Genomic DNA, 115343 nt, shown 5'->3' with positions numbered 1-115343 from the left:
TGGCGAGACCAAGTTTATTATCGAGCTTAGCTTCAGATTTCAATGCTCTTTCAAATTGCGAAATCGCCAAATCATATTGACCGAGGGTCTGATATAGAAGACCTATACAGTTAAGAGAAATATTAATATGCCTCTTTATATGCTCAGATGGATTTTCAACGGATTCGGCCAATTCTAGAGCCCTTTGGTTGTAATCAAGTGCGGTTTTAACAGCATCGGTTCTTCTATAAACCACACCCAACATATTTAAACTCAAAACAATAAACTCTTTATTGTTTAGCTCTTCCGAAAGTTTTAAGGCGTCTTGATGTAATTTGATGGCTTTTCTAAACTCTGAAAAGTTTCTAAAAGTCGTGCCCATCTGGTTAAGGGCATACATTTGACCTTCAGAGTAATCATCGGTTATTGCTTTTTGGATAAAAGCCTTTAAGAAACTAGTATCTCTTCGATGCGGTTTTAGGGCCTTATCTATTTTTAAATATGTTTTCGGTTTAACTATCAAAAGTTTTTCTACTTCGGGTGAAATATCCTCAGCGTTAGTCTGCGAAACACCAAAGCACCCAATGGCAAAAAAAATAAGGCCCATAAAGATTCTTATTTTTTTGTAAGCTATTTTTGAAAGTGTTGCTTTATGGGTTTTCAGCATTCAAAAAAGTTATAGTAAATCTAAAAAATCAGATTTCTTTTGTCTTGAGACAGGAATTTTATGATTGGTCTTGAGTATTACGTAGCCATCGGTTTTCAAAAATTCCTTGATTTTTCCTAAGTTAACAACAAACGAGTTATGAATTCTGAAAAAAGATTCAGGCGGTAATATTTGATTGACCTCTTTTAGTTTTTTGGTAAGTAATATTTTTTGTCCGTCTTCTAAGAACAGCGTGCTATAATTGCCATCGGATTCAGCATATAAAATATCTTCACTGTCCAAAAATAAAAGTTTACCATCCGTATTGATAGTAATCTTCTTTTTAATGGCTTTTGAGTTGAAGTTAATCAATATCTGTTCTAGTCGCTCTGCAGTATAATTTTTGTTATTAAACCTTTTCACTTTGGTAATAGTATCGTTAAGATCATCACTATCAATAGGTTTAAGCAAATAATCAATTGCTTCGTTTTTAAGTGCTTTAAGCGCATATTGATTATAAGCCGTGGTAATAACAACAGGAAAGTTTTTATTCTTCAAATTCTTAATAAACTGAAATCCATCCATTGTTGGCATTTCAATATCTAAAAACAGACAGTCGGGTGTGTTTTTTTCTAAGTAATTAAGAGCCTCATGCGCATCAGTAAAAGATGCGATTATTTTGACTTCATCACTTAAATTACTTAACTCCCAACTTAAACTTTCTAAAGCTTTGGATTCATCATCTACTAGAACTGCTTCTAACATTTAAAAAAGATATTCAATATCTTATAAAATTACTACTAATATATATGGGTTGTTTGCAAATTTGTGTTGATGGACCATAATAGGTTATAGTTGGCTGTTTAAGCCTATAAAATCAATTTGCAAGTATTTAGTTATGATTTTTAAGAAATCTCCAAGATTCTCAAGAGCCGTTGTTTTTTGATTTCCATTTACACAAATTTTGATACCATTTATACATAGAGAGATGTGTTGACCTCAGGTGCTAATTATCTTCGGAAGTACAATAAAACAACAAAAAAATGCGAAAAAGCTTTATTCTATTCATTGCATTGATAATTATGTTGTTACTGGCTGTTGCTATAGACAATAAAGAACCAGTTGACAATCAAGAGCTTGTCGCCTCGGTAATCGACAAATAAATTAAGTTATATGTACCAACCAGCGTACGGCCAACCAAGCATGCTTAAAGTATGTTAATTTATAAAGTGTTTGGTCATGAAAATTTTGATTTCTTGATTTAGGTTTCGGGGGAACTACCTAGACTGGATAGATGGATTTAATGACCGGGCCGTACGGTTTGGTGGTAACATTTAAAAGACCAAAAGGTATTGTTTAAAACATACTTTTTGGTCTTTTTTTTTACTGTTTTTTGTTGATTATCAGAGAATACGCAAAGCTTTTCCTCCAAGGCAATAAACATCACTTGCCAACCTACATTTCAACAATTCGTGTTAAAAACTTTGCAAGGGATTAACTCAAACAAACTTTACAATTCGGTAACATTTTTGAATCTTTGTTAGTCCCTGCCGTAAGGTAATTTCAATCCAATATTCAAATTTTAATAAATAATACTATGTCAGCTGCCATCGAGCCAATTTTAGAAGAAAATGAAGATCGATTTGTAATTTTTCCTATTAAACATGATGATTTATGGGAATGGTACAAGAAATGTGAAGCTTGTTTTTGGACTGCAGAGGAAATAGACCTTGGTGAAGATCTTACGGATTGGAATAACAAATTAAATGATGATGAGCGTTATTTTATTAAGCATATTTTGGCATTTTTTGCCGCCTCTGATGGTATTGTCAATGAAAATTTAGCAGAAAATTTTGTGAGTGAGGTGCAGTATGCAGAAGCAAAATTTTTCTATGGTTTTCAGATTATGATGGAAAACATACATTCGGAAACGTATTCTCTTTTGATAGATACTTATGTAAAAGATGAAAAAGAAAAGAATGTATTATTTAAAGCAATCGAAAATTTTCCAGCAATTAAGAAAAAGGCAGATTGGGCTTTAAATTGGATAGAATCTCCAAGTTTTGCTGAACGTTTAATTGCTTTTGCCGCAGTTGAAGGAATTTTCTTTTCAGGGGCGTTCTGTTCTATTTTCTGGTTAAAGAAAAGAGGCTTGATGCCAGGCCTTACCTTTTCCAACGAATTAATATCTAGGGATGAGGGAATGCATTGTGATTATGCAGTACATCTTCATAATAAGCATTTAATAAACAAAGTTCCAAAAGAACGTATTACTGCTATTTTAACTGACGCTTTAAATATTGAGCGTGAGTTTATAACAGAATCTTTGCCAGCAAGTCTTATTGGAATGAACTCTAAATTGATGACCCAGTACTTGGAATTCGTGACTGACAGATTGCTTGTCGAGTTGGAATGTGATAAGGTTTATAATGCCACAAACCCTTTTGATTTTATGGATATGATTTCGCTGCAGGGTAAAACAAACTTCTTCGAGAAAAGAGTTTCAGAATATCAAAAGGCTGGAGTACTTAATAAGGATAAAGACGAAGATGCCCAGAAAATTAGTTTCGACGCGGACTTTTAGATAGATAAAGATTATTGGTAAATCAATCTTCTAATTAGAAAATTCCTTTGCCTTTTTGCCCCAAGCGAACACAAACCTACCTGAAACCCTTGCAAGTTATTCTTGTTTGAGTTAATGAACAGTATATTTTATAAATAAAAAAAACAAAGTAGCCACATGTATGTAGTAAAAAGAGACGGAAGAAAAGAGTTGATAATGTTCGATAAGATTACAGCTCGAGTAAGAAAACTGTGTTATGGTCTTAACGACCTTGTAGATCCTTTAAAAGTTGCCATGCGCGTTATTGAAGGTCTTTATGACGGGGTTACTACATCGGAGTTAGACAATCTAGCAGCAGAAATTGCGGCTACGATGACTACTACGCATCCTGATTATGCAAAACTTGCCGCACGTATTTCTGTGTCGAACCTACATAAGAATACTAAAAAATCTTTTTCTGAAACGATGAAAGATTTATATGAATATGTAAATCCTAGAACGGGCAAAAAAGCACCCTTGCTTTCAGATGAAGTATTTAAAGTGATTTCAGAAAATGCCGAAAGATTAGATTCTACGATTATTTACAACCGAGATTTTGGCTACGATTATTTCGGCTTTAAAACATTGGAACGATCTTATTTATTAAAAGTAAATGGTCAAATAGCAGAACGTCCGCAGCATATGTTAATGCGCGTATCAGTAGGTATTCACGTGGATGATTTAGATGCTGCCATAGAAACATATGAGTTGATGTCTAAGAAGTATTTTACACACGCGACACCTACTTTGTTTAACTCTGGGACTCCAAAACCGCAAATGTCTTCTTGCTTTTTATTGGCAATGAAAGAAGATAGTATTGATGGAATTTATGATACCTTAAAACAAACAGCTAAAATTTCTCAGTCAGCAGGAGGCATAGGCCTGTCTATTCATAACATACGTGCTAGAGGATCTTATATCGGGGGTACAAACGGTACTTCCAATGGCATCGTTCCAATGCTGAAGGTTTTTAATGATACTGCTCGTTATGTTGATCAAGGTGGAGGAAAACGAAAAGGAAGTTTTGCTATTTATATGGAACCTTGGCATGCTGATATCTATGACTTTTTAGATTTAAAAAAGAACCATGGTAAAGAAGAGATGCGTGCACGTGATTTGTTTTATGCAATGTGGATTTCAGATTTGTTCATGAAACGTGTTGAAGCCAATGAAGATTGGACCTTAATGTGCCCAAATGAGTGTCCAGGGCTTTTTACCAATCATAGTGAGGAATTTGAGAAGTTATATACTAAATATGAAGCTGAGGGTAAAGGTAGAAAAACGGTAAAAGCTCGTGATCTTTGGGAAAAAATTCTAGAATCTCAAATTGAAACTGGAACACCATATATGTTGTACAAAGATGCAGCTAACCGAAAGAGTAACCAGAAAAATTTAGGCACTATACGCTCTTCTAATCTTTGTACAGAGATTTTAGAGTACACCTCTCCTGATGAAGTAGCAGTATGTAACCTTGCCTCAATTGCACTGCCGATGTTTGTAAAAAATGGCGAGTTTGACCATAAAGAATTGTTTAAAGTAACAAAACGAGTTACTAAAAACTTAAACAAGGTAATTGACAGAAACTATTACCCGGTAAAAGAAGCTGAGAATTCAAATATGCGTCATAGACCTATTGGCTTGGGCGTACAAGGTTTAGCAGACACTTTTATTATGCTTCGTTTACCATTTACAAGCGATAAAGCAAAGAAGCTGAATCAAGAGATATTCGAAACACTTTACTTTGCTGCAGTCACTGCTTCAATGGAAGCTGCTAAAGAAGAAGGAGCCTACTCTTCTTATGAGGGATCTCCAATAGCTCAAGGAGAATTTCAACATAATCTTTGGGGAATTAAGGATGAAGAGCTTTCTGGGCGTTGGGATTGGGAAAAACTGCGTAAAGAAGTAAAGAAAAATGGAGTTCGTAACTCACTTCTGGTCGCTCCTATGCCAACAGCATCAACTTCTCAGATTTTAGGCAATAATGAATGTTTTGAGCCTTATACCTCAAACATATATACCAGAAGAGTGCTTTCTGGAGAATTTATTGTAGTAAATAAACACCTCTTAGAAGATTTAGTTGCTCTAGGTCTCTGGAATGAAAATATGAAACAAGAATTGATGCGTGCGAATGGATCTATTCAACATATTGAAACTATTCCACAAGAGATAAGAGATTTGTATAAAACGGTGTGGGAATTAAGTATGAAAGATATTATAGACATGTCAAGGCATAGAGGCTATTTTATTGATCAAAGTCAGTCTTTAAACCTTTTTATGGAGAATGCCAATTACTCTAAGTTGACATCTATGCACTTTTATGCATGGAAGAGTGGCTTAAAAACTGGGATGTACTATTTGAGAACTAAAGCCGCAGTTGATGCTATTAAGTTCACATTAGATAATACAAAGAAGAAAGAAGTTCCAGTAAGCGTTGCTGCAGAGGCAGAAGTACAGGCAGCAGATCCTAAAGCTGCAGAAAGTATAAAGGTTGATTCAACCCCATTAACGCAACAAGAAGTAGATATTCAGCCAATGACTGCGGCTGAAATGAAAGAAATGATTGCACGGGCCAAAGAAGGTCAGGCAGATGACGACTGCCTTATGTGCGGATCATAGTGTGATAGTGTTTATTTGATTAATTACCCCAAAATAGTTTATATTTTGGGGTAATTTTTGATGTAAAAACAAAACTCCCATCTCTATAATGAGATGGGAGTTAATAACAATGGGTTGGGTCAATTGCTCTTTATAATGACCAAGCCCTTCCTTGAGTAAGTTCATCAAGATCCCCACAAGCAATATACTCACCAGGCACTGGAAGATAAGCTAATACCTCTTCTCCAACATATTCTGATGATTTATAGGCCCAAGTAGCCATATTCCTAACATTGCCTGCAAAAGCAAAACAAGCTATATCATCATCTAACTCCGCTGACTCCCCTTTCATGATGGCCTCCATATAATCACCAATGGCTTCTTCATGAGCTTCTTCCTCTTCATCTGACCTTTTCTTTAGGTAAGTTGTGAGTAAAGGCTCAAAATCGACGCCTTCAATATCTGCTAGGGATTCTTTGCCAGAACCAGTAAGGGCCTTGCTCATGAACTTATCCATAAGCATTTTCATAAAGCCTTGTTGTTCTTTGGGTAAAACACTATTGGCAAATTCATCGATAAACACATGAACGTTAACTTCCGTTGCAGATGGAGTATCAGTTTTTGGCAAAATGACATCGACCATTTGTGCTATGGCGTAGCCTTTGTCTTTATCAAAATAACTTGGAACCCACTCCGCATATGGGGGTTTGTCTTTACAACTTTGTACCAATCCTAATAAAGTTGGGGTGGCAACGGCATAGCCAAATACCATTCCCATATTTTTAAGTGCTGATCTTCTTTCCATTAGATGTTTCCTTTTTTAAGTTCTTGTGCAGCATGGTTGGCTGCTCGTGCCGTAAAGGCCATATAAGTTAATGATGGGTTTACACATGCTCCTGAGGTCATGAAAGCTCCATCAGTAACATAAACATTTTTGCAGGCATGTACCTGATTGTACTCGTTAAGAACAGATGTTTTAGGGTCACGCCCCATACGTGCGGTGCCCATTTCGTGAATACCTAAACCTAGAGCTCCAGGGTTGTCACGTGGTTCAACATCGCGCAATCCAGCTTTCTCAAGCATTTCAACGGCTTGTTCCTTCATATCTTTACGCATATTCCATTCATTTTCCCTGAGTTCTGCATCAAAAGTAACTGTTGGCAACCCCCATTGGTCAAGTTGATCATAGTCCATGGTCATTCGATTGTCTTCATAAGGTAGCACCTCACCAAAACCACCCATACCAAAAGTCCATCCACCAGGTTTTAGAACAGCATCTTTATAACCCTTGCCAAAGGTGGTTTCTGCAACCATATCTTCCCAATTTCCTCTACTAGCGCCTCCTTGGTATCCATAACCACGTTTAAAATCTGTTCGATTGCTATCTCCGCCTAAATTTCTAAATCTAGGAATGTAAATTCCGTTCGGTTTTCTTCCTTTATAGTACTTATCTTCAAATCCATCAAACTTTCCTGAAGCACCAACATTAAGATGATGGTCCATAATATTTCTTCCTAGTTGATCAGAATCATTACCAAGACCGTTTTCAAAACGATCAGATTTTGACTGCATAAGAATAGCTGTGGAAGCAATTGCAGAAGCACATAAGAAAATCACTTTGGCTTTAAATTCATATGTCTCTTTAGTGACCCTATCAATCACTTTAACACCCGTAGCCTTTTTAGTATCTGCGTCATAAATAACTTCATGGACAATAGAATCGGGTCTTAAGGTCATATTACCTGTAGCTTCAGCGGCGGGTAAAGTAGAAGAAACACTACTAAAATAAGCCCCAAACGGGCAACCTCTAATACAACGATTACGATACATACATCTTGAACGGCCATCACCTTCAAACTTCTTATCGCTATTAATATGAGCAACCCGACCAGCAGTAATAACCCTACCATTAAAATGCTCTGAGACCCTATTTCGAACATGGTCTTCAACGCAGTTTAAAGGCATCATGGGCTCAAACTGCCCATCTGGTAATTGTGAAAGCCCTAACAGTTCACCAGATACCCCAATATACGACTCTACTTTATCATACCATGGTGCAATATCTTTATAGCGAACTGGCCAGTCAACAGCGATACCATCATTTTTATTTGCTTCAAAATCTAAATCACTCCAACGGTAGCTGTGACGTCCCCACATTATAGAACGACCGCCTACATGATAACCACGCATCCAATCAAAACGTTTAGTTTCATTGTAAGGATGTTCCAAATCATTAACGAACCAATGTTTAGAATCTGCCCTTGTAGTGTATCCTGTTCTGTTTTGCTTTTCTTGTTTGGCTAAATCTTCTCTAGTGGGTTGCCTAGCATGGGGAAAATCCCATGTATCCATATTGGCTGTTGGGTAGTCTTCACGATGTTTTACCATACGACCACGCTCCAACACCAAAGTTTTTAATCCATTCTCGCATAATTCTTTAGCAGCCCATCCACCACTAATACCAGTTCCTACAACAATCGCATCATACGATTCCTGTTCTTCATTGTAATAGAATTTACTCATGTACTTGTGAATTGTTTATTCGATAAATGTATTAAATATTAAATTAATTTTCTACATTTAATCCTTGTGTTTATTGTGAATATGATACTATAACGTTATCGTAAATCATAATTTCTTAACTGTCAGAACTTCAAAAATTAACCAACTATGAATAGAAGAAAATTTGTAAACAAAACAGCTAAAACAGGTTTAGCAATTACTTTTTTAGGAGGATACGCCTGTAAACAAGGAAAAAAAGAAGTGGACAATGTTATTGCAGATGAAGAAATATCGCTTGCTGCTACGGAACCATTTTTTAAATTATCCTTGGCACAATGGTCTATTAATAAAATGATTCGAGAAGGAGGGGTTGACCCATATACTTTTGCAGAAAAGGCTGCTAATTGGGGCTTTTCAGGATTAGAATATGTGAGCCAATTGTATAAGACCGAATTAGAAGCTGCGGATTATTCGGAAGAAGCCATGAAAAATTTTGTAGATAAATGCAATGCCGAAGCCGAAAAATATGGTTTAGAGAATGTACTAATAATGATTGACAGACAGGGTGATTTGGCAGCTGCTGATGAAAAAGAAAGAAAAGTGGCCGTTGAGAATCATTACAAATGGGTAGATGCCGCAGCAGCAATGGGCTGTCATTCTATACGGGTTAACTTGAACGGGGTTCAAGAGCCAGAAGGATGGATGGCCGCATCTGTTGATGGCCTAACACAATTGGCTACATATGCAAAGGACAAAAAAATCAATATCATTGTTGAAAACCATGGTGGACTGTCATCAAACGCGGCTATGTTGGCCAATGTAATGACAACGGTCAATATGGACAACTGTGGAACATTGCCTGACTTTGGTAATTTTTGTGTAAAAAGGGAATCTGGTGATTATTATGATTCAAAGTGTATTGAGGAATATGACAAATATCAGGGTGTTGCTGAGTTAATGCCACATGCAAAAGCTGTTAGCGCCAAAGCCTATGATTTTGATGAAAATGGTGATGAAACAAAAATTGATTACAGTCGAATATTAAAGCTAGTTAAAGAAGCTGGTTATACAGGTTATGTTGGTGTGGAATATGAAGGGAGTAATTTGAGTGAGGAAGAAGGAATTTTAGCTACAAAAAATCTTCTTATTAAGGCAGGTAGTGCTTTAGCATAATTTGTTTTAAATATGGAAGTATTTTTTAACCAATTGTTCGATTACAATTTTTATTGCAATAAAAATATTATTGAGCAATCAGTTACCTTAGACAGCATTCCTGAAAAAAGTGGTAAACTTTTTAGTCATATTTTGAATGCCCATCATATTTGGAACAAAAGAATTCTAAATGAGGATAAGGAATACGACGTCTGGGAACTCCATAAGGTTGACACTTGGCAAGATATTCACTATGAAAATCAAAGAGCAACTTTTGAAATTATTAGAAACACCGATGATTTTAATGCAAGGGTTGATTTTGTGACAACGGAAGGTAGGGGCTTTGCCAATGATTTAAAAGATATTCTTTTTCACATCATCAATCATTCGACACACCATAGAGGCCAGATATTGGCAGATTTTCGAAACAATAGTATTGAGCCTTTGAAGCTAGATTATATCCATTTTAAGCGATAATTTAAAAGTTCATGAATACTAAGATAAAGGTTCAATTATCGTTTATGATGTTTCTCGAATTTTTTATTTGGGGTGGATGGTTCGTTACTTTAGGAACTTTTTTAGGAGATAATTTAAAGGCCACTGGTGGTGAAATTGCTCAAGCTTTTTCTACACAATCTTGGGGTGCCATTATCGCCCCATTTATTATTGGTCTTATTGCTGATCGGTATTTCAATGCAGAGCGTATTCTAGGGGTCTTACACTTGTTAGGTGCCGGATTAATGTACTTCATGTATGGCTCGGAGAGTTTTGGTATGTTCTACCCTTATGTTCTTGGCTATATGATTTTATATATGCCAACCTTAGCCTTGGTCAACTCCATATCGTTTAACCAAATGAAAAATCCTGCAAAAGAGTTTTCATTTGTTAGGGTTTTCGGAACAATAGGTTGGATCGCATCAGGGTTACTGATTAGCTATATTTTTCTTTGGGATTCTCCTGAATCGAGAGCTGATGGAATGTTGAAAAACACCTTTTTAATGGTAGCGATTGCTTCAGCATTATTAGGGCTATTTAGTTTTACACTTCCTAAAACACCCCCTCGGGTTTCAAAAGATGAAAAAGTAACTATTTCTGGCCTTTTAGGTTTAGATGCGCTAAAACTTTTAAAGGATAAGAACTTTTTGATTTTCTTTATTTCGTCTGTTCTAATTTGTATTCCTCTAGCCTTTTATTATCAAAATGCGAATCCTTTTTTATCAGAAATTGGGGTTAGTAACCCTACCGGAAAAATGACTATTGGTCAAATATCTGAAGTTCTTTTTATGCTCTTATTGCCTTACTTTTTTAAAAAATTTGGTTTTAAGAAAACGATTTTGGTAGGCATGCTTGCCTGGACCATACGCTACATGTTGTTTGCTTATGGCAATGCTGGTGAGTTCACCTTCATGTTGTTAATAGGAATAGCATTACATGGTATATGTTACGATTTCTTTTTTGTCTCTGGTCAAATATATACCGATACCAAGGCAGGCGAAAAATATAAAAGTGCGGCACAAGGCTTAATTACTTTAGCGACCTATGGTGTAGGAATGCTAGTTGGTTTTTGGATAGCAGGAAAAATAACCGATACTTATCTTTTAGATGATGGAGGTCATACATGGCAAACGATTTGGATGTACCCAGCTAGTTTTGCATTTTTGGTCTTTATCATTTTTGCCTTGACTTTTAAAAATGAAAAAATAGAATATAAACAGTAACCAATTAAACGAATCAAATACATTAAAATGGAAAACATAAATAAAAATAGGCTATTTGTTGCCTCTTGCGTTGCCTTGTTGGTAACATCAATGACTTTTGCGATTAGAGCTAGATTGGAAACCGTTTTTGGGCCAGAAGGAGTGGGTCTTACTTTAGAACAAATAGGTTGGGCGTTCACACCAGCGTTTTGGGGTTTTACAATTGCCATGATTGTTGGTGGGCCATTGGTTGATTCCCTTGGGATTAAAAAAATCACTTGGATTGCCTTTGTTACCCATGCCATAGGAATAGTATGGACAATTTTTGCAAAAGATCAAACTTCATTATTTACAGCAACTCTTTTCGTGGGTATTGGTAATGGAATGGTAGAGGCTGCGCTTAATCCTATGATAGCGTCAATGTATACTGAAAATAAGACAAAGATGTTAAATCGTTTTCATGTATGGTTTCCTGGAGGCATAGTGATTGGTTCTTTGATAGGTTGGCTCGTTATGGATGTCATGGGACTTGGTTGGCAGTTCATGGTAGGGGTATTATTTATACCGTTAATTATATATGGATTTATGTTTTTAGGGCAAAATTTTCCGGTCACCGAGCGTGTTCAAATGGGAGTTAGTAACAACAAAATGATTTCCAGTTTAGGGAAACCACTGTTCATTTTTATGGTCTTATGTATGTTTTTAACAGCCGCATCTGAATTAGGTACTACGCAGCGTATAGAATCTTTACTTAAAGAATCTGTTGCAGTACCATTGTTGGTTCTAGCTTTTATAAATGGTATTATGGCTTTAGGCAGAGCTTTTGCAGGTAAGGTCATACATAAATTACAACCTGCAGGGATGCTATTGTTTTCGGCAATATTTACTTTTATTGGACTTTGGTTGTTGACAATCACAAGTGGAGGAATGACCTTTGCTGCTGCAGCAGTTTTTGCGGTTGGTGTGACTTTTTTCTGGCCAACCATGTTAGGTTTTGTCGCAGAATATCTTCCTCAAACAGGGGCTTTAGGGCTTTCAATTATGGGAGGGGCTGGAATGTTATCTGTTTCAGTGGTATTGCCAATTATGGGTAACCTTATGGATAACGCGAGTCCTATTGAAGCATTAAGGACTATGTCAATTTTGCCTGCAATTTTAATAGTTGCATTTATAGGACTTTACATTTATATGAAAAAAAGAAAAACTGAAACTTCATAAAAATCAGAATAATGCCAAAGAAAATTAGATTAGGAATTTTAGGCGGTGGAGGAGATTCCCTTATTGGGGTTTTACATCGGGTTGCATCACATATCAATGATAATTACCAAATTGTTGGGGCGGTATTTAATCCTGACCATGAGCAAAGTATTGATTTTGCCAAAGAGATTGATATTCCCACAAATAGAATTTATAAGGATTTTGATACCCTAATTGAAGAAGAATTAAAACTTTCAGAAGAAGAGCGTATTCAGGTTTGTTCTGTGCAAACACCAAATTTTTTGCATTTTCCAATGGCCAAAAAGTTATTGGATAATGGATTTCATGTGATTTGTGAAAAACCCATGACTATGGATTATGCTGAAGCTAAAGAATTGGAAGCTGCTCATAAAAGATCAGGTAAAGTATTTGCATTGACTCATACCTATACAGGCTATCCTATGGTACGCCAAATGCGAGAAATGGTTAAAAATGGAGAGCTTGGTAAAATTCATAAAGTTGATGCCCGCTATTACCAAGGGTGGATTAACCCTATAATCCACGATAAAGAAAAGCGCTCATCGGTATGGCGTTTAGACCCAACAAAGGCAGGAATTAGCTCTTGTATGGGCGATATTGGGGTCCATGCTTTTAACCTAGTAGAGTTTACAACAGGTTTAAAAGTGAGTTCGCTTTTATGTGATTTCAATTATCTCTATGAAGACAATAGGATGGATGTGGACGGCACGGTTTTGATTCGGATGGATGATCATGTAAAAGGAGTTATTAGAGCGAGTCAAGTGGCCACAGGTGAAGAAAATGGCTTGGCAATTCGCATTTACGGTGAAAAAGGTGGTCTAGTTTGGGAGCAAGAGAACCCTAACTTCTTGTATTATTTTACAGAAGGAAAACCTTTACAAGTATACAAACCAGGACATCCTTATAATTCTGAGGTTTCATTAAATGGTACAAAATTACCAGCTGGACACCCAGAAGGTATTTTTGATTCTATGGCCAATATTTATTTAGGAGCTGCTAAAGCTATTCGAGGAGAGGCTTATAATGATGGTGAATTCCCAACCATGGAAGATGGGGTTCGTGGAATGAATTTTATTGAAGGTACGGTTGCCTCTCATAAACAAGGAAACGTTTGGATAGATATGGATTAGCCTATCCTTACACCCTGCCTCAAATACATAATGGCCGCTTTTCAGCGGCCATTATCTTTTAAAACACTTTCTCGAAGCGCTCAAAGACAACAATCATGCTTTCTAATGGTCTTCTATTGAATTCGGCAAGCTCTCTAGTATAATATTCCCAATGTGCGTTTTTCCAATACGCTAAGCTTTTATCTCCTTCGCCTTCAAGCCGGGCATGCTCAGCATGTACAGCAAAGAAAGGCATCATTTTAACCGAAGTAGTTCTAACAATACATTTTGCTTTGCCAGCCCAATCTGTAACCACAAAAAAATCTCCAATTTTCGGTAGCGCTTTTTCTTGTAGCTGTAATCCCAAAAGCGAATGTGATGTAGCCCTTTTAATCTCTTTTACTGCCAAATCGGCCAGTATATTGGCATCTTTCTCATTATCTCCAAAGTAGCTTGATTCAGGTGCTTTTTCAAAAGCGAATTCTGTGTGCTTATCTAAAAAATCTCCCCATAGGTTTCTTGCAGAGGCATTATCCATGTAGTATTCTATTTGTTAAACGAATTTACCCATTTTGAACTGTTCTGCGGCATGATTTGCCGCTCTTGCCGTAAATGCCATGTAAGTCAGTGAGGGGTTTACACAACTTGCTGAGGTCATAAAGGCACCATCTGTAACATATATATTAGGGACATCGTGTACTTGATTGTTTTTATTGACCACAGATGTTCTCGGATTCCAACCCATTCTTGCACCGCCCATTTCATGAATGCCAAGACCTGGCCCTGTTTCAGTATCATAGGCATTTACATTTTTAAACCCTGCAGATTTTAGCATTGCAACCGCTTCTTCTTTTATGGCTTCACGCATCTTAAGCTCATTCTCTTTGAATTCCACATCAAAATCTAGTTGAGGAAGTCCCCATTTATCTTTCTTTTCTTCGCTTAGCGTTACCCTATTGTCGTGATGTGGTAACATCTCTCCGAAACCAGTCATTCCAATTTGCCAACCACCAGGTTGTAACATAGCTTTTTTATAGGCTTCTCCATAGCCGAATTCAGCCACAATTTCACTCCAGTTATCTCTACTGGCGCCCCCTTGATAACCAAAACCTCTAAGAAAACCTTCACGTTTGGTTTTCTCATCGAGATTGGCAAAACGAGGAATATAAAACCCGTTTGGTCTTCTACCTTTATAATATTTATCTAAATGCCCATCTACCTTGGCCGATGCTCCCAATTGGTAATGATGATCCATAATGTTACGGCCTAATTCATCGTAATTATTACCAATACCGTTTGGAAAACTTTCCGATTTAGATTGCAGTAATATACCAACAGAGGCCATGGCTGAAGCACATAGAAAGATGATTTTACTATTGAATTCTAATTTTTCTCCCGTTTCTGCATCAACCACTTTAACACCGGTGGCCTGTTTGGTGTTTTCATCATAAATGATTCCATGAACTATGGAGTTTGCTCTGAGAGTCATATTTCCAGTGCGTTCAGCAGCAGGAAGTGTTGAAGAATTACTACTGAAATAACCACCGAAAGGGCATCCCCTCCAACAACGGTTTCGATATTGGCAAGGTCCTCTGCCCTCAAATTCAACAGTATTTTCTGTGATATGAGCTACTCGGCCTATGGTCAATAATCGACCATCATCAAACTTACTGCGTAAACTCTTCTGTAAGTCTTCTTCCACGCAATTCAAGCCCATCGGAGGTAGAAATTGTCCATCAGGTAATTGTGGCAATCCCAATTTTTCGCCACTAACACCTATATACGATTCTACTTTATCATACCATGGGGCAATAGCTGCATAGCGTACGGGCCAATCAACTGCAATATCCTCTTTAAGGTTTGCTTCAAAATCAATATCACTCCAACGGTAACTTTGTCGCCCCCATGTCAATGAACGACCACCAACTTGATACCCTCGAATCCAATCAAAACGTTTGGTCTCTTGATATGGATGCTCTAAATCATTTACAAAAAAGTGCTTTGTGGCATCAGTTGGTGCCCAACCGACCCGTTTTTGTTTATGGTGTTTTTTTTCATCCTCTAAGGACAGCCTATTTTTGAAAGGTTGGTCCCAAGGGTCATCGTTCATAGTTTTATAATCTTCCACATGTTTTACCATTGGACCACGTTCTAAAACCAAGGTTTTTAGACCGTTTTCGCAAAGTTCTTTTGCTGCCCATCCACCAGTAATTCCTGTGCCAACTACAATGGCATCATAAACCGTATTTTGATTCACAGAGGCTGTTTTGGTTCTTAGCTAAATTGTTATATTTATAGCTGTCTACAACAATAGTTGTGACATCAGAAATCATTTCCTAAATATAGGCGATTATTCCCAAAAAAATTAGGAATCATCAATACTAAAAAACAAATTTGAATGAAGACAATTAAAGGGCCTGCGGTTTTTTTAGCCCAGTTTGTGGATAGCGAAGCACCGTTCAATTCTTTGGATGGCATGTGTAAATGGGCTTCAGATTTAGGTTATAAGGGAATCCAAATTCCTACATGGGAATCTTTTTTGATTGACTTGGACAAAGCTGCTGAAAGTCAAGATTATTGTGATGAGCTAAAAGGAAAAATCAATTCGTACGGACTTGAAATTACGGAATTGTCGACCCACCTACAGGGGCAGTTGGTAGCGGTGCATCCCGCATACGATATCATGTTTGATAATTTTGCACCTGACGCTTTGAAAGGAAAACCCAAAGAACGTACCGCTTGGGCAGTAGAAACAGTTAAAAAGGCAGCGACAGCAAGCCGAAGGCTAGGAATCAAAGCACATGCTACTTTTTCAGGAGCGTTACTTTGGCATACGATGCATCCTTGGCCTCAAAGACCAGCAGGGTTGGTAGAAATGGGTTTTGAAGAATTGGCCAAACGTTGGATGCCGATTTTGAATCATTTTGATAAAGAAGGCGTTGATGTCTGTTATGAAATTCACCCCGGGGAAGATTTACATGATGGAGATACTTTTGAACGTTTTTTAGAAGCTACGGGCAATCACAAACGCGTGAATATCTTATATGACCCTAGCCATTTTGTGCTGCAGCAATTGGATTACATCACGTATATTGACCACTATCATGAATTCATTAAATCATTTCATGTAAAGGATTCTGAGTTTAATCCAACAGGTAAAAAAGGAGCCTTTGGAGGCTATAACGATTGGTCGGATAGGGCTGGTCGATACCGTTCTTTAGGTGATGGACAGATTGATTTCAAAACGATATTCTCAAAATTAACCCAATACGGTTGCGACGTTTGGGCAGTCATGGAGTGGGAGTGCGTCATTAAAAGCCCTGAGCAAGGTGCTAGAGAAGGCGCGAAATTTATTCAAGACCATATCATTGAAGCTACGGAAAAAACATTTGATGACTTTGCAGGAGCTGATGTTGATAAAGAAAAACTTAAAAGGCTATTAGGATTATGAAAAAGCTAATGATTTTTTTAACAGTTGTATTTGTTTTAGGATGCAAACAAAAGGAAAAACAAGAAACAACTACCGAGATTGTTGAAGTTGAAAAAGAAGTGGTTCAAGAAGAGAATGGGTGGCAAGTACTTTTTGATGGCACCTCGTTTGATGGTTGGCATGTATATCCTGGTAAGGAAGTTCCCGATGCATGGCAATTGGAAGATGGCGCGATGATATTACGAACGTCTTCCTACCGCAAAGATGGGACTAGGTTCAATATGGTTACAGATAAAGAATATTCCAATTTTCAATTATCCATAGAATGGATGGTTACTGAGGGAGCCAATAGTGGAATCATGTGGTCGGTGGTTGAAGATGAAAAATATCCAGAACCATATTATACTGGGCCAGAGATTCAAGTCTTAGACAATATCAATCATCCAGATGCAAAGAATGGTACTACCCATCAAGCAGGAGCACTTTATGATATGGTAGCTCCGTCAAAAGATGTGGTAAAACCTATTGGTGAATGGAATACCTATTTGATAACGATCAATCACAAAACCAATGAAGGCATTGTGGTATTAAATGGAATTAAAATCGTTGAATTTCCGGTCAATGGGGAGGGTTGGGAGACTATGGTAGCCAATTCTAAATTCGAGACATGGGAGGTTTTTGGCAAATCAAAAACCGGTAAAATTGCATTGCAAGATCACGGAGAAGCCATTTCTATCGGGTACAGAAATATAAAAATTAAAGAGCTTTAAGATGAAAAGATATATTTCTTGTCTTTACATCATCCCTCTTTTGCTGAGTTGTCAAGAAACAACTAAAGTTGAGGTTGGTGACGAAGTAATATCTGAAAATATGGTTTCCAAAACAAAATATCAAGGTAAAGAGCCAAAAAAGCCTGAGGAGACCGAATTATATAAACCTGTTCCTCCTAAAGTTGTTGTTGGCGAAAACGGAGTGCCAAGTGATGCTATTGTTTTATTTAACGGAACGAGTCTTGATAATTGGATTCATGTGGCGGACAGCTCTGATGCCAAATGGCATTTGAATGATGACGGTAGCATGACCGTAAAAGATAAAACAGGAAGCATTCAGACCAAGCAAAACTTTGGAAGCGTTCAGTTGCATGTAGAATGGAAATCCCCTGCCGAGATAGCAGGTGAAGGGCAAAGTAGGGCAAATAGTGGCATATTTCTTCAAAATCGCTATGAAGTACAAGTGTTGGATAATAATGACAATGTTACCTATGTGAATGGACAGGTAGGTTCCATCTATAAACAATCTGTTCCTTTGGCAATGGCTTCAAAACCTATTGGTGAGTGGAATACCTATGATATCATTTATCATGCCCCAGAGTTTGGGACGGAAGGTGAAAAATTAAAAGCAGGTACGATTACCGTAATTCATAATGGTATCTTAATCCAAGACCACTATGAAATTGAAGGAACCACAGAATATATTGGATGGCCCAAAAATAGTACTCATGGCAAAGCCCCGATACAATTGCAAGACCATCAAGATAATAGCAGGGTAAGTTATCGTAACATTTGGGTGAGGGAATTAGATTAAGATGATGTCTAAATGCTAAATGGTAAAACTCCATTTGTATACCTTTGTCAAAACCTAGAATTTTTCTATGATTCAATCCATGACCGGTTATGGGAAGCACGTTGTTCAACTGCCATCTAAAAAAATAAGTCTAGAACTTAAATCGCTTAACAGTAAAAATCTGGACATTAATGCTCGAATTCCTCAGGCATTTCGTGAAAAAGAACTAGAACTTCGTAAGACCATTGCCGATTCGCTGACTCGAGGTAAAATAGATTTTAGCCTTTATATCGAAATCACAGGAGAAGATACAACCACAGAGGTCAATGCTGGGGTGGTCAAAAAGTATATGGATCAATTGCGTGATATTGCCGATGGTGATGAGGTAAAACTACTAGAACTTGCCCTTAGAATGCCTGATACTTTAAAAACAGATAAAGAAGACATAGATCCTGAAGAGTTTAAGACGATAGAGGCTGCTTTAAAGCAAGCTTTAAGGGCTATTAACATATTTCGAACAGAGGAGGGTAAGGTTCTAGAAACAGACTTTGTAAATAGATTGACCACTTTAGAACAGCTTTTGCAGCAAGTAAAAGATATGGATGTCAAGCGTTTAGGAACCATTCGCGAGCGTTTAGAAAAAGCGGTAGCAGATTTAAAGGTCGATTTAGATGCCAATCGCTTTGAACAAGAATTGATTTATTATTTAGAAAAATATGATATTACCGAAGAAAAAGTCCGCTTAGCGAACCACCTTGATTATTTTAAGACTACATTGCATTCAGACGATTCCAACGGAAAAAAGCTTGGGTTTATTTCGCAAGAAATAGGCCGTGAAATCAACACTATTGGCTCAAAAGCTAATTATGCACCCATGCAGCAATTGGTGGTTCAGATGAAAGATGAACTTGAGAAGATAAAAGAACAAATGCTCAACGTATTATGAGTGAGGGAGGTAAACTTCTCATATTTTCGGCACCTTCAGGAAGTGGTAAAACGACTATTGTCAGGCATTTGTTGGAACAGCCCGAATTAAATCTCGCATTCTCTGTTTCTGCGACCTCAAGAACAAGAAGGGGAAAAGAAAAGAATGGGGAGCACTATTATTTCATTTCTATTACTGAGTTTAAACAACATATCAAAAACGATGACTTTTTAGAGTGGGAAGAGGTCTATCGCGATAATTTTTATGGAACATTAAAAAGCGAGGTCGAACGTCTTTGGGCAGAGGGCAAAAATGTGATTTTCGATATTGATGTTGCAGGCGGGCTCCGGATTAAAAAGAAATTCCCAAAGGAAACTTTAGCGGTTTTTGTAAAACCACCTAGTGTTGATGAATTAAAAATTCGACTAAAAAAGCGCAGTACAGAAAGTGATGACAAGATCAATATGCGAATCGCCAAAGCATCTGTTGAATTGGCAACTGCACCACAATTTGATGCAGTTATTAAAAACTATGATCTTGATATTGCGCTTAACGAAGCTCACAAATTGGTTGCCGATTTTGTTGGCGTTTCATTGAACCCCCAAGAAGAGGAGTAATGAAAAAAGTTGGTCTTTATTTCGGGACATTTAATCCAATTCATATAGGACATCTGGCCATAGCAAATCATATGGTAGAATTTTCAGACCTAAATGAAGTTTGGTTTGTGATCACTCCTCAAAGTCCTTTTAAGCAAAAAAGAACATTGTTGGACAATCACCACCGTTATCAAATGGTTTTTGAAGCGACCGCAGATTATCAAAAATTGAAACCTAGCAAGATTGAGTTCAATTTGCCCCAACCGAATTATACCATAAATACCTTAGCTCATTTAGAAGAGAAATATCCTAAAGAATATAGCTTTTGTCTAATCATGGGAGAAGACAACTTAAAAAGTTTTCACAAGTGGAAAAATTATGAGGTCATCTTAGAACGCTACGACCTGTATGTATATCCCAGAATTTCAGAGGGTAAAGTAGAACATCAATTTGAAAACCATTCTAAAATACACCATGTTGACGCACCTGTTATGGAAGTATCCTCCACATTTATTAGAAAGCAGCATGCGATAGGCAAAAACATCCGCCCACTTTTACCTACTGCTGTTTGGAAGTATTTAGATGAGATGAATTTTTATAGATAATTTAGTCTTTTGATAGAATATCCGTTCCCAAATATTTATCATCTTTATTGTAGTACCAAGCTCTGGTTTGTGGCATTTTGATTCCATTAATCTCTTCCATACCTTTCAGCAGAATGTATTCTCCGTCGTTTTTTGCTTCATCATGGTAGAACTGGTAAACCTCCATGGCATAGGTGTTGGGGTCAAAATAGAAATACCAAGTATCTCCGCCAACTTCAACATCGTACGTGGCTTTTAAGACCAAATAATCTTTGCCTTTGAAACTCTTTTTTAGAACTTTTGGGTCTATTTGAGTGCCAGTATCTTTTAACTTCATGGGTAGGCCATACAGGTAGGTGTAATAGTTTTTGAACATATTGCCACGTTCACAGGTCAGTCGAAACTCTTTTATTGCCTCTTTACTAGGATCTATCTCTCCATTGAGTGAAATTTGACAAGAATCTTTATCAATAACATAGGCATAAGAATTATCATCTTTCTTTACCTCAAGAGTAAACAATTCTCTGGGCAAATCAATGGCTATACTACTGAGGCGCTCTGAAGCATTTGGAGTCTGCATCACAACTTTAAAAGTACCTTGAAATGTTCCCCATTGATTATTAGAATCATGATAAGCTATCGTTTTCTCCAATAATTCCACTCCAGATATTTCTTGGGCATTTGAAGCTAAGCTAAAGAGAATGCTAATAAAGCATATAATTCTACTCATAAGACTAATTTAATCTTTTAAAATTTTTGCAGGAGCAATAGAACTGTCATGTTCCGTATAATAAAGCTCTAAAAGCTTCATAGTGGCCTTGATCAAATCTTTACTTTCCGTTAAAAGAGAAAAGTATAACGTAGTATTTTTAGGACTAGATTCTTCTGTTCTGGTTCTTGCAACTTGTTTTTTGATTTTTTCATCCACCAGTTCTACATATGAATCCCGAGTAGCAAGCATACTACCAATACGTTCAAAGGACCGATTGCTGAAAACCTCAGAAGTATCTGAGAAAAGTTGCTCTAAATGTTGGTCTAGGTCTTTTAACTCTTTTATTTGATTGTATTTAAGCTTTTTGTGATTATTGTTCACATGGGTCAAGCCTATTTTTGAGATATATTCCTGCGATTGTGCCAAATCTTGTAAATGCCCTAAAAGCGCAATATAAAAATCACTGGCCCCACCGACACTTGAATCATCTAGATTTTTGATGAAATAGAAAATGTTATTTTGAAGGCCTTCAATCTCTTTTGACATTTTAGAGACCCCTTTATTATTTTTCTTTAAAGCTTCCAAATCATGTCTAGCCAAACCATTGATGGCACCTGTATAAATTTTATTGCTGCGTTTAATCATATTGGCAATATTATCAGCACTTTCTTCAATGACACCTTGTACAGAACTACTTTCGGCCCTTCTTAGGCTGTCCTCGGCTTTAATTACTTTGGTTTTTCTGTTATGGGCCATATAGTTTCTTAACAACAGCGTTGCAGCTAAGACCAATAAAATAACTAAAGCAATAAACCCACCGAGATGTAAAATATAAGCGATAATAGCCGCCGCGGTAAAAGCGCTGAAAGCCGTAAAAAACCATCCACCAATAACATTTAACACCCCGGCAACCCTGTATACCGCACTTTCAGCACCCCATGCTCTATCAGCCAAAGAGGTGCCCATAGCTACCATAAAAGTGACATAAGTTGTTGATAGCGGTAATTTCATCGAAGTGGCAATTGAAATCAAAACGCTGGCCACCATCAAATTGACAGCCGCCCTTACCATATCAAAAGCGGGCGTATCTTGCACCTTACTTTTCGGGACGTAACTATATGGAACTTCAAAGCGTTTGTCAATTTTGGCTTTCAAGGATGGTGGAAAAACTGCAGACACATTTTCAAATGCAGCAACAGAAAGTTTAACTACTTGTCGTGATAAATAATTTGGTTCAAAACGCTCATCACCCTCATCTTGACGCGCCAAATCTACGCTTGTTTTTACAACGCTTTTAGCTTTCGAAGAAAACCATAGGGTAATCACCATGATACCTCCAGAAATTAAGAGTAACGCAGTTGGAGTTCTCACAGCTGCGGTCAAGCCCTGCATATTAAATTCAGATGCTATAACACCAGAACTTTGCCAATCTTGAAAAGATTGTAGAGCCGCAATCGGAACTCCAATAAAATTGACCAAATCATTACCTGCGAAAGCCATGGCCAATGCAAAGGTTCCTATTACAATAATTACCCTATAAATATTCCATTTTAATAAGGCTGAAAAAATCCAGGATACCAGCGTCCAAAAAATAAAATTGCCTAAAAGGAACAATTCAGGTGAGTTTGCGATAAAATCTAAAATCGATGGGTCAAATATAGAGGCGCTCTTAAGTCCTTTTACGATAATAAAATAAATAATCGCAGTAATTGCCAGGCCTCCAAAAGTTGATTCTACCCATTTGGACTTTTCTTTAAAGTCAAAAGAAATTAATACCCGAGAAAAAAACTGAACAATCGCTCCAATGGTAAAGGCGATGAACACTGATAACAAAATGCCAATAATTATTTCTGTTGCCTTTTCAGTATTGATGTAATTTCCTAAATCGGAAAAAGTACCATCTATGCCAATTATTTTCACTAGCGATATGGCAACTGCAGCACCCAGAAGCTCAAAGACTATAGATACAGTGGTAGAGGTAGGCATGCCTAAGGTATTGAAAAAGTCGAGCAGCAGAATATCCGTAATCATGACTGCCATAAAAATGATCATGATTTCTGCAAATACGAATTCAGTAGGATTGAAAATGCCTTTACGAGCTACTTCCATCATACCACTTGAAGAAATAGCACCAAATGCAATTCCTAGACTAGCCACGATCATTATGGTTTTAAAAGAAATGGCTTTAGAACCGATAGCAGAATTTAAAAAGTTAACGGCATCGTTACTTACACCGACAACAAGATCGGTTATTGCTAAAATTGCCAAAGCGACAATCATGAAAACATATATATTTTCCCCCATAATACATTTGAAAGTAAGCAAAAATGCTATTATAATTCTGCTTAAAGGTTAAAATAATGTTACCAAATACAAATGCGAAAAGAACACTTATTATTTATAGGAACTTCATATAAAAGCATAGTTTTATAGCAAATATTAATTTTTTTAAATAATAGCCCATGAATTGGGAGCAATTACTTTCTCTAAAACGTTTTGGAGATACTGAGAAAAGACTTCGAAAATTACAAGATGAAACTAGATTGGGTTTTGAAGTGGACTATGACCGAATCATATTTTCTTCTGCGTTTAGATGCTTACAAGATAAGACCCAAGTGATTCCTATGCCTATTGATGTAGGTTCAAGAAAAGACTTTGTGCATACCCGATTGACACATAGTTTAGAGGTGTCTGTTGTAGGTAGAAGTTTAGGTAGAATTGCCGGAAAGAAATTATTGGAGAAATATCCTTATTTAAAAGAAAAACATGGGTATCGATTCAATGATTTTGGTGCTATTGTAGCTGCGGCTTCTTTGGCACATGATATTGGAAACCCCCCTTTTGGTCATAGTGGAGAAAAGGCCATTGGAGCTTTTTTTAAATCAGGCATTGGGGCAAAATATCGGTCTGAGCTGACTACAAAAGAATATCAAGATTTAGTCGATTTTGAAGGGAATGCCAATGGACTTAAATTACTAACAGCTTCAAGAGAAGGAGTGCCTGGTGGGTTGCGACTAGGTTATGCCACTTTAGGGGCGTTTATGAAATACCCAAAAGAATCGCTACCTAAAAGACCAACTAATCATATATCGGATAAAAAGTTCGGCTTTTTTCAATCTGAAAAGGAAATGTTTATAGCAATAGCCAATGAACTAGGACTAAGGAAAAAAGAAGGTGTTATAGCTACTTCTTATTATCGACATCCTTTGACCTATTTGGTAGAAGCGGCGGATGATATTTGCTATACCATCATCGATTTTGAAGACGGAATCAATCTAGGATTTATTTCTGAAGATTATGCCTTGGAGTACTTTATCAAGTTAGTTAAAGACACTATTAATACTAAAAAGTATAATCAAATGACAAATACGAGTGATCGTTTGAGTTATTTGAGAGCCTTGGCCATCAACACTTTGATCAATGATGCTTTGAGAGTCTTTGAAGAAAATGAAACTGAAATCTTAAGTGGAGACTTTGATGTTGCCTTATTGGATAAAAGTCGATATGAAGCTCAGATTAATGATATTATCAGTTTGAGTGTTTCTAATATTTATCAATCTACCGAAGTCATTGAAAAAGAGTTGGCAGGCTATAAAATTATAGGGGATATACTTGAAGTTTATACCACTGCATTAATGAAACTTAAAACAAATAAGGGCGCAACTTATGATGAACTATTAATAAAGACCCTGCCATTGCAATATCAAGATATTTTAAAGTCCACGTATGATATTTTATTGAATGTTTCTTGTTATGTGGCGAGCCTATCAGATAGTGCTGCAGTTCATATACACAATAAAATTATGGGTAGGCATTTGTAGGACTTTAAAAAATATCTTCAAGATATTTTTTAATCGATTTCATGCCAATTCCACAAATGTTATGCAATTCTTCGATGGTTCCTTGTTCAATAAAGGCATCTTTGATAGCAAAAACTTTTATGGTTCCAGCAAATTCCATTTTATTGGCATATTCAATTATTGAGCTCCCTAAACCACCTATTTCGCAACCATCTTCAAGGGTGATAATATGTTCATATTGAGTAAAGACCTTATCCAATATTTGGTTATCCAATGGCTTTAGAAAACGCATATCATAATGCCCAATACTTTCTGGGGTGTCTACCTCTGAAATGAGCTGAAAGATTAAATTTCCTATGTGCCCTAGGGTCAAAAAAGCGATTTTGTTTCCTTTCTTTAACTCCACAGACTTGCCAATTTCTATTTTTGAAAAAGGCGTTCTCCAATCAATAGTAACCCCTCTTCCACGTGGATATCGAATAGCAATTGGGCCTTTTAAATCTTGTTGCGCAGTATACATAATGTTACGCAATTCAATTTCATTCATTGGAGAAAAAATGGTCAGATTTGGAATGCATCTTAAATAGGCCAAATCAAAAACACCATGATGTGTAGGGCCATCTTGGCCTACTAGTCCTGCTCGGTCCAAACAAAAAATAACAGATAGGTTTTGTAATGCCACATCGTGTATTAACTGATCATAAGCCCGCTGCAAAAAAGTAGAATAGATATTGCAAAATGGGGTCAATCCTTGTGTTGCCATTCCGGCTGCCAAGGTGACTGCATGTTGTTCGGCAATACCTACATCAAAAGCTCTTTCAGGAATTTCTTCCATCATATATTTTAATGAGCTCCCTGTGGGCATGGCTGGAGTGATACCAACTATTTTTTGATTTTGTTGTGCCAATTCTACCAGTGTATGGCCAAACACGTCTTGATATTTTGGCGGTTCAGCCTTACTTACTCTTTTAATTCGTTCTCCAGTTTCTTTGTTGAATTTCCCAGGAGCGTGGTATGCTACTTGATTTTCTTCCGCTTTTTGAAGCCCTTTGCCTTTAGTAGTTATAACATGTAACAGCTTCGGGCCTTCGATAGTTTTTAAGCGTTCTAATTCGGTAAGTAACAAGTCCAAATCATGACCATCAATTGGCCCAGTATAATTCATGTTTAGACATTCAAAAATGTTTTCATCCTTGGCCGTTCCTTTTTTTACATTAGTCAGATAATTTTTTAAGGCCCCAACACTTGGATCTATTCCGATGGCATTGTCATTTAAAATAATCAACACATTAGCTTTGGTTACACCTAGGTGGTTGAGACCTTCAAAGGCCATTCCACTTGCTATGGATGCATCACCTATAACAGCAATATGTTGTCTTTTGAAATCACCTTTTAATTGCGATGCAATTGCCATTCCTAAAATAGCTGAAATTGAAGTTGAGCTATGCCCGGTTCCAAAGTTATCGTACTTACTTTCACTACGCTTTGGAAATCCACTAATCCCATTTAACTGACGATTGGTTTCAAAAATATCTTTTCGCTCGGTTAAAATTTTATGCCCATAAGCCTGATGGCCAACATCCCAAATAAGTTTATCTTTTGGAGTGTCAAAAACATAGTGTAAAGCAATAGTCAGCTCTACTACCCCTAAACTTGCTCCTAAATGCCCTTCTTTGGTAGAAACTATGTCGATGATGAACTCGCGTAGTTCTTGTGCTAATATGGATAATTCTTTGACTTTGAGTTGCCTAAGGTCATCAGGTGTTTGTATGTTGTTTAAAAAGGTGCTCATGCCATGTCAAAAATACCGATTCTAAAAGACTATGTTTCTTTAGGATTTGTAGTTTTGGCTTTTAATTGATTCGAATGCTCGAACCTTACGACGATACTTATTTTATGAAAAAAGCCTTGGAAGAAGCTCAACTTGCTTTTGAAGAAGGTGAAGTACCTGTTGGGGCTGTTGTAGTCGCAAAGAATAGAATCATTGGAAGAGCTCATAATCTAACAGAACGATTGAATGACGTCACTGCTCATGCCGAAATGCAAGCAATTACATCTGCGGCAAATTTTCTAGGAGGGAAGTACTTGAACGGTTGTACTTTGTACGTTACATTAGAGCCCTGTCAAATGTGTGCTGGGGCTTTATATTGGAGCCAAATCTCAAAAATTGTTTATGGCGCACCAGATTTGGAGCGTGGTTACAAGGTGATGGGAACCTGTTTGCATCCTAAAACAGAGGCTATGGGAGGAATTATGGAAAAAGAAGCATCTGAATTGTTGAAACGTTTTTTTGTGCAACGCAGAAATTTGAATTGATTTTAAATAAAGAACCCTGACCAATTGATCAGGATTCTACTACTAAAAAGTACAATGCGTTTTTAGAGTAACTGTATTTGTGCAGCTACCATTCCTTTTCTACCTTCTTCTTCTTGGTATTCTACTTTGTCGCCTTCGTTCAACTGTAATCCGTTTAATGCAGTTATATGAACGAAAATGTCTTTTTCAGTGTCGTCGTTGGTAATGAATCCAAAACCTTTGGATGCATTAAAAAATTTTACCGTGCCAGTCATTGAGAAAAATGTAAATGTTTAAGTAACTAAATTATAATTTTTTAAATATGACATCGAGAAACGATGTATATTTTTCTTGAAAATTATTGATTTCCAGTCTTTTCCCTCTCTTTTTTGTTCATTTTTTCAATATTCTCTTTGTTCAACAAATAATCTTTCATTTGCTTTCCCTTACTTTCTTTAAATAAGAAAAGAGGCATGGCGACCAAGAATAGCCCTGCAGTACCAAAACCGATATATCTATTTGCGGTGAATTCTGATACCTCTTTTAAAGTAAAGCCATAGATGATGGAACCAAATGAGGCAATTACAATTAAAACAATAAGATATTTTAACTTCATGGCTAGGGGGTATAATTGATTAACTTTCTTCTATAAGCGGTTAAAAGTTTTGATTTGGATACAAAACCCATATAGATGCCTTCTTTAACAACAGGCAAGTTCCATGCACCACTGTCCTGAAACTTTTGCATCACTTGTTTCATATTATCTGAATCGTAGAAAATATATTCAGGTGGGGCATGCATTAAATCCTTTACAAAAGTGGTATCATATAGCTCAGTATTGAACATGAACTCTCGTATATCATCTAAAAGCACGACCCCTACCATTTTATTATCCCCATCAAGCACCGGAAAGATATTGCGAGTTGATTTTGAGACTGATTTCATTAGCATTTCCCCTAAATCCATTTCTGGTAATACAGCTTTAAAATTGGTCTCTATAACATCTTCCAATTCCATTAAGGTCAAGACTGCCTGATCTTTGTTATGTGTAAGCAACGCTCCTTTCTGCGCCAATTCTTTAGTATAAATGGTGTGTTCTAGGGTGTTTTTGGTAATCAAAAATGAGATGCTTCCTGTAATCATTAATGGAATAAAAAGCTCATAACCGCCGGTTATTTCAGCAATTAAAAAAATGGCCGTCAATGGCGCATGGATAACCCCGGCAATTAATCCCGCCATTCCAATTAATGTAAAATTACTTTCCGATACATTAAAACCGAAGCCAATATTATTGATAACTTTAGCAACCGCATTACCCAGTGCACTTCCCATAACCATGGTAGGAATAAATACACCACCTGCTCCGCCAGCAGCCAGAGTTGCCGTCATTGCAATGGCCTTAAATAATGTAATTCCAAATAGCAATGCAATAACTACCCAAATGTTGTCTAAAAAAGCGTCAAATGGGGTTTTTCCCAATGCATTTAAATGGTTTCCATCTAAAAGATTATTGATAAAGCCAAACCCTTCACCGTAAAGTGGTGGAATAAAATAGAGCATAATACCTATGGCCAAACCGCCTACCAGTAATTTGTACTTAGGACTGCGAAAGCGTTTAAAAAATTTGAAAATGGCAAAGTACATTTTAGTGAAGTAAATAGAAGCGAACCCAGTCCCAATACCAAGAATTATATAAAATGGAACATCGTTCAGGCTAAAACCTTCGGTCAATGAGAAATTGAACAGTGCTTCGTTTCCTAAAAAGAAATACGATGTTAGTACCCCAGAAATAGATGCAAGTAATAAGGGTAAGACGGAAAGCATGGTCAAATCAAGGCTAAAAACCTCTACTGCAAAAATAATAGCGGCTATCGGCGATTGAAAAATGGAAGAAATTGCTCCTGCAGAAGCACAGGCAATCAATAGTGAGCGAGTCTTAACATCTATATGTAGCAATCGACTTAAATTAGAGCTAATTGCGGCACCAGATTTTACTGCTGGCCCCAATAGACCAACAGAACCACCGAAACCAACCGTCAAAGGTGCTGTTAGCAGCGGGGTGTACATTTTTCGAACTGACAATAGCCCTTTTTGCTTTGATAAAGACAATAAAATTGAAGGTATAGCTTGTGAAATAGGGTGTTTGTTAACGAATTTGGTATAGAGGTATACCAAGGTCAAGCCTACAATAGGTAAAATGAAATACAATTGATAATCTGAAAAAACAATGCCTTTTTCTAATAGCGATTGAATGAAATAGGTGAGGTTTTTTAGGGTTACTGCGGCTAGACCAGCCAAAAAGCCCACCACAACACTCATTAATTGCACAAAAGTCTTATTTGAGATATGTTTATATCTCCATTTCAGAAATTTCTTTAAGAGCGCTTTGGTGCTAGGCATAAAAAGTGATTCCTAATAAAAGTATTAAAAATCTGACCTATAAAGGCTTAGATATTGCTTTATAAATCCAATTTAAGATGTAACTCTTTCAATTGCTCATTATCAATAGTTGCCGGAGCATCAATCATGACATCTCTTCCGCTATTATTTTTTGGAAATGCAATAAAATCACGAATGGTCTCTTGCCCGCCTAAAATAGACACAAGCCTATCTAAACCAAAAGCGATACCACCATGTGGTGGTGCGCCGTATTGAAAAGCATCAATTAAAAATCCAAATTGGTTTTTGGCTTCTTCTTCTGTAAAACCAAGGTGTTTGAACATGATGGCCTGGGTTGCTGCATCGTGAATACGAATTGAACCACCACCAATTTCATTTCCATTTAACACCAAATCATAGGCATTGGCTTTCACAGCACCTGGATTCGTATCTAATAAGGCTAATTGACCTGGTTTTGGTGAGGTAAATGGGTGGTGCATAGCGTGATAATGACCAGTCTCCTCATCCAATTCCAATAAAGGGAAATCAATGACCCAAAGAGGGGCAAATTCATTGGCATTTCGTAAACCTAAACGTTCGGCCATTTCCATACGTAGCGCGCTTAGTTGTGCACGAGTCTTGTTTTTCTCTCCAGAAAGTACACAAATTAAATCGCCAGGCTTTGCATTGGTAATTTCGGCCCATTTTGCCAAATCTTCCTGGTCGTAGAACTTATCAACGGATGATTTGTAGGTGCCATTTTCATTACACCTACAATAAACCATACCTAAAGCACCTACTTGTGGGCGTTTTACCCAATCGATAAGTTTGTCTATTTCTTTACGAGTGTGGGTGTTTCCTCCAGGTATGGCGATTCCAGCAACTAATTCGGCAGAATTGAAGACCTTAAATTCCTTATGCTGAGAAACGTCGTTTAATTCTCCGAACTCCATCCCAAAACGAATATCAGGTTTGTCATTACCATAGCGTTTCATCGCTTCATCATAAGTCATTCTTGGAAAACTATCAATATCCACACCTTTGATTTCTTTTAAAAGGTGTTTTGTGAGTCCTTCAAAAGTGTTTAAAATATCTTCTTGCTCAACAAAAGCCATTTCACAGTCAATCTGAGTGAATTCGGGTTGCCTATCGGCCCTTAGGTCTTCATCTCTAAAACACTTGACGATTTGAAAGTATTTGTCCATGCCGCCCACCATCAAGAGTTGTTTAAATGTCTGCGGAGATTGGGGCAGGGCATAGAACTGCCCCTCATTCATTCGGCTTGGCACTAGAAAGTCGCGTGCGCCTTCTGGAGTTGATTTTATTAAATACGGGGTTTCGACATCAATAAAACCGGCATCTGAAAGATACTTGCGTACTTCCATGGAAACGTTATGTCTAAAGATGAGGTTTTCCTTAACCGGATTTCTGCGAATATCAAGATAGCGATACTTCATTCTAATATCTTCACCACCGTCTGTTTCATCTTCAATAGTAAACGGCGGAAGCAGGGACTCATTTAATACGGTTAATTCAGAGACCAGCACTTCGATATCACCAGTAGGGATATTGGTATTTTTAGAAGTACGTTCTATAACCTCCCCTTTGGCCTGAATTACAGTTTCACGACCTAATGAGCGAGCCTTTTCTAAAAGATCGCTTGAAGTACGTTCTTCATCAAATACCAATTGGGTAATTCCATAGCGATCTCGAATGTCAATCCAAACCACAAAACCCTTATCCCGAAGTTTATGAACCCATCCACTTAATAAAACTTCTTTCTTAACATCAGCTGCTCGTAAAGCACCACAAGTAATATCTCTGTACATTATTGTAATAAATAAGTTGCAAAGGTAATTAGTTCAAATGTTTTGAGAAGTGAATATAAAATGGGTTTTTGTCAATTTTAATTGAAAGTGCAAATGCATTTGATACCGATTTTTTTACCATTCATACAATTCTAATAAAAATTCGATTTTTTTAATAACTTGAAATTCAATAATTTAAAGATTTAATGTAAATTTAATGTTATGTAAATATTTATTTATTGTAAAATATTTATATATTTGTATCGTTAATGTAAAGGAATAGTGAATTAAAAAACATAATGATGAGGAAGAATATATTTTTATTGGCAATTTTATTTTCGGTGTGTACTTATGGGCAAGATATAAAACCTACTTTCGAAAAAGAAGGTAAGATGGTGAAGGCTACTTATTTTCATGATAACGGAGAAATTGCTCAAACCGGGCATTTGCTAAATAACAAACTTCATGGGCAATGGTATATGTATAATGCGGAAGGCAAAAAACTTGCCACAGGTAAATATATCAATGGTAAAAGATCAGGGAAGTGGTTTTTCTGGAAAGGTGATATATTGAAAGAAGTTGATTTTGAAGATAATCGAATTGCCTATGTTAAGAATTGGAATCAGGCAGAAATAGTTTCTGTGAACAAGTAACATAAGCTGGTTAAAATATAAAAGCCCCGACCATTTTTGTCGGGGCTTTTTTTATTACTAAGCTGCAATGTTCATTTTTTCTTGTTCTTTCTTTGACTTGCTTTTATGACTGCCCCTTAATCGAATTTTTAATCGGTAAATGATATTAAAAAGTACCGGAACAATGATCAAGGTCAAGAAGGTGGCAACGATTAATCCAAAGATAACTGTCCATGCCAATGGACCCCAGAAAATTACGTTATCACCACCAACATAAATTTGTGGGTCAAATTGACCGAATAGACTGATAAAATTAATATTTAGGCCTGTGGCTAGCGGAATTAAGCCTAATACCGTAGTTATTGCAGTAAGTATAACAGGTCTTAACCTAGCCTTTCCTCCTTTAATAATTGATTCCGTGACTTCTTCACGGGTCAATAATTCATTATCTGAAATACCCAAGTTTACTTTTTTACGATCAATGAGTATTTGGGTGTAATCGAGTAGCACAACACCATTGTTAACTACAATTCCCGCCAAGGCGATGATGCCCATCATGGTCATCATAATCACAAAGGGCCATCCAGTAGCAACTAAACCACCGAATACCCCAATAAAGCTTAAAAATATGGCCATCATGATGATTGCTGGTTTTGAAATACCACCAAATTGAAAAACCAGTATAAGCATAATCAATCCTAATCCAGAAAAGAAAGCACCCATTAAAAATGCCTGTTGTTTTGCTTGTTCTTCCAATTCTCCGGTATAGTCGATTTTGACTCCAGCTGGCAACCCCTTGAAGTTTTCCATTTCTTTCTTGATCTGGTCAACAATAATATTGGCATTTCCACCAGGTTTTAACCCAGAATATACAGTTACCACTCGCTCACCATTAATGTGTTTTATCGCATTAAATGAAGAGGTGTTTTTTCGTGTTGCTACTGCCGAAATCGGAATCTCTTTGATTTTACCACTGGCCTGATCTCTAAAAATGATATTTTGATTAAAAAGGGCACTGGTATTATATCGCAAATCTTCATTAAAGCGAACATTGATATCATAATCTTCGCCATCTTTTTTGTAAACTCCCGCCTTATCACCAAATAAAGATCTTCGTAACTGTTGGCCAACTTGACCTACCGATACACCAAGCTCACCTGCTTTTTGACGGTCAACGGTAACCTCCATGCCTGGGCTGCTTTTGTTCACATCTACCTTTAAACCTTCCATACCATCAATGCTTTTTGAATTGATGAATATGCGCATTCGTTCTGCTACGTTAATAAGGGTATCATAGTTCTGACCAATGAGTTCCACATTCACAGGATAGCCTGCAGGTGGACCCACAGCATCTTTTTCAACAGAAATGGTAACCCCTGGATAGACATCGGCTAGATCATTTTGAATTCTAAGCCTCAATTTTTCAGTATCTAAACCTTGTCTGAACTTGAACTCTTGCATGGATAAGGTGATTTTACCACGATGTGGCATCTCTGCAGATGACCCCCCTTCTGTAAATGGGTTTTCTGCACCTTTGCCAACCTGTGAAACGCCTGTGTCTACCAATAAGTTCTCTCCATTTTTATAGTATTGCTCATCATCGATGATATCATAGACTCGCTGTTCAATATCTTTAGTAATAGCATTTGTTTTTTCGATATCGGTACCCTGAGGATACTCAATGTATACATAGACCTCTTTAGGAGTATTATCAGGAAAGAACTCAACCTTGGTTCTTTGACTCCCCACTGACCCACCAAAGCTCATAAATGCAGCAACGAGCAATAGCATTGTTACTCCAAAATACCAATACACGTTTCTACCTCTTAGGGCATGCGTCAATCGTTTCTCATACCAATTCTCTAAATTGACCAAGCTATTTTTCTGAAAACGTGTTGACCAAGGTTTTAAGGCGTATTTGTACAACCAGAAAAGGGCAGCCACGACAATCATTAAACTTCCTAATCCACGAACCGGACCGCCAACTATGACTATGAAAAGCCCGAATCCACCCAGTAATAGGGTAATGCGAATCAATTGCTTACGAGTTAAGTGCTTTTCACCAACCTCCATAAATTGTGATACCAACATGGAGTTCATGAAAATGGCTACGAACAATGAAGACCCAAGAACAACTGAAAGGGTGATAGGGAAATAAATCATAAACTCTCCCATAATACCCGGCCACATTCCTAGGGGTACAAAGGCTGCTACCGTAGTAGCTGTAGATATAATGATGGGTATGGCAATTTCACCAATACCTTTTTTGGCAGCTTCTTTACGAGACATCCCTTCTTGTTCCATAAGGCGATATACGTTTTCCACTACAACGACACCATTATCGACCAACATTCCGAGCCCCATGATCAATCCGAAAAGAATCATGGTGTTCAGCGTATAACCCAATGCCGATAATATCATAAACGACATGAACATGGACATTGGGATGGCAAAACCAACAAAAAGGGCATTTCTGAAGCCCAAAAAGAACATTAGAACCGTGACCACAAGTATAATCCCGAAAATGATGTTGTTCACCAAATCGTCTACTTGGTTTAAGGTAGTACTGCTACTGTCATTTGCGAAGGTTACTACCAAGTCTTCGGGTAAAAAGTCCTTTTGCGCATTGGCAACAATCTCCCTTATCTTTTCAGTGGCAATGACGTCATTCTTTCCAGATCTCTTTTTGATATCAAGCATGACGACACTTTCGCCCATTTCACGGGCATAGGTATTCTTGTCTTCTTCTTCGAAAGTTACTTTGGCAATGTCCCTTAGATAAACTGTTCCGTTTTCAGACTTGACGACAAAATTGTTAAGTTCAGAAGGCTTTTCAATTTCTCCCGTAATTCTGATGGTTCTTCGCTGTCCGCTAGTAATAAGGTTACCTGCTGACATGGTCATATTTCCGTTATCTATAGCTTGAATGACATCGGTAAAATTTATTTTTGCGGCCATCATTTTGTTGATATCAACGGCGACCTCAACTTCCTTCTCTTGTGCACCTCTAATATCAACTTGCTTGATTTCCTCTAAATTCTCAATCTCATCTTCAAGGTATTCCGCATAGTCTTTTAATTTTTCTACAGGATAATCCCCTTTTAAATTCACATTTAAAATTGGAAACGATTCTGCAAGGTTTAGGTCAAATACGTTGGGTTCAACTTTGGCACCATTAAACACGGGCCAATCTTCGCTGGCTTTTTCGGCATCTACTTCGTCTTTTACCTCTTGCTTAGCGGCTTCAACGGTTATATTTTCGTCAAATTCGATAACCACCATGGCGTAGTCTTCTTGAGATGTTGATGTCATCTCTACAAAACTGCTCACGTTTTTCAATCGCTCTTCAAGCGGGTCGGTAATCAAACGCTCCATATCCTCAGCGGTATTACCAGGGTATATGGTGCTTACATAAATTTTGGTTTCGACCGCTTCCGGAAACTCTTCTCTTGGCATTGCGAAATAAGAAGAGATTCCAATGAATAGGAAGATTGCAATCATCACATAGATGACCGATGGGTTATCTATTGCCCATGAGGATAATCGAAACTCTTTATCGGCATTCTTTTTAGCTTTTTCCATAACCTAGCTCTTAGCGTTATTTTCTGTATTGCGAACTCTAACTTTTTGATTATTACGAACACTTCGTGCTCCTTCGACGATAATATTATCTCCAACGCTTAATCCTGAAACAACTTCTACGTAATCACCTTGTGTCAACCCCAATTCTATGATAACTCTTTCAGCGGTGAGTTCATTGGCTGAATCATTTTGTTTGGTCAAATACACGTATTGTTCACCAGTTGCATTTTCAGAAACAACACTTTGGGGGATTAAAATGGCGTTTTCATTCGTGTAGTCATTAATTTTGGCGACTGCTGTTAGATTAGGTTTGATATTACCTTCTTTGTTCGGAACCGGGATTTCAACATTAAAAGCCCGATTACCGGGATTAATGAAATTTCCTGTCTGCCTGACTTTGGTTTGTATGGTACTTCCTAATACTGGCAAGAATACTTCCACATTTTTCCCCTTGGTAACATTTGCCAAATGGGCTTCAGGCACTTGAACCTCCACATACATGTCAGACAAATTAACTATGCGAAAGACTTCAGAACCTGGGCCGGGGCTTACAACAGTTCCTTGATCTTTGATAACATCATCAATGATACCTGAAAAAGGGGCACGAATAGTTGATTTGCCAACTTGGCTTTCCATCTGCTTTACAGCATTTGTCTGCGCCTCGTATTGTGTCTTGGCCTGTAAATATTGAATTTCAGAACCTATGTTTTGCTCCCATAATCTTTTTTGGCGTTCAAAGGTTGTCTTGGCTAATTCAGCTTGGGTTCGCATTTGTGCAAGTGTGCTTGAAAGTCCACCGTCATCAATAGCTGCCAAAACCTGGCCTTTTCTTACTTTTTGTCCCTCCTTTACATAAACACGATGCAATGTACCGCTCATTTCAGGATAGATAAGTACGTTCTGTTTGGTCATTACATCACCCTGAAGTTCTAAATAATGGTTAAACTTTTCTTCTTTTGTTTCATAGGTCGTAACCAATGGAAGTTTAGCGTTATCGTCTAGTAGAGCAATCGCTGAATCCAATTGCTTTACTTCATTGTCCAAAGCCTTTTGTTGTGCGGAAATTTCTGTTCTTTTAGCTCTTATCGCATCAATATCTTTATTAGCGATGAGTTCATCAATGGAAGAAGTTGACCCACCACCACAAGAGGCGACTATAATTGCCATTAGTAAGATTGATAGTACGTTTTTCATTTTTTGATATTTAGTTTTTTGATTATTGATTCAATATTACTTCTAAAGCGGTCTTCCTGTTAATTACATCAACCATGGACTGAAGGTATTCTTGTTGCGTGGCATAAAGCTGGGTTTGAGCCTGTTGTAACTCAAAGCTTGTGGCCAAACCTTCGGTATACTTTATTTGATTTTTATTTTCAATACGTTCCGCTAGTTTCAAATTTTGTTTGGACGTTTCATACTCTTCAATAGATAGGGTATAATCACTTTTGGCACTTTCTAGCTGTAACCGAATTTGTTCCTGCGCTTCGGTTAGTTGGGTCTTTGCTTTTTCATATGCTATTTTGGCACGTTGGGTACTGGCACTTCTGCCCAATGAGCTAAAAATAGGGATGCTCAGGTCCACGCCTAGTATGGACTGCTCAAACCATTGTTGTCCTGAACTTAGAAAATTAAAACTATCGCTAAAGGAATTCGCACCATAGTTGACAAAGGCGTTCAAAGATGGTAAAGCCCTACTTTTGGCTAGTTTTAGTTCAAAATAGCGTTGCTCATTAAGGTTTTGTGCCAACTTAAAATCTACATTATTTTCCATGACCAACTCGGATTCTAAGAGGCTAGGGTCGATTTTTGCTTGGGTAAGTTTATCTAGGTTCTCAGTCAAAATCGTATTGTTATCGATAGAGATACCCATGATAAGATTGAGCATTTGCAAAGTAATTTTTTCTAAACGCCTTGCATTTTTTAATTGATTTTCAATGGATGAAAGTGTGATTTGTAATTGGTCAACACTTTCTTCATCACCAAGGCCATTTTCAAATACTTTTTTGGTTTCGAAAAGGGTTTTTTCAAGATTCTCTTTATCCTTTTGTAATATTGAAGCACTTTCTTGTGCTAATAAAACATTGCCATAAGCTTCTACAACTGCTTTTCGGACCTCTAGATCAGTCTTTTCTTTATTGTTTTGACTATAGCTTAAAAAAGCTTTGGTAGCCTGTACCCCGACAATATAAGAGCCATCAAAAATTTGCTGCTTTAGAGTAGCCGAGGCATTTGCAGATTGTGGTTGACCAAAAACTACTTCAACAAAAGTGCCAGGAACACCATCTGGAAAGAATTCAGCAGGTATTTGAGAAACTGGCTGAATCAATTGATTTTGATAACTGACTGCTCCTGAGATTTGGGGTAAGCCGGTTGCTATGGTTTCCCACTTTTGTTTTTGTGCGTCTATAATATCCCTATTAGCATTGATTACGTTATAATTATGCTCAAGGGCAAAAGCTGTTGCCTCGTCAAGGCTAAAGCTGTTTTTTTCCTCTTGTGCTTGAGCTATTAATAAGAATAGCATAAAAGTTGATGCAATGATTGTTCGCATTTATTCTTGGTTTGAATTGATGATTTTGTTTAATATTTTTCGCCCTTCAGGTGTTACGATACCTCTAAGGTGATATTCTAAATAATTGTCCATAAGTTGGGTCATTGGAAATTTAGGCTGAGGGAAAATATCACCATCTTTTATGCTGGTAACCCCAGAGAAGTAAATACGTGCTACAAAATCAATATTGAGATTTTCACGATAAATACCAATTTCTATTCCTCGTTTTACATTATCGACTACACAGTCTTGCATCACCTCAAAATGTTTGTTTCGCATGGTTTGATGTAGCTTAGGGTAGTACTTTTGTAATTGATAAGAGGGCGATGACTTTTCATCTTTTAAGTGCATCATCACAAACCTCTTAATCTCGTAAAGCTCTTCAATAGGATTCTTTTTTAAAGAAATAATATGATCTATTCCGTCAGAGATGATACCGAACATATACATGGTAGATTCTTCTACCAGTTGGGTTTTGTTCTCAAAATGAGAGTAAATCGTTTTTTTTGAAATCGCCATCTTATTGGCCAAATCGTCCATAGTAACGCTTTTAAAACCAAGGTTTATGAAAAGTTCAGTAGCCCTATGTAAAATTTCTTCTTTCATCAATCAAGGGCAAATGTAAAATGGAAACTTTAAAAACAAAAAAAGTTTCCAAGGTTTTACATTTTTTTAACGAATGCTTAATTTTCACTTTTCCTATGATAAACATCAGCATTATGACGATTAATAAGATTCTTTTTGGACTGAACTGTTGTTTTATTTCCTAAACTCCAGAAAAAGGCTTTGTATTGATATCTGTGTTTTTTGAAATCATCCTTTTCGTCTGCCATTACTCCTTATTTTCATTTTCTCTACGTTGCAAATAATCTTGAAAAGCCTTTTCACCCTCTTGGTTCCAAAACTCATCATAGTGCTTCCATTCTGAAAAGTCTTTTCTGAGTGCACCGCATTTTTTTGAGTCCATCTTTCTTTTAGATTTTTTACTCTTGTTGCTAGGGCCATCGCCACTACCAAAACCAAAGATGATTTTTGCCAGAATAAGAATACCTACAGCTTGCCAGTAACCAACAATAGGAAGGCCGAAGAGTTCAGGCATTAGCCAATTCCAAAGTCGCATGACGATATAGCCAACCAAAAAAGCAATTCCAATTCCGAGTATGACAAAGAAGATGATTTTCACACCTTTTTTCACACCCTCTTCTACGTTTCGTTCAACACTTCTCTTAATACGTTCGTTATGTTCCATATTTTTTAATTTTAGTTATCTTTTGTTTCTAAACTTTTTAATAATAATGACATAGCTCGGTGTCTTCTTGACATCAAAGTACCTGGTGATATTCCTGTTTCTTCAGAGATTTCCCTATACGTATAACCTTCAAAATCAACCGCCAAAACAATATCTCTGTAAACGGGCTTCAAATTCATGACAGCAGTTTTTAAACTATCTTTTAAATGCTCTGGATAGTTGTTCTCTGACGAGTCATAAAACAATTCTGCAAAGTCTGTCCATAAGTCTTCAACTGCTTTTTCATCATAGATTCGTTCTTTTTTTACGCGCATGACATCAATAATCTTATTTCTGATGGCACTGTAGACAAAACCTCCAATATTGCTAATTGGTAGGGCATCAGTTGGTCTTGAGAATATCCGCAGTGCTACATCTTGAATGATATCTTCTGCATCACTTTCTGAAGTATGGTCTATTTTAGAGTGCACATACCTTTTGAGTGAATGATACTCTTCTTTAAAGAAGCTATTCAAGTTGTTATTTGGTTCTTTCTCTGAAACCATTTATGGTTTTTCTATCGGTCTTCATTAATAAAGACGATGATTTTTAAAGCTATTGCATTTTTCTTCAATGAATTTGACGTCAATAAATACTATTTGTAACAATGGGTGTATTTTTGGACAAAACAAAATTGCATGCACTCTATTGAGTTCTATAGAAACGAGTTCATTTCTCACCTAGAAAACAGTATTGTTAAAAAAGAACCTAATACTCTTTATGAGCCTATTGCTTATCTTCTTGGGTTAGGTGGAAAACGATTGCGACCAGTATTGACCTTACTGACCACAAACCTCTTTGAGGCCAATTATAAAGAGGCTTTAAATGCGGCGCTTGCAGTTGAAGTTTTTCATAATTTTTCGTTGATTCATGATGATATTATGGACGATGCTCCTTTGCGAAGAGGTATGATTACAGTACACGAAAAGTGGAATGTGAATACAGGTATTCTTTCGGGTGATGCTATGTTGATTCTTTCTTATCAGTTTCTTGAAGGTTATGAACCAAAAGTTTTTAAAGATCTTTCTAAATTATTCAATAAAACCGCTATAGAGGTTTGTGAAGGACAGCAATATGACGTAGATTTTGAAACAAGAGATGATGTTACCTTGCCTGAATATCTCAAAATGATTGAATTTAAGACATCCGTCTTGGTAGCTGCCGCTATGAAGATGGGGGCAATAATTGCTAAGACCACTTTAGAAAATCAAGATTTGATTTATGAATTTGGGAGAAATTTGGGCATTGCTTTTCAGCTTCAAGATGATTATCTAGATGCTTTTGGAGATCCTAAAACTTTTGGCAAACAAGTAGGAGGTGATATTATTGAGAATAAAAAGACCTTTTTGTATTTGCAGTCATTGAAAAAGGGTTCTGAGGAGCAACAAAAGCAATTGTTAGACTTATTTAGTATTCAACCCAAAAACCCTCTTTCTAAAATTGAAGCAATAAAGGCCATTTTTATTCAAAGTGGCGCTGCGGAAGCTACTAAAGCCGAAATCAAAAAGTATACAGATAAGGCCTTTAATGCCCTCAATAAAATAACGGTATCAAAAGAACACAAAGAAGTCTTGGTCACTTTTGGAAAAAAATTAATGAATAGGGATTCCTAAAATACTCTTTGAAACAAAGCTTTAATAAAAGGTAATGGTTTTGGAGCCATCATAATTTTGACATCTTCTAGAATAGAAGTTTCTTCATCCAAAAACTTGAATATTAATTTAGGGCTCCTTTTTTTAAAAAGTGATTCGAAAATAGACCGACCTAGTTTGTTATTTCTATGCAAAATGTCCAATAATAATAGGTCATAATACCAAAAACGATTTTTAGCACTAAAATCAATAGCATGTTTGCCTTTTGTTAAATGACCAATCAGTGCTTTTATATTTTTATTAGTTTTCATAAAAGTATATCCAGTGCTCGCCTTGGCCCAACCCCCTGCAGTGCCAATATTAAAAATATGCTCCGAATTGTGTTGCTGAAAATTATAGCAGGTCATGGGTATATTGCCCTTCTCAGTCTCTAAAATTGTGTAGTCACCGGAGTTTTTATCTTCTAGGTACAATTTTATGGCTTCCTCATATTCCGATTTATCAAGGGGTTTTTCAGAGAAGAGTGTATACTCTACCAGAGCCTTATTTTCAGAAAAAGGGAGCACATACATAAAACGGGTATTTTCTTTCTGCGGAATCGAAAAATCCATAAAAGTGGCTTCGTCCTTTTTAAAAATGGGACGCTCTGTATTTACGAACCAGCCCAAAAAATGTTGTTGAAGTATAGGATATTTTTGATCTTGCTTTAGATGCTCATAGCTGAAAACACTATTAAAAACTTGTAGGGTTTTATAGGTTTCTTTTTTAGTGATTACAACAGCATTTTTATCATTATCTTTTACAGACACCACCTCATCATTGATCAATGTGATATTGGAAAATTGCTCTAATTTGACTAGGTAATGATTATAAAAATCTATCCCTTGTACCATTTTGTATTGGTAAGGAGCGATTTCATAAGACTTTCGAAGTTCTTGTCCGGCAAAAGAGATTTTAGACCAAGTTTTGTGAAGAATCGATTCAAAATCTCCATCACCTTCTTCCCAAAAACACCAAGTACGGTCATTAGTTTTTTTTGTGGCCTTATCGATAATCAATATAGATTTTTTGGCAAAAAAGGCATTCTTTCCCATGGCATCGGCCAAAAGTAAACCTGAGGCGCCAGCACCGATAATGATGTAATCGTATTTGGGCATTTTCCAAAAATACGGAATAGTAAAATTAAGCACGCCTATATTAATGCATAATTAATAAAGCCGAAGCAATGGTAATTGTAGTGGGTTAATTTCTAACCGTTACCTTATTGTACATTCAATTACTTTTTGGATATCTGAAATTATTAAAGGGTTAGCACTAGAAGAGGTGGTTTTTTGAATACTTTGACAAAAAGTAAGTCATTAACTACAAATAAGGGCTTTATTTTGGTAGTGCACTAACCCAACCATTGACCATTTGGGCAGAAAGCTCTTGTTTAATTTGGTTTAAACTATCGCCTACTGCTATGTTAATTGTTTCGTAGGGGTCTTTTACCCGGTCATACAATTCGATATCTTTAAGTTCTCCTCTAATACCTTTTTTTGCATTCCAAGAATACCACTCTATATAATGATACTTGGCAGTGTTTATGGAGTACCCCATATAACGTTTCCCATCTGCGGATACTTTGGGCCTTCTATGAAATTGACTGAATGCTGCACTCTTCCAGTCTTGTTCTGGGTTTTCAAATAGTGGCACCAAACTCGTGCCTTGCATGTAGTTGGGGACTTCTATATCAACTAATTCACAAAGTGTGGGGAAAAGGTCTACTAACTCTGTAATGGCATAGCTGGAGATACCCTTATTTTTTTGCTCTGGGTGGCGAATGATTACAGGAACTTTAAGGTCAATATTATAATTGGTCATTTTGCCCCAGCTATTATGATCGCCCAACTTCCAACCATGGTCTCCCCAAACTACAATAATAGTGTTGTCATAAATGCCTATCTGCTTCATATACTCCACTAGCTGCCCCAAAAGGGCATCGATATAACTAACACTAGCATAGTAGCCCTGTCTTAATTTTTGTATAGTGTCCAAAGGCATTTCATAAGGCTGGGTAGGTTTCGGAAGATAGCTAAAGCCATCATAATGCCGTAATTCGTACATGGAATTCATAGACTGTAAGGGAGCATTTTTGGGGATGTTAGGATTGTTTGCCAATGGAATGTTTTTAGGGTCGTACAGATCCCAGTATTTTTTAGGAACCGCAAAAGGCAAATGTGGCCTAAAATAGCCAAGGCCCATATAAAAGGGTTTATCCATCTTAGCGAGTCTCGTCAATGTTTTTTTTGCCAGTTCGTTCTGGGCACCATCATAATAAAGAGTGTCATGTACATCTGCTGCTTCCCATGCAGGGCCAGTATTCCAACCATCTGCGTAACGAACGGGGCGTAATTTTAATAAGGAATCCCTTTTTAGAGCTTGTGAAGCATTTACTTTGGGACTAATGTAAAAGGTTTCGCCATCCCTTTTAAGCCAGTCTTTCTTTAAATAGCGAGATGGCCTTAGATCAGGTTCATCCCATGAAACGGAGTCTGGCATGTAATTATGAAATATCTTGCCAATGTTCACGGTATGGTAACCATGTTTTGAAAAGTACTGGGGCATAGTAACCGCATTGGGGTTAATTTCTCGGAATTTATCCCCTAAATGCCAAACTCGTGTAGAATCTGGCCTCACACCGGTCATTAAACTTGCACGGGATGGCGCACAAACCGCAGCTTGGCAGAAAGCCTCCCTAAATGTAATTCCCTCTGCCGCCAAAGCATCAATATTGGGAGAATGTACAATAGTATCGCCATATACCCCTAGAGTTGGCTTTAAGTCGTCAATGGAAACAAAAAGAACGTTGTACTTTTTTTTTGGTTTTTCTTTTGGGGTACATCCAAAAATCAGAATTAAGGTTAGACAAGTTATAAAGGCTTTAAAATGGGTGGTTTTCATACAGGTTAAATTTTGTTTGTTGTTCTTTTCATAAGTTCTTTTGGTGACAAAACCAATCGATATTGTTTACTGCCGCGCTTCATGTACGACACCTCCGAAGCAGCACATTAAGGTGCCAGCACCGACAATGCTATATTTATATATGGGCTTTTCCCAAAACTAAGGAATAGTGAACTGTGAAAGGGTATAACTTTTGAGGGTGTTTAAATTTAGTTTGGTAACTTAAAGGTTTGATAATTATTCAATTGCTATGAAAACTAAATTTTTGAGAATTTTCCTTCTTTTGCTATTATTTGTGTATGCCTGCTCCAATGATGATTCTACTGAAAATCCAGACCCTACGCCCGACATTGATTCTGAGATCATAGAAACCATGTCTTTACAACTAAACCCCTCTGGTTATGCTCCTTTAACCGCTCTTTTAAGTATAGAAACTTCAGAAGAAGTTGGTGTGGAGATTACAGTTATAGGTAAACAGAGTGCTGTCTCCTCAATTACAAAGCGTTTTGCCCAAAGGGGAACCTCTTTTGAATTGAATGTCTTAGGCTTATATGCTAATTTTGAGAATACGGTTGAGGTAAAAATTTTAGATGGGTCTAGCGCTATATTAGAAACGCAAGAACTAAAAATTGAAACCGCACCGCTTATTGCTGACCTACCGCAGGTTTCTATTGATGTACCTTCGAACTCATCTTCTCCTGAATTTAATTTTGTAAACTACTTTGGCTTTAGCCAAAACTTTAGACCGCAACGCCCTTTTATGTTTGATCAGTTTGGTGAGATTAGATGGTATTTGAATTTTGTAACACATCCGCAACTCAATAATTTGTTTTATGACAATGGAATGACACGTTTACAAAATGGAAACCTATTAACGGGTGATGGTTTCACAGGTAATATTCATGAAATCGATATGATGGGGAACCTCATAAATACTTGGAGTCTACAGGGGAACGGTTTTCACCATCACGTTATTGAAAAACCAAACGGAAATCTTTTAGTCACCATCAATGATGTTAGTAAAGCTACCGTCGAAGATGTCATCATAGAAATTGATAGGGCAACTGGCGAATTTTCGAATACATGGGATTTAAATAACTCTTTGGACAATGGGCGACGCGCCTGGCCAACAGATTTAGCTGATTTAAATTTTGATTGGTTTCACGCCAATGCTATAGAGTATAGTGCCTCAGATGAAGAAATTATAGTTTCAGGTAGAACACAAGGCATTGTGAAATTGAATACTCAAAATGAAGTCAGCTATATTTTAGCACCCCATAAAGATTGGAACACTTCGGGAACTGGAGTTGACCTTACGCAATTTTTACTAACTCCGATGGATGCCCAAGATCAAGAAATTATAGATACTGATGTTTTAATGGGCAATACCAATCACCCTGATTTTGAGTGGTCGTGGTACCAACATTCACCTATACTAATGCCTAATGGAAACTTGATGGTCTTTGATAATGGTGACAATAGAAACTATACTAATTTTGGTCCCTATAGTAGGGCTGTAGAATATGAAATTGATGAAATCAACAAGACTATAAAACAAGTATGGTCATATGGTAAAGAAAGAGGTGAAGAAACATATGCTAGAATTGTATCAAAAGTGAGTTATGTATCAGAAAATAATTCCATTCTTTTTACTCCTGGTTCTGCAGTAAATAATGGTTCAGCAGCGGGTAAAGTTGTTGAGGTTGATTATTCAAGCAAAGAAGTAATTTTTGAAGCCACAATTGTACCGCCAAGCTCGGTCTTTAACATTAGCTTTCACAATGTTTTACGAATGTCGTTATATGATTGATGAAAAGTGTTATTCTCTGAAGAAATGAACTATGGCGACAGACGAGTTAATAAAAACTGTCTATTGCCTTCATCTTAATTGTTTATAAACTCTTCAATATCGTACTTACCTTTATTAAGTTTATAACTTAGCTTTATTATTTAAACTCATATTACCTATATCTAGCGTTGCAAAACGTATGATTCGAGTTTAGCCATTAACCCCCAACCGTTTGCTTTATCTATAACCACACAGTGTATTCTATTAATACCTTTTTTGAGTGGTAGGTATAATTTGTTGGTATTGATACCCATATGTCCCGTGTATTGCATTCCTTTGGCTCTAAAAGAATTGTTTCCCTCAAAATAAATTTTACCATTTAGATAAACAATTATTTTATCACTATAATCAAAAGAAAAAAGTTTTGTTTCTTCCTCATTGGTATGAATAGTAGTGGAAGCGACAATAAAGTCATCTGTATTCTGTTCAAAATTACCAGAAGAAGTCTTTTTTACGTATTTAGAAATTGGTAAAAGTCCTGATATTTCAGTTTCAACTGTCATGAATTTCTCATTTGAGAACTTTTCAAAATCTAGTTCTTCCGCTTTATAAGGGTTTGCTTTTGTGATTTCCCATTTCTTAATAATAGAGGGGTCAGAAAGAGTATCGGGGTCTGACCCGGTCTTATCTACAACATCTTTGGGGGTAACTCTAAAGTTTGAAAACCTATTGGAAAATAAAGCAAAAAGTCCAATTTCTCCTGTGTGATGCCCAGTTCTTAAGTTGTCAATAGTCATTGTTTTTTGGTTGTTCACAAAAACCTCGACACTTTTATTATTAACTTCAATTCGAAGGGTATTCCACCCTTTGTTTTTAAAGGTAACCTGAGCCTGATATTCGCGATATAGTTGCCAGTTTGATTCATTATTGAAGATAGGAGTGTATTGAATGGCGTCTACCTGAGCGGACTTGTGCATTCTCATATACACTTCTTCCATATCATCATTTTGTTTTCTAAAAGTGATTCCGGCAAAACTTCTAGCAAAATTGGCATATATATCTACTTCGATAGTTCCGTTTGTAAATTGTAGATTCCTGACCGTAGCTCTCTTGCCTTTTAAAAGAAGTGTCTTTTTATTATCAAAATTTTCGAATATGGCGTTTTCAGGTATGATCCAGTTAGAATCAAGCATATCAATTTTCACTAACGAATCTTGCCCAAAAACTATTTGAAAGCTAAATATTGCAATAATTGAATAAAGAATTTTTGTCATGATTTTTTATTTCCAAATATCTACAGTCTTCAATTATACTACGATATCATTTTAATGATCAATACTATCATTTTGGGCGTTTTTTCTGAAAACAATAGGGCTAATGCCTTCCATCTTCCTAAAGAACCTAGTTAAGTTATTGGGTTCGCTAAAATTCAAATCATGAGCTATTTCTGCTATTGTTTTATTTGAATAGCGAAGTTCCGTTTTAACTTCTTGCAATAGTCTATTGTTGATTATTTGTTTTGAGCTATGCCCGGTATGCGCTTTTACCAATGTATTTAGTTTATATCGGTCTATTTGCAGCAAATCGCAATAGTCCTTTACTGAATGTACTGTTCGGATATTCAGTTCAAGTAGTTCTTTGAATTTGTGAATTCTTGAGTTGGATTGTGTGTCTGGTGAGATGTTATAGAATTTCGAATACAACCGATTAAGTTTTGATAAAGAGAAATACAAAAGTGAACGTATGATATGAGAACTATCATTTTGATAATTATCTATCTCAGCTATTATCTCATTTAAAGCCAACTGAACAATGTGGTATTCTTTATTTTTTAGTTGTAAATATTGGGGTTGTTGAGAGTTATAAAAGTATTGCAATCGATAAGCGAATAGTTTATCATCAAAAAAATCAGCTAAAAAGTCATTTTGAAATACAAGATGAAAACCTTTGACACCTTCGAGAGGAATTTTACACGATTTTTTTTGAAAAGGGCAGATAAAAAAAAAGCTATTATCAGTTACTTGTAACAACTGCCCGTTTAAATCGATAGTTCCGGAAGCCTTTTGGAAAATCATAATCTCAAAAAAGTCACATGTATGCGAATTAGGATCAAAAAAAACGTTTGGGTTATTTTCAAACGTGTGTAAATCCATTAGTAGCTCAAAGCCGTACTTTCTTTTTTCAAAAATGAATTTTCTCAAAGTCTTATTTCGTATGTTTTTTTACTTGCTTTATAAGGTGGCTCCGTGGTCCACAGCCGTATATACGAAATATAACAAAAACCATTCAATGGTATGTGAATCGGATCTCGGCATGATTAAATTGTCTTGTTCGTCAATGAGTCCGCTCGTGTTTATGTGTCCTTGTGGATTTTGTGTGGTATTGGGATTAAAATTTGACGTACAACCGAGCGCAGCGACCGATGAATTCCTTTGAAATTCAATGGAAAAGAAGTGAATAATTTGACACCATCGGTCTAGACTATGATTTCGTTCTTGTTTCGAACGAATGTAATCTAGCAGAAGGGGAGAGGAAGACACATCTGAATCATTTAGCGCCAAATCTTATTCTGTCGGCTATTCAATTTAGCTAAGTTTGGCGATTGGCTACGAAGTAGCAATGGAATATAGCGACTGTTATATGCTGTATTTATTTTATTCGTTGTGCGGTTTCAGTCATATGATGGTGCCAGACCCCCTCTTCAAAATTGCTTGTTCTAATGTGTGTTTTGCGCACAAACGAATCCAAATTCTGCTCTTTTGATTTTATAATTTTCATCTCACCCCTTACATATTCTATCACATTATTTTCGATTTTAAATTGTCCAGATGTACTCAAAATATAGCGGTCTGTTTCCTTCTGTAAATCGCCTTGTAAAATTCCCTTAATGGGCCAGGTCGAGCTCAACCATACACTCTCATAAAGCCTATAGATGGAGTTGTAGTTAAAATAAACAACATCCAAACCTCTGATTTTTCCAGGTCTTTTCATTTCATATGTGCATTTAATGAATTGACCATCTAAAGATTCTTCACATATTAAAGTTCCTTTCAAAACCCTCTCATTTTCGCTATCAGGACTATAAATGCGCACTATGTTCCATTTTCCCTTCAAAAATGACAATTCTTCAGTCGATTTTCGTTCATCAAATTGTTGGGCGCTTAAAGGAATATGTGTAGCACATAGAAGTAGCAAAATTAGAATTGAACTATTGGAAGGGATTATTTTTTTCATGATTTCCATTTTAACTGTATTGTATTGTTTATCGCGGTTTCGTAGATGACTCGTGCAGCGTTGGAAACACTAAAATTAGTTCAATTGAAATGTAATAAATCTTTGTTTTTGGTAAAGGCACGAGTTATACTCTTTGCTGGGCATAGTAGTTTCATTATTTAACAGCTTTTAATTGTTCAAGACGATTGCTGACATATGGGTTGTGCGGATGAAGCTCAAGTGATTTTCTGAACGAATTTATTGCGTTCACAGTGTCTTTTTTGGCCGAATAAGCAACTCCAAGGATATAATATGAACCGTGAAACTCTGGAAATTGTTCTTGATACATTTTATAAAATTGAACTGCTTTTTCAGCCTGATCCATGTTTTCGGTCAGTCGTCTATTTTGGTAAAGGAATCGATACCCTCTATACCACATGGTATAAAACCCAAGAAATGACTGATCATTATATTTACTTCTACCTTGTTTGAAAATTTCATATGCCTTTTCAACATCTCCATTTGCTATCTCTTCTTCAATGGATTTGACTATTGGCGTAATATCCTTGTAGACCGCCTCTAAAGTATCCAATACATTCTGCATAGTACTTTTAGAATAATACTCTCCATATTTGATGACACCAAAAATTGTCTGGGTGTTTTCAATATTTTCAATTGGGTTTTTATCTAGGATTAATAAATCTGCTCGGTATCCTTTTTTTATCAACCCAAATTTTTCCGAATTATTTAAGGACTCATTAATGAACTTCCCAGGCGCCACGGTAGCAGTTTTTAAGGCCTCATATGGTGTAAATCCGATACTTACGAACTCTTTTAATTCCTGATGAACTGCCAATCCAGGGAACGAACCAGATGTAGGAGCATCTGTACTTGTGAGAACAGGAATCCCTGCCTCATTAATTTTCTTAGTTACCTTTTGAAGAAATACAAATCTTTCCCACATGAATTTTGCCCATGCTTTTCCTCTGCTGTAATTGTAATTGAATTCTTTTCTCCAAGGCTGAAAAATTGCAGGTTGCAAATACTTTATATAATCTTGAGAAGTGATGGAATCTATTTTTTGTACTTGTAGAGGGAGCGATTTAAAAATGGCTAGGTTTGGTGTATAAGTAATATTATGCTTTTTTAGTAGATTGATTAGATCATCAATTCTGGTAGTATCATTTTCATTATTAAAATAATACATCAATTCTTCAGTATGTGCAATCACTTTTTGGCCTGCTTCCAAGGATTGTTGAAGCGATATATTCGGAGAGAGATGACCGACGACAGTGAGATTGTTTTTGGAAGCTTCCTCACAAATTGCTTTGTGCATTAGAGTGTCGAGGTTCCTATACACTTTAATGAAATCATACCCTTTCTCTTTTTGATTTTGGACAGATTTTCTCGCATCATCTACATTGTTAAAACTTAAATAACCAGGCATTGTCGCTGGATAACCTTCCATATAATCTCCGGTAGAGTAAATGTTTGGACTAAAGATTTCGTTTCTCGAAGATGCGTCTCTTAATGCCAAGTGTTCAGGAATACCTCGATAGTTCATTACTGTTGTCACACCATAGGCTAGATTTACTTTTAAGACATCTGGGTGATCAATGTGCATATGCATATCGCTCAAGCCCGGTATCACATATTTTCCTTGACCGTCAATTATCTTGGAGTTTCTTGGATACATGTTGTCGCTTAGTATCCCAACATAGTCAATAGTTTTATTTTTAATAATTATTCCGTGTCCAGAAATTACCTTATCATATTCCATAGTAATTAATTTTACATTTTTTATTACTAGAATATCTTCAGATTCACTTGCTTTGAAATTCGAGCAAGAGCCATACGTAATGATTATAAAGAATAAGATGGTTTCTTTGAAGCTCCTCATTCTCATTATAAAACTTACTTTTTTAGGTAATTAAATAAATATTCAATTTTGAAGTAAGGTGAAGTATCAGCAGTTTCCCTAAAAATGGTTAAAATAATAATTCTAAAAGCAGGCTTTAATGCACTAGAGAATACTAGCGTAACAGTCCACCAATCCTTAGAACAAAATAGAAATTTTAATACTTGCGTTGGTCAAAGGAAACATTTGTACCTAAACGAAAGCACAATACTTCAAAACAATTTGGACCAAAAGTATGATGAAAGAAAATAAAATAACTCCCGTATAACTATATGGGAGTCTTTTTTTGTTGGTACCTCCTGGGAGAAAGTCCGGTAATTCTTTTAAACCATGCGTAGAACGTGGTATCAGAATTAAAACCAACATCATAACCGACTGAAGAAATTTTATAAGATGTATCGTGAACCGACAAAATTTTAATTGCCTCTTTTACCCTATAACTATTCGTAAACTCAGAGAAATTTTGGTTATAGTACTTATTCAATAGTTCAGAAATATGATGTGAAGGAATTTGAGTTGCATTTACTAAATCATCAATACGATAGTTGCATTGAAGATAAGGCTTTTCTTCTTCCATATAAGAGACCATGGCATTCATTAAATTGTCAGTATTCTCTTGTTTAAGGCTAGATTTTGAATATTGGCCGATGTTCTTTTTATCCGTCGAAGAAATCGTTATTTGTTTTAATCCTAAATGGCCTATTGAATAAATCAAGACACATGACAAAACAGCCAGACCTAAATCCATGAAAATAGCGATTTCCAATACTCTGTTGAAAAAGAAATTGGTAAATGAAAAAATAGCGAATAGGCCAAATAAGAACACGGAGATACGGACTAACTTTAATGAAAAATCATCAGGTAATCCAAGTTGAATAGTATTTAATTTTTTTTGAATTGCTTTAAAAGACGCTATGCTATAGGCCACAAATGAAATAGTATGTAATTGATATATGAAAAAATCAGAAATGTCTTTTTCAATGAATAATGTGTCTGTTATTATCCAATATATAAATACAGCGGTTGAATATACTAAGGTAATTGAAGAAGGGATTAGATGAAATGAAAACCTCTTGGAATGCCCATTGGTAATTTTAGTTACATAATCATAAAAAGAAGGACCTAATAAGAACGGTATTGGATAAAATAATAGATTATAAAGAATGTTATGATTTGATATACCGTTCCAGAATCCAACCCAGAATAGTAACATAATTGTAAAGGCCAAAACAGAAGCGGCAAGACTGCAACCAGATCTCTTATCCAAATTAGGTCGTGAAACGAGAAGGTAAGCTAGCAAAAAACCTTGACCGGCTATTATCAGAAAAAAAAGAGTCCAAATGATAAATTCCAATTTCATAATTTGACTTATTTAGAGTTTTCTTTCGTATACAGATGTTAATCTAAGCTAATTCTTCAATTTTGTCTAATGATTTAACACCTATTAATCAATTTATTGTTAGAAATTATGACCGATTGCCGTGAAACAAGATTCCACTTCAGGCGACCGAGCTAGGCCACCAATAAATTTCTCTAAAAATCAATAGAATATGACACTAATTCGACAGCATCGATTTCGTGGATGAGCAGTGGCTGTTTTTAAAGGCGCACTATTCCATTTTGCACTGTTGTTTGATTTAGTAATTTCATTTTCTCTTAGCGATTAAACCGTGATTATTTTCATATAGTGTTCGTCGCAGGCTTTTATATTTTCACTTTGAATTTGACCCAAAGTTCTTTTTTAAATTCGGCTTCATTTTCTAACAATATTTCTGTTGTCAAGTCAAGTTCTTTTATTTTCAATTTGTTTCCGGTAATTGTTATTCGTCCATTTTCAGTTTGTAAGGAAATTAAGCGTTTGCTTGTAAAATGTGAATTTGGACTAGTTTGGTGATAATTACTCATTTCTTCAAATTCTGTAAGTTTCCTTTTTTTGTTCTTAAAAATGTATTCTGGTGTTTGCTTTTTATTTTCAATTTTATTTACACGAAAATATCCATTTTCGTATTTGTCAATTTTGAAATCTCCTCTTTCATCGTTTTGTATAGTTTCTAATTGTAATCTTAATGGTTCAAATGTAAATTCCCCAAACCCAATGTCTGTTAAGTATTCGATACCATTAATCTTTGCAATTATTGCTAAATGGTCGTATTCTTTTCCGTAACCTTTGTCTTGATTAAAAACTCTTGCTGATATCATTTTTACATCAAATCCAATTGCATTTAATAACTCATAAAATAATCCATTCAATTCATAGCAAAAACCACCTCGATTTTGATTTACAACTTTATCGAATATTCTATCAATAGATAATTCGATTGAGATGTTGTTGTGAATATCTAAATTCTCAAATGGAATATTTAAAAGATGATGCCTTTGCAGTTCCTTTAAGTTATTCAGATTAGGTTCAAGATTTCCAGAACAATTAATTTTTTGAAGATATTTTTCCTTTTTAAAACTCATTTTGTCTAGTATGTTGGCGATTTTCTCTGCTATGAAGCTTAGAAACAGTTTGTCAGTCTAGGCCTATGTTTTATTGCAATTTTTGGCAGAATGTTAATTTATTAAATTTTATTAGTTGTATGAAAGTGATAAATTTTCCATTCATTTTCTTTAAGTTTTAAAACCATCGTTTCAATTGCATTAATTTTCATTTCTAAACCATTTGATATTCCTTTAAATTCAGTCTGATAGGTGGCGATGGCTAGGTCTTTAGATTCGGTTATATTTAATTGATCTAAACGGAATTTTTCTACTAGCCAATCATTTTTTTTCATAAATGAAAGGAAGTCCGTTTTCTTTTGAATAATGCAGTTATCTGTAAAATATGAAAAATCATCCGAAAGAAGTTCTTCAACGGCCTTCCATTCTTTGGAGTTGAAAGCGTCATAGAAATCAGTTAGTCTATTCTGAATAGAGATTTTGTTGCCCATTGATTATAATGTTTGCCAACGCCGCACTCTGTATGGCATCTGAGAAGCAGTGAGATAGTAGTAGCGCTGTGGGAATTTTAAAGAAATATAGCAAAATCGATCAACAATGTTGTATGAATCTGGCTTCTGCATTCTCACATAACATTGTTCGCACAGGATACCCGCTACATCATCGATTTGTTATAAGTTTTATTTACGGGTTTGTACGCCTTAATTTTTGGTTTAGAACCGGCGTTAGTAATTCCGAGTAGATTCAGTCAGCCTTGAGTGTAGCAGAAGGGTAGTAGAATTCGCCGTAATTGCAGATATGCATTGTTGTAAAACGTTTTTTTAATCAACCAGTTTTTGCTTTTTTGGCTTTATTACTATTTCATTATGTAAGTTTGGAAAATACTTGAGCATGGTTTCTTTATCCTTCCCAGATGTGTCTATAAAAGTCCAATTCTGTCCATTATCGCTTGATAACCCAATTAAAGTATATTCAGATTCTATCTTTCCGCGGGGTGTTTTCATAACAATTACTTGAGTCAAAGAGCATTGTAATTCATTATCTTTTTTTAAGAATTTTGAAGGACTTTTAAAGTTCAAATCGGTAAATGAGAAACCATCATTTTTCATTTTATTCATTGCTTGTTCGGTGGCTTTGACCATATTTGATTTTCCGCCCATCATTTTAATAACTTCAGGATACGTGAAATTCGCAAAGCTTTCATAATCTCTAGCGAGAAAGAACTTTTTCATTTCTTCAAGTTGAGAGTTTAGATTTTTGTTTTCGGTTTGGGTAAATCCCAAAGCTGAATTTATTATTAGTATTAAAATCCAAATTTTCTTGTTCATATGGTTTTATTTTTCAAAAAATTGAATTCGATTACCATCGGGGTCTTTTATGATTGCCATCCTTTTGTGTGATTCTTGTTGATTTACAATTGTTCCATGAAATTCAACCCGTTGAGTTGTCAAATGACTAATCCATTTATCAAAATCAGAAATTAAAAAGCCTATTTTAAAGAATCCTGTTATCCTGGTCTTGCTGTTGTAATTTGCAATAGCATCTTTTGGAGAAATAGCTGAGTTTAATTCGATCAATTCAATTAATACATTCCCACGTTTTAAATTGGCTTGTTTGAATCCGGCTTCTGGATATTCTTTTTTATTTAATATTTCAAATCCTATATTGTTGGTATACCAAGTTATTGAGTTTTCAATATTTTCAACTATCAGTGCAGAAAAGTAAGCTTCAGGATCAGAGAGTTTCACAGCTTGGGCATAACCCTGAAGTGATAAAAAAGAAATAAATAAGGTGATAAATAGCTTTTTCATTCTTTTTTGAATTAATGCTAAGTTTTAGGCTATAATTTCGTTGTGCAATTATCTTGGACTATACCGTGAACGAAATATACAAAGATTATCAAAAGTGATTGTGAGTTCTGAAACAACAATAAACTGTAGCTTTATTGGGCAATGCTATTATTTTATTTTCCCATCATGAAATCCAGCTCTTTTCCAATTTTCTTTTTCATTAACCCATATATTGGTAATCCGGTATTCATTTTTTTGAATTCCCTCCTTTTTCTTATTTGACACACTAATTTTTCCAGTTACGATGGCCACATTTCCATAAAATTCGATTCTCCTTTCACTGAGCTCATATTCCATAACTTGAAGATTTCCCGATTTAATGTCATCTTCTCTTTCATTCAAATAGTTAAACCAATCTTCTTTTCCAATAGGTTTTGAGTTTCCGTTTGTATGTACATAGTTTTCGGTTACCATCGACTCTAGCACAGCATTGTCTCCGTCTTGAAATGCTTTGTTGAACATATCAATTGCCTGTAACAATTTTTCTTTGGTTGTTTCCGGTTCCTTATCGGAGCAATTAGATAAATTAAAAGCTAAAGCGATTGTCAATAGTATTCTGAAGAATCTCATATCGATATATTATTTTGAAGTTGTGCCCAACGGTCACTGCTATGATTCCGGCTTGGTAAATCCGTAAGAATTTTTCAAGTTCGGAATCCAGCCGTTTTTTAAAGATAAAATTTTTCAAATAGGGTAAGGGTAAATCTGAATTATTGGCCTTGTTGCGACTGGCCTTTATTTTGTCCCCTTGATTCCGCTCAGGCAAAAAGCAGAAGAAGAGAGGACCAATAAAATCCCAGGTATAATGGCGCCTAAAAAGAATGCCAATATGGAATCGATAAATACCAAAATAGTAATGAAGAATAATATTTTTTCAATTTCATGTTTCATAAAGAGTGTTAATATTCCTAACCCGGCAAGTCCAAAAAGTTGAAGGGAAGGATGCACAAATAAAACAGGAAAAATTTCCTTTATGAACGGTTCAGAGTTGGATTGTTGAATTAGGTCGGTTACGTAATAGATTTCACTTGTGTGAAATAGTGCCATAACAATTAAAAGTATACAACCGATTATGGTTGATATTTTGGTGATTTTAGATTTTGTCATTTTACAGAATTAGTTTCTATATGAATAGACGTGAAATCTGTCGAAATAGTTGCCTATGATTATTGTGCAGTTTAGCAAATTCAAACTGAACATCTCAGTCGGTAGGCAGGTAGAAAATCTGCTAAGATTTTAGTAAGTAAGCTTGCACAAGCAATGAATTTTATACGGTTTTATGCATAGTTATTTCTTATATTTTACAGAATAAATTTTTTTAAGCGTGAGATAAAACTGGAAACATCCAGTGCTTATTTGTGAAAAATTCAAACTTATCCTTTAGCATAAAAAGCGTATCTGTACCCTTTAATAAATGTTTCTCAAAGCCCGAATCATCCAAAGGTGTAAATCCCAAAAATACCCGCAGAATCCTTTTGTCAGATATACTATGGATTACGTTATTGATCTCTATCGGAGTTATTGAGAATATATCATCCAGATACATGGTGTCACCTTCAAAGTCTGCGATGGCAATTGCGTCAAGTTCTTTAATATAAAAAATGCTGCTTTTCTTATAGGAATTGCAGTAAAACATGATTAATGACGCATTGTTACGCATAGATATCTTTGCTATAGGAGTTGAATCCTTAATTCTTCCCATTAAAAAAGCGACATCAGTCGGGTCTTCCATGTTCAGTTTTTTCCAGGATGATGAAGCGCTGTGGGTATCTATTGTTTTCGAGTGTTGATATTCCTCTACTACCTTGAAATTGAACTTCGGATAGAAATCAAGCACACTGTCGTTAGCGAAGAGATAGACAAAATCAGTCTGATCTTTCCATTCATGCATTACCTTTTCCATCAAGTACTTGTTAAGTCCTCTATTCCGGTATTTTTCGTCCGTCATTACTGTTCCGATTTGAATACCCGTCTTTCTCTTTTGTCCAATATCAAATTCAATCTTATTAATTGAAACATTTGATATAACCTTGTTATTATGTAACAGCGAATAGGGGATGTAATAGTCGCCCCAGAAGCCATCATGGTACCAATTTTCTAAACTGAAGCCAAAGACGGATTCTGTTAATCTATTGAAACTTGCTCTTATTTTTTGGTCATGTTTAAAATTTCTAGCAAATCCATAACTACTATTATTGAGTTTTATAAGCTCCATCAATTTTTAATCTAATTCTTTAAATCTTCCTATAATTATGCATAACGACCTGCTAAACGCAGTTCGATGATTTCTACGGAAATATAGCAAAATCCTATCAACAATGATATGTGAATCGGGCTTCCGTGTTATCACATGTCATTGTTCACCAAGGAGTCCGCAAGAGCGGACGTTCCCTTGTTGGATTTTGCGTTATTGGGAGTATAAATTATCGGGCCAAATTGAGTTTTAGCTTATGTTATTGCACGTTGGCCGCTTGAGCGGACGGCTGAGAGCTGTTTGTTTTGTTTTTTCTCTTTTTCATTTTAAAAGCCAAATCCCAAAGATTTTGCGGACTTCATAAAAATACGCAAACCTTTCGTTTAAGCCCGGAGCCCTTATTGTTTATAGGTTTTGTTGGCAACAGTATTTTTATTCACGAAGTCTAGATAATATTATTCAAGTCCTGTCGCCCTATAATAGCCATTATCTCAACGACATCATTATTTATTCGGTAGAATATGCTGTCCGAACCGCAAACACACCTCCGGTATCCACTTTTTATAAAATCCACGGATTCGAACGAGAATGGTCTTTGTGCAATTATGTCAAAGTATTTGAAAAAGGAGTCGAAATATTTGTCCGCTTGGGTCGTCCCAAACTTTTTTACTCCATAATGATGAATCCGTATTAAATCCTCCTTGGCAAATTTGCTTAATCTATATTTAGCCATTCAGTGTCGCTTTCGATTGCTTTAAGATTTCAGCTTTAGTATCGTTAGTAAATCCCCCGCTTTCCGCTTTCTCCAATTTGGTCTTAATCCAGTCAATTTGGACTTGTTGGTTTCTTGCTTGTCTGATTAAATCGTTTACCAGCTCACTTTTGCTAGAGTACTCTTGATTGTCCACTTGTGATTTTAACCATTCGTCATTTGGTTGTGTGAAAGAAATGCTCTGTCGTGCCATGATATTCATTTTGGTGCTAATTTACACCAAAAACGAATCAAATCCAAATTTCTTCGATATTGTTGCCAACGACCTGCTAAACGCAGTTCGATGATTTCTACGGAAATATAGCAAAATCCTATCAACAATGATATGTGAATCGGGCTTCCGTGTTATCACATGTCATTGTTCACCAAGGAGTCCGCAAGAGCGGACGTTCCCTTGTTGGATTTTGCGTTATTGGGAGTATAAATTATCGGGCCAAATTGAGTTTTAGCTTATGTTATTGCACGTTGGCCGCTTGAGCGGACGGCTGAGAGCTGTTTGTAGCAATAATGTACTTTGCAATTTGGTTTAGCTATGAACAGTACGGGGCAAACTAGCGTTTGCTTTCCACCACGCACATAGCGAAATCTTTTGGTTTTGTTTTTTCTTTTTTGGTCGAAAGCAAAATCCCAAAGATTTTGCGGACTTCATAAAAATACGCAAACCTTTCGTTTAAGCCCGGAGCCCTTATTGTTTATAGGTTTTGTTGGCAATAGTTTTTTTGTCAATTTTAACATTACTAATGTAAGTTTATTTCGTTTATTTCGTTTAATATTGTAAAGTCTAATACCAGTCATAACAATGGAAACTTATAAAAACATAAAAAGACCTTCAAAAGAGGAACAAGAACTAGCAATGCATTCTTACAATGCTTTAGCGTCTGTTCTTGAACAGCTAAAATCGGAAAACCCCGAAATTGAGATTGAAGAAACAGAAGAGAAAATTAAAATTCCATTAAGAGTTTTAAAACTCTTAGCTAAAATTTTAAAAGTTACAGGTCAGGGTAATCCAATTTCTATTGTTCCAATAGCGACAGAAATGACAACACAAGCTGCTGCGGAGTTTTTGGGTTGTTCAAGGCCACATTTGGTAAAATTACTTGAAGAAGGTAAAATTCCATTTGCTAAAGTTGGGAAACATCGAAGAGTTAAGTTTGAAGATATTGTAAAGTACAAGGAAGGTATGAAATCCAATCAAGAGCAACTTTTGATGGATATTATGAAGTCAGATGAAGAATTAGGATTATATGATTCATAGTGTCCGTTTTACATGTGTTTTAGACACAAATATTATCTATCCAATTGAAATAAGAGATTTACTTTTTTGGTTTGCTTTCTTTGAATTATTTACCCCAAAATGGAGTAATCATATTTTTGATGAATGGGAAAAAGTAATGAAGGGCAAAGGAGTTGAGGACGAGGAAATAAAGAAGAGAACAAATCGGGCAAATCTTGCATTTCCTGACGCTTTGGTTACGAACTATGAGCCATTAATCGAAACTTTGGAACTCCCTGATTCTAAGGATAGGCATGTCATGGCTGCAGCTATTAAGACCAATGCTAATGTTATTGTAACCAATAACCTTAAGGATTTCCCAAAGGAGTATTTGTCTAGATTTGGGTTGTCTGCTAAATCCGCTGATGACTTTATTACGGATATAATTGATTTGAATCACGAAAAAGCAGTACAAGCGTTCAAGAAATTAGTCCTAAATAGACGAAATCCAGATTTAGACGAATATGAGGTTCTAGATGTTTTGAGAAAAAATGGACTTAAAGAATCTGCTGACTATCTCCATTCCTTGATTTGATAAATTATTGCCAACGTGTTTGTGTATGAGCAGTAGCGGATTTTATGTAACTACTGTTCAGATTACAATTTACTTTAATTAAATGAAAAAACGGTTCGAGTTAGTACTCAAACCGCTATTGATTATACACATTGTTAGGCACTGCCTTTTACGAATCTTTAGCCATTTTTTCTGTCATTTCTTCCAGAGAACTGTTCATAAACGCATGGAATTGCTCCTGTGTCATTTGTGGATTTTCAATGAACTGTTCATAATGAGACCAAAATATAAATACACATTTGCCATAACCTAGATCAACCACTTGTATGGTGTTTACCATCCCTTTTACAGGCGCTCCTTCTAATAAAGAGTATGAAAAACTTCTTGCAGATTCATTATAAGCTACAATCTTTTCCTTAAAGTAACCTTTACCATCTGGCGTATAACATACTCTTTGACCTCCTTTTCCAATATTTCCAGTCCACTCAACTCTTGCAACATTTGATGAGTATTTGTCAATTTTGTCCATTTGCCTAACTGTCTCCCAAAACTTATCTGCGGACTTGTTTATTATTTTACTGAATTGAACTTTTGGCTCTCCCATAGATTGTGCCGTAGCGAAATTTACACTTATAAGAAGAACTAACGTACTTAATAATAGGTTTTTAATTTTCATTGTTAATGTTTTTTATAATTTACCTTTTGATACAGTATTAATTGATGTGTTACAGAATTAAGCTGCCTTCTTTCGATTTTTTGCCAATTCCTTCTGTTTATAATCGCTTGGATTACCTGTTTCAACGAATACTTTTAGGTCATCAATAACACCAGTTACTGTTTTGTTGAGTTGCATTTTCATCATTGGTCCCATAATAGCACCTTTAAAGCCTTTGGTCTGCATTTTTAAGTGGATACTCACAAGGGTTTCGTTTCCTTTTCTTTCTAGGCTCCATGTATTAACAGCTGAAGTGATAAAACCAGGAAACCCTTTAACGACTTCATACGCCAAAACATAATTTTTTGAATCGAATTTTTTGATGTCTTCCTGAATTGTTCCAAAGCCTGAAACTTCACAGGTTCTGTTGCTACATTCTGCCCCTTGAAACATTGGTTTTCCAAACCCTTCTGAATGAATTAACCCTCTTGCCCATTTGTAGGCAGTTGTAAATTGATTCCCCAACACTTCCCATACTTCTTGAATTGGACGATTAATTACGGTTTCTTTTTTTATCTCCATTTTGTATAAATTTTTAATTCGTCATTTTGATACAGAAAACTCTCTGGTGTTACAAAACAGAAAACAAAAAGCCCGTAATTTTCACAATCACGGGCTTTTTTATAAGTATTGGGCAATACTAGTTTAGCTCAAAAAAATCTAGTAATTCATTATTCCCAATAATTTCTTCAACCATGGTTTCTTTAGAAAAATCATCCTTCGCGGGAATATCTCGAAGTAATTCTAAATGCTTTTTATCTACAATTTCAGCAACCAACTCACTGTTCTGAAAAGCATAGTCCGCTACTTTGGTTTTGTAACCTACATTGAAAAATTGTTGGTCTTCAGTGAGATAACCATTTTTGTGCATAGTTTTTGCCTTTTTGCCACACCTGCAAGGGTTTTTCGGGTTCATCAGTCCGCATTTTTGTTGCATAAAGTTGATTAACTCCTTTCTTGCTCTGTGAAGCTTTACTCTATAGTTAGCTTTTGTAATTCCGAATATTTCAGAGCCTAAATTGTGGTCGACTCCGAACGTTTCTCCTACGATAAATAAAAGTCTTTGCTCCCTAGTAAGACACATTATCATACCTGATAGACAACGATATCTAAGCTCCTTTGCCAATTCCTCGTATTCCTTTTCTTCACTTACGTCTACGATTGCATTTTCAATAGAGTCAAGTCGTTTTCCTTGATTTTCAAAATCCGTGAATTGTTTTTCTCCTTTTCGTCTTTTGGATAACAAAAATTCGTTAAATACAATGCGATAGAGCCAAGTTCTAAATTGGCTTTCGAATTTAAATTGTGACAGCTTGGTTATTACCTTGATAAGTGCCTCTTGAGTTAAATCTTCTGCGTCTTGAGGGTCAAAGGTAAATTTCCATGCCACATTGAAAATATAAGGTCTGTGGATTTTTATGAGCTGATTCAATGCATCTTTGTTACCATTCAAAGAGGATTTCAATAGTTCTATATTTTTTTCCTCTGAATACTTATCTCCAAGTTGATTCATACGAGTTTTTTCTTGTTAGATACAAGAGTTGGATAGGTGTTACAAAGTTCGTTTTTAGGTTGTGCCTAACGGTCTCGTATAACCGTCAGTTACGGGTTAATATGCGTTAATTTTCGGTTTGGCACAGACGTTAGCAATTCCGAGTGGATTCGGACGTAGTCGAATCCGCCGTAATTGCGGTTATACATTGTTGCCATTAGTTATTTTTCAATTCAATAATTTGCATAATTCATTCATTTCCGAAAATACAATTGCTCCCTCTTTTCTAAATTCATCTTTGTTTTTCGGTGAAGCGAGTCCAAAGACGTCAAATCCGCCTTTAATTCCTGCCTTAACTCCAGCCAGACTATCTTCGATAACGGCGCATTCGTTGGGTTTGAATCCCATTTTTTTGGCTGCGTATTCAAATATTTCTGGGTTCGGTTTCCAACTTCCAATTTGATAGGAACTAAATATTCGGTTTTCAAATTTTTCCATCAAATTGGTTGTTGTCAAATTCAGTATTATTTTTTCTATCGGTCCACTTGAAGCTACGCAAAACGGAACTGAAATCCGTTCAAGTAAGTTGCGTACTCCTTTTACAGGTTTTAAGTCCGTTTTAAATGCTGAAAAAGTCCGATTTCGAAATTCCTTTTCGAATGTGTCAGGAAGTGGTTTTTCGATTCGTTTCTCTATATATTCAAAACAACTTTTCAGGGATTTCCCAGCAAAATTCTCAAGAGCGTATTCCGTTTTAATGTCTATTCCAATTTCTCTCGCCATTTGAATTAGAACTGAATTTGAAATTTCTTCACTGTCTACAAGAATTCCATCACAATCAAAAATGATACACTTATATTTCAATGGTTTTCAGATTTTTCATAATTAATGGCAACGGTTGAGCTATGAACAGTACGGGAGCAAACTAGCGTTTGCTTTCCGCCACGCACATAGCGAAATCTTTTGGTTTTGATTTATTTTTTTCTTGTCCAAAGCGAAATCCCAAAGATTTCGCGACTCTATAAAAATACACAAACCCTGGCGTTTAAGTCCGAAGCCCGTATTGTTTATAGGTTGTGTTGTACACCGTTATTTTAGCGTTCTCTTTGCGATTAATTTTTCAGTTCCATTTACGGTTTTGTACTTTTTTGTCCAAACTCCGTTTTTATTGTAAACGTATCTATACTTTTCTATTTCATGCAAAGATGGTCCTCCGGTTATCGGAATCGGAAAGGTCTTTTTTGGCTTATATTCCCGTCTGATTTCGGTCAAGTAATTTTTTGAATTATATTTATATCGGGTTGTTTCTAATTCCCGGACAAGGGAGTCTTGAGTGTTTTTGAATTCAGAATATGATGTTTCTTTTATGACATTTCCATTTTTATCATATTCGAAAACCTCTTTATAGGGAGAGAAACCAAATTCTTCAGTTCTCTCTAATATTCTTGGTTTGCCAAATTCATTAAAATCTGAAAATTTTTCAGTTGTTCCTAAAGTTTGTTTTTCAGCAATCAAACTATCTTGGATATAAACTAGTTTTATCTCAATCGTATCATTTATAACTCCTTCATTGATGTCAAATGTTCGTATTTCTCTAATCCTATTATTTTGTGAGTCGTAATCATATTGACGTCTACTTCTCAATTCCCTTTTGTAGTAACTCTCTTCATTGGTGACAAGTCCATTTGTCAAATTGCATTTTGTCCTCCATTTTCCAGATTCCAGATTTTTAAGCACATAGTAATCGTATTTTTTTAGTTCTTTCAATTCGTGCTGTTGACCAAATAAAGAACCTGTTGAAACTAGAATGATTAAAATTGGCAGAAGTTTTATCATAATGGTGTACAACAATTGGCTAAACATACTGGGGTACGTTTATTCCTTTTTTAGCATTACTAATCTAGTGGATTTTTAATGGTTTCGAAAGTGTTTGTAGCAACATGGGTATATATTTCAGTGGTTTTAGTTGAACCATGGCCCAATAGAACCTGTATTTGTCTTAAATCCGTTCCTGATTCCAATAAATGTGTTGCAAAGCTATGTCTCAATACATGTGGTGTAACTGTTGTTCGTATTCGTGCCTTTTCAGCGGCTAGTTTTACAATTTTTAAAACGCTGGCACCACTATATTTAATTCCTTTCTTCCCTTCGAACAAATACAGTTGGGGTTCATATTTTTTATAGTATCGCCTTAAATCTTTAAGAGCCGTTTTAGACAATAAGGTAAGTCTATCTTTGTTACCTTTTGAGCCTTTAACACGAATCAGCATTCGTATGCTGTCAATATCCCTAATTTTTAAATTTAATAGTTCACTACGCCTTAAGCCAGAATTATACAACAACTGTACAATACATCTATGCTTTATATTATTTGTGTTTTCAATAATGGACGAGATTTCTTCTTTTGAGATGACTTTTGGAAGCTTAGATTCTTTCCGAGGCCTCTCAATCTCAAAAAAACGGTTGGGCATCCCTAAAACCACTTCATAGTAAAATTTTATGGCATTGATAGCCTGGTTTACATAAGAGTTGGAATGCTTTTTTTGAATAAGACTTTGGAGAAAAGCCCTAATGTCTCCTTCATCCAACTCTTTTAATTCCTTATCCTTATGGTAATTGATAAATAGTTCAAAAAATGTGACATAGGTTTTGACCGTGCTATTGGCGTAGCGTTTTAATTCCAGTTTTAACAAATACTCTTCGGGGCAGAGCCTATATTCTGGTGCGGTCTTCCTTTTTCTAAACCACTCTACATCAATAGTCTCGTTACCGGTATGGATAGGCTTATTGGTCAAAAATCGATTATAGTTTATCCAAACGAGGCCCTTAAATGTTGTAAAGATTATTCCAAGGTTGGTTTTGGTGTTCGGAATGTAGGCCATGTTATATTCTTGACTCCACTTGGGGCCGGGCAGACTTTTAATTAACCCTTGAATCAACTTATCTGGCGAAAACTTAATTCCTATCATCTTTTGATTCTTTATCATAAGATGATATAGGGTTATTGATTTTAATGAATTCATGTGACAAGTTTAGCTATGTTTAAAGTATAAAGCGGTATATTAAGTCTATAATATGCGTTTACAAATGACTAATATTAAAACTTGTCCAGTATGTGATACTTCTCTAAAGGGAAGATCTGATAAGAAATACTGTTCTAAAAAGTGCAAATCCATCGATCAATATGAGAATCGACAAAAAACTGAGGGATTTTATATTAAGGTTGATCGGCAATTGAAAATAAACCGAAAGATTTTAAAACGATTTAATAAATCGGGTTACACGGTCATTCGAAAAAATGAACTTTTGAACGAAGGTTTCAACCCGAAGTTTTTCACTCATTATTGGAAGAACAAAAAAGGAGAGGTATATTTTTTTGTCTACGAGTACGGTTTTTTGAGTAAGAGTGATTGAGGAAAAGATAAATATGTCTTAGTCATTTGGCAAGATTATATGGAACACCTAAAAAACTAAAATACCGTATACCGCATTCCAAAGAAACCGCGAATACCTTGGTTTGGCCCGTATACGTAACTAGGGTCAAAAGTTAACGCAAATGGATTATTAGGCGTTGCTACAACATCACCATTATTGTCGAACTGTACATTGTTGTCAAAAGGATCGTTAGCTCTGGCTATGATAAAGGGGTTGCCCCGGTTTGGGGTCCAATTCAAAAGGTTTTTCACCCCTCCATAAAATTCAAAATTAGGCAGGCCTTTATAGGTAAACTGAATATTTTGAATACTCCAAGTGGGTGAAAATTCACTTCTTGGATCTAAGTCGCTAATTAAAGGCAATCGCATGGGGCCATATAAATTACCGGTATAATCAATACTTAAATCTAAAGAGCGAATGGCGTACGATACATTCCATGTGCCCGTAAAACGTTCGGTCAGTATTTGTTGGGTGGTAACTCCGTTTTCGGTCTGACTGACATCTTGGTAGGTTGCCCCTACCAAAAAGCGTAAACCATTGGGCAGAACTGTTTCTATATTGGCCGAAATACCTTGCGAAACAGATTTACCATCTAGATTGTCATAAATAATCTGATTGGGGTCGGTGTCGTAATCAGGCAATATTTGATTAGAGAAATTAGTGTAAAATGCAGAGGCATCAATACTAATAAAAGTACCATTATCGGCATAGATCTTTTTAAGATAGTTCAGGTTGATGTTGGTTGAGCGTTCTGGGTTCAATGCCTCGGTTATGATCACATCACGTGCACCGGTTAATGCAGCATGGTCTTCGGTAAATAAATTCACTACTCGAAACCCTGTACCAAAATTTGCTCTAAAAATATCATGATTCCCAATTTTCCAGCGGTAAGCGGCCCTAGGGGTAAAAATGTTTCCGTGGCGACTGTCGTAATCGTAGCGTAAACCCGCCAATACCGAATGCTTTTCAGCAAACTTGTACTCATCTTGCACAAATAAACTTGGTATGAAGACCTCATCAGCTTCATTGCCCCTTAAATTGGCAGTGGCTGCCGTATCGTCATCATAATAATTATATCGCACAGCACTACCAAAAAGTAAATCGTGTTTGCCCAAGGTTTTATCCCAGGTCAATTGACCAAAGCCAATACGCTGGTCAGCCAGGTAGGGGGTGTTTCCGTATACCGAATTTTGATTATGGTCATTATATGAAAAAGACAATAGCATCTTTTCCTCAAATGGCAATTCATATTGCCCTAAAACCTCCCATCTTCTAGTGTAAATACTTTCCCCATAAATTTCATCACCACCTCGAAACTCTGGCGTCCATTGCAGCTCTCCGCCCCATCGGTCTTCATAGAAAAATCGCCCGGCCAGCGTAAAGAGTTTTGAGTTGTCACGCTTAAAATTCCATTTTTGAAAAACCGAAATACGGTCTTGTAGGGTAAGGTCTGTAAAATTATCACCATTGTTATCAATAAGCTGGTCGTACTTAAAATAGTTTACACCAAGTAACATATCAACTTTTTTGCCTAGCGCTGCTTTGGCACCAACATCAAGGTTATATTCGCCCCATCCTGTAGCAAAAACATCAGCAAAAATTTTCGGCGCTTCCAATGTACTTTTAGTGATAATATTGATAAGACCGCCCACGGCCTCACTACCATAGAGTGTAGAAGCGGGACCCTTTACGATTTCAATCTGGTCAATTAATGAATTGGGTATGCCAGATAGCCCATAAACAGTTCCTAACCCACTAACAATGGGCATGCCATCAATCAACACCAAGGTATAGGGCCCTTCTAATCCGTTAATATGAATATCGCCAGTATTACAAACGTTACAATTAATCTGTGGCCGCACCCCATTCACATTTTGCAAGGCCTCAAAAATACTTGGCGTTGGGTTCTTTTTTAAAAATGTAGGTGAATACACTTCAACAGGTACAGCACTTTCTAAGCGATTTACCGCTTTTAAGGTACCGGTCACCACCATTTCATCTAAGGCTTCTGCCGAAGCAGTTAACTCAATATTCAAGCTTACAACTTCATCTTTGCCAACTAAGAAAGAAGTCCTAAAAGTCTCGTAACCAATGGCCGAAGCTATCAAAACATATTTACCTGGTTGGAGTGAATGAATACTATAATTTCCATCTTCGTCAGTAGCAGTGCCTTTTTCTGTTCCTTTCAAATAAATATTGGCAAATGGCACAGGAAGATCACCATCAGCAACAACACCCTTAACGGTTGCTTTTTGAGCATTCATGAAGGTTATTGAAAATAACAGTACGGTAAGTAGTAAGCGTTTCAATTTGTATTTGCTGAAATTAAAATTTAGACAAATCTAAAAATTTGTTTTTATAAATAAAAATGTATTTTTGAAAAAATAATTTTTTGACACGGGCAGAAGAAAACTATATCAAGACCATATTTCACTTGGGCGGTAATCAATCACAATTGATCTCTACAAATGCGATTGCTGAACAGATGGCCACAAAACCTTCTTCAGTTACTGATATGGCCAAAAAATTGGCAGAGAAAGATCTCTTAAATTATGTGCGTTACCAAGGGGTTTCCCTTACCGATTTGGGAATAAAAACAGCCCTGTCAATTATTAGAAAGCACCGTCTTTGGGAAGTGTTTTTGGTGAAAAAGCTTGATTTTTCTTGGGATGAGGTACATGAGGTAGCCGAACAATTAGAACATATAAAAAGTGAGAAGCTTATTGATAAGATAGATGAGTTGCTCGATTTTCCAAAATACGATCCGCACGGAGACCCTATTCCCACTAAGAATGGGGAGTTTTCTGAACGTGACAAACAACTTTTGAGCGAAATGCCCATACCGTCATCTGGTGTTTGCGTTGGGGTGAAAGATACCTCGGCCGCCTTTCTAAAATTTTTAGATAAGCACCACATAGCTCTAGGGCACGAGATTCATATTCTTGAAAAAGAAGCTTTTGATGATTCCCTTCGGATTAAAATTGGGGATAAAGAGCTTCAAATTTCAAATCAAATTGCGACCAACCTGTATGTTAAAGTAGAATAACCATGGAACAAGTCATTACCTATTTTGAATCTATTAATCCAATTTTAGCAGCATTTTATGCCACCCTTTTTACTTGGGGTTTGACCGCTACCGGTGCGGCGCTTGTTTTTTTCTTTAAGAACCCAAGCAGGGCCGTTATGGATGCTATGCTTGGTTTTACCGGTGGTGTCATGGTTGCCGCCAGTTTTTGGAGCCTTCTGGCACCAGGTATAGAAATGAGTCCGGGCGAAGGTTTTGTAAAGGTGATTCCCGCGGCAGTGGGCTTTCTATTGGGAGCATTTTTTCTTTTTGGTTTAGATAAGGTTTTACCGCACTTGCATTTAAATTTTAAAGAGAGTGAAGCTGAAGGGATCAAATCGCCTTGGCACCGAACAACTTTGCTTACGCTCGCGATTACATTGCATAATATTCCTGAAGGATTAGCTGTTGGGGTGCTCTTTGGTGGGGTGGCCGCGGGTTTTGATGGAGCAACCATAGGTGGTGCGGTGGCGTTGGCCTTAGGAATTGGCTTGCAGAACTTTCCGGAAGGATTTGCCGTTGCTATGCCCTTGAGAAGACAAGGATTGACCCGAAGAAAGAGTTTTATGTACGGTCAGGCTTCCGCTTTGGTGGAGCCCATAGCTGCAGTCATTGGAGCTTGGGCCGTAATTACCTTTCAGCCCATATTGCCCTATGCTTTGGCTTTTGCGGCCGGTGCGATGATTTTTGTAGTAGTGGAAGAGGTGATACCCGAAACCCAACAAGACAAACATTCAGATGTTGCTGTGCTTGGTTTTATCGGGGGTTTTATTGTGATGATGACCCTTGATGTAGGGTTGGGGTAGTGTCTAGGGTTGGTAGTACTCTATTCAAACTTCTAACGGTTATTCCCAAATAGTTCGCAATGTCATTTTTCGATATTTTTTGAAACAGATTAGGAAGTTCGTTAAGCAGCTTTCTCAATTTTTTTTCAATCGCATGAGACTGGTTGTAAGAATGTCGAAGGGCGGTATATTTAATTTTTGAGGCCATTAACTGAAGAAGCAAGGTGTTAAAAACAGCATCTTCTTTTAATAGTTGGTTAAAAGTCTTTTTCGGAATTTTAAAATAGGTAGTGGGTGCTAAGGCTTCAATGGTACAAAAGCTAATTTCATTCGTTATCAATTCTATTTCTCCAAAAACTTCGCCTGCTCCAAAAAATTCTTGAATAAAATCATTTCCCGTATCCTCGGTGAGGTAACATTTGGCCAGACCATTTTTTATCAAATAGATGGATTGCACATTCGTTTTTTGGCTGATTATTTTTTCTCCAACTACGGCCTCGTATTCTGTAATCGAGTCATTTGACCCCGATGCTTTTAATTTAACGATATAGTCCAAAAAAGTACAATTAACACGTATCATTTTCTTTGTGGGACAAATGTCCTTTTAAGATTCAAAAAACAGTATTTTCTTTATCCAATTCTTATATTCTAGCAAGATACGATTACTTAAAATGAAAAAGAACCACCCTATTTACAATCTGCGATTTGGTCTATTATGTTTAAGTTCTTTATTTTTTTCTAGTAGCTACAATATGCTTATACCTGAACTGCCAGGTTATTTGTCTAGCCTTGGGGGATCACAATATATAGGGTTTATTATAGCCCTATTTACCCTAACCGCTGGCTTATCTCGACCATTTAGTGGGTTGCTAACAGATAGTATTGGCAGAAAACCTGTTATGATTTTTGGTGCGGTAGTTTGTGTTGTTTGTGGTTTTCTTTATCCCGTTTTGATTACGGTAGGGGGCTTTTTGTTCTTACGCTTAGTTCACGGTTTTTCTACAGGTTTTACCCCAACGGCCATAGCAGCTTATGTCTCAGATATCGTACCTGCCAATCGTTGGGGGGAGGCTTTTGGTATACAAGGTGTTTTTTTTACAAGTGGTTTGGCCTTAGGGCCAGCTATTGGAAGTACCATTAAGCTTTATTATTCATATGAGATATTGTTTTATAGCTCTTCGGTCATGGCATTTTTGGCCATGGTATTAATTCTAAAGCTTCATGAAACCCTTAGTGAACGAGCTCGTTTTAGAATGGATATGCTCAAAATCTCGCGAAAAGATATTATTTCCATCGATGTCATAAAACCGGCTACAATTACTTTTCTAGCCTATTTTGCATTTGGTATGATTCTAACATTAATTCCCGATTGGAGCGACTATTTAGGTTTTCAGAATAAAGGAAGTTTTTTTATATCCTTTACGATAGCATCACTTACAATTCGTTTTTTGGCAGGTAAAGCCTCTGATAAAATGGGCCGAAAATTCGTTGTAATTATAGGGTTAATGATTTTGTTCGGTTCACTTTTGTTAATGGGTATTCTTCAAACAAAATTTGGCCTGTTATTCGCGGCAAGTATTTATGGACTGGGTATGGGAATTTTGTCTCCAGCATTAAATGCTTGGACGGTGGATTTGAGCCCAAAAGAACAGCGGGGCAGGGGCATTTCTACCATGTTTATAGCTTTAGAGGCAGGCATTGGTTTGGGAGCATTATTTTCTGGATGGTATTATCAAAATAGCTATGAAAATATTCCTTTTACCATGTACGGTTGTGCCATAATGGTTTTATTGGGGCTGGTCTTTTTACTATTTAAAAAAGAACAGCATTGAAAAAGTTCGATTTATTGTCAGAATCAAATAATACTATATTTGTCACATGAGACAACTTATAATTTTTTCCATTTTAGCGATTTCATTCAATACGAGTGCCCAATCGGTTCAACTACTCCAAAAAGAAATTGACAGTACTATTTGGAAACCCTTTCAAAAGGCGTTTGAAACCTTAGATGGAGAAGCTTTGAATGCTACTTATGCCGAAGATGTGCTAAGGGTTACCCCTGAAGGTATTGATACTGAGAATAGCTTTAAAGTTAAAAATTTAGAACGATTTGTGCAGAATAAAAAAGAGGGTATATCCATCACTTTAGATTTTTGGTTTGATAGCCGACGTACAAATGAGACCACCTCTTATGAAGTGGGGTTTTATAGAATTGGTTTTAAGAATAGCAAAAATGAAACCACGTTCAGTTATGGTCAATTTCATATTGTGCTTGAAAAGTTGGATGGTCAATGGAAGATTACCCAAGATTGGGATACCAATATTATAAAGGGCAAGTCTATTGGTGAAGCAGATTTTAGTATTAAAAGACCTTTAAGGTTTTAATTCTTCTAAAAGCAATCCATAGTCATACTGTAAATCTTCATGCAACAGACCAATCTTTTTTTCAAGATAGTCCACTTGGCGTTGGTATAAATTCATAAGGGTGGTGTTTCTTTTTATGGAAGGATTAAAATCACCAAGTTTTTCACAGAAATAAAGTAAAAGAGCTACCTCAGTTTCTTTGTTGCCAGAATATCGAATATATTTTTTGAGCGTCCTTAAAATCTTTCGCGCACTCTTTTTGATGTAAAAAAAACTATTGGTATTGATGAGTTCAAACTGTTCGTCGACTTCTGCTTTAACCGTTTCTATATAACCAGCTTCACTGTCAGATTCAAACAGAAGATAAGTCAACAATTCTTTATTCTCTTTCTTGAACCGGGCCAGTCGCAGACATAATTGTAATAGTTCATCCGTATTGCGATGTTGTAATTCTTTTTTGAGTTGTGAAACCGTTGCTGCTTTCATTTGAAATGTTCTGTAATTTCTTGTAAAACTGAGGATAAATTTTCGAAGACCATCCTGTTTTCAAATCGTAGCACCTTAAAACCTAGATTTGTTAAATAAGAGTCTCTTTTTTCGTCTTTTGCCGCTGCTGTGTAATTCAGATGCACTTGGCCATCCAGTTCTATGATTAATTTTTCTGAAGCACAGTAGAAATCAACAATGTATCTATTTACACTGTGTTGTCTTCTGAATTTTCTTCCCTCTAACTTTTTATGTTGAATTTGTTTCCAAAGGTAGGCTTCGGCTGGGGTAAGTTTTTTTCTCAGGCTCTTACGGTTATTCTTGAACTCAGGTCTATTATGTTTTTTCACAATGTCAAGTTAATGTTTTGTAGCTCCTTCCCTTATCAAGGGAAGGTGTCTAGGCTTGGCCTAGACGGAAGGGATTAATTCTTGGGTAACTACCCTTTCCGTCTTCTTCCGCAGGAAGAATCCACCTTTCCCTAACCAGGGAAAGGAGTTTTTTAGAAATTAGCTTCTTAAATAACTCGCCCCATTCACATCTATAATGGTGCCAGAAGCATACTCAGCCCCTTCTGAGGCTAAAAATAATACGGCATGTGCCACTTCTTTTGGTTGTGCCATGCGTTGAAAAGGAGATTCTCGCAATAGGTTTTCACGTTCTGCAGAGGTTAGGGTGACAGCCGCCATTTCAGTTTCTGTAAAACCAGGCGCTACCACACCAACATATATTTTATAAGGAGCTAGTTTTTTTGCCAAAGATTGACTCATGGCATTCATGGCAGCCTTACTAGCACCATACGCTGGTTTGGTGGGTTCACCACGAAAAGCTCCTCTTGAGGACACGTTGACAATGCGTCCTCCTCCAGATTTCATCATGGCTTGTGCTGCCCAATAACTGGTGTTGGCGACAGCAAAAAGATTGGTTTTAAAAGTATTCTCCCAGGCATTGGTCCAGTGCTCAAAATCTACTTCGTCAATATCATGAAAAATAGAAATTCCAGCATTGTTCACCAAAATATCTAACTTACCATAATGTGAAACGAAATCTTTGATAAGAGCTTCGGTTTCTTCTTTTTTTGATACATCATATTTGAAAAGGTGATGTCCATTGCCTGGCAATTCAGCACAGGTTTTTTGTGCTTGTTCCGTATTACTCCTGTAATTGATACCTACGGTAGCTCCCTTCTCTGCAAAGGCTAGGGCCGTGGCTTTACCTATACCTCGCGAAGCACCGGTTATTAATACTTTTTTATTATTAAAGTTCATTAGTTATGTTAAGTGTTTGCATTGTCACTGGTTCTGCATGCTTGTAAGTGTTTCCATGATTGCTTTGTTTGCCATTTGTGCACGGTTCAAAGCTTCCCATTGATTACGTACCAACCATTGCATACTTTCAAACGTAGCGTATGTTTCCTTCTCTTTGAACACTGCCCTAAAATCAGTATCGTTAAGCTCAAAGTCTTTGGGGTAAACCCCCATATTTTTCATAATCAAATTGGTAGAGCCTAATTTTTTTCTGAATTCCCATACACTGCCTAGATAGACCATATTTCCAGAGATATCTTGGTGCAGTTTAAACCAGTCGTAATCGTCCTTAAATTGAATGTATTGTGAAAGTAGTGTCTCATTTTCCAATAAGGCAATATTTCCAGTAGAAACTGCTGTTTCGTATGAAGACATTGCTGGTTTAAAATTGGCCACTTGAAAAATATAGCTGCTATAGATTTTTAAAGTGTCCCTAGAAATAGTTGTATTGTCTCTACTTAGTATTTTAAGAAAATGGGATAATTTTTGATTGATATCACTGGCCATCTGCAATCCGAAGTCCAGTCGATTATCAGTTGTGAGGGCATCCGAATGTAAAGCTGCGATTAACTTTTCCCGCTGATTTTCAATATTGAGATCTTCATTCCAATTATTGATCTGCAGAGCAATTAGAATTCCGATAACAACAAGGATAATTTCACCAATGGCGTATAGGAGGTATTTGCTGAACTTGTTTTCGGAAAGTAATTTTTGACGGATACGGCGGAAGAGTTTGATCATTGTTCTAATCTTTCAAGTTCTTGGTCAATTTCTTGTTTTAATTGCACAGCACGCTGTTTTATACCTCCCCAGCGGATCATCTGTTCTTGGTTGCTCCCAAATTTTAACAAGACCATTTTCCAATAGTCCTTGTTATTGGCCAACTGACGAAGGTCCATTTTTTTTAGAGGGGAGACGGCACTCATGTTCATTTCTAACATTTCCAGGCCTTCTTGGTGAAGGTAAACATGTTCCACCAACAATGGAGTAATGAACTCATCGGTAATTTGTCGGGTCGTACCATCGGTATAGGTCTCTTTGGCATTGCGGTAATAATTAAAGACATTTTGCCGTAGAGATTCATTTTGAATATAACTCATATGGCCAGATGAAACGGCCTCGTCAAATATGCCACTATTACTCTTAAAGTACTGGTCGACTACAAATTCGTAGGATTGCCTGATAAATTGTAACGAACGGACACTATCTGGAGATTTTAACTGTTGTACCAAACTGTCCAAACGACCAAGTCGCTCCCTTGAAAGATTGGTGTTGTTCTCTATTTGTAGGATATCTAAAGCAACATCATTGACCAAATTACCGAGCAGGATACGCTCTTTTTGCCGTTCTTTTTGGTGTTCGCTATAATTATTTATCTGTAGCGCGATTAAAATACCGATAACCACAAGAACAATCTCCCCGATTGCGTAAAGCAGATATTTAGAGAAATTGTTCTCTAGAAGCATTTTTTTACGGAATTTTCGAAAGAATTTTATCATTTTGTTATTCTTCGGATGAAGAGACTTTGGTCAACAGTTTGTCCATCTCAGAGATGGTCTCTTTATAAAGACCATTAAGTACCGTTGCCATATGCTTTTGATTACCTACAAGGTTTAAAAAAAGTTGGTCGTACATGAGTTTGTCATTGGTTTCTTTGTCAATAAATGGATTTTGTAATGATAGTTTATAAAATGGCGTTTCTGATTCAAGATAATTAATGAACTGCAATTGACTGTTCTTGCCTAAGGACTCATACTCTCTCAGATACTTCAGTTTGGCTACCCAGTTGACCATTGATTTTCTTATGGATTCATTTTGGATCAATGCCAAATCACCAGAACCAAAAATATCGTTTATGGTTCCTTCTTGGCTTAAAAAGATAGTATAGTTGGCAGATTCCATAATTAAATCTTCGACCATTTGAAAATCTTCTATGGTTATCTCTCCGACCGCGTAGCGCAGTAGGGAATCAGTAGCTGAAATGGTGAACCCTGATTTTTCAATAACGCGTTCCAGTTCACTTAGGTTTACCTCAATGTCATTTTGAAAGCTTCTTAAATAGAGCTGCTCTTTAGCACGTTCGTTTTTATTGGTGCTCCACGCATTGATTTGAAGTGCTAATAGAATACCGATAACCACAAGAACGATTTCTCCGATGGCATAGAGAAGATATTTCCTGAACTTGTTTTCAGCTAATAGTTTTTGACGGATATGGCGAAAGAACTTAATCATCGGTCTTTGATTCAGTTAGTCTAATAATATCATTGATCATGTTCACAATACCTTCTGCTTTCACTGCGGATAAAACGTTTTGTAAATCTCCGGTTCTTTGGTAGATAAAGTTTCTATGTCGCTTGCTAAATAACGCTTTTGTATTTTCGGGGTCATCATCTTTGTTGGGGTCAAAACTCGCTCTTGCCCAAGGCCCATACTCATAGAATATAAAATTCATTGCAAGTTTCTCTTCCTCCAAATAATCATTTAGAACATCCTTCCATGAGATGAGGTTTCTCCTTAGCGTATCGTTTATTATCAAATCAAAGGAAGAAGAATTCAAGAGTGCTTCTACGGTGCCATTTTTAGGATTAAAAGATTTATTTCTCCAAATCAAATCATTGTAATACTGAATACTGTCAGCAATTTTGTAATTGGTCTCCGTTCTTTTCGGATTTTCAAAATCAAAGGCTTTTAAAATTTCCGATAGCCTCGAACCTGCATGAAAGTTAATTTTGTTGAAATCAATAATGGAATCCAATTGTTCTTTATTCGATTTAAAATCTAAATTAATTTCTTTTAAAAAAGCACGCTCTTTTTCTTCTTGCTTTTTCTGTTCGTTCCAATTATTGATTTGAAGCGCAATCAAAATACCAACGACGACCAATACTATCTCGCCAAAGGCATATAATAGGTATTCTCTAAACGTTTTTTTAGCAAGTAGGTTTTTGCGGATTTTACTAAAGAATTTGATCATGATTTTTTCAATATTTTTTTAAGTTCTTGCCGTAATCCCATTGCGATAAGGTGATTGGTATCTTTTTTTATTACTTGATCAATTACATTTTGTGCTTCTTGAATACTATCTTGTTTTTTTAAGATTTTAGCACGTAACACTAAAGCAATATTGTATGTAGTATCAGTTTGTATGGCTTCAAGTTTTTTTAAAAGTTCCACTGTCTTTTTTAGATTTCCCAATTCGAGCTGCAAAGAAGCTTCATATGCTATAAAAAAACCCAGTTCCATTTGTTTAGAAGTGGCTAATGTTTTTAATGAATCTAATGCAGTCTGCGCTCCATGATTTAAATGTAATACCTCAATATATTCCGCTTTGAAATAATTGTCTTTGGGATGTTTTTGAGCAAAAATCCCAAAATTGTTTTCTGCCAATACCCATCTATTTTTATGAAGTTCTTTGGTATTTTTTAGGCCTTGACCTCTATTGTTGGCCGCTATAAGGCTTAAGATGTTAACATCGAGCAGTAGGCGTTCATCGTCTTTAACCTTATGTTTGATTTTTTGGAGTTCTTTCAAAATTTGTTGTCGTTCTTTTAAATTACGGGTAATACGCCCTACCATGCTTTTTCCAAGCGCCCAGTTAGGGTCTAAACTGTGCGCTTTTCTAAAAGCTATTTCTGACGCTGTCCAACGGCCATAGTCCATAATTTCTTGCCATCCTTTTTGAAAATACATGCGAGCACTATCGTTTTTTGTACCATAATCAAAGCCTTTAGAATTACTATTTTTGGCGCAATTGGTTATGGTCAATAAAAAGAAAACAAGTACTGGCACTAATAGTAGATGTCTGTTGTTTTTTGGCACTAATCTACGGTTAAGGGTTCGTCTTGATTTATAGTAAAGTCCAATCTTGAATTCACCGAGAACTTACTTTGCATTTGCATAATATTTAGGGTAAATAGAGCGATCAGTATATCAGGAATACCTATCAGTCGGACAGTTTTTATCTTTTTCAACTTCATAAGTGATTGGCGGAATGGTTATTGCTTTAAAGATAATTGATAAAGTTTAAGAATAGATGTTTTAAGTGATTTCTGCATTAATTATCTTTAGAAGATTATTAATTACATAACCATGAATAAGCTTCCTGTATTTATTTTATTATGCTTGCTAACATTAAATGGGCAAGCCCAAAAAACAAACTTCTCTTACCTAGATGTTTTTGATTTACAATACGTTTCAGACCCTCAAATTTCACCAAATGGAGAATGGGTAGTGTATCGTCGAATGGGTTTTGATGTGATGAAAGACCGTAGTTGGGGTAACCTTTGGTTGATAAAAACCAACGGTAGCCAACACGAAAAATTGACATCTAGGGAAGTGAGTGAGAGTAGCCCAACATGGTCGCCAACAGGCGATAGAATAGCATTTAGTAGCAGTACCGATGAAGGTGCCGAAATTTATATATATTGGTTGGGCTCTGGTAAACTTGCCAAAATTTCGCAATTACCATTTAGCCCAAGCGTTTTGACGTGGTCGCCAGATGGAAAACAACTAGCATTTTCTATGAATGTGGAAAAATCTGCCCCTGTAATAGCCAAGATGCCCAAAAAGCCAAAGGGTGCTAAATGGGCAGATCAACCTAGAATTACGGATAGGGTATACCATGAAGCTGATGGCAGAGGCTATATAAAACCAGGTTTCAACCATATTTTTACCATCCCCGCAGATGGTGGTGCGCCCAGGCAAATAACTTCTGGAGATTGGCATCATAGAGGAACACTGTCTTGGTCTAAAGATGGTTCTAAGATTTACTTTTCAGCAAATAGAGTGGATGATTGGGAGTATCGTTTTCGAAATAGTGAAATTTATTCCGTTGCCGCAAGCAGTGGTGATATTGTTGCCTTAACAGATAGAAATGGGCCAGATTATAGTCCTCAAGTTTCACCCGACGGAAAATATATTGCCTATTTGGGCTATGAAGATAAAGTACAAGCCTACCAACTAAGAAAATTGCAGATAATGGATGTAGATGGCAGCAATAAAAGAACCATCTCTAATGCTTTGGACCGTTCTATTTCTGGTATTCGTTGGGATGCAAAAAGTGGTGGGCTCTATTTTAATTATGATGATAAGGGCAATGGAAAGATTGGACACGTTTCGCTTTCAGGGAAAGTAACAAAGCTTGCTGATAATAGGGGAGGAACGACACTGGGCCGTCCATACGGAAGTGGTTCGTATAGTGTTTCGTCCAATGGAACCATCGCTTACACGCATTCAAGACCAAATTATCCAGCCGAGTTGGCCATTCTTGGTTCCAAAGAAAAGAAACCAAGAAAAATAACCAGTTTAAATAAGGCATTACTCGATTATAAAACACTAGGCAAAGTAGAAGAGGTATGGTATAAATCTTCTTTTGATAATCGTGATATTCAAGGTTGGGTGGTTTACCCGCCAAATTATGATGCTAGTAAAAAGTATCCGTTCATGGTTGAAAACCATGGGGGGCCAATTTTAAATTATGGAGACAGATTCTCAATAGAAATGCAACTCTACGCTTCAGAAGGGTATATAGTTTTTTACCCCAATGCAAGGGGTAGTACCAGCTATGGTGAAGCGTTTGGGAACCTTCTATACAACAATTACCCCGGTCAAGATTATGATGATACTATGGATGGGGTTGACCATTGCATAAAAATGGGAATTGCCCATGAAGACCAATTATTTGTTACTGGAGGCAGTGCTGGGGGCATTATGGCAGCATGGATGATTGGAAAAAACAATCGCTTTGAGTCTGCCGTTGTCGCCAAACCAGTTATGAACTGGATCAGTAAAACATTAGTTGCAGATAATTACTTTGGGTATGCAAATTCGCGCTACCCTGGTCAGCCTTGGGAAAATTTTGAAGGGTATTGGAAATTTTCTCCCCTTTCACTTGTTGGTAATATAGAGACCCCAACAATGGTGATGGTCGGCATGAACGATTTGCGTACCCCTCCAAGCGAAGCCAAACAACTATATCATGCTTTAAAATTGAGAAAAATTGAGACTGTTCTGGTGGAAATACCAGGAGCTAGTCATGGTATTGCGAGCAAACCGAGTAATTTAATTACCAAAATCGCACATACGGTCACTTGGTTTGATAAATATCGGAGTGATAAAAGGGAATAAAGTAACTGGTGGATTCTAGTATTTCTCTTTGCTATATGTTGAATAAAGTTTAAAATGAAAAGAAAAAACTGGTTTTGGAATATTGTAATAGTATTAACCTTTGTTGGTTGCATTCTGGCTTTTGTCTTGCATTATAAAAACTGGTCAAAGTTTGAGGAGGGAAGTTTTCAGATAGCCTCTGGTATTTACAAACAACGAATACCAGTTGAAGAGATTGATGAGGTTCTTATGGTTCAAAAACTACCAAAAATGCAGCGTAAAAATGGCTTTTCTTGGTTGGCAAAAGAGAAGGGGGTTTTTATAGATTCTTTGACCCAGAGAAAAACCTATGTGTTTGTCGATGACTTATGGCAACAAAAACTACAGTTAAAACACCATGATTCTCTAGTATTGTATTTGAATTTTACCGATAGCTTAAAAACACAAGAAGTATTCGATAAATTGAGCTTGGCTATTAAGTAAAATGACAAGGTCTTTTTATCTTTGTCAATCATACTATTTCATCGACAAAAGAGTTTTAAATAAGTATTGTTAATCAGTGTGCTATGAAAATTAAGCTTCTTACTTATTTTTTTCTTTTTTCAGCACTTTGTTTTGCTCAAAATAAGATTACGGTCAATATAAAAGATGTACCTTCTTCAAAGGGTAAGGTTAGCGTAGCGGTATACAAGAGTGATGATTCTTTTTTAAAGTTTGACCAGGTTTTTGTATCGGGCACTGCAGAGGCCATCGAAGGTACTACCATAGTAGAGGTCAAAGAAGTACCCAATGGCGAGTACGCAATAGCCCTTTTCTATGATGAAAATGGTAATAATGAATTAGACACCAATTGGCTTGGAATACCCAAAGAAAAAGTAGCGTTCTCAAAAGCTAAAATGAGAGCTTTCGGGCCACCAAAGTATAAAGACTGTGCTTTTAAGGTTTATGAAGATACTGCCATTAGTATTTCACTTTAATAGATTCGTTATCTTTTATAAACGCGAACCCAATCAACCTGCATTTGTGAAGTATCAACATAGCTAGAAGATGAAGTTCCTGGAAAAAAGAACCCACCTACTGCAGTGTTCAGTACGATTTGTTGTTTTTGATTGAATAAAGACGTAATAAAGTTCAATCCATTGGCATTATACTTATGTAAACTTTCATCATCAAAGATGATTTCTAGACTATTCGAAGTCCATATAAGTTCGTAGGTGTGAAAATCGGCGGTAATATCAACTTCTAATTCATGTTCAACAACGGTATTATCATTATTGGTCAGCGGGATATTAGGTTCCGTTCCATAAAAGATATTGGAAGAAAACTCCATGGGCAAATTTCCACGAGCCTCGATAATATCAATTTCTCCTTTAGTGGGCCAAGGGTCTCCATAAGACCAAAAGGCCGGCCACATACCATTACCAGGAGGGAATTTAATGCTGGCCATGAACCGGTATTCTGTTTCACCATCTCCACCTGAAGGCCCATAGGTTGCCTTCGTCTCTATTCTGCCGGAAACATATTCGAATTCTTTATCAGTACTATCAAAAGGGTTATTGGCACCAATTATTGTTTCTCGCTGAACATTAATGCTTAAAATCCCATTCTCTAATACCAATTGTTCTGGGCGATAATATTGAATTTCATTATTAAAAGCACCGCTTTCCCATATATTCCATGCAGAAAGGTTGCTTTCAAACTCCTCTTCCCAAACCAAGTTCCATGGCCTGTTAGGGTCTATGGGTTCTGGATCATTTGATTCAGGTTCTTCAACTACGATATCAGTTGGTGGGTCATCATTTGAACTAGAGCACCCTGTAAAGAAGCAGAATAAAATTAAGGCAAATAAAAATGGAACGAACCTTAAGTACAAATGTATTTTCAATTAAAAAGTCTTTATAGTTGAATAACCCAAAGGAACAAGTTACGTTTTTTTGACAGAATGATAAGATTTTGCGGAGAACATAAAAAAAAGCGCCTTCGCAGCGCCTTTTTTATACGTAAACTAACAATTTCACTATTGCCTCAAATACATATTTCCATTTATAGTTTTTAGACTAAGGCGATTTTTGAAATTACTGCCGCCACTTTCTACTTTTTGGCCAACATTTCTGTCATGGGCGACAATGTTTAGATTTTCATCTGCATAAATATCACCATGTATGGTTTCGGCAACAAACTTGGTGTTGGATACTTTTAAATCAATTTCACCATTTATTGTACTTAGGTCAAGGTTACCTGCGTAGTCTTTAATATCAATGTTTCCGTTGATTAAATCGGCAGTAAAATCACCTTCAATACGTTCCGCTTTCATACTACCATTAATACTACTAATTTTAAAATCAGCACTTTTAGGAACATATAAGATGTAGTTGAATTTACATAGGTCTCCAGAATTGTACCAATATCGAAGGTTATTTTTATCATTTTTTCTACCATAATTTTGCATGGCTTTAAATACTTGTTCTGCTTTTTCTTTTATGGTAATAGTGTTATCTGATTCTTGAAAATCAATATCATATTTTTCGATAAATTGGTCATCCTCAATGAGGATAGTTGCTTTAAAATATACGGTTTGTTTGTCCCAGGTCTTTACTTCTATATTTCTGGCAAATTTTACGTCAAGGTCAATATGCTGATTGTTGTAATCAAAGTTTTTTTCAATGATTTTCTGTCCTAATGCTGCTGTGCAAATAAAGCTGAATAGTAGGATTAACTTTAAATTTTTCATGACTGTTTGTTCTTTGATTGTTAGATTATTTTTTTCTTAGATAAATAGTTCCATTGGTAGATTTCAACTTGATATTGACACCACCACCATTTATGGCACCTTTTATATTTTTTCCTGAAACAGATTCTAAACCATCTTTATCTGGTCTTTTTAAATCAAAATTGGTGTAAATATCACCATTCCATGAACTTAGTTCTAAGTCCGCTGGAGTGCTTCCAGGAAGTTTAACATCAATTTCACCGTTAGTGGTTCGAATTACAATTGGGGCATCTTGGCTGATTTTATCGAATGATACCTCAATACCTTCATTTAAAGAGTACGCGGTGACCGGACCAGATAGGTTGGTCATTTTTAATCCTCCATTTAGGTTAGCGTTTGCTTCAACCTCGCCTGAAAAACCTTCAATGTAAATGTCTCCGTTCCAAGAATTGGTTACTGCAACGTTCTGGGTCTTTGGGAGAAAAATTTCTGCTTTTTCCGACCTTCTTAAACTTTTGACAATTAAATTGTTTCCGTCTGGTACTACGTTAAAACCAACATCGGTATTGTCAGTACCGCCCGCACCTACAAGTTTCAGGCCTTTAGCTTTTTCAGGTTTTGATTTTTTCGACGAAACTTTGATTAATAGTTCATTTTTGTCATGAGTCTTTAAAATAATTCCCGATTTTGACTCAATTTTAACCCATTCTACACCACTTAATGACTTGGTGTAGTCCGATTGCGCGTTTGCACTAAAAATAAATGCACAGATAAATAAAATACTTGTTACTGATTTCATGATTTTCGCTTTTTGATGTTTATATGATTTCTGATAATACTTGGTTTATCTCATCCTTCACAAAAGGTTGAGTGTCTTCTTGTTCCAATAGTTTTTTCATTGGTTCAACAGCCTTCTTTTCTTGAGTCTTGACCAAGTTTTGAATGATGGCAATTTGTACACTGGGATCTTTTTCTGTTCCCAAAGCAGTTATAAAAGCTGTTTTTACGGATTGAGAATTGGTAAATCTTGATAAAACCTCTACGGCAGTCAACCTAACATTGGTGTTTTTATCATACAGCATTCTGTTCGTTAATGCATTGACAATGGCCTCATCTGGGTTTTCAAAATCTTGTATGTATTGAACTCCTTTAATGCGTTTGCTCGCCGATTGGTTTTCCATAAGCGAAATCATTGTAGTTTGCTTTAGGCGTAGACTTTCATTTTCAATTGACGCAATGGTGACATTAGATTTTTCGGATTGAAAATAACGGCCTGATGTAAAGGCGGCGATCAATAAGGCAATGCTTGCAGCAACTTTCATCAAACCAGAGAACCAATTCTTGGTATTTGTGGTTTTCGCCGCATCAATTGAAACCACTTTAACCATATTGTTCTTTTCTTCTTCTAAAAGCTGTAAAAAGTTCTTTTCTAATTTTTTAGATGGTTTAACAGGTTGTTCATTATCAAAAGCATTTAAAAGCAATTCATATTCCTTCAGTTCATTTGAAAGGGCTTTGTTATTCTGAAGGTGCTCTCGTATAATTTTCTTCTGATTTTCGTCTAGCTTTCCATCCAAATAATCTGGTATGGAAGCGATGATTTGTTCTTTCTTCATAATCAGTTATTTTGTAGGTATATTGTTTTTAGCTTTTTTAAGGCCCGACTCACTTTCGTTTTTACTGCCCCAGGTGTAGAACCCAAGATTTCGGCCAGTTCTTTATATTTGATTTCATGAAACCGGTGCAATACGATAGCTTCTCGATCTGATGCTTCAAGTTGGTTCAATGCCCGTTGCAAATGAGAGTAATCTTCTTGCAGCTCCCTTTGTTCGGCGGTAAGCTGGTGTGAAACGGTCTCGATATCATCATGCAACTCTTTATTTCTTGTAAAATGCGTTTTCATACTATTTCTTGCTATGGTGAACAACCAAGAGATAAATTTTCCATTTTTATAAGAAGATCGGTATTTGATCACTTTATAAAAGACATCTTGGGTCAAATCTTCACTCAACATTTTGTCTCCGCACATTTTGTATAAAAAATTAAATATGTGTACATGGTGACGATTAAAAAGCACCTTGAGTACATCTAAATTCCCTAAGGCTACCTCGGCCATTAATTTTTCGTCAGTTTCGTCGTTTGGCAACATGCTTTTTGTTGGTGTTCGTAACTATATAGTCAGAAAAGTACAAAAGGTTACAAGGGAGTTTTAAATTTTTAAAAGAAAATCTAAAAATCTACTAAAAAAGGTAAAATAGTACTGGGCTATGAGCAACCGCAATCTGACTGTCCGCAATTTTTTGAAGATTTATGGCTCTTGGCCTTTAATCGCTTTGGAAGAAAAAACTTTTTAATCAAATAGCCAGCCGCTACAACCAAGAAGATATAAACCAGAATTTGTTGAACTATTTCCATTTATTTTAACATTTGAAAGGCTGTCAATGCAACAAGATACGCAAAAGCACTCATAAAAACGAGTTGAAATAAGGGCCATTTCCAAGAATTGGTCTCTCGCTTAACAATGGCTAAGGTGCTCATACATTGCATCGCAAAGGCGTAGAACAACATTAAAGAGATGCCAGAAGCCAAATTGAACAAAGGCTTGTTTTCAGATTCATCCAATTCGGCGGCCATTCTATTTTTTATGGTTTCTTCTTCATCGTTGCCCACACTATAAATGGTGGCCAGAGTGCCCACAAAAACTTCCCTAGCGGCAAAAGAAGTCAATACGGCAATACCAATTTTCCAATCATAGCCCAAAGGTTTTACGGCCGGTTCAATTACTTTTCCTAAATAACCAATATAGGAATGCTCCAATTTATAGCTTGCGATCTCTTGGGCTTTAGCACGTTTTGTGAGAAGTTCTTTTATGGTATCCAAAGAATCTTTTGTGATAGTTATTACGGTTTCATCTGGTGACTTTACCAAAGCAATCGTACTATTTTTAATGTAATTTTTACTGTAATTGTTTAAGCCTTCATCTTCAATTCTTTTGATAACGATTTCTTCAGCGTTCTTAAATTCATTTGAAAATCCATACGAGCCTAAAAACCAAAGTACTATAGAAATTGCTAAGATGATTTTACCAGCACCGAAAACGAAGCTTTTTGTTTTTTCGACTACGGTGTAAAATACATTTTTAAATAAGGGCAGACGATAGGTGGGCATTTCTATCATGAACAACGACCTGCTCTGAATCTTCAAGTATTTGTTCAGTAACATTGCCGAAAAAATGGCCATACCAAAACCTAATAGGTAAAGCAACAATAAAGTCAGTGCTTGATACCCAAACCCCAGAAAACTACCTTTAGGAATTACGAGTGCAATTAAAATAAGATAGATCGGCAGTCTTGCAGAACAGGTGGTAAAAGGTACCACGAGGATGGTTATTAGTCTTTCCTTCCAATTTTCAATAGTACGTGTTGCCATTACTGCTGGTATGGCGCATGCAGTACCAGAAATAAGTGGTACTACACTCTTGCCGCTAAGACCAAAAGGCCGCATAAGCTTGTCCATCAAAAAGACTACGCGACTCATATAGCCAGATTCTTCTAAAAGTGAAATGAAAAGAAATAAAAAGGCGATTTGAGGAATGAAAACTGCGATTCCGCCAATACCGGCCAAAATACCCTCGGCCAATAAATTAGTAAATACCCCTGAAGGTAGGGTGTTTTTAATCCAATCACTGGCGATTGAAAATTGTTCGTCAATAAAATCTGAAGGGTAAGAACTCCATTCAAAAATAGCTTGAAAAATAAGCAATAGAATGGCTAAAAATATGAAGTATCCAAAAACTTTATGGGTAAGTATTTTGTCCAATGTAGCCCTAAAGCCTTTTGCAGATTGAATATCGACTTTATAGGTTTGTTTTAGAACCCCATTAATGAATTGATAGCGAAGCACCGTTTCTTTGTGCTGTAACCTTTTAAGCTCTTCTTTTGATTTGGTTGAAAATGAAGTAGCATCCTGTATGCGTTTTTTTTCAATTGGCATAAAGTTTACATCTTGTGTAATCACCAACCAAAGCTTATAGAGGTCTTCATTAGGGAAAGCGCTCTTAAGGCGTTCAAAATATTCTGGGGCTATACGCGACGTATTTACATTGGGCTTCTTTGAAAGGAGTTTATATTCGGATATTAACTCTTTGATCCGATCAATACCTTCGTTCTTTCTAGTACTTACCAAAGCAATTCTTGTATCCAGCTTTTTCTCAAGCTCTTCAATATCAACAGAAATGCCTTTTCGAGACATTCTATCAGCCATATTGATGACCAAAATCGTAGGAATTTGTAGGTCTTTTATTTGAGTAAAGAGCAGTAGGTTTCGCTTTAAATTTTCAATATCACTGATAACCACCGCAAGAGCTGGGTAATCTTTATCCTTTTTATTCAGCAATAATTCGACGACCACACTTTCATCTAATGATGTGGTGTTAAGACTGTATGTGCCGGGAAGATCGAGAATATGTGCCTTGACCCCCCGAGGTAATTTACAAATACCCTCTTTTTTTTCGACTGTAATACCAGGATAATTACCAACTTTTTGATTGAGACCCGTAAGCTGGTTAAAAACTGAGGTTTTGCCAGTATTTGGATTTCCTATAAGTGCGACATTAATGCTCTTGCTCATAAAAGGGAATCTTCAACAATATCGAGTTTGATTTGCGCCGCCATCGATTTACGAATAGCAATGTGCGACCCGTTTACGTTAATATAGATAGGATCGCTAAGCGGAGCTATTTGCACAAGTTCTACCAGATTGCCAGGTAGGCAGCCAAGCTCTAAAAGTTTGATGGGTAGTGGAGATTCGGTAAATTCTCTTATGATGCCCTTTTGACCAAGTTTAAGTTCAGCTACCGTCGCCACCTATTTTATTTAGATTGATTATAAGTAAGCAAAAGTAGGGTAAAAAACGCTAATCTTTGGGAAAGATTGAAAAATTAAATGTCAAGAGCGGCTACAGCACTAAAGAATTTTAATTATTATAAGAACGCTTTAAAATCTGTAGATCTTCCAGAAGTTTTTCAATTTCTTCGGTATTCGTACCATCATAAAACCCACGGATGCGCCTTTCTTTATCTATTAACATGAAGTTTTCTGTATGTATCATATCAAAAGGCCCGCCATCACCGTCATTTTTAACCGCTAAATAAGATTTTCGAGCGAGTTCGTATATCTGTTTTTTATCACCAGTGACCAAATTCCACTTAGTATCAATTACGCCTTTTTCTAAAGCATATTTTTTAAGTTGGGCTACAGAATCTATTTTTGGAGTGACCGAATGTGAGAGTAACCGAATATCTTTATCCTCTAAGATACTGCCTTGTATTTCTGCCATGTTCTTGGTCATTATGGGGCAGATGCTTGGGCAGGTAGTAAAGAAAAAGTCGGCAATATAAATACTGTTTTCATAGTCTTTTTCAGTAATGGTATCGCCATTTTGATTGATTAGTTCAAAGTTTGCAATAGTGTGGTATTTTTTCGTGTCATGTAGGGTACTGTCCACCAGTTCTGGATTTACCATCGAGGGTTGATAAACTGGTAATCGCTCTTTAGGTTTTAAAGCATTGTACATAAAGTAGATAATAATAATAGAGAGCAGCCCCAATACCAAACCAAAAAACTTAAACTGTTTTAAAAAATCGCCCATAGCATACAAAAATACGCTTGAACGGTTACTTGCTAAAGAAAACACCCTTATTTCGTGCTAAATCTTTCTTAAAAGCTTTGGGTAAAAAACGCCATAGTTTTTATAAGCTGTTGTAAAAACCTACTTTTGTGCGCTTATAGGTAAAGCATTTTTATGAGCCCCATAGTTATACAGATTATACAATTCTTCTTGAGTTTATCCCTTTTGATTGTTTTGCATGAGTTAGGGCACTTTATTCCGGCAAAAATTTTTAAGACCCGTGTTGAAAAATTCTACTTGTTTTTTGATATTAAATATTCATTGTTCAAAAAGAAAATAGGGGAGACCGTTTACGGTATTGGGTGGTTGCCTTTAGGGGGTTATGTTAAGATTTCTGGAATGATCGATGAGAGTATGGATACCGAGGCCATGAAAGAAGAACCAAAACCATGGGAATTTCGGAGCAAACCGGCTTGGCAGCGTTTGATTATTATGTTAGGTGGCGTTACTGTGAATTTCATTCTTGCGGTTATTATTTATATAGGGATGTCTTATAAATACGGCGAAGAATACATTCCTATGGACAGTTTAAAAGACGGGGTTTGGGTGACCGAACAGAATATTGGCGATAAGGCCGGTATACAAACTGGAGATAAGATAATAGCTGTAGATGGTAAAAAGTTAAAATCTTTTAGCAGCGTTTTTATTGAATTGATTAATGGAAATACGGTTACATTGGAGCGTAATGGTCAACGTATTGAAAAAGAGATGCCCGTAGATTTTATAGAGACACTTTTAGAAGATGAAGAAAAAGTTAGGTTTCTAAGTCCGAGAAGACCTTTTATCGTAAGCGAGATTTCAGAAGGGTCGCATAATACAGATGCTGCTTTTCAAGCAAATGATGAGGTTTTGGAAATTAACGGTCTGCCTTCTGTGTATATGGATCAGGTCAACCCCATTTTAGAAGCAAATCGCAATAAAGAAATAACCTTGACCGTAAGAAGGGAAAACGGAACTATAGAAGATTTTACCGCCAAAGTAAATGCGGATGGAAAATTAGGGGTCGGTCTTGGTGCCCTTACCATGGACGCATTTGCGGAAAGGGGCTATCTAGAAATAGCAACACAAGAATATAGCTTTTTCGAAGCCATTCCAGCAGGGATCAATAAAGGTGTTGAAACTCTGGGAAGCTATGTAAAGCAGTTAAAAAAGATTTTTAACCCATCTACCGGGGCTTATAAAGGTGTTGGAGGCTTTGCAGCCATTGGTAAAATGTTTCCTGATACATGGAATTGGGCAGCTTTCTGGTCGACCACAGCATTAATTTCTATAATACTGGCATTTATGAACATTCTTCCGATACCGGCCTTAGACGGCGGTCATGTCATGTTCTTGCTGTATGAAATGGTTTCTGGTAGAAAACCTAGTGACAAGTTTTTAGAGTATGCGCAGATGGTGGGGTTCTTTTTGCTGATAGCTTTATTGCTGTTTGCGAACGGAAATGATATTTATAAAGCGGTTTTTAAGTAAAATGATTGATTTTTTCTTTGTTCCGTTTTAAAGAAAAAATTATATTTGCAGCCGCTTAAGGCGAAATATTCCTCCTTAGCTCAGTTGGTTAGAGCATCTGACTGTTAATCAGAGGGTCCTTGGTTCGAGCCCAAGAGGAGGAGCAAAAACAAAAAGAGCTACACGAAAGTGTGGCTCTTTTTGTTTTTATATCTTTTGGGCGAGAAGCCTGTCCTGAGTGAGGCACGAGACGAAGGGAGCCCAAGAGGAGGAGCTTTAAAAAGACCTTGCCAGTAACGGTGAGGTTTTTTTGTGGGCAAGAGGCCTGTTCTGAACGAGAAACAAAATGAGAGCCGCCCGGGGCGAATAGAGATTCATAAAATAAGTCCTTCAAGAAATAAAAAGGCTTTTTAACCGGTAAAGTACATTAGTATTCCTATCACGATAATAACAAGTAAAATGGATAGGGTGATATCAATGGTGTCAAAACTCTTCTTTGCCAATTGTTTATCATCTTCTCCAAGCGTTCCAAAGGATAATCCTTTGATTGTTTTATAGTCTGGACTTGCTGTAATCAAGGAAACTCCAATACAAAGAACAAGAGAAAAAAGGAACATAAAAATAGCCATATGAGCGAAGTTTATGGTGGCAAAGGTGTATGCAAACCCTGAGGTCAATTGTTCTCCGGTTTGTCTAAAATGTTCAATGTAAGGTTGATAGTATATTTCGGAACCTAATCGGGCAACGAGTAATACCAATCCGCTCATTAAGGTGGTTATGGCGGCCGTCGAATTTACCCTTTTCCAAACAATGCCCAACAAAAAAACAGTTGTGACAGGAGGAGCTATATAGGATTGTACATTCTGAAGATACTGATACATAACACCACCACCTATTTTCTCCATTATTGGAATCCATAAAATACCGAGAATTACAATTACCGCGGTGGCTATCTTGCCGATTTGCAGTAATTGTTTTTCTTCTTTATGTGGCTTTATTTTCTTATAAATATCAATAGTGAAAATGGTAGAGCACGAATTGAAGACTGAAGCCAATGAACTCATTAACGCAGCGATAAGTCCGCCTGCCACCAATCCTTTTAGTCCAACCGGTAATAAGGTTTTAACCAGCATCGGAAATGCACGGTCCGCTTTTTCGACACTGAATAATTCTGGGTTTTGAATGGTCAAAGCGAAAGCAATAATACCTGGAATTAAAAATATAAAGATGGGTAATAACTTAAGGTAAGCTCCAAAAATTGCTCCTCGACGCCCAATTTTAATATTGTTGGCAGCCAAGGTGCGTTGTACAATGTATTGATCAGTACACCAATACCAAATGCCTACAATGGTTCCGCCAATCAGTAAGCCTGTCCATGGAAAATCGGGGTCACTCATAGGGCGCCACATATTGAAGTGGTCTGGACTTACAGCTTCTACAGTTTCGGTCATTGCGGTCCACCCTCCAATTTCCTGAAGTCCTAAAAAAGTGATGATTATAGATCCAAAAATTAGAATGATCGTTTGTAGGGTTTCCGTGTAAATAACCGCCTTCATTCCACCAACAATGGTATAAATTCCGGTGAAAATCACAATACCGATTGCACCACCCCAAAAAGAAACTCCTAATAACTCAGAAACGACAATTCCTCCAGCATATATGGTCACCGAAACTTTGGTGATGACATAGCCAACCAATGAAAAAATAGATAGAAACCATCGAGACCGACTATCAAAACGTTTTTCGAGAAACTCCGGCATGGTAAAGGCACCACTTCGGATATAAAAGGGTAGAAATAGCCACCCTAAAAGCAGCACAATCCATGCATGCAGTTCGTAATGGGCCATAGGGGTACCCGATTCAAATCCTGTGCCAGCCAATCCTACTACATGCTCCGAGCCTATGTTAGAAGCAAAAATAGAGGCGCCTATAACAAACCAACCGACATTTCTTCCAGCTAAAAAGTAGTCTTCAGTGTCTTTGTTTTTTTGAAGAATAACCCACACAGCAACGCCAATCAAGGCAAGGAAGTAGATGCCTAAAACAATCCAATCGCCAAATTCCAAGACCGATTCCATGGGCTAGGTGTATTGATTCAAAATACACTCATATAGTTCTTGTTTTCCGCTAATTTGTTCCGGTTCGCCATTTTCTGAAGCGTAGTTGTAAAGGTCTTTAAGGGATAGACTACCATTTTTAAATTCTGCACCCTTACCAGAATTAAAAGAGGCATACCTTTTGGTCAATAACTCTTCATAAGAAGAATTCTGCCTAATAGCATCTGCAGCCAAGAGCGCTTTTGCAAAGGTATCGGCCCCGCCAATGTGTGCAATAAAAATATCTTCTAAATCGGTGCTGTTTCTTCTGGTTTTTGCATCAAAGTTGATACCCCCGCCTTGAAGCCCTCCAGATTTTAAGAAAACCAACATAGCCTCGGTAGTTTCCATTACATTGTTAGGAAATTGGTCCGTATCCCACCCATTTTGATAATCACCGCGGTTGGCATCTATACTTCCCAACATATTGGCATTGGCAGCCACTTGAAGTTCATGCTGAAAAGTGTGCTGGGCCAAGGTAGCATGGTTTACTTCTATGTTCAGTTTAAAATCATTTTCCAAACCATACTCCCTGATTGTATTTATTGAAGTAGCCGCATCGAAATCGTATTGATGCTTGGTGGGTTCCATAGGTTTTGGTTCAATAAAGAAGGTGCCTTTAAAACCTTGACTACAGGCATAGTCTTTTGCCATATTTAAGAACCGACCTATGTTATCTTGTTCTAACTTCATATTGGTATTCAGTAAAGACATATACCCTTCGCGGCCGCCCCAAAAAACGTAGTTCTCTCCATCAAGGGCAATGGTGGCATCTAATGCAATTTTCACTTGCGCCCCAGCTCGTGCTACGACATCAAAATTGGGATTTGACGCAGCACCGTTCATGTATCTGGGGTTTGAAAAACAGTTGGAGGTTCCCCAAAGCAATTTTACACCAGAGGCTTGTTGTTTCTCTTTGAGATAAGCTATTGTCTTTTGAATACGCTTTTCTGATTCGGCAAGAGAATCGGCTTCATCGACTAGGTCGTAATCATGAAAACAGTAGTAATCAAACCCTATCTTGGTAATGAATTCAAATGCGGCATCGGCCTTATCTCTGGCGGCTTCAATAGGGTCTTTAGCAACCGACCAAGGAAATGACTTGGTACCTGGGCCAAAAGGGTCACCCCCATTACCGCAAAGCGTATGCCAGTATGCCATAGCAAATTTAAAATGTGCTCGCATGGTCTTTCCTGCAACTACCTGCTCTGGATTGTAAAATTTAAATGCTAAAGGATTGTCTGATGCAGCCCCCTCAAATTTTATGTCTCCAACTCCTTTAAAAAATTCTTTATCTCCGATAAGTGCCATTATCTTATGCTTTTATGATTAATTCTAGTTCTTTTTTCCAGTTTTCATAGGCTTTTTTATAATCTTCTTTATCCGCTAGGGGTTTGTAGGTCATCACATGATCATTTTCCATAAAAGAAGTGAACTTATCGAAACCTTGAGTTGAAATCACGCATGCTCGCGCCGCTCCAATCGCCCCCGTTGTATTGTAAATTTCAATTTCTTGCCCAATCAATGTCGCAATCGTATTTGAAAAGATTTTCGACCTAAAAAGATTGTCATTTCCAGCTCGAATCACTTTTGTCTCAATACCATCAGACTTCATTAGTTCAATACCATAAACAAATGAAAAGGCGACACCTTCTAAAGCAGCTCTACAAAGATGGGATTTCGTATGACGGTTCAAATCTAAATTTAAGATTCTGGTACCTAAATCTTGATTTAATAACATGCGTTCGGCACCATTGCCAAAGGGAAGAACACAAACCCCGTCTGAACCGACCATAACTTCATTGGCCAAACTGTTCATTTCTTCGTAAGATGAAACGGCTAAATTATTTAATAACCATCGATATTGAATTCCCGCACCGTTTATACAAAGTAACTTACCAATGTTTTTACCTCCACCTTTTTTATAGTTGACATGGGCAAAATTGTTAACCCGAGAACTCTCTTTTACGGATAAGTTATCGGTAATGGCATAAACGACTCCCGAGGTGCCTCCAGTGGCAGCGACCTCACCCAAATTAAATACATTTAAAGAAAGTGCATTATTCGGCTGATCACCCGCACGATAGTATATCGGAATTCCTTCTTCAAGACCGCTTTCAACAGCCCCTTCTTTAGAAACAATACCTTGATTTGAAAAGGTATCAACAATAGTAGGAACTAGTTCCTCGGAGAAATTAAAATACCCTAAAATATCCTTAGAAATAGTATCTTTTTTAAAATTCCAAAAAACGCCTTCTGACAAACCAGATATCGTAGTGGAAACTGAATTTGTTAGCCTGAACGCGATGTAATCTCCAGGTAACATATACTTATATAGCTTTTTAAAATTCTCGGGTTCGTTGTCTTTTACCCACTTCAATTTTGAAGCGGTGAAGTTTGCAGGGGAATTAAGAAGTTCGTTATCGCAAATAGCTTTGCCAATATGCTCATACGCTTTATTCCCTATCTCAACAGCTCTGCTATCGCACCAGATAATAGAATTTCTTAATGAATTGCCTTCTTTATCGATTAAAACCAAACCATGCATTTGATAGGCGATACCGACACCTTTGATTTCTTCTTTGGTAACGTCAAAGCTTTCTTTGATTTTATGGATGCCATTACAGACATGCTTCCACCAATCTTTTGGGTCTTGCTCTGCCCAGCCTTTTTTAAGAGCATATATGACCATCTCTTTTTCTGGTTCTTGTACGACGCCTAAAGATTTTCCGGTATCAATTTCAACAAGTGCAATTTTAATCGAAGAGCTTCCTAGATCTATTCCTAGATAGTACATTTAAACGGGATGAGTGAATACAATCAAATTTATTAAAACCATATTCAAATTTTCGGTTTTCAAATTATTAATTCAACGGTTACTTTTCACTGTGACAAATATTTTTTTCATGGAGAAAACATCTGATATGGTTAGATAGCCAATAACTGAGCCTATGCTTTCTAAAGTGTTTTTAGCATCACTAATTCAATTGGGCTTTTTTTGCTTTTTAGCTTAGAACCATTTTTTAGGTGGTTAAAAGCTTAAAATGTTGTAATTACATCAGTAATTTAAGAATTATGCTAATAATTTATAGGTATTCTCTTCCATCATTTTTTAAGAATAATTACCTTGACAAAAATTATACACTTATATGAAAATTGTATCATATCTACTTATTGTAGTATTCCTTTCTAGTTGTAGCAGTTATTTAACGAGTTCAGAGAATGTTAGTAAAACAAAAACAACATATGATAAAATTCTTGTAATCGGTCGTTCTAAAGATAAGACCGCAAGAATTAAATTCGAGAGCCAAGTGGTTGCTCGATTTAAAGAAAATGGGGTGATGGCAAAGGCTTCTTACGAAGTTGATGGCACTAAGACTTTAAGGAGCACAACCTCAGAAAGTCAAACGGCGGCGATTGTAAAGAAATTGGTTTCTCAAGGTTTTGATGGGGTTGTATTAACGAATTTGATTAATACCGAAGAATATACCGATGTGATACCAGGGAATACGTCCACGACCTATATACCTGCTCGTTATGGAAGATTTGGTCGTCACGTAGGATATTACCCTATTTCGACATGGGAGCCAAATCAATTAAAAACCGGAATGAAATATATTTTCGAAAGCAGTTTTTATAATCTTACAAAAAAGAAAGGGGATAATTTAGAATGGGTGGGTCGTTTTGAACTTAAGGATCCTTCTTCAATTGAAAGAACCACGGATATTTATTCTAAAGAACTCGTGCAAGCCTTATTAAAAAATAATATTCAAACGAATGGATAACTTTTGGGTTGAAAAAGCTCGTCCTTCGGTTTTATCATTTTAAAGAATAGTCATAAAATAAATTAGAATAGGACCTAGTAAACAGAAAAGATGCTTAAAATTAAACTCTTAAGAGCGTGGTTTGTTTTTTTGATTTTAATTGTACTCCTATTAGGTTTTGGTTTTATTCAAACTAAAAAGACTATTCAAAAAGCACTTGACAATCAAATAGTACTGCTCAATAAAACCCAACCTTTACATCTAACTTACGATAAGTTGGAGCTTTCTTATTTGCAACGTTCATTTGAATTGACCAATGTTGTTCTTCTGCAAGACAGTTCATATTTAGACTTAAATAAATTAACTCCGCACACTTTAATCAATTCTATTAAGGTTAAAAACTTTAAAGTTTTACCATTGTTAATAAACAAAAAGCTCGATGTTGACGAGTTTGAAGTGATAGGGTTAGAAGTAGTTTTTAAAAAGGGAGGGCTACTAGAAAAAAGATTGACTCAAAAAACAAAAAAGAAAGCATCAAGCTCAAGCAGAAATGTTTTAAACCAGCTTTCAATTTCAAAATTTAAAGTGTCGGATTTTCAAATCGTTCATTTTGATGAGAAAGCTAACGATACCATTAATGCCCTTAAAGGAGATTTACTTGTGGTAAAAGATATACTTTTTACCGGAGGGCCAGATAAAAAAGTAATTTCTATTAAAACTGATGACGTTGTTTTTGAACTTGATCAAATGTCAGTGACCTATGGGTCAATTAAAGACAAGATTTCATTGTCTAAAGGGATTATGAACTTGGGAACTGGTTATTCAAAATTTAGAAATTTGAAATTAAGCGATCTCAACAGTTTAAAGAAAAAAGTATCTAATAATACATTTACCAAATCACCAGGCTCTTTCGATATTTCAATGGTAGAAGTTTTTGGTTTGGATACTTCTAAACTTTTTAAAAATTTTGATTTAATGGCGGATAGCGTTCTAATTGATAATGCTAAAATCACCATTTTAAAAGACTCAAATAAGCCTTGGAACAAGTCAGTAACCAAACCAATGCCGCAACAAGTTTTAAGGAATTCAAATAAAGAATTTTGGATTAATAAGGTTCTAATTAAAAATTCAAGTTTAAACTATTTGGAAATTATTAATGATAAAGAAGTGGTAATTAACCTTGAAGATGTGCAGTCAACAATATTAAATTTGGGTACTGTGAAATCCAAATATAATGATTTAGAGTCTCCAAATATTGACGTTACTATAAGTGCTAAGGTTTTTAAAGAATTGAATTTTTTACTGAATTTAAAACTTATCAATCCGCTACATAGTAATTTCTTCAGTTTCAATGGGCACACTAGTTCCTTTAATTTTGAATCATTTAATCCAGTAATGGTGCCTTCATCAAGTATAAAGTTTGAATCTGGGCGAGTACTTAAAATTGATTTTAATGGCCAAGGAAATGAGACTAGCACAAAGGGTGATTTTGTTATGCGTTATGATAATTTGAAAACTATAATACTGCGAAAAGATGCTATGCTTACCAATAAGACTTTTTCATGGTTAGCTAATTCCGCAGTTAGAAAAGAAAATCCGAAAAATGGCAGGCTTAAAACGGCTCAAATAGACTTTAATCGTATTCCTTACAAGGGTTTTGGCAACTACATGGTTAAGTCTATTGAATCTGGTCTTATTAATTCTGTTTATCCCTTTGGAAAAAGAACGCGGAAAAAATAGATTTTTCATTTTTAAAACCGACATCAAACAACTTTCATTCGTTAGATTCCTTATCTTTCGTAGCGTATGAACTTAAACATAAGTATGAAAAAATTACCCTTCGTTTTTATAGCATTTGTAGTGTTATCATGTTCTTCAATCAAAGTTTTGGATACTTGGAAAGGAGATGATTCGAATATAACCAAGTTTAAAAACAAAAATGTACTGGTGCTGGGTAGAACAGCGGATGACCATTCAAGAATAGCTTTTGAAGAAGCGATTGCCAACAACTTGAGAAAACAAGGAATAAAGGCTACCGAAAGTTTTATCAAGGCACCAAAAATTAATCCTAATAAAGAATTCACTAAAGAACGTATTGAATTTGTTAAGAGCTTAATGGCTAGCGAGGGTTTTAATGCAATTGTGATTACATCGATTAAAGACAAACAACAAATTACCAGATCAACAAATAGTGGTATTTATATGGGGGCAACCTACGGCAATTTTTATCCTGTTGGGTATGGCACTTTCTATGATTATTTCGCTATACCCTACATTGGAGGTTCATATTATAACGCTTATGGTGATTATATTACAAATTCAGTAAGCACAACTACCCAAACAAAGTATATTCTTGAGACCGCTGCGTACAATCTTGATGAACCAAAAGAAGGTCAATTAGTTGCGATATTAACCACAAGTGTCAACGACCCTAAAGATGCTTATAAAACTGCCGATGCCTATGTTAAAAAGTTGGTTTCCGCTTTTGAAAAAGCTCAATAAAAGAGATAATGCTTACTTACAATTAACTATTCTATTTTTTGTCTGTCATGGTTTTATAATCGCTCAAGGAAATTATAGACTAGAAAATTTTGGAAATAAATCTATACTCTTAAATGGTAATGTTACCGGTACGGTCAGTGATTTAGGCATGAGTTATTACAACCCAGCAAGGTTAGGCTTAGTAGATAACCCATCATTTGCCATTAGTGCCAAAGCATTTGAATTAAGTAATATTAAACTTGAAAATACATTTGGCAACAGCGAACGTATTAAGAATTCTGATTTTAACGGTATTCCGACCATGGTTGCAGGAACGTTTGAACTCAAAAAGCTTCCTACGCATAAATTTGCGTATTCCTTTATATCTAGACACCGTAATAGATACGATATTACTTACAATTCAGGTATAGTTAATGGAGATTTTATTGAGGGCTCAGAGGGTAATGAAGATGTACTTTCAAGAGCTAAAATAAATACAGATTTAAGAGAAGAATGGATTGGGCTTACTTGGGCGAAACCTATAAAAAGTAATTTTAGTGTTGGAGCTTCTTTATTTCTTTCGATTTACAATTACTCTGGTAGTTCAAATGTAAATTTTGCCTCAAACAATGAACAGGATAATGTATTGCTGTACGATAATACTATCAACTATGAGCAAAAGACTTATGGGTTGTTTTTAAAATTGGCCGCAGCATGGAAATCTGATGATATCGAGCTAGGTTTTAACCTTAACCTACCACATTTAAAACTTTTAGGGAATGGGGGTTTTAGTGGGGAAGAGATTTTATCGGGTACGAATAATGACATTTTTAATTTAGCTGAATTCGGAGACTTAGATTCTAAGAGGAGAACCGCGCTAGGGGCCTCATTAGGTGCAGGATTCAATTTAAAAAAGAATAAAATCCATGCTAATATAGAATGGTACAATAGGGTTGGAGAATATCAAAGGTTAGATATAAGTTCTTTGGACTTAAACGCTTTTACCAATCAGGAGTTTAACTTTAATGAATCTCTTAAACCTGTCGTCAATTTTGGTGTTGGGGCCGAAATATATTTAAATGATATTTGGAAGGCTTATTCAAGTTTTTCAACGGATTATTCCGCTTATGAAAATCAAACTACCGTATTCAATTTGATCAGTTCTCTTAATGAAGAGGCTGATACTAGAACCAATTATTGGCATTATGGGCTAGGGCTTAGCGCAAATTTAAGTTGGGCAAGTTTTGTTTCTGGTGCTATTTTATCTACAACAAGTGCAGAATTTGCAAACCCTATAGATTTTCCGTCTGGTGAATTGGAAGCAGCAGAGAATGAAATTTCTAGATTAAGCCTAAATCGGTGGCGGTTTATAATTGGAGTGGAGATTCCATTATTTGTTGAAAAAATCGAAAAGACTTTAGAAGGCCTATAAACCTTAAAAAATTGAAAAAAAATACATCTAATAATAGTTTTTGGTTTCGCAGAAAAATAGTGCTAATTCCAATCTCTATTATTCTAATACTAGTGACTTTTAGAATAGCATTGCCTTCCGTTTTAAAGCACTATACCAATAAGGCGCTGCATAATATTCCAGGTTATTACGGCGAAGTATCCACCATAAAAGTTGGTCTTTTCTCTGGAAAATATATTATTGAGAACCTGTATATCAATAAGATAAATGCCAAAACTCAAATTCCATTTTTGAGTTTTCCAAAATCTATTGTTGCCTTAGATGTAAATGAAATTCTAAGAGGAAACATTGTAAGTGATATTTATTTAGCAAACCCTGAGATAATTTATATTCTTTCGGATCATAATCAAACAAGTAATGCACCAGAGCCAGAATTGGATGATTGGTCCAAAGCCTTGACAGAAATTGTACCAATAGCTATTAACGAACTAAAAGTGGAAGGTGGTAAATTTGGTTATGTAGAAATAAATACAAAACCAAATATTGATTTACATATTCAAAACATTAGTTTGATCGCTTCTAATTTAAGAAATACAAAGTCAATAAATCAGGGTTTGCCGTCGAGCGTTGTAGCGACCGGGAATACAGTAGGTGGTGGCGAATTGCAAGTAGAGGGTAAAATGGATTTAATTCAACAAATTCCTGATGTTGATATTGCCTTAACCATACGTAATGCAAACGCCACGGCATTAAATGATTTTACTAAACACTATACTGGAATTGATTTTGCTAGAGGAACTTTTGAGATGTATGGAGAATTAAAAATAGATGAAGGCTATGTAAATGGTTTAGTTAATCCCGCATTTATAAATTCCAAATTTATAGGTAAGGGAGATAAATTTTTAAGTGTCCTTTGGGAAGGTTTTGTGGGTATGTTCAAATTCTTAATCAAAAACCATAAAAACAATAGTATTTCAATGAAAGTTCCTTTTAAAGGTGACTTAAATAAGATAAAGACAAACAAGATGAGTGCATTTTTTAGTCTTTTTCAAAACGCTTGGATTAAGGCCTTTCATCCTGTTGGTAGTAAAGAAGAAGGCCAATCTTCTAAAAAGAATAAGGATGAAGATACCTAAAAGACAATTCGTATTAACCGCAGTGCTAAAAACTTTATTTTGAATGTGCAATGTATTTTTCTACCACAACGGCGGTAATAATCACCATATAAAATTGGCCTATTAAACCAACCAAAATTGCGGCTTTTTGGGCAATGGGAATGGTCGGTACAATTTCCCCATAACCAATGGTTAAAAGTGTTATATAAGCGTAGTACATTATGGAGTCGACTTTCAATATAAGTTCTTCACTTTCCATTAACACTCCTTGAAAAGCACCAGGGTACAATAATTCAATGGACATAAATAGAAAGAAAGCCAAAAATCCAAGTGAAATATAACCACTCATTAAGCCAATTATCACATTTTTGGTCACCCTTTTTGATTTCCAAACCTGTTGTATAATGTTATAGGTAACTATGATATGAAAAACAAAGTAAATTAAAAGTCGAGTCAGAATATTTTCTGTGTTTTCAGTTCTTGAAATCATACTCGAACCAAACATCACCGATGCACCCATAAACAATGCGATAAAAAACCACATGAGTCTCTTTCGCTTTGAAATCATTAAAACACCAGCTCCTATACTTACCAAATAAAGAAAGGGAAGCATGATATATTCAAAAAATGCGGGTGGAAAAAACAATGATCCAAACAAAATCATTAATTGTGTTGCCAAGAAGATTTCAAAACGGTGTTTATATAACTTTTTTATCATGTCATTTCAACAGTATGAATTTTTACTTCTTTTTTCTTCCCTTTCAATAATACATCACCAAGATGTCTGGTAGAAAAAAAATCATCTCGATCAAGGTCTTTCAATAACTTCTCAGAAATGAGTATAGGTACTTTATGTGCATTACATTCCGCTTGTATTCGAGCTGAAGTGTTTATAACGTCTCCGTGATAGGCCACTTCTTTTTTTACAACCCCGACTTCGGCAACCATAAGTATTCCTCCGTGCAAACCTGCTTTAAACTCAGGTGAAATTCCATATTTGTTGGTATAGTAATCTGTTTTATCAAAAAGCTTTTTCCTAAAAGTGAAAAAGAGCCTGACGCAATTATTGTTCGATAACCCCTTCTGGTAGGGCCAACTTAAAACGGCTTCATCACCCACATATTGATAAATTTCAGCATCGTACTCAGGTACCACTTCATTTAAATCATAGAAGCAGTCCTGTATTAGTTGGCTGTACTTGAAATGGCCTAATTTCTCAGCAATAGTAGTAGATGATTTCAGATCTAGGAACATAAAAATACGTTTCTCTTCTTTTGGTTCCTTGTATTTTCCGAATAGCATTTTTACAAAAACACCCTTCCCAAATTTATCGTTGGCAATTTGAATGAAAGAAAACACCAAGGCAGCCAAGTTGATATAGACTACTACAGTCCAAAAGGTTTTATCTTTTCGCCACCAGCCTACTGCATTATCTATTTTTAAATCATAAATAGTATTGCTAATTTCAATGGTTATTGTTGATAGAATAATTATAAAGATTAGATAAATAAGCATACTTATAAAAAGGTTGAGGCCAATAGAAATTCTTTTTGAAAGGTATTTATCCAATAAGAATTCTATTAATGCGCTTATTATACCGATGAAGAATCCAAATAATGCAAATATTGGTAAAATACGAGACCCTTGATGTTCAGGCCCCGTTGAAATACCCTCTTCTTCTCCTAAGCCGTAATATCGAAAAATGGCGAAAAGTGTCATGGCAAATGTCCAGAAAACAATGGACTGCCCAAGCTGCTTAAAAATCTGATTTAACTTTCTTTGTTGTTCATTCATTGTTACGCATCCAATAGCGCCTCATCAAATTCATACCCCTTGTAACTGACCTTGAAAAGAGCACTGTAAAGCGATGGAATAAAAAGTAAGGTAATGACCGTACCAAACAAGAGTCCTATCATAATACTGACGGCCATCCCCTCCCACATTTCACCCCCCGAAAGGTATAATGGAACTAGACCTAAAATCGTAGTAAAGGTTGATAGTAAAATAGGTCGGAACCGTTGTAGGCATGCTGCAATGACCGAATCTTGGTCCGTACGACCGGCTGCCAATTCTACTTCCATCCGGTCAATGAGAACAATAGCATTATTGATGACAATCCCAGCAAGGGAAATAACGCCTAAAAAAGGCATAAACCCGAAAGCTTCTTGAAATACCAACAACCCAATGACCACTCCAATAATTCCTAAGGGAATGGTCAATACCACCATAGTCATCTTTCGGAAGGAATTGAATTGAATAATCAATAACAGCACAATGATGAAACCAGAAATGGGCAGGTATCCAATTATAGGGCCCATATTTTCTGCCGTTTGTTCCGCATCCCCTCCGAGTTGATAGGTATAGCCCTCTGGCCATACCCCATTAATTTGTTCTTCTAACCACGGAGTGACTTCCGACATTATTGCAGAGGCATTACCCCCGTCCCGTAGTTCACTGCTTATATTTATCGTACGCCTTAAATCAAGTCGTTTTATTTTAGAATACTGCCAAGCTGGTACAATACTGGCTACTTGCAGTAACGGAACACTTTTTCCACTGTTTTGCGAGTATATATTTAAGGTCTCTAAAGAGGCCAAGCTTTGTTGTTGACTGTCACCACTACGCATTAAAATAGGAATAGACTTATCGTCTTCACGATATTCTCCAGTTTGAAAACCATCCAATACGGTCTGCAAGGATGTAGCAATATCTGAACTGGTAATTCCGGCGGTTTGGGCTCGGTTCTGATCAATCTCAATCAAGAATTTCTTGCTTTTGGGCCCCCAATCGTCCTTAACATTTTTAGTAAACGCCACTCCAGATAACTTCTGCTTTACGCTTTCCGCAATGTCCGATAATTGATCTGGTTCTGCCCCTGATACTTTGATTTCTATGGGTGTTCCACCACCACCAGAACCTAATAACCCTACCTTAATATCTGCATTGGGAAAACTTCGAAAAGTATAGCCATCCAAACGTTTTACCATCTCAACGTTCTCCTCAAAGGAGGTAGTATTCACCAAAATATGTGCATAATTGGAATTGGCCTCATCTGGGGAATAGCCCAAATCGTATGATTCTGGCCCTTCCCCAATATAAGAAGACCAATTTTCAATCCCTGTCTCTCGGGTATTACCGGTTCGAAGGGAATCTGACATATATTGTTCAATCTGAGCAACTACTTCCTCGGTACGCTCAATCTTATTGCCCTCAGGAAGATTGATATCTACGGTAATCATATTCCGGTCACTATCTGGAAAGAAGATAAAAGGAATGTACCCAAACCCATAGAGGGAAAGGAAAAAAGCAACAAATATCCCAATGATGACCTTATATTTATGACGTAGGGCCACCAAAATCAAATCTTTATAATAGCGTTTTGCAGCGCTGATGATACGGTCTACCAAGCCAGGTTTTTTCTCTCCTTTAGGCGCTACTTTTAAGAACATATAACAGAACATGGTAATTACGGACAGTGCGATTAGCCAAGAGGACACTAAAGCTATGGTAATCACCACAAAAATTGGACCTACGATATCCCCCATCGTAGTGGGCGAAAGGTAGAAGGCCAAAAATGCCGCTGAAGTTGTCAAAGTGGAAATTAATAGGGGCATCCACAATTCTGAAAAGGCTTCTATGGCAGCTTTATACTTTTCCACACCTTGCTCCAGCTTTACCATAATAGTTTCAGCCACTACAATAGCGTTGTCCACCAACATGCCAAGTGCCATGATCAATGCAGCCAAGGTCACCTGATTCAGTCCCATATTTATAATGCCCATAACCATGAGCGTCATAATGGTCACAATAGGAATTAAACTAGCAATGACGAACCCTGTTCTGAAACCCAAAAACACCAACATTACAATCAGTACAATACTTATTGACTGTATAAGGTTTACCATAAAATCGCTCACCTTAACATTGATATAATCATCTAGGGAAGATACTCGGGTCAATTCCAACCCCACCGGTAATCGCTGCTTCCATTGGTTTAATACCTCATCAACGGCCTCCCCCAAGTAAACGATATTTTTATTTTCTTTAAGGTTCACATGTAAGGAAATAGCTTCTTTTCCATCAACACTCACTATCTGTGTGGGTGGGTCTATATAGCCTTTGGTCACGGTAGTAATATCGCCAAGTTTCACTAACTGGGATCCATCACCTACTGCAATGAGCATATTTTTTATATCCTCTACGGAATCAAAATTACCTGTGGGTTCCAAAATAATACGTTCATCACCTACATTGATTTGGCCTCCGGAACTTAAGATATTGGTTGCCCCAATATTTTGTTGCAACTTGGAAGCAGATAAACCATATTCTTTTAGTCTGGTATTATCAAATTCTACAAAAACACGTTCATCTTGCACACCACCCAATTCCACTTTGGCGGCATCAGGCAGCTTGATCAAATCATCCTTGATATCATCGGCATATTCCTTCATCTCTGCATAGCTGAATCCATCTGAGGTCAGACCTACAACAATGCCATAGACATCGCCAATACCGTCATCGTTCAAATTGGGAGATACTCCAGAAGGAAGACCTTGAATGGCATTTAATTTTCTGCGCAAACGATCCCAAACCGACTGCATTGTTTCAGGGGCAACCTCATCTTTCAGGGTAACGCTTACCACTGAAAGGCCTGTGCGCGAGGTACTGGTCACTTCTTTAAGTTCAGGAAGCTCCTGTGCTACTTTTTCAATTTTATCGGTTACCAACTGCTCTACCCGCTCTGGACTGGCCCCGGGAAATTGGGATACTACGGTAGCCACACGGACCGTGTAGGGGGGCATACTATCTTGGGACAAGTTGAAATACATATTGATTCCCAGAAGAATGATAGTGCCCAACACCATAAAGGTGATGCGGTTTTTATCGATGGAGAATTTTGCTAAATTCATTTTTTTGGATGGTTATATGTTGTTATTGCAACCTTACTTCTTGCCCGTCTAAAAGGGTCTGTAAACCTGCTACTGCAATTTTTTGGCCAGAAGAAAGTCCTGAGGTCACTTCGAACCCTTGAGCCGTTAAATTCCCTAACTGCACTGCTTGCTTCTTTACTTTACCGGTTTCCCCTTCGCCCTCAACTAGAAAGACAAAACGTCCATTGCTATCTTCCCCGACAGCGTGTGTAGGTACAACCAAAACATTGGTACTAGAATCATAGTTGCCAAAGTCGAAGGTCACATTGGCCGCCATGCCGCTTTTTATGTCATCACTTGGATTGGTGACAATAACCTTTATGGGGTAGGTTGAGGTATTAGCATCAACAGCCGGAGCCACCTCAGATACCATGCCCTTGAACTGGTTTTCCTCTATGGAAGTGAAGTCAACCATCACATCCATATTTAGTTGTACCCCGTTAATGATACTCTCTGGAATTCCTAAGGTAATCTCCATATCGGTACCCGCGTTTAATACAGCTACCGCTTGACCAGGGCTAACATTTTCATCGATTTCAGCAGAAATGGAAGCGATAGTGCCATCTTCAGGTGCGTAGATATAGCCATAATTAATCTGCTCCTGTTGAATTTCTACCCCCCTTTTAGCCGACTTATAACTCTCCTCGGCATTTCTAAAAGAATTTTTGGCCGCTTCAAAATCGCTTAAGGAGGTACTTCCTTTTTCATAAAGGGTGCGCATACGATTCAAACTTAATTTGGCAGTATTTACTTGAGAGGCAGCGCTATTCAGCTGAGTAATGGATTGTTCATAGGATAAACGTGCCTGTACATTGTCTAGTTTAGCCAATAACTGCCCTTTTTTTACGTTTTGCCCTAATTTTAAATCGAACTGTGTGATAATACCTGAGTTTCTAAAACTTAGGTTGATGATTTTATCTGTTCTAGCCGTGCCACTAAAGGTTCTTGACTTCTCTCCCCCTAAAAACCCAATTTCTTTATACTTCACGGGTCGTAAAGCGATTTCTTCTTTTTTTTCTTCGGCTCCGCAGGATACCAAAAACAGGCCAAGTGCCAATAAAAAACCGAACTGTTGTATTATTCTCATATTCCGAATATTTTGTTCTATTAATTTTGAGTGTTTAGAAATTCAAAGAAACGCTGCCTGAACTCATCATTTTTTTGCTCTGTATTGAGCAGAAAATAGTAACCCATAAACCGTTCTAGTTGCAAGGCATTGATCAAAAAATTATATACCGCATTTGTTCTCGCCAATTGCGCATCTAAATAATTGTTTTGGGCATCCAACAGCTGTACAATATTAACAGCTCCTTCCGAATAAGAAGCTCTAGTAAGTTCCAAAGCCTCGGCAGCGGTTTCTTCTGATATTTTTGATAATTGAATATTGGACATCTGGTTCACCAGATTCAAAACCCCGTTTCTCACGTTAACTGCGATGTTGAGTTCCAAGTTATTTTTATTGATTTCCAACTGATCCTTTTGAATCAGTGCTGTTTGCCGATTGATGTTATTTAAGTTTTGATTGATGATGGGGATAGAAATACTTGCACCAGCCGTGTAATAATTGTCAACCAATCCGAACCCCAACCCTTCGGGTACAGTGCTTCCCGCTCCTGAACGATTAAAAGTGGAGCTATACTGACCTTGAAGCGCTAGGGTAGGCAAAAAACGTCCATAACCGTTTAACCGAATATTACGATCGGCAGCTTCAAGACTATAGCCCAAGGACTTTAATTCTGGAGCATTTTTGTTGGCTTCCTGAATCAAAAATTCTATAAAAGGTTCGCGAAGGGTGGGATTGTCCAAAAGGCCAAACAACTCATCATAATTATATTCTTCAAAAATACCTTCGTTTAGTTCCACATCGGCCACATCGATTTCGTAATTCGTGGGATTGTTCAAGACTTGATTCAAAAACAAAAATCCTTGCTCCAATTGGTTAATGGCCTCAACCATGGTTTGCGTATTTTGGGCCATTTCACTTCTAAATCGCAGCATATCGGACTTTCCAGATTGTCCTGCCTCAAAATTCTGTTCTGAAATTTCCAGGTTCCTTTTGGTTAAATCCACATTCCGTACCTGAATTTGGGTATTGGCTTTTGAAATCAACACGTTGAAATAGGCATTGGCAGAATCAAAGATCAAATCCAACTGGGAAGCGTTGAAGTCTTCCTGTTGGGCTTTCTGTAATTTTTTCTGAATGGCAATGTTAGCATTGGCCGACTCAGAAAACACTGTTTGGTTCAATGTAATGTTGCCCGCGGTAGAAAACTCAGGGTTTTGCCCATTACTGATTTCAGCCAAATCAGGATCTACATAGCTGGCTGTGCCCGATGCTGTTACCGAAGGTAAATAATTGCTGGTGGCCGACTTAATATCTTGAGTGGCCAAATCCACATCTTTTTGACTAGCTTGGATGGATAAATTTTGTTCGAGGGCTTGATTGATAACTGTCAGTAAATCGTATTCCTTTTGGGATAGGACGTTTCGGAATTCGCCAACAAAATCCGTTTCCCCGATCAAACTGTATTTAATAGGCACCCCTATGGCTTCAGAGGTATTGTAATTGATGGTCAACCTAGGGTTGTAATCAATATAGATAGGCAGTTCAGCCATTGGCGTTCCCGTGACATAGGCCTCAATATTAAGGGCAATCCGTCTAAAAAACTGATCCAAGTTTTCCTCGGCCTGCAATGTGGCCAAAAAACCATTGTTCACATCGGCAGGACCGTTTACGGTAAAAGAAGGCAATTTACGTTCCAGAAGAACTTGGATCAAGCGTTTCTTTTGTTCTGCACCCATAAAAAATCCACCCGCCATATACAAGGCATCCGTACCTTCAAGATTGGCGATGATATCATCAACAGATTCAAAGGTGATTAATCGATAGTCTGCATTTAACTCCGCCAACTCGACATCAAAGATTTCTTTTAAGGGCAAAATTTCTGCAACCGCGGCATCTACTGCGATACCCAAATTTTTAAAATCACTGAGCTCCTTGAAACGTGTGAGATCTTCCTTATATGATTCAGATTCTACAAGGTACGTGAAATTTTCAATGCCTGAAACGGATTTCGAAAGGTCTAATTGCTGGACATCCCTATTTATCGCACCGAACAAAATTGTGGGTTTTTGATGAACGGCCAAGGGGCTAATTATTTCATTGTTGAACACTCCAAAGGCTAAAATAATGTCAGCATCACCTGCAATAAGCTGATTGTAATTGCTTTGAGCCCTCTCCAAATCAAAATCATTGACCAAAAGGCTTTCTTCCGGAAAGACAATCGTGGCATCTTCCCCGACGACCGCCTTAATTTCATTTTGCAGCCTTACAATCAAAGGCGAGATCTCAGGGGTTGTCCGATCCAGTAAGACTCCCACCTTGTAGATAGATTTTTCCTGCGCAAGTGCACTGGTAAAACTTGCTATGAAGAAGAGGAGGGCAACAAATGTTTTGATAGACTTCATATAATGGTTTCTTATTCAATATAACAATTTCACTCTAGAACAATAGTTTTGGCAATTCCTTGTATTACTTCGACTCGGTCCCATTAGAGTTTAATTTAAGCTTTGCAATCAGTTTTTCAACGGTTAGTCCCTGTACCAAAATTGAAAATATGACAATAACATATGTAATCACCAGAAAAAGATCTCGTTCCATCGATTCGGTCAATCCTAAGGCCAAAGCTATTGAAATAGCCCCCCTTAGACCCCCCCATGTCATTATCAAAGTCGTATTAGGAACAAAATCCAATCGCTTTTGAAAAACCCTTACAGGTATAATCAATGAAATATAACGACAAGCTAAGGCAATTGGAATAGCCAAAAGTCCAGCATAAATATAAGTAGTGTTGAACTCTAGCACAAGCATTTCCATTCCAATCAATACAAATAAAATCATATTCAATAGAATGTCTATCAATTCCCAAAACTTGTCAACGTAGTCTTCGGTCAATTCGGACATCGCATGCTCGCGAGTTTTGTTTCCGCCTACCATAAGTCCAGCCACTACCATGGCCAAAGGCGCGGATACATGTAAATGGGTGGCAATGACAGTTCCTGTCATTACTGTAGCTAGGGTAATAATCACTTCAATGTTATAGTCATCAATTTTTTTAAGAAAATAATAGGTCAGCCATCCCAAGACAAACCCCAGAAGTAATCCGCCAAATACCTCTACAATAAAAAGCTCAAGGACACTGTTTATTGAAAAATCTGCAGAACCACTGGCCAGACCAAAAATGGTCAGAAACACCACAACGCCTACGCCGTCATTAAATAGTGATTCTCCAACAATCTTGATTTCCAATTTTTTCGGTGCCCCTGCCTTTTTTAAAATGCCTAAAACAGCAATGGGGTCAGTAGGTGAAATTAGGGCTCCGAACAAAAGGCAATACACAAATTTTACTTGTAGGCCAAGCACCATCAATAAATAATACGTAGCAGTACCGATCAAGAAGGTCGAAACCAAAACTCCGAAAGTCGCAAATACCAATACAGGCCAGCGCTGCTCTTTCAATTTTTTTAGGTCTGTATGCAGGGCTCCAGCAAACAAGAGAAAGCTCAACATGATGTCGAGTAGCACCACTTTAAAATCTATCTTAGAAATGATGAAGCGTTCAGCTTTGAGCAGCGTGTCATCATAATAACTTAATGCAAAAACGCCTAAAGTGAAAAGAATGGTTATTAAGGTTAATCCTATGGTGTTGGGCAGTTTGAAAATGCGAAGATTCAGATAACCAAAGACCGCAGAAAGGAATACTAGAATACTGGTTATAACAAAATAATCCATTAATTTTCTTAGAGTTGGTTGGTGAATTCTGTAATCAAGGGTAAAGTAGGGATTTTTAGTGAAAACCTCAAGGAACATAGAGCCAAAAAGAAGTCGTTTGGTTTTTTTCTTTTTTTCGATTAAAACCTTCTAAAATCATAAAGCTGATTCAAATACTATTTGATAGCTGTTACCCATATTGTCATTGTCTATATTGGTGTCTTAAAATCGCCTAAAGAAAATGAAGTTCCGTAAGATGCTCCCAAGCAGAATTTGGGCTTATCAGTTTGGGCAATCAATGAAGATAGTTCGAAAACTAGAAAAGCGATAAAGATTAATTTACTCATAATGGTATAGTTAATGTTCTAATTACAAACATAGAAGTTAAGGAATTCAAATTTCTCAACATTTGTAGAGAATTCAAATTTTTAAGCTTTTCTTCATTTATTCAATTATGGTAGTCCAACTTTCATTTTCATTCAACATATCGGTAACCCATTGCCTCACCATTACACCACCTACTTCAATATCAAATTGTCTGATTATATAGGTATGGGCTTCTCCATTAGCTATTAGGCCATTAAAACGTATAGGGTATGCTTCGTTAAGTTCTGTGGTAGCTTCGAGAAGTTCGGCTTCGAATGCTGGAGCCCCACCGGGGTATGAAGCAGAAAGGACAGAATCTTGTTTAGAACTGATATATGCCATTCGCATATTCTGATCATTATCAAGTTGATATTTATGATATCCGGTGAGGTTACCATCTGCACCAATACAATCTGCACAACTTTCAGGTAAGAACGACCTCGCATTCCAATAGTCCAATAAGACATCTATTCCCCCAGGAGCTATAATACCATTTCCAGAATCGTTAATCATGAAAATGTTCACATTAGGATATAATCTCCTTACCAATGGCAATGCATTGTGTGCCGCAAAACCCCCGGCGCTGTTGCCTGCCAATACAATCTTATCAGGATTGGGATAGGTTTGAAAAATGACATCCAAAGAAGCGGATAGGTTTTGCACCCCTCTAAAGAAACGATCGTTGGTACCATCGCCATCGCTATCCACTTCGTTATCACCCATCATTTGCGAGCCATCGCAATAGGGTACATACCCTACATCATAGTTTGCCGTAGGGTTTAGAGGGTCGTTGGGGTTGAGTATTCCGAATGGGATTAAAGGAATGCCAGTTTCCGTTGCTTCACAAGCCACAGGACTGCAGAATCCGCCACCTTGTAGAAATATCATGAGATGATTACTACTACCATCCCTAGTAAACATGGAAAACCGTTCGCCGGTGAAACAAATAGGACCTCCCCCAATATCAGTAAAAATGTGTTCCGTAACTCCTGATACCACTTCGGAAGAGGTTGGTGTAAAAACTCCAAGATATTTATCTACGCCTTGGTCATACAATTCTTGGAATGCGAGAAGGCCAGTGGACATGCCATCTTCATCGTTTTCCTCTGATTCTTCACCAATTGTTTCTTCGCTAAACAATTCTTCTTCTGAAGAAGTTTCCCCAGAACAGCCGGTTAAAAGTGTGAAGTATCCAAATATTATTAGTAAGCTAATTCTAAATCGTATCATTTCCTTATTATTTTAATTTATTTCAAAACTAAAATGATATTAGGGTTAATGCGATTAACAAAAGATAAGAACGAATGCGGAAAACTATTTTTTTGAAACGATTCTTTTTCGAATCCTGCTTAGAGAAACGGGAGTTATACCCAAAACACTGGCAATATATCTATCAGGGGCCCGATTTACGATACCGGGGTAATCCTTACAGTACTTAATATAGCGTTCCTCTGGCGCGAGCAGAACGAATGACTCTATTCTATTGTATACTTTTTCGAAATTTCTTTTAAAAAGAAATTCCCTGTTCGCCTCCAACAATTTAGGGTTTTTAAGAATAAAAGCTTGGTAGGTTTTAAAATCGATAGTGTATACTTTGGTCCGTTCAAGGGTTTGATACTCAAATTTTGAGGGTTTATTAAACATTATGGTATGAAAATTTGAAACTATTCTATTCTCAGGGAAAAGCTGGAAAGTTATTTCATCACCTTTTTCATCTACGAAGAAACAGCGAACCAACCCCTTTCTAATGAAAAATAGATGTGGTTCTCTAGCGCCTATTTTGATTAAGTTACTACCCTTTTCAAAGGTCAAAAATTTTGATTTTCTGAGTAAACTTATAAAGATTTGAAAACGCATACAGCTATTCTTAAATATTCAAAATCGGGTATTACCTAATACATACTATACTTGGATTGTTTTACCATCTACTCTTAATCTCAATCTGTGTTTTTGGGTTTTTATCACCTCTAGGGTCTATGGTTACATTTTTATTAACTTTTAACTTAAGTGGAGTTCCTGATTCTATCAAGCACAAATCAATGTTATTATCATTATCTTCCAAATCTGCAAATAAAAAGGGGGTAACTATTAGTGTATCCGCTTCTTGAACTAGGGTGACTTCAAAGTCGTTTAGTTCATTTAGACCGAGTTCATCACCATTTGTAGCTCGAACACCCCCTGACCAAACCGCTTTTACCACTAGTTGAGTTTCTTCCAAAGGACAATCACAACCTCTCCCTTCTTCTATATAAGGATAGTCTTGGTCAAAGGTGAAATATTCCGCATAGCTTAAAATAGGCCCCTCTTCCAACGGAATTACTTTTATGGTTTGTCCCTTAAAATTAAATCCTGTTCTACTCATTAAATCACCAATAATTGTAACTGAAACGGGCGGATTATCAGGATGATTACCATATTCCCCAATCAGCAAGACCGTTCTAAGTTCAAATTCTTCATTGGCCGGCAATAAGGTGGCGTATTCAACTTGAAAAACTTGTCCACTTTGAGTGGTCACCTGAAAATCACTGCTCTCCAATGTACTTGGATCAAGCTCATGGGAGAAAACCAAAGGCATTCCGTCTTGATCTGGAGCATCCTTATACAACAGTCTTGACCGTTGGTTTAATGCATTGTCCAAACCAAAAAAAGCGGTAAGTATTTTTGGTTCCCTTTTTTTATCAATTTCAGGAATTGTAGTAGATAGTATAGGTTCTCGCCTTGCCCTATTACAGCCCAAAAAAACTTGTATTGTAATCACTATTAATAGGGTTAGTTGAAGGAACCTAAAGTCCGATACCTTTCCAATTGGACGGTTATTATTCATCCCTAGGATTTTTGCTCTTTGATTCGTTGCTTTTCGCGTTTCCAGTTGCCTTTTAGGTATTGAATGATGGGCAAGAAATTTACTTTAATGGGATTATTGCTAAAAAAACCAGTGGTTACGCCATAATTTACCTTTTCGGTTTCGGCTTGATAAGTGCCAAAAATTCTATCGAAAATAATGAGAGCTCCACCATAATTTTTATCAATATAAATTTCATTGGAACCATGATGTACCCTATGGGCAGAAGGGGTATTGAAAAACAGACCTTCTAGAAGGCCTAGTTTTTTAATCGCTTCGGTATGCAAAAAGTATTGAAAGAAGAGCCCTAGGGCAACACAAATTAGCAATACATCTCCTGAAAAACCTATCACTACAAAGGGTAGATAAAATAAAGGACTCACAAAGGCCCCAATCCAATTCAACCGGACGGCAGTAGTCAAATTCATTTTCATACTCGAGTGGTGTGTGTGATGAAGTGTCCACAGCAAAGGGGTTTCATGGCTTAACCGATGATACCAGTAGAACCCAAATTCAGCAATGAAAAATGTTAGGATTACAGTAAATACATTGATGGGAATATTAAAAATCTGAAACTGACTTATCCAATCAAATACCATATATTTCCAGCCCAGTGAGACAGGTTTCATAATGTTATTGCCGATAAAAATGCCAAAGTTTCCTAGACTTTCTTTAAGGTTAAAAACAGATTTCTTTTTAACATTTGCCCAGACTATTTCAACCAATAATGCCACTAAAACGAAACCAGCAAAAAAGAACTGGATATTGTATACATCAGTTTTCATTCAAATCGCATTTAGATTAAAGTGGCGTTACCTCACCTGTATTCAAATCAATCTCATATTGCTCACCTGTAGAAAAAGTAGCAATGCATATATTATTTTCTTGAAAAACTATGTTTCCTTCATAATTATATGGTTCATATACAGTACTCATACCATCGAGTAAAAAAGTTGAAGTGCCGTCAAAGATTATACCGTCGTCTTTGTTTGCTTTTACATTGTTATATACAAATGATGTATTTGTGGTATCTGTATGATTGTCTTCATTATTATAGGTCCACTCACCACCTCTTGAATAACTACCGTTATAAATTAGTTCAGTTGATGTAGCTTCTGCCCCAGTAATTAACCAGTCACCATTTATACTATGGTCTGTATCTAAAGGATTTGAAGTTGTGGTTTGATCTGCTGAAAAGTTATAAGAGATGGTTTCCTCTCCTCCGGAACAAGCCAATGAATAGCTTTCGGAAATAGTGTAAGAAACCGTTATTTCTCCATTATTGGATGTTTCGGTATCCGACCTTATTTCGCTTTCTGACTCATCACAATCCAAAATGTCGACTATTTGGTCAGATACATAATCCATATTGCTTACGGCGCCATAGGTAGCCACCGCCATTGATGCAGCGACTAGCTCAGCAGCATCGTCAACAGAAATTACGGTATTGGAATTGTCATCATCATCTGAACAGCTCGTGAAAATTGATAATAACATTACAAAAGCAAGTGTTTTCCTTTCAAATTGTTTCATTTCTTATGTTTTAAATTAATTGTACAGGGTATTTCTTCGAGGACTGTTTTCCAATACTTGAATCATCCTATCTTTTTGGTCTTGAGTGAAAATGCTCATGCATTGATCTTCCGTATAATCCATGTAGTTCTCAATCATATCTTGTGTACCACAAGACACATGTGTTTCACAGCTATAATTGGGCTCATCAGAAATTGGCGTGTCATCGCAAAAATCATCTACAGTACAGTCACCATCACCCCAAATATGTCGTAAGCCTATCCAATGTCCAAC

The 115343-nt window shown here is 36.6% G+C and carries 110 protein-coding genes and 1 tRNA gene (2 of these 111 running past the window's edge); 34 read left to right on the top strand and 77 right to left on the bottom strand.

The annotated features are described in order from the left end of the window. Together RM706_RS03435 and RM706_RS03430 are read right to left on the bottom strand one after the other, a co-directional pair. On the bottom strand, window positions 1-586 hold the start of the coding sequence (locus tag RM706_RS03435; protein WP_311349625.1) for a tetratricopeptide repeat-containing sensor histidine kinase. The gene continues 1322 nt to the left of window position 1, outside the view; the window shows 586 of its 1908 coding nt (coding positions 1-586); its start codon is at window positions 584-586; its stop codon lies beyond the left edge, outside the window. 69 nt (window positions 587-655) lie between these two features. Further along, the gene (locus RM706_RS03430) at window positions 656-1390 is read right to left on the bottom strand and encodes a LytR/AlgR family response regulator transcription factor (protein ID WP_311349624.1); all 735 of its coding nucleotides are present in this window, start codon (window positions 1388-1390) and stop codon (window positions 656-658) included. Between the two features lie 832 nt (window positions 1391-2222). Between RM706_RS03430 and RM706_RS03425 the strand changes: the two genes are divergently transcribed. Both RM706_RS03425 and RM706_RS03420 read left to right on the top strand, forming a co-directional pair. Further along, on the top strand, window positions 2223-3209 hold the full coding sequence (locus RM706_RS03425) for a ribonucleotide-diphosphate reductase subunit beta (RefSeq protein ID WP_311349623.1): 987 nt from the start codon (window positions 2223-2225) through the stop codon (window positions 3207-3209). 156 nt (window positions 3210-3365) lie between these two features. Continuing rightward, window positions 3366-5843: a ribonucleoside-diphosphate reductase subunit alpha gene (locus RM706_RS03420; RefSeq protein ID WP_311349622.1), complete on the top strand. Its 2478-nt coding sequence runs from the start codon at window positions 3366-3368 to the stop codon at window positions 5841-5843. A 130-nt stretch (window positions 5844-5973) separates the two neighbouring features. On the opposite strand, the gene RM706_RS03415 is transcribed toward RM706_RS03420, so the two are convergent. Together RM706_RS03415 and RM706_RS03410 are read right to left on the bottom strand one after the other, a co-directional pair. Beyond that, window positions 5974-6627 carry a gluconate 2-dehydrogenase subunit 3 family protein gene (locus RM706_RS03415; RefSeq protein WP_311349621.1) on the bottom strand — a complete coding sequence of 218 codons (654 nt, stop codon included), beginning with the start codon at window positions 6625-6627 and terminating at the stop codon, window positions 5974-5976. Further along, window positions 6627-8345: a GMC oxidoreductase gene (locus RM706_RS03410; protein ID WP_311349620.1), complete on the bottom strand. Its 1719-nt coding sequence runs from the start codon at window positions 8343-8345 to the stop codon at window positions 6627-6629. Before RM706_RS03410 ends, RM706_RS03415 begins: the two co-directional genes overlap by 1 nt. Before the next feature lie 147 nt (window positions 8346-8492). Between RM706_RS03410 and RM706_RS03405 the strand changes: the two genes are divergently transcribed. From RM706_RS03405 to RM706_RS03385, 5 genes are read left to right on the top strand one after another with little or no spacing between them, the layout of a single operon-like run. After that, on the top strand, window positions 8493-9497 hold the full coding sequence (locus RM706_RS03405) for a sugar phosphate isomerase/epimerase family protein (RefSeq protein WP_311349619.1): 1005 nt from the start codon (window positions 8493-8495) through the stop codon (window positions 9495-9497). Between the two features lie 12 nt (window positions 9498-9509). Then, window positions 9510-9953: a DinB family protein gene (locus RM706_RS03400; protein ID WP_311349618.1), complete on the top strand. Its 444-nt coding sequence runs from the start codon at window positions 9510-9512 to the stop codon at window positions 9951-9953. An 11-nt stretch (window positions 9954-9964) separates the two neighbouring features. Then, entirely contained in the window at window positions 9965-11194 is a 1230-nt protein-coding gene (locus RM706_RS03395; RefSeq protein WP_311349617.1) for an MFS transporter, read from the top strand. Window positions 11195-11221: 27 nt separating this feature from the next. Then, complete coding sequence (locus RM706_RS03390) at window positions 11222-12391, top strand: MFS transporter (RefSeq protein ID WP_311349616.1); 1170 nt, start codon at window positions 11222-11224, stop codon at window positions 12389-12391. 11 nt (window positions 12392-12402) lie between these two features. Further along, window positions 12403-13539 carry a Gfo/Idh/MocA family protein gene (locus RM706_RS03385; RefSeq protein WP_311349615.1) on the top strand — a complete coding sequence of 379 codons (1137 nt, stop codon included), beginning with the start codon at window positions 12403-12405 and terminating at the stop codon, window positions 13537-13539. A gap of 58 nt (window positions 13540-13597) precedes the next feature. Here RM706_RS03385 and RM706_RS03380 read toward each other — a convergent pair whose 3' ends face one another. Together RM706_RS03380 and RM706_RS03375 are read right to left on the bottom strand one after the other, a co-directional pair. Then, complete coding sequence (locus RM706_RS03380) at window positions 13598-14056, bottom strand: ASCH domain-containing protein (RefSeq protein WP_311349614.1); 459 nt, start codon at window positions 14054-14056, stop codon at window positions 13598-13600. Window positions 14057-14071: 15 nt separating this feature from the next. After that, window positions 14072-15775, bottom strand: coding sequence for a GMC oxidoreductase (locus tag RM706_RS03375; RefSeq protein WP_311349613.1), 1704 nt, complete (start codon window positions 15773-15775; stop codon window positions 14072-14074). Window positions 15776-15916: 141 nt separating this feature from the next. Between RM706_RS03375 and RM706_RS03370 the strand changes: the two genes are divergently transcribed. From RM706_RS03370 to nadD, 6 genes are all read left to right on the top strand, one after another. Next, window positions 15917-16969, top strand: a complete 1053-nt coding sequence (locus tag RM706_RS03370; RefSeq protein ID WP_311349612.1) for a sugar phosphate isomerase/epimerase family protein — start codon at window positions 15917-15919, stop codon at window positions 16967-16969. After that, window positions 16966-17718: a 3-keto-disaccharide hydrolase gene (locus tag RM706_RS03365; RefSeq protein ID WP_311349611.1), complete on the top strand. Its 753-nt coding sequence runs from the start codon at window positions 16966-16968 to the stop codon at window positions 17716-17718. The genes RM706_RS03370 and RM706_RS03365 overlap by 4 nt, the downstream gene beginning before the upstream one ends. 1 nt (window position 17719) lies before the next feature. Continuing rightward, window positions 17720-18532, top strand: a complete 813-nt coding sequence (locus RM706_RS03360; RefSeq protein WP_311349610.1) for a 3-keto-disaccharide hydrolase — start codon at window positions 17720-17722, stop codon at window positions 18530-18532. Window positions 18533-18599: 67 nt separating this feature from the next. Continuing rightward, on the top strand, window positions 18600-19457 hold the full coding sequence (locus tag RM706_RS03355) for a YicC/YloC family endoribonuclease (RefSeq protein ID WP_311349609.1): 858 nt from the start codon (window positions 18600-18602) through the stop codon (window positions 19455-19457). After that, the gene (gene gmk / locus RM706_RS03350) at window positions 19454-20053 is read left to right on the top strand and encodes a guanylate kinase (protein ID WP_311349608.1); all 600 of its coding nucleotides are present in this window, start codon (window positions 19454-19456) and stop codon (window positions 20051-20053) included. The genes RM706_RS03355 and gmk overlap by 4 nt, the downstream gene beginning before the upstream one ends. Beyond that, window positions 20053-20637: a nicotinate (nicotinamide) nucleotide adenylyltransferase gene (gene nadD / locus RM706_RS03345; protein WP_311349607.1), complete on the top strand. Its 585-nt coding sequence runs from the start codon at window positions 20053-20055 to the stop codon at window positions 20635-20637. Before gmk ends, nadD begins: the two co-directional genes overlap by 1 nt. A 1-nt stretch (window position 20638) precedes the next feature. On the opposite strand, the gene RM706_RS03340 is transcribed toward nadD, so the two are convergent. Both RM706_RS03340 and RM706_RS03335 read right to left on the bottom strand, forming a co-directional pair. Next, the gene (locus RM706_RS03340) at window positions 20639-21346 is read right to left on the bottom strand and encodes a DUF6503 family protein (protein ID WP_311349606.1); all 708 of its coding nucleotides are present in this window, start codon (window positions 21344-21346) and stop codon (window positions 20639-20641) included. A 9-nt stretch (window positions 21347-21355) separates the two neighbouring features. Beyond that, entirely contained in the window at window positions 21356-23632 is a 2277-nt protein-coding gene (locus tag RM706_RS03335) for an inorganic phosphate transporter (RefSeq protein WP_311349605.1), read from the bottom strand. Between the two features lie 158 nt (window positions 23633-23790). Between RM706_RS03335 and dgt the strand changes: the two genes are divergently transcribed. Next, entirely contained in the window at window positions 23791-25149 is a 1359-nt protein-coding gene (gene dgt, locus RM706_RS03330; protein WP_311349604.1) for a dGTP triphosphohydrolase, read from the top strand. Window positions 25150-25153: 4 nt separating this feature from the next. Here dgt and RM706_RS03325 read toward each other — a convergent pair whose 3' ends face one another. Next, window positions 25154-26920 carry a 1-deoxy-D-xylulose-5-phosphate synthase gene (locus RM706_RS03325; RefSeq protein ID WP_311349603.1) on the bottom strand — a complete coding sequence of 589 codons (1767 nt, stop codon included), beginning with the start codon at window positions 26918-26920 and terminating at the stop codon, window positions 25154-25156. A 74-nt stretch (window positions 26921-26994) separates the two neighbouring features. On the opposite strand from RM706_RS03325, the gene RM706_RS03320 reads away from it, so the two are divergent. Further along, complete coding sequence (locus RM706_RS03320; protein ID WP_311349602.1) at window positions 26995-27444, top strand: nucleoside deaminase; 450 nt, start codon at window positions 26995-26997, stop codon at window positions 27442-27444. A gap of 62 nt (window positions 27445-27506) precedes the next feature. On the opposite strand, the gene RM706_RS03315 is transcribed toward RM706_RS03320, so the two are convergent. The 4 genes from RM706_RS03315 to aspS all read right to left on the bottom strand — a co-directional run bounded on the left by RM706_RS03315 (window position 27507) and on the right by aspS (window position 31631). Then, window positions 27507-27698 carry a cold-shock protein gene (locus tag RM706_RS03315; protein ID WP_311349601.1) on the bottom strand — a complete coding sequence of 64 codons (192 nt, stop codon included), beginning with the start codon at window positions 27696-27698 and terminating at the stop codon, window positions 27507-27509. Window positions 27699-27781: 83 nt separating this feature from the next. Further along, on the bottom strand, window positions 27782-28039 hold the full coding sequence (locus tag RM706_RS03310) for a hypothetical protein (protein ID WP_311349600.1): 258 nt from the start codon (window positions 28037-28039) through the stop codon (window positions 27782-27784). Between the two features lie 2 nt (window positions 28040-28041). After that, window positions 28042-29823 (bottom strand): chloride channel protein, encoded by a 1782-nt coding sequence (locus tag RM706_RS03305; protein ID WP_311349599.1) that lies wholly within the window; start codon window positions 29821-29823, stop codon window positions 28042-28044. A gap of 59 nt (window positions 29824-29882) precedes the next feature. Then, on the bottom strand, window positions 29883-31631 hold the full coding sequence (gene aspS / locus RM706_RS03300; RefSeq protein ID WP_311349598.1) for an aspartate--tRNA ligase: 1749 nt from the start codon (window positions 31629-31631) through the stop codon (window positions 29883-29885). Between the two features lie 281 nt (window positions 31632-31912). Here aspS and RM706_RS03295 point away from each other — a divergent pair, with 281 nt between their 5' ends. Next, complete coding sequence (locus RM706_RS03295; protein WP_311349597.1) at window positions 31913-32263, top strand: toxin-antitoxin system YwqK family antitoxin; 351 nt, start codon at window positions 31913-31915, stop codon at window positions 32261-32263. Between the two features lie 57 nt (window positions 32264-32320). Here the strand turns inward: RM706_RS03295 and RM706_RS03290 are convergent, their stop codons facing one another. From RM706_RS03290 to RM706_RS03260, 7 genes are all read right to left on the bottom strand, one after another. Beyond that, window positions 32321-35824 (bottom strand): efflux RND transporter permease subunit, encoded by a 3504-nt coding sequence (locus tag RM706_RS03290; RefSeq protein WP_311349596.1) that lies wholly within the window; start codon window positions 35822-35824, stop codon window positions 32321-32323. A 3-nt stretch (window positions 35825-35827) separates the two neighbouring features. Further along, a complete protein-coding gene (locus tag RM706_RS03285; RefSeq protein ID WP_311349595.1) occupies window positions 35828-37018 on the bottom strand; it encodes an efflux RND transporter periplasmic adaptor subunit in 1191 nt (396 codons plus the stop codon). A 22-nt stretch (window positions 37019-37040) separates the two neighbouring features. Then, window positions 37041-38375 carry a TolC family protein gene (locus tag RM706_RS03280; RefSeq protein WP_311349594.1) on the bottom strand — a complete coding sequence of 445 codons (1335 nt, stop codon included), beginning with the start codon at window positions 38373-38375 and terminating at the stop codon, window positions 37041-37043. Next, window positions 38376-38981: a TetR/AcrR family transcriptional regulator gene (locus tag RM706_RS03275; RefSeq protein WP_311349593.1), complete on the bottom strand. Its 606-nt coding sequence runs from the start codon at window positions 38979-38981 to the stop codon at window positions 38376-38378. A 77-nt stretch (window positions 38982-39058) separates the two neighbouring features. Further along, window positions 39059-39208 carry a hypothetical protein gene (locus tag RM706_RS03270; RefSeq protein ID WP_311349592.1) on the bottom strand — a complete coding sequence of 50 codons (150 nt, stop codon included), beginning with the start codon at window positions 39206-39208 and terminating at the stop codon, window positions 39059-39061. Then, window positions 39208-39624: a hypothetical protein gene (locus tag RM706_RS03265; RefSeq protein ID WP_311349591.1), complete on the bottom strand. Its 417-nt coding sequence runs from the start codon at window positions 39622-39624 to the stop codon at window positions 39208-39210. The genes RM706_RS03270 and RM706_RS03265 overlap by 1 nt, the downstream gene beginning before the upstream one ends. Before the next feature lie 11 nt (window positions 39625-39635). Next, on the bottom strand, window positions 39636-40169 hold the full coding sequence (locus RM706_RS03260) for an RNA polymerase sigma factor (protein WP_311349590.1): 534 nt from the start codon (window positions 40167-40169) through the stop codon (window positions 39636-39638). Window positions 40170-40301: 132 nt separating this feature from the next. On the opposite strand from RM706_RS03260, the gene RM706_RS03255 reads away from it, so the two are divergent. Next, window positions 40302-41276: a polyprenyl synthetase family protein gene (locus tag RM706_RS03255; protein ID WP_311349589.1), complete on the top strand. Its 975-nt coding sequence runs from the start codon at window positions 40302-40304 to the stop codon at window positions 41274-41276. Here RM706_RS03255 and RM706_RS03250 read toward each other — a convergent pair. Together RM706_RS03250 and RM706_RS03245 are read right to left on the bottom strand one after the other, a co-directional pair. Next, complete coding sequence (locus RM706_RS03250; protein ID WP_311349588.1) at window positions 41273-42412, bottom strand: lycopene cyclase family protein; 1140 nt, start codon at window positions 42410-42412, stop codon at window positions 41273-41275. The two genes, RM706_RS03255 and RM706_RS03250, sit on opposite strands and share 4 nt — an antisense overlap. Window positions 42413-42632: 220 nt before the next feature. Then, the gene (locus RM706_RS03245) at window positions 42633-44198 is read right to left on the bottom strand and encodes a sulfatase (RefSeq protein WP_311349587.1); all 1566 of its coding nucleotides are present in this window, start codon (window positions 44196-44198) and stop codon (window positions 42633-42635) included. A gap of 250 nt (window positions 44199-44448) precedes the next feature. Here RM706_RS03245 and RM706_RS03240 point away from each other — a divergent pair, with 250 nt between their 5' ends. Beyond that, on the top strand, window positions 44449-46008 hold the full coding sequence (locus RM706_RS03240) for an aryl-sulfate sulfotransferase (RefSeq protein WP_311349586.1): 1560 nt from the start codon (window positions 44449-44451) through the stop codon (window positions 46006-46008). 161 nt (window positions 46009-46169) lie between these two features. Here RM706_RS03240 and RM706_RS03235 read toward each other — a convergent pair whose 3' ends face one another. The 14 genes from RM706_RS03235 to RM706_RS03170 all read right to left on the bottom strand — a co-directional run bounded on the left by RM706_RS03235 (window position 46170) and on the right by RM706_RS03170 (window position 58569). Beyond that, window positions 46170-47261 (bottom strand): 3-keto-alpha-glucoside-1,2-lyase-like domain-containing protein, encoded by a 1092-nt coding sequence (locus tag RM706_RS03235; protein ID WP_311349585.1) that lies wholly within the window; start codon window positions 47259-47261, stop codon window positions 46170-46172. Window positions 47262-47312: 51 nt separating this feature from the next. Further along, window positions 47313-48188, bottom strand: coding sequence for an AraC family transcriptional regulator (locus RM706_RS03230; RefSeq protein ID WP_311349584.1), 876 nt, complete (start codon window positions 48186-48188; stop codon window positions 47313-47315). Between the two features lie 448 nt (window positions 48189-48636). Then, window positions 48637-49221: a DUF1579 family protein gene (locus tag RM706_RS03225; protein ID WP_311349583.1), complete on the bottom strand. Its 585-nt coding sequence runs from the start codon at window positions 49219-49221 to the stop codon at window positions 48637-48639. 154 nt (window positions 49222-49375) lie between these two features. Next, window positions 49376-50980, bottom strand: coding sequence for an amidohydrolase family protein (locus RM706_RS03220; RefSeq protein ID WP_311349582.1), 1605 nt, complete (start codon window positions 50978-50980; stop codon window positions 49376-49378). Window positions 50981-51386: 406 nt separating this feature from the next. Beyond that, window positions 51387-52478, bottom strand: coding sequence for a helix-turn-helix domain-containing protein (locus RM706_RS03215; RefSeq protein WP_311349581.1), 1092 nt, complete (start codon window positions 52476-52478; stop codon window positions 51387-51389). A gap of 344 nt (window positions 52479-52822) precedes the next feature. Beyond that, entirely contained in the window at window positions 52823-53581 is a 759-nt protein-coding gene (locus RM706_RS03210) for an arylamine N-acetyltransferase family protein (RefSeq protein WP_311349580.1), read from the bottom strand. A 101-nt stretch (window positions 53582-53682) separates the two neighbouring features. After that, window positions 53683-54051 carry a nuclear transport factor 2 family protein gene (locus tag RM706_RS03205; RefSeq protein ID WP_311349579.1) on the bottom strand — a complete coding sequence of 123 codons (369 nt, stop codon included), beginning with the start codon at window positions 54049-54051 and terminating at the stop codon, window positions 53683-53685. A 330-nt stretch (window positions 54052-54381) separates the two neighbouring features. Further along, window positions 54382-54888, bottom strand: a complete 507-nt coding sequence (locus RM706_RS03200; protein ID WP_311349578.1) for a hypothetical protein — start codon at window positions 54886-54888, stop codon at window positions 54382-54384. Between the two features lie 6 nt (window positions 54889-54894). Further along, a complete protein-coding gene (locus RM706_RS03195; RefSeq protein ID WP_311349577.1) occupies window positions 54895-55371 on the bottom strand; it encodes a VOC family protein in 477 nt (158 codons plus the stop codon). 147 nt (window positions 55372-55518) lie between these two features. Next, entirely contained in the window at window positions 55519-55980 is a 462-nt protein-coding gene (locus RM706_RS03190; protein WP_311349576.1) for a nuclear transport factor 2 family protein, read from the bottom strand. Between the two features lie 165 nt (window positions 55981-56145). Then, window positions 56146-56517, bottom strand: coding sequence for a hypothetical protein (locus RM706_RS03185; RefSeq protein WP_311349575.1), 372 nt, complete (start codon window positions 56515-56517; stop codon window positions 56146-56148). Window positions 56518-56728: 211 nt separating this feature from the next. Next, window positions 56729-57625, bottom strand: a complete 897-nt coding sequence (locus RM706_RS03180; protein ID WP_311350449.1) for a GNAT family N-acetyltransferase — start codon at window positions 57623-57625, stop codon at window positions 56729-56731. A 424-nt stretch (window positions 57626-58049) separates the two neighbouring features. Beyond that, window positions 58050-58337, bottom strand: coding sequence for a type II toxin-antitoxin system RelE/ParE family toxin (locus RM706_RS03175; RefSeq protein WP_311349574.1), 288 nt, complete (start codon window positions 58335-58337; stop codon window positions 58050-58052). Then, complete coding sequence (locus tag RM706_RS03170; protein WP_311349573.1) at window positions 58330-58569, bottom strand: ribbon-helix-helix domain-containing protein; 240 nt, start codon at window positions 58567-58569, stop codon at window positions 58330-58332. The genes RM706_RS03175 and RM706_RS03170 overlap by 8 nt, the downstream gene beginning before the upstream one ends. 606 nt (window positions 58570-59175) lie before the next feature. On the opposite strand from RM706_RS03170, the gene RM706_RS03165 reads away from it, so the two are divergent. Beyond that, window positions 59176-59631 (top strand): helix-turn-helix domain-containing protein, encoded by a 456-nt coding sequence (locus RM706_RS03165; protein WP_311349572.1) that lies wholly within the window; start codon window positions 59176-59178, stop codon window positions 59629-59631. Further along, the gene (locus tag RM706_RS03160) at window positions 59621-60184 is read left to right on the top strand and encodes a PIN domain-containing protein (protein ID WP_311349571.1); all 564 of its coding nucleotides are present in this window, start codon (window positions 59621-59623) and stop codon (window positions 60182-60184) included. The genes RM706_RS03165 and RM706_RS03160 overlap by 11 nt, the downstream gene beginning before the upstream one ends. Window positions 60185-60332: 148 nt before the next feature. Here the strand turns inward: RM706_RS03160 and RM706_RS03155 are convergent, their stop codons facing one another. From RM706_RS03155 to RM706_RS03125, 7 genes are all read right to left on the bottom strand, one after another. Next, window positions 60333-60767, bottom strand: coding sequence for an SRPBCC family protein (locus tag RM706_RS03155; protein WP_311349570.1), 435 nt, complete (start codon window positions 60765-60767; stop codon window positions 60333-60335). A 129-nt stretch (window positions 60768-60896) separates the two neighbouring features. Next, the gene (locus RM706_RS03150; RefSeq protein WP_311349569.1) at window positions 60897-61400 is read right to left on the bottom strand and encodes an SRPBCC family protein; all 504 of its coding nucleotides are present in this window, start codon (window positions 61398-61400) and stop codon (window positions 60897-60899) included. A gap of 118 nt (window positions 61401-61518) precedes the next feature. Beyond that, window positions 61519-62391 carry an RNA polymerase sigma factor gene (locus RM706_RS03145; RefSeq protein WP_311349568.1) on the bottom strand — a complete coding sequence of 291 codons (873 nt, stop codon included), beginning with the start codon at window positions 62389-62391 and terminating at the stop codon, window positions 61519-61521. Between the two features lie 207 nt (window positions 62392-62598). Further along, window positions 62599-63234: an HAD family hydrolase gene (locus RM706_RS03140; RefSeq protein ID WP_311349567.1), complete on the bottom strand. Its 636-nt coding sequence runs from the start codon at window positions 63232-63234 to the stop codon at window positions 62599-62601. 225 nt (window positions 63235-63459) lie between these two features. Beyond that, on the bottom strand, window positions 63460-64206 hold the full coding sequence (locus tag RM706_RS03135; RefSeq protein WP_311349566.1) for a hypothetical protein: 747 nt from the start codon (window positions 64204-64206) through the stop codon (window positions 63460-63462). A 59-nt stretch (window positions 64207-64265) separates the two neighbouring features. Beyond that, window positions 64266-65393 (bottom strand): site-specific tyrosine recombinase/integron integrase, encoded by a 1128-nt coding sequence (gene xerA, locus RM706_RS03130; RefSeq protein ID WP_311349565.1) that lies wholly within the window; start codon window positions 65391-65393, stop codon window positions 64266-64268. Between the two features lie 447 nt (window positions 65394-65840). Continuing rightward, window positions 65841-68069: a TonB-dependent receptor gene (locus RM706_RS03125; RefSeq protein ID WP_311349564.1), complete on the bottom strand. Its 2229-nt coding sequence runs from the start codon at window positions 68067-68069 to the stop codon at window positions 65841-65843. A 128-nt stretch (window positions 68070-68197) separates the two neighbouring features. Between RM706_RS03125 and RM706_RS03120 the strand changes: the two genes are divergently transcribed. Together RM706_RS03120 and RM706_RS03115 are read left to right on the top strand one after the other, a co-directional pair. Continuing rightward, the gene (locus tag RM706_RS03120) at window positions 68198-68851 is read left to right on the top strand and encodes a metal-dependent transcriptional regulator (RefSeq protein ID WP_311349563.1); all 654 of its coding nucleotides are present in this window, start codon (window positions 68198-68200) and stop codon (window positions 68849-68851) included. Window positions 68852-68853: 2 nt separating this feature from the next. Next, window positions 68854-69675: a ZIP family metal transporter gene (locus RM706_RS03115; protein WP_311349562.1), complete on the top strand. Its 822-nt coding sequence runs from the start codon at window positions 68854-68856 to the stop codon at window positions 69673-69675. Here the strand turns inward: RM706_RS03115 and RM706_RS03110 are convergent. Beyond that, entirely contained in the window at window positions 69638-70210 is a 573-nt protein-coding gene (locus RM706_RS03110; protein WP_311349561.1) for a Crp/Fnr family transcriptional regulator, read from the bottom strand. The genes RM706_RS03115 and RM706_RS03110 overlap by 38 nt on opposite strands. A 115-nt stretch (window positions 70211-70325) precedes the next feature. On the opposite strand from RM706_RS03110, the gene RM706_RS03105 reads away from it, so the two are divergent. Both RM706_RS03105 and RM706_RS03100 read left to right on the top strand, forming a co-directional pair. Beyond that, window positions 70326-71486: an MFS transporter gene (locus RM706_RS03105; protein ID WP_311349560.1), complete on the top strand. Its 1161-nt coding sequence runs from the start codon at window positions 70326-70328 to the stop codon at window positions 71484-71486. 46 nt (window positions 71487-71532) lie between these two features. After that, window positions 71533-72039: a Cif family virulence factor gene (locus tag RM706_RS03100; protein ID WP_311349559.1), complete on the top strand. Its 507-nt coding sequence runs from the start codon at window positions 71533-71535 to the stop codon at window positions 72037-72039. On the opposite strand, the gene RM706_RS03095 is transcribed toward RM706_RS03100, so the two are convergent. From RM706_RS03095 to RM706_RS03055, 9 genes are all read right to left on the bottom strand, one after another. After that, a complete protein-coding gene (locus RM706_RS03095; RefSeq protein WP_311349558.1) occupies window positions 72028-72504 on the bottom strand; it encodes a hypothetical protein in 477 nt (158 codons plus the stop codon). The two genes, RM706_RS03100 and RM706_RS03095, sit on opposite strands and share 12 nt — an antisense overlap. Further along, window positions 72501-72854 (bottom strand): endonuclease domain-containing protein, encoded by a 354-nt coding sequence (locus RM706_RS03090; RefSeq protein WP_311349557.1) that lies wholly within the window; start codon window positions 72852-72854, stop codon window positions 72501-72503. The genes RM706_RS03095 and RM706_RS03090 overlap by 4 nt, the downstream gene beginning before the upstream one ends. Before the next feature lie 159 nt (window positions 72855-73013). Then, entirely contained in the window at window positions 73014-73772 is a 759-nt protein-coding gene (locus RM706_RS03085; protein WP_311349556.1) for an SDR family NAD(P)-dependent oxidoreductase, read from the bottom strand. A 24-nt stretch (window positions 73773-73796) separates the two neighbouring features. Further along, entirely contained in the window at window positions 73797-74552 is a 756-nt protein-coding gene (locus tag RM706_RS03080; RefSeq protein WP_311349555.1) for a DUF6090 family protein, read from the bottom strand. Then, window positions 74549-75277 (bottom strand): DUF6090 family protein, encoded by a 729-nt coding sequence (locus tag RM706_RS03075; RefSeq protein ID WP_311349554.1) that lies wholly within the window; start codon window positions 75275-75277, stop codon window positions 74549-74551. Before RM706_RS03075 ends, RM706_RS03080 begins: the two co-directional genes overlap by 4 nt. A 37-nt stretch (window positions 75278-75314) precedes the next feature. Beyond that, window positions 75315-76043, bottom strand: a complete 729-nt coding sequence (locus RM706_RS03070; RefSeq protein ID WP_311349553.1) for a DUF6090 family protein — start codon at window positions 76041-76043, stop codon at window positions 75315-75317. After that, window positions 76036-76782, bottom strand: coding sequence for a DUF6090 family protein (locus RM706_RS03065; protein WP_311349552.1), 747 nt, complete (start codon window positions 76780-76782; stop codon window positions 76036-76038). The genes RM706_RS03070 and RM706_RS03065 overlap by 8 nt, the downstream gene beginning before the upstream one ends. Then, window positions 76779-77627 carry a tetratricopeptide repeat protein gene (locus RM706_RS03060; RefSeq protein WP_311349551.1) on the bottom strand — a complete coding sequence of 283 codons (849 nt, stop codon included), beginning with the start codon at window positions 77625-77627 and terminating at the stop codon, window positions 76779-76781. The genes RM706_RS03065 and RM706_RS03060 overlap by 4 nt, the downstream gene beginning before the upstream one ends. Beyond that, window positions 77627-77779 (bottom strand): hypothetical protein, encoded by a 153-nt coding sequence (locus RM706_RS03055; RefSeq protein ID WP_311349550.1) that lies wholly within the window; start codon window positions 77777-77779, stop codon window positions 77627-77629. The genes RM706_RS03060 and RM706_RS03055 overlap by 1 nt, the downstream gene beginning before the upstream one ends. Window positions 77780-77897: 118 nt before the next feature. Here RM706_RS03055 and RM706_RS03050 point away from each other — a divergent pair, with 118 nt between their 5' ends. The 3 genes from RM706_RS03050 to RM706_RS03040 all read left to right on the top strand — a co-directional run bounded on the left by RM706_RS03050 (window position 77898) and on the right by RM706_RS03040 (window position 80890). Next, on the top strand, window positions 77898-79934 hold the full coding sequence (locus RM706_RS03050) for a S9 family peptidase (protein ID WP_311349549.1): 2037 nt from the start codon (window positions 77898-77900) through the stop codon (window positions 79932-79934). Window positions 79935-79988: 54 nt separating this feature from the next. Next, complete coding sequence (locus RM706_RS03045) at window positions 79989-80396, top strand: PH domain-containing protein (protein ID WP_311349548.1); 408 nt, start codon at window positions 79989-79991, stop codon at window positions 80394-80396. 83 nt (window positions 80397-80479) lie between these two features. Further along, window positions 80480-80890, top strand: coding sequence for a DUF2141 domain-containing protein (locus tag RM706_RS03040; protein ID WP_311349547.1), 411 nt, complete (start codon window positions 80480-80482; stop codon window positions 80888-80890). An 8-nt stretch (window positions 80891-80898) separates the two neighbouring features. Here the strand turns inward: RM706_RS03040 and RM706_RS03035 are convergent, their stop codons facing one another. The 8 genes from RM706_RS03035 to RM706_RS03000 form a co-directional block, all read right to left on the bottom strand. Then, window positions 80899-81798, bottom strand: coding sequence for a glycoside hydrolase family 16 protein (locus RM706_RS03035; protein WP_311349546.1), 900 nt, complete (start codon window positions 81796-81798; stop codon window positions 80899-80901). A 132-nt stretch (window positions 81799-81930) separates the two neighbouring features. Continuing rightward, window positions 81931-82644, bottom strand: a complete 714-nt coding sequence (locus tag RM706_RS03030; RefSeq protein ID WP_311349545.1) for a DUF4097 family beta strand repeat-containing protein — start codon at window positions 82642-82644, stop codon at window positions 81931-81933. 25 nt (window positions 82645-82669) lie between these two features. Then, on the bottom strand, window positions 82670-83422 hold the full coding sequence (locus RM706_RS03025; protein WP_311349544.1) for a DUF4097 family beta strand repeat-containing protein: 753 nt from the start codon (window positions 83420-83422) through the stop codon (window positions 82670-82672). A gap of 19 nt (window positions 83423-83441) precedes the next feature. Then, on the bottom strand, window positions 83442-84239 hold the full coding sequence (locus RM706_RS03020) for a HEAT repeat domain-containing protein (protein WP_311349543.1): 798 nt from the start codon (window positions 84237-84239) through the stop codon (window positions 83442-83444). A gap of 2 nt (window positions 84240-84241) precedes the next feature. Continuing rightward, entirely contained in the window at window positions 84242-84772 is a 531-nt protein-coding gene (locus tag RM706_RS03015; RefSeq protein WP_311349542.1) for an RNA polymerase sigma factor, read from the bottom strand. A gap of 266 nt (window positions 84773-85038) precedes the next feature. Then, complete coding sequence (feoB, locus tag RM706_RS03010; RefSeq protein ID WP_311349541.1) at window positions 85039-87252, bottom strand: ferrous iron transport protein B; 2214 nt, start codon at window positions 87250-87252, stop codon at window positions 85039-85041. Next, entirely contained in the window at window positions 87249-87488 is a 240-nt protein-coding gene (locus RM706_RS03005; protein ID WP_311349540.1) for a FeoA family protein, read from the bottom strand. Before RM706_RS03005 ends, feoB begins: the two co-directional genes overlap by 4 nt. Before the next feature lie 109 nt (window positions 87489-87597). Continuing rightward, window positions 87598-88272, bottom strand: a complete 675-nt coding sequence (locus RM706_RS03000) for an SCO family protein (RefSeq protein WP_311349539.1) — start codon at window positions 88270-88272, stop codon at window positions 87598-87600. Window positions 88273-88425: 153 nt separating this feature from the next. On the opposite strand from RM706_RS03000, the gene rseP reads away from it, so the two are divergent. Then, window positions 88426-89781 (top strand): RIP metalloprotease RseP, encoded by a 1356-nt coding sequence (gene rseP, locus RM706_RS02995; protein ID WP_311349538.1) that lies wholly within the window; start codon window positions 88426-88428, stop codon window positions 89779-89781. A 69-nt stretch (window positions 89782-89850) separates the two neighbouring features. Beyond that, window positions 89851-89924 (top strand) — tRNA-Asn (locus RM706_RS02990). Window positions 89925-90170: 246 nt separating this feature from the next. Here the strand turns inward: RM706_RS02990 and RM706_RS02985 are convergent. From RM706_RS02985 to RM706_RS02975, 3 genes are read right to left on the bottom strand one after another with little or no spacing between them, the layout of a single operon-like run. Then, window positions 90171-91838, bottom strand: a complete 1668-nt coding sequence (locus tag RM706_RS02985) for a sodium:solute symporter (protein ID WP_311349537.1) — start codon at window positions 91836-91838, stop codon at window positions 90171-90173. Between the two features lie 3 nt (window positions 91839-91841). Next, complete coding sequence (gene xylA, locus RM706_RS02980) at window positions 91842-93167, bottom strand: xylose isomerase (protein WP_311349536.1); 1326 nt, start codon at window positions 93165-93167, stop codon at window positions 91842-91844. Between the two features lie 4 nt (window positions 93168-93171). Then, window positions 93172-94653, bottom strand: coding sequence for a xylulokinase (locus tag RM706_RS02975; RefSeq protein WP_311349535.1), 1482 nt, complete (start codon window positions 94651-94653; stop codon window positions 93172-93174). A gap of 352 nt (window positions 94654-95005) precedes the next feature. Here RM706_RS02975 and RM706_RS02970 point away from each other — a divergent pair, with 352 nt between their 5' ends. The 5 genes from RM706_RS02970 (at window position 95006) to RM706_RS02950 (ending at window position 100648) form a co-directional block, all read left to right on the top strand. Further along, complete coding sequence (locus RM706_RS02970) at window positions 95006-95641, top strand: hypothetical protein (RefSeq protein WP_311349534.1); 636 nt, start codon at window positions 95006-95008, stop codon at window positions 95639-95641. A 90-nt stretch (window positions 95642-95731) separates the two neighbouring features. Then, window positions 95732-97360, top strand: coding sequence for a hypothetical protein (locus RM706_RS02965; RefSeq protein WP_311349533.1), 1629 nt, complete (start codon window positions 95732-95734; stop codon window positions 97358-97360). A gap of 84 nt (window positions 97361-97444) precedes the next feature. Next, window positions 97445-98122 (top strand): hypothetical protein, encoded by a 678-nt coding sequence (locus RM706_RS02960; RefSeq protein ID WP_311349532.1) that lies wholly within the window; start codon window positions 97445-97447, stop codon window positions 98120-98122. Then, on the top strand, window positions 98082-99533 hold the full coding sequence (locus tag RM706_RS02955) for a hypothetical protein (RefSeq protein WP_311349531.1): 1452 nt from the start codon (window positions 98082-98084) through the stop codon (window positions 99531-99533). The genes RM706_RS02960 and RM706_RS02955 overlap by 41 nt, the downstream gene beginning before the upstream one ends. A gap of 11 nt (window positions 99534-99544) precedes the next feature. Beyond that, complete coding sequence (locus RM706_RS02950; protein ID WP_311349530.1) at window positions 99545-100648, top strand: DUF748 domain-containing protein; 1104 nt, start codon at window positions 99545-99547, stop codon at window positions 100646-100648. 34 nt (window positions 100649-100682) lie between these two features. Here RM706_RS02950 and RM706_RS02945 read toward each other — a convergent pair whose 3' ends face one another. The 13 genes from RM706_RS02945 to RM706_RS02885 all read right to left on the bottom strand — a co-directional run. Then, window positions 100683-101345, bottom strand: a complete 663-nt coding sequence (locus RM706_RS02945; protein ID WP_311349529.1) for an ion channel — start codon at window positions 101343-101345, stop codon at window positions 100683-100685. Further along, window positions 101342-102421, bottom strand: a complete 1080-nt coding sequence (locus RM706_RS02940) for an adenylate/guanylate cyclase domain-containing protein (RefSeq protein WP_311349528.1) — start codon at window positions 102419-102421, stop codon at window positions 101342-101344. The genes RM706_RS02945 and RM706_RS02940 overlap by 4 nt, the downstream gene beginning before the upstream one ends. A 2-nt stretch (window positions 102422-102423) precedes the next feature. Next, window positions 102424-105537: an efflux RND transporter permease subunit gene (locus tag RM706_RS02935; RefSeq protein WP_311349527.1), complete on the bottom strand. Its 3114-nt coding sequence runs from the start codon at window positions 105535-105537 to the stop codon at window positions 102424-102426. 22 nt (window positions 105538-105559) lie between these two features. Beyond that, window positions 105560-106645: an efflux RND transporter periplasmic adaptor subunit gene (locus RM706_RS02930; protein WP_311349526.1), complete on the bottom strand. Its 1086-nt coding sequence runs from the start codon at window positions 106643-106645 to the stop codon at window positions 105560-105562. 20 nt (window positions 106646-106665) lie between these two features. After that, window positions 106666-109026, bottom strand: a complete 2361-nt coding sequence (locus RM706_RS02925; protein WP_311349525.1) for a TolC family protein — start codon at window positions 109024-109026, stop codon at window positions 106666-106668. 64 nt (window positions 109027-109090) lie between these two features. Further along, the gene (locus RM706_RS02920; protein ID WP_311349524.1) at window positions 109091-110350 is read right to left on the bottom strand and encodes a cation:proton antiporter; all 1260 of its coding nucleotides are present in this window, start codon (window positions 110348-110350) and stop codon (window positions 109091-109093) included. A 188-nt stretch (window positions 110351-110538) separates the two neighbouring features. Continuing rightward, window positions 110539-110676 (bottom strand): hypothetical protein, encoded by a 138-nt coding sequence (locus RM706_RS02915; RefSeq protein WP_311349523.1) that lies wholly within the window; start codon window positions 110674-110676, stop codon window positions 110539-110541. Between the two features lie 97 nt (window positions 110677-110773). Then, on the bottom strand, window positions 110774-111925 hold the full coding sequence (locus RM706_RS02910) for a pectin acetylesterase-family hydrolase (protein ID WP_311349522.1): 1152 nt from the start codon (window positions 111923-111925) through the stop codon (window positions 110774-110776). Between the two features lie 84 nt (window positions 111926-112009). Continuing rightward, a complete protein-coding gene (locus RM706_RS02905) occupies window positions 112010-112552 on the bottom strand; it encodes a Crp/Fnr family transcriptional regulator (RefSeq protein ID WP_311349521.1) in 543 nt (180 codons plus the stop codon). A gap of 61 nt (window positions 112553-112613) precedes the next feature. Next, the gene (locus tag RM706_RS02900; RefSeq protein ID WP_311349520.1) at window positions 112614-113453 is read right to left on the bottom strand and encodes a hypothetical protein; all 840 of its coding nucleotides are present in this window, start codon (window positions 113451-113453) and stop codon (window positions 112614-112616) included. A gap of 68 nt (window positions 113454-113521) precedes the next feature. Then, complete coding sequence (locus RM706_RS02895) at window positions 113522-114322, bottom strand: sterol desaturase family protein (RefSeq protein WP_311349519.1); 801 nt, start codon at window positions 114320-114322, stop codon at window positions 113522-113524. 16 nt (window positions 114323-114338) lie between these two features. After that, window positions 114339-115070, bottom strand: a complete 732-nt coding sequence (locus RM706_RS02890) for a hypothetical protein (protein ID WP_311349518.1) — start codon at window positions 115068-115070, stop codon at window positions 114339-114341. A gap of 15 nt (window positions 115071-115085) precedes the next feature. Beyond that, on the bottom strand, window positions 115086-115343 hold the final stretch of the coding sequence (locus RM706_RS02885) for a zinc metalloprotease (protein WP_311349517.1). Its footprint extends 651 nt past the window's final position; 258 of the gene's 909 nt are visible here — the last part of the coding sequence; the start codon falls outside the window, past its right edge; the stop codon is at window positions 115086-115088.

The organism is Croceitalea rosinachiae (genome assembly GCF_031846445.1).
GTDB lineage: Bacteria > Bacteroidota > Bacteroidia > Flavobacteriales > Flavobacteriaceae > Croceitalea > Croceitalea rosinachiae.
Note: the sequence above shows the minus strand (reverse complement) of the source record. Positions and strands in the feature narration are given on the sequence as shown.

Coding starts and splice junctions, on each gene's coding strand:
- RM706_RS03280 (WP_311349594.1), bottom strand. CDS start 38,375: ATGCGAACAATCATTGCATCAACTTTTATGCTATTCTTATTAATAGCT.
- RM706_RS03085 (WP_311349556.1), bottom strand. CDS start 73,772: ATGAACTTTAATAATAAAAAAGTATTAATAACCGGTGCTTCGCGAGGT.
- RM706_RS03015 (WP_311349542.1), bottom strand. CDS start 84,772: ATGTTGCCAAACGACGAAACTGACGAAAAATTAATGGCCGAGGTAGCC.
- RM706_RS02960 (WP_311349532.1), top strand. CDS start 97,445: ATGAAAAAATTACCCTTCGTTTTTATAGCATTTGTAGTGTTATCATGT.
- xerA (WP_311349565.1), bottom strand. CDS start 65,393: ATGAATTCATTAAAATCAATAACCCTATATCATCTTATGATAAAGAAT.
- RM706_RS02940 (WP_311349528.1), bottom strand. CDS start 102,421: ATGAATGAACAACAAAGAAAGTTAAATCAGATTTTTAAGCAGCTTGGG.
- RM706_RS03075 (WP_311349554.1), bottom strand. CDS start 75,277: ATGCTTCTAGAGAACAATTTCTCTAAATATCTGCTTTACGCAATCGGG.
- RM706_RS03070 (WP_311349553.1), bottom strand. CDS start 76,043: ATGATTAAGTTCTTTCGCCATATCCGTCAAAAACTATTAGCTGAAAAC.
- nadD (WP_311349607.1), top strand. CDS start 20,053: ATGAAAAAAGTTGGTCTTTATTTCGGGACATTTAATCCAATTCATATA.
- RM706_RS03410 (WP_311349620.1), bottom strand. CDS start 8,345: ATGAGTAAATTCTATTACAATGAAGAACAGGAATCGTATGATGCGATT.
- RM706_RS03315 (WP_311349601.1), bottom strand. CDS start 27,698: ATGACTGGCACGGTAAAATTTTTTAATGCATCCAAAGGTTTTGGATTC.
- RM706_RS03260 (WP_311349590.1), bottom strand. CDS start 40,169: ATGGTTTCAGAGAAAGAACCAAATAACAACTTGAATAGCTTCTTTAAA.
- gmk (WP_311349608.1), top strand. CDS start 19,454: ATGAGTGAGGGAGGTAAACTTCTCATATTTTCGGCACCTTCAGGAAGT.
- RM706_RS03270 (WP_311349592.1), bottom strand. CDS start 39,208: ATGGCAGACGAAAAGGATGATTTCAAAAAACACAGATATCAATACAAA.
- RM706_RS03250 (WP_311349588.1), bottom strand. CDS start 42,412: ATGCCCAAATACGATTACATCATTATCGGTGCTGGCGCCTCAGGTTTA.
- RM706_RS03195 (WP_311349577.1), bottom strand. CDS start 55,371: ATGAAAAAGCTATTTATCACCTTATTTATTTCTTTTTTATCACTTCAG.
- RM706_RS03385 (WP_311349615.1), top strand. CDS start 12,403: ATGCCAAAGAAAATTAGATTAGGAATTTTAGGCGGTGGAGGAGATTCC.
- RM706_RS03225 (WP_311349583.1), bottom strand. CDS start 49,221: ATGAAAAAAATAATCCCTTCCAATAGTTCAATTCTAATTTTGCTACTT.
- rseP (WP_311349538.1), top strand. CDS start 88,426: ATGAGCCCCATAGTTATACAGATTATACAATTCTTCTTGAGTTTATCC.
- RM706_RS03355 (WP_311349609.1), top strand. CDS start 18,600: ATGATTCAATCCATGACCGGTTATGGGAAGCACGTTGTTCAACTGCCA.
- RM706_RS03325 (WP_311349603.1), bottom strand. CDS start 26,920: ATGAGCACCTTTTTAAACAACATACAAACACCTGATGACCTTAGGCAA.
- RM706_RS03115 (WP_311349562.1), top strand. CDS start 68,854: ATGGAACAAGTCATTACCTATTTTGAATCTATTAATCCAATTTTAGCA.
- RM706_RS03065 (WP_311349552.1), bottom strand. CDS start 76,782: ATGATCAAATTCTTTAGTAAAATCCGCAAAAACCTACTTGCTAAAAAA.
- RM706_RS03420 (WP_311349622.1), top strand. CDS start 3,366: ATGTATGTAGTAAAAAGAGACGGAAGAAAAGAGTTGATAATGTTCGAT.
- RM706_RS03290 (WP_311349596.1), bottom strand. CDS start 35,824: ATGGAAAAAGCTAAAAAGAATGCCGATAAAGAGTTTCGATTATCCTCA.
- RM706_RS03165 (WP_311349572.1), top strand. CDS start 59,176: ATGGAAACTTATAAAAACATAAAAAGACCTTCAAAAGAGGAACAAGAA.
- RM706_RS02965 (WP_311349533.1), top strand. CDS start 95,732: ATGCTTAAAATTAAACTCTTAAGAGCGTGGTTTGTTTTTTTGATTTTA.
- RM706_RS02890 (WP_311349518.1), bottom strand. CDS start 115,070: ATGAAACAATTTGAAAGGAAAACACTTGCTTTTGTAATGTTATTATCA.
- RM706_RS03265 (WP_311349591.1), bottom strand. CDS start 39,624: ATGGAACATAACGAACGTATTAAGAGAAGTGTTGAACGAAACGTAGAA.
- RM706_RS02895 (WP_311349519.1), bottom strand. CDS start 114,322: ATGAAAACTGATGTATACAATATCCAGTTCTTTTTTGCTGGTTTCGTT.
- RM706_RS03095 (WP_311349558.1), bottom strand. CDS start 72,504: ATGAAAGCAGCAACGGTTTCACAACTCAAAAAAGAATTACAACATCGC.
- RM706_RS03175 (WP_311349574.1), bottom strand. CDS start 58,337: ATGGCTAAATATAGATTAAGCAAATTTGCCAAGGAGGATTTAATACGG.
- RM706_RS03335 (WP_311349605.1), bottom strand. CDS start 23,632: ATGGGGGAAAATATATATGTTTTCATGATTGTCGCTTTGGCAATTTTA.
- RM706_RS03100 (WP_311349559.1), top strand. CDS start 71,533: ATGAGACAACTTATAATTTTTTCCATTTTAGCGATTTCATTCAATACG.
- RM706_RS02935 (WP_311349527.1), bottom strand. CDS start 105,537: ATGAATTTAGCAAAATTCTCCATCGATAAAAACCGCATCACCTTTATG.
- RM706_RS03365 (WP_311349611.1), top strand. CDS start 16,966: ATGAAAAAGCTAATGATTTTTTTAACAGTTGTATTTGTTTTAGGATGC.
- RM706_RS03275 (WP_311349593.1), bottom strand. CDS start 38,981: ATGAAAGAAGAAATTTTACATAGGGCTACTGAACTTTTCATAAACCTT.
- RM706_RS02955 (WP_311349531.1), top strand. CDS start 98,082: ATGTTAAAAAGTTGGTTTCCGCTTTTGAAAAAGCTCAATAAAAGAGAT.
- RM706_RS02915 (WP_311349523.1), bottom strand. CDS start 110,676: ATGAGTAAATTAATCTTTATCGCTTTTCTAGTTTTCGAACTATCTTCA.
- RM706_RS03080 (WP_311349555.1), bottom strand. CDS start 74,552: ATGATCAAACTCTTCCGCCGTATCCGTCAAAAATTACTTTCCGAAAAC.
- RM706_RS03020 (WP_311349543.1), bottom strand. CDS start 84,239: ATGAAGAAAGAACAAATCATCGCTTCCATACCAGATTATTTGGATGGA.
- RM706_RS03360 (WP_311349610.1), top strand. CDS start 17,720: ATGAAAAGATATATTTCTTGTCTTTACATCATCCCTCTTTTGCTGAGT.
- aspS (WP_311349598.1), bottom strand. CDS start 31,631: ATGTACAGAGATATTACTTGTGGTGCTTTACGAGCAGCTGATGTTAAG.
- RM706_RS02985 (WP_311349537.1), bottom strand. CDS start 91,838: ATGGAATCGGTCTTGGAATTTGGCGATTGGATTGTTTTAGGCATCTAC.
- RM706_RS03425 (WP_311349623.1), top strand. CDS start 2,223: ATGTCAGCTGCCATCGAGCCAATTTTAGAAGAAAATGAAGATCGATTT.
- dgt (WP_311349604.1), top strand. CDS start 23,791: ATGAATTGGGAGCAATTACTTTCTCTAAAACGTTTTGGAGATACTGAG.
- RM706_RS03155 (WP_311349570.1), bottom strand. CDS start 60,767: ATGGGAGAGCCAAAAGTTCAATTCAGTAAAATAATAAACAAGTCCGCA.
- RM706_RS03405 (WP_311349619.1), top strand. CDS start 8,493: ATGAATAGAAGAAAATTTGTAAACAAAACAGCTAAAACAGGTTTAGCA.
- RM706_RS03050 (WP_311349549.1), top strand. CDS start 77,898: ATGAATAAGCTTCCTGTATTTATTTTATTATGCTTGCTAACATTAAAT.
- RM706_RS03390 (WP_311349616.1), top strand. CDS start 11,222: ATGGAAAACATAAATAAAAATAGGCTATTTGTTGCCTCTTGCGTTGCC.
- RM706_RS03205 (WP_311349579.1), bottom strand. CDS start 54,051: ATGGGCAACAAAATCTCTATTCAGAATAGACTAACTGATTTCTATGAC.
- RM706_RS02920 (WP_311349524.1), bottom strand. CDS start 110,350: ATGGATTATTTTGTTATAACCAGTATTCTAGTATTCCTTTCTGCGGTC.
- RM706_RS03430 (WP_311349624.1), bottom strand. CDS start 1,390: ATGTTAGAAGCAGTTCTAGTAGATGATGAATCCAAAGCTTTAGAAAGT.
- RM706_RS03395 (WP_311349617.1), top strand. CDS start 9,965: ATGAATACTAAGATAAAGGTTCAATTATCGTTTATGATGTTTCTCGAA.
- RM706_RS03025 (WP_311349544.1), bottom strand. CDS start 83,422: ATGAAATCAGTAACAAGTATTTTATTTATCTGTGCATTTATTTTTAGT.
- RM706_RS03040 (WP_311349547.1), top strand. CDS start 80,480: ATGAAAATTAAGCTTCTTACTTATTTTTTTCTTTTTTCAGCACTTTGT.
- RM706_RS03400 (WP_311349618.1), top strand. CDS start 9,510: ATGGAAGTATTTTTTAACCAATTGTTCGATTACAATTTTTATTGCAAT.
- RM706_RS03285 (WP_311349595.1), bottom strand. CDS start 37,018: ATGAAAAACGTACTATCAATCTTACTAATGGCAATTATAGTCGCCTCT.
- RM706_RS03145 (WP_311349568.1), bottom strand. CDS start 62,391: ATGAATCAACTTGGAGATAAGTATTCAGAGGAAAAAAATATAGAACTA.
- RM706_RS02905 (WP_311349521.1), bottom strand. CDS start 112,552: ATGCGTTTTCAAATCTTTATAAGTTTACTCAGAAAATCAAAATTTTTG.
- RM706_RS03220 (WP_311349582.1), bottom strand. CDS start 50,980: ATGGAATATGATAAGGTAATTTCTGGACACGGAATAATTATTAAAAAT.
- RM706_RS03030 (WP_311349545.1), bottom strand. CDS start 82,644: ATGAAAAATTTAAAGTTAATCCTACTATTCAGCTTTATTTGCACAGCA.
- RM706_RS03000 (WP_311349539.1), bottom strand. CDS start 88,272: ATGGGCGATTTTTTAAAACAGTTTAAGTTTTTTGGTTTGGTATTGGGG.
- RM706_RS03255 (WP_311349589.1), top strand. CDS start 40,302: ATGCACTCTATTGAGTTCTATAGAAACGAGTTCATTTCTCACCTAGAA.
- xylA (WP_311349536.1), bottom strand. CDS start 93,167: ATGGCACTTATCGGAGATAAAGAATTTTTTAAAGGAGTTGGAGACATA.
- RM706_RS03370 (WP_311349612.1), top strand. CDS start 15,917: ATGAAGACAATTAAAGGGCCTGCGGTTTTTTTAGCCCAGTTTGTGGAT.
- RM706_RS03340 (WP_311349606.1), bottom strand. CDS start 21,346: ATGAGTAGAATTATATGCTTTATTAGCATTCTCTTTAGCTTAGCTTCA.
- RM706_RS03185 (WP_311349575.1), bottom strand. CDS start 56,517: ATGACAAAATCTAAAATCACCAAAATATCAACCATAATCGGTTGTATA.
- RM706_RS03045 (WP_311349548.1), top strand. CDS start 79,989: ATGAAAAGAAAAAACTGGTTTTGGAATATTGTAATAGTATTAACCTTT.
- RM706_RS02910 (WP_311349522.1), bottom strand. CDS start 111,925: ATGATACGATTTAGAATTAGCTTACTAATAATATTTGGATACTTCACA.
- RM706_RS03170 (WP_311349573.1), bottom strand. CDS start 58,569: ATGGCACGACAGAGCATTTCTTTCACACAACCAAATGACGAATGGTTA.
- RM706_RS03150 (WP_311349569.1), bottom strand. CDS start 61,400: ATGGAGATAAAAAAAGAAACCGTAATTAATCGTCCAATTCAAGAAGTA.
- RM706_RS03310 (WP_311349600.1), bottom strand. CDS start 28,039: ATGAAGTTAAAATATCTTATTGTTTTAATTGTAATTGCCTCATTTGGT.
- RM706_RS03125 (WP_311349564.1), bottom strand. CDS start 68,069: ATGAATGCTCAAAAAGCAACCGTTAAGGGTGTTGTTGCTGATGGTGAT.
- RM706_RS03295 (WP_311349597.1), top strand. CDS start 31,913: ATGAGGAAGAATATATTTTTATTGGCAATTTTATTTTCGGTGTGTACT.
- RM706_RS03210 (WP_311349580.1), bottom strand. CDS start 53,581: ATGAGTTTTAAAAAGGAAAAATATCTTCAAAAAATTAATTGTTCTGGA.
- RM706_RS03240 (WP_311349586.1), top strand. CDS start 44,449: ATGAAAACTAAATTTTTGAGAATTTTCCTTCTTTTGCTATTATTTGTG.
- RM706_RS03180 (WP_311350449.1), bottom strand. CDS start 57,625: ATGGAGCTTATAAAACTCAATAATAGTAGTTATGGATTTGCTAGAAAT.
- RM706_RS02945 (WP_311349529.1), bottom strand. CDS start 101,345: ATGATAAAAAAGTTATATAAACACCGTTTTGAAATCTTCTTGGCAACA.
- RM706_RS03215 (WP_311349581.1), bottom strand. CDS start 52,478: ATGAAATTGGAATTTATCATTTGGACTCTTTTTTTTCTGATAATAGCC.
- RM706_RS03245 (WP_311349587.1), bottom strand. CDS start 44,198: ATGAAAACCACCCATTTTAAAGCCTTTATAACTTGTCTAACCTTAATT.
- feoB (WP_311349541.1), bottom strand. CDS start 87,252: ATGAGCAAGAGCATTAATGTCGCACTTATAGGAAATCCAAATACTGGC.
- RM706_RS02925 (WP_311349525.1), bottom strand. CDS start 109,026: ATGAAGTCTATCAAAACATTTGTTGCCCTCCTCTTCTTCATAGCAAGT.
- RM706_RS02970 (WP_311349534.1), top strand. CDS start 95,006: ATGAAAATTGTATCATATCTACTTATTGTAGTATTCCTTTCTAGTTGT.
- RM706_RS03380 (WP_311349614.1), bottom strand. CDS start 14,056: ATGGATAATGCCTCTGCAAGAAACCTATGGGGAGATTTTTTAGATAAG.
- RM706_RS03305 (WP_311349599.1), bottom strand. CDS start 29,823: ATGCCTAGCACCAAAGCGCTCTTAAAGAAATTTCTGAAATGGAGATAT.
- RM706_RS03105 (WP_311349560.1), top strand. CDS start 70,326: ATGAAAAAGAACCACCCTATTTACAATCTGCGATTTGGTCTATTATGT.
- RM706_RS03320 (WP_311349602.1), top strand. CDS start 26,995: ATGCTCGAACCTTACGACGATACTTATTTTATGAAAAAAGCCTTGGAA.
- RM706_RS03135 (WP_311349566.1), bottom strand. CDS start 64,206: ATGATAAAACTTCTGCCAATTTTAATCATTCTAGTTTCAACAGGTTCT.
- RM706_RS02930 (WP_311349526.1), bottom strand. CDS start 106,645: ATGAGAATAATACAACAGTTCGGTTTTTTATTGGCACTTGGCCTGTTT.
- RM706_RS03160 (WP_311349571.1), top strand. CDS start 59,621: ATGATTCATAGTGTCCGTTTTACATGTGTTTTAGACACAAATATTATC.
- RM706_RS02975 (WP_311349535.1), bottom strand. CDS start 94,653: ATGTACTATCTAGGAATAGATCTAGGAAGCTCTTCGATTAAAATTGCA.
- RM706_RS03235 (WP_311349585.1), bottom strand. CDS start 47,261: ATGACAAAAATTCTTTATTCAATTATTGCAATATTTAGCTTTCAAATA.
- RM706_RS03200 (WP_311349578.1), bottom strand. CDS start 54,888: ATGAACAAGAAAATTTGGATTTTAATACTAATAATAAATTCAGCTTTG.
- RM706_RS03415 (WP_311349621.1), bottom strand. CDS start 6,627: ATGGAAAGAAGATCAGCACTTAAAAATATGGGAATGGTATTTGGCTAT.
- RM706_RS03190 (WP_311349576.1), bottom strand. CDS start 55,980: ATGAGATTCTTCAGAATACTATTGACAATCGCTTTAGCTTTTAATTTA.